Origin of the sequence: Actinoplanes oryzae (assembly GCF_030757795.1) — a bacterium.
Classification (GTDB): Bacteria; Actinomycetota; Actinomycetes; order Mycobacteriales; family Micromonosporaceae; genus Actinoplanes.
Genome location: NZ_JAUQWH010000003.1, coordinates 1 through 114,171, shown reverse-complemented (window position 1 = coordinate 114,171; position 114,171 = coordinate 1). Strand labels below are relative to the sequence as shown.

Genomic DNA, 114,171 nt, shown 5'->3' with positions numbered 1-114,171 from the left:
CCGCTCGCCCAGGTAGTGCTGCCACAGCAGCCGGGCCGCCACCGCCCGCCAGGGCCGCCACGCCTCGGCGCGCTCCTGAGCCTCCGCCGCGGCCGGCACGCGCGGCAGCTGCCACAGCTCCGCGATCCCGGCGGCCACGGCCAAGTCTCCGACCGGCCACGCGTCGGGCCGCCCCAGCGCGGACAGCCGGTAGATCGACGACGTCCACGGGCCGATGCCGGGCAGCTGCCGCAGCGCCCGATCGACATCGTCGTCATCGAGCCCGCCGAGCTCCTCCAGGACCAGCTCCCCGCTCGCCACCGCGTCGGCCAGCGCCCGCGCGTACCGGGCCTTCTGCCGGCTGAAGCCCACCGCCTTGAGCTGCGCGTCGTCGAGCTTCCGCAGGCTCCCGGCCGTCACCGGCCCGAGCCGCTCCAACCGCTCGAACGCCGCCCGCGCCGACGCCAGCGACACCTGCTGCTCCAGCAGAATGTGCACCAGCGTTCCGAACCCCGGCTCCCGCCCCCACACCAGCGGAAACCCGTGCCGCTCGACCACCTGGGCGAACCGCGGCTCGCGTCCCACCAGCTCGGCCACCCCGGCCCGCAGCACCGCGTCGCTCATCATGCCCCGCCTGATGCCCCCGGCGGCCCGGGCTAAGCACCCGTCCCGACCGGCGGCCGAGATCGCACGCCTTTCCCGGCGGGCTGGACCACCGTCGGTGCTCGCCTGGCACGGCCTGACCGCGGACTACTGCCACAGCCACGGCCACACAGTGATCATCCGCGGCGTCCGTAACGCCACCGACTACGAGCAGGAGTCCCGCCTGGCCGCGGCGAGCGAGTCGCTGGGCGTGCCGACGCTGCTCCTGCCCGCCCGGCCGGAGTTGGCCGCGACGTCGTCCACCGCGCTCCGCGCCGCACGCCGCTGACCGGCACGCGCCGTCCGGCGGCGCGCCGGTCAGCGGGTTGTTTCCGAGTCGACCTCGGTTTCGTAGATGAGGCGGGGCGGGTTGCCGTTGGTGAGGCCGATGAAGACGGGGTCGGCGGCCGGGGTCCAGCCGAGGCGCCGGACCTCGGCACGGGCGGCCTCGCGGGAGTCGTGGTGGATTTTGTCGGCCTGGTGCAGGCGCCGGACGCGGCGGGCGGTCGTGGGGTCGGAGGCGAGCTGAACGCGGACCGTCGGCATGGCTTAAGTTAACGCCGTTAAGGTGGGGCGGTGGAATCGATTTTCCTGCGTGATCCGGGGCGCCGGCGGCGGGCGTCGCCGCTGAGCCGGGAGTTGATCGTGGGCGCCGCGATCGCGCTGCTCGATCGGGACGGGAGCGCCGGCCTGACGATGCGGCGGCTCGCCGAGGGGCTCGGGGTGACCGCCACCGCGCTCTACTGGCATGTGCGGACCCGGGAGAATGTTCTCGACCTGGCCTTCGACCACATCTTCGGGGAGCTGCCGCTGCCCGGGGCCGCCCCGGACTGGCGGGACGACGTCCGGCATGTGCTCACGGGCTGGCGGGCGGTCATGCTGCGCCATCCGTGGGCGCCCGCTCTGGTCGGCCGGCCGGTGCTCGGGCCGCATGTTCTGGCCCGCACCGAGTTTCTTCAGGCGGCGCTGATCCGGGGCGGCCGGACCGGCCTGGAGCTGGCCGTCTTCACCCGGCTGCTGGCCAACTTCGTGATCGGCTCCGCCCTGACGGAGGCGACGGCGGCCGGGGGAGATGCCCGCCGGCACATCACGGCGGACCCGGGCGCCTACCCGGTGCTCCACGCCGAGGGGCACCTCGACGCGGGCCGCTGGAACGACGACGAGCTGTTCGAGCGTGGCCTCGAGGCGCTGCTCGATCAGCCGCGGCGAGGGTAGGGGACCACGGCGGGGACACGCGAGTGCAGCGGCTGAGGGCCGGGGAGCCGGCGCTCACTGACGGGGTGCGTCGGTGGCCTGACGGGGTGAGTCCATCGCCTGCGGGGGTGCGTCTGCCGCCTGCGGGGGTGAGTCGATGGCGGCCTCCTGCTGGATGCGGTCGAACTGGGCGGCCATGGCGGCGGCCAGGGTCTGGGCGGCGGAGAGGGGGCGGACCATGACCGTGAACTCGTCGATCAGGCCGTCGTCGTCGAGGTGCAGGAAGTCGCAGCCCTCGACCGCCACGTCGCCGATCCGGGCCGTGAAGACCAGCGCGTGGTCCCGGCCGTCGCCGCCGCTCAGCTCGCGGACGTAGCGGAAGTCCTCGAAGACCCGCAGCACGCCGCGCAGGATCGCGGCGGTGAGGGCCTTGCCCCGGTACGGCTTGAATGCCACCGGGCTCCGGAAGACGACGGTCTCGGCCAGGGTCGCGGCGATGGCGGACGGGTCGCGGGCTTCCACCGCGGTGCGGAAGTCGGTCATGCGGCCAGACTACGGCTGTCCCATCGCGCGCAGCTCCCGCAGCGACCGCCGCGACCGGTGGAGCAGAAGCCCCAGCGCCCCGGCCCCGACGACGCCCATCGCGGCCAGCGAGCCGAGATCGGTGGGCACAGTCCGGCCGGCGACGTATGCCAGTCCGGCCGCGACGGATGCGCCCAGCACGGGCACCGCCAGCCGGGCCAGGAACGCGCGCGGGGCGATGCCGGCGCGCCGGAGCTCGTACAGGTAAAGGGGAAGCACGACCGCGAGGCCGACCGCGAGCTGGGCCGCCGCGGCGCCGGGGGAGCCGCCGGAGCGGGCGCCGAGCCAGATCGCCGGGATCAGGGCGGCCAGCCAGAGGATCTGGACGGTGAGGACGACGCGGGTGTCGGCGAGCACGACGAAGTAGTCGTAGATCAGCTCGAAGACGATGCGCAGCGCGCCGAGCAGGGCCAGCCACGGCAGCACGTCCGCCGCCGGGCCCCACGTGGTGCCGTAGACCAGGCGGATCAGCGGGTCGGCGGCCACGGCGAGCAGGAGGCACACCGGCATGGTGAGGGAGGTCAGCAGCCCGGCGGTGGACAGGAAGGTGGCTCGCATGGCGGCGGGATCGTGCTGCAGGCGGGCCAGCGCCGCCGGGGCGACCGCGCGGACCGGCTGGGAGAACATGGTGACCGGCCAGTTGGAGAGGTTGACGGCCAGGACGTAGAAGCCGAGCGGCACCGGGCCGAGGACCGCGCCGACGAGCAGCCGGTCGATGTTGGCCACGGCGAAGACGATGATGCTCGAGCCGGCCAGGGGCAGGCCGAAGCGCAGCAGTTCGCGGGCCGTGGCGCGGTCGAAGCCGGGGCGCAGGCCGGCCGGGGCGAAGGCGGCGAGCAGGACGCCGCCGAGGACCGCGCCGGTGAGCTGCCCGTACGCGAGGCTCATGGCGCCGAGGCCGCCCAGCGCGCAGCCGATCGACACGAAGGAGCCCAGCCAGGTGGTGACCTGGTCGGCGATCATCTTGCGGCCCTGGCGGAAGTGCCGTTGCAGCAGCGCGGCCGGCGCGGCGACGATGCCGTTCACCAGGACACAGAGCGCCAGCACGCGTACGACGGGAGCCGCACCGGCATCGCCCATGAGCCGGGCGAACGCCGGGGCGCCCAGCCAGCACGCCGCGTAGACGGCGGCACTGGCGGCGATCGAGATGGTGGCCACCGTCGGGACCACCCGGGCGGGGTCGCCGGGCCACCGGACGATCGCCAGCGAGACGCCGAGCTCGTTGAAGCTCAGCACGGCCAGCAGCGCCACCATGGCGACGGCGAACGTGCCGAACTCCCGCGGCCCGAGGATCCGGGCCAGGGCGATCCCGATCGCGAGGGTGCCCAGGCGGGCGAGCGCGGTGCTGGCGAAGCTCCAGCCCAGCGCCCGGCCCGCCCGGGAGGCGAGCGTCTGTGTCATGAAGGTCCTATTCCACGAAGTACACGTCGACCCAGAAGTTGTGGTTGGATCCCTGGCCCGGGAAGCCGTTGGTGCCGTAGCCGAACATCCCGCCGCTCTGCGGGACCCGCAGCGGCACGCTGACGACGCCGGCTTGCGCGAAACCGTTGATGGTGGCCGAGTACAGCCCGACCGCCGTGTGATAGCTGACCACATAGGTCGTTCCCGCGGTGACCTCCACGGGTGTCGGGAAGCGGACCGACTGCCAGCCGGAGGCGGTCTCCGCGCCGAAGGTCGCCGAGGCGAGCGGGTCGCCGTCCGCGGTCCACAGCGTGCCGACGTGCTTGCCGATGTTGCCCGGGCCCTTGTAGAACCGCATGCCGGTGATCGTGCCGTCCACGTCCGGGATGATCCGCACGCCGACGTTGATGGGGTCGTGGTCGGCGTACTCGACGTCCGCCGGCAGGTCGCCGGCCCCGAAGACGGTCACCCCGGCCGGCGCGGGCGTGGGACCGGCATCGGCGTCGGGCAGGAAGAGCGGGTCGACCCAGTAGTTCGCCGAGCCGTAGGACTGGGCCGGGAAGCCGCTGGATCCGTACCGGAAGACGCCGTTGGCCCCGCCGGGTGCGCGCAGCAGCCCGCTGGTCCAGGGGGATCCGAAGAAGCCCGACGTGTACGCGTACCCGCCATTGGGCGCGAAGTAGGAGATCACGTACGACCCGCCGGCCTCGACCTGCACCGGGCTGTCGAACACCGCCGTCTGCCAGCCGTTGCCCGACTCCGGGCCGAACGTCACCTGCCGCAGGACCTGCTGGTCCGCCGACCACAGCGTGCCCGTGTGGGTGCCCGTGTTGCCGGGGCCCTGCCAGTAGCGCAGCCCGACGATCTTCCCGCTGGTCAGGGGCACGAACCGGGTGCCCACCTCGATCGGCGCGGACTCGTCGCTGCTGCCCACCGAGGGCACGGCGTCGTTCGCGAACAACTTCTTGACCGAGGGATCCAGGTCGGTGGTGAACGTCCACGTGACGGGTTCCTCGGTGGCGATGCCGTTGGTGTCGGTCGCCGTGACCCGCGCGGTGTAGGCGGTGGCGGCCTGCAGCGGATCCGCCGGCGTGAAGGTCGCCGTCTTCGTCGCCGCGCTGTACGCGACGCTCCCGTCCACCGCGGCGCCCGTGCCGTCCTTGACCGTGAAGTCGATCGTCGAGGCCGCGAGCGGCTTGGTGAACACCACGGACGGGTGCACCGCCGGGTCGACGCCGCTGGCGTTGTCGAGCGGCGTCGTCGCCACCGGCGCCGGCGGCGCGCTCGCGCTGGAGATGAACTGCACGTCGACGTAGTAGTTGGTGTCGTCGTAGCTGCGCTCCGGGAAGCCCGTCCCGTAGCCGAAGACCCCGTTGCCGCCGGTCGTGGCCGAGCGCGGCGCGGTGAGCGGGCCGGCCTCCCAGGCGTTGAGCGCGAACGCCTTGGCGTCGGCCGCGTAGTGCCCGTTCGGGGCGAAGTAGGAGACGACGTACGTGCTCCCGGGCTGCACCTCGACCGGCTTGGCCAGCTTCAGCGTCTGCCAGCCGTTCGCGGTCTCGTTGGTGTAGACGCCCGTCGCCAGCCGCTCGCCGCCGGCCGTCCAGAGGCTGCCGGTGTGCGTCCCCGTGTTGCCCGGCCCCTTGTAGAACCGCAGCCCCGTCACGAACCCCTCGACGCCGGGCTCGAACTTCACGCCCAGCTCCAGCGCCGTGGCGTCGCCCGCCGCGGTGGTGGCCGGCACCCGGTCACCGAACAGCGTGTTCTTGCCGGTGAGCAGGAACTGCCGGGTCGCCGGGGTGCCGATGTTCACGCTGTCGTCGACGGCCCGCACCTGGACCACCTGCGCGCCGAGGCCGGTGGCGTGGAAGGCGTACGTCCAGGAGGTCGTCCCGGTTGCGGGGTGCCAGCTGGCGCCCGAGTCGGTGGACACCTCGACGCCCGCGACCCGTCCCCCCACGTCGCTCGCCGTGCCGGACAGCGTCACCTGGGATCCGTCGGCGACCGTGGTGGTCGCGGCCGGGGAGGTGACGGACACCGTCGGCGCGGTCGTATCCGACGACGCCGTGGCCGGGTCGAGGGTGCCCATCAGCGTGGCCGGCTGCACGTTCATGTCGGCGAAGAGGTTGACCGTCGCCTGCTGCATCCGCTCGTCGACCGGTTGCACGTCGCCGTCGTGGTAGTCGTCGAGGCCCCACGCCCACTGGATCGTGCCCGCGGAGAACACCAGCGCGCCGCCGGCCGCGCGGTACATCGTCATGTGGTGCGTCGTGGTGCCCGCCGCGACGTTCTTGCCCCAGTCCAGCAGGTACTCGGGGGTCGGGCCGGTCGTGGTGGACAGCCGGATCAGCCCGGCGGGCCGGAAGCCGTTGTCCAGGTCCTCGTTCGACTCGTAGCCGACGGTGTGCGGGGCGAGCGTCGCCAGCCCCGAGGTCAGGTCGGCGACCGTGGTGTTGCGCCACAGCCGGTACTTGCCCTGCGCGGCGGGCACGGTCATCGGCAGGTCGGTCGAGTTCGCCATGTACGCCGTGCCGATGAGCGCGTTCTCCGGGTTCCCGCCGCCCGTGGCCGGGGGACTGAACCGCGGGTCCCGCCACGTGCCCGTCCACTGACTCGTGGGATCCAGCGTGTCCGTCTCCGCCCACGTCTCCTTGTAACAGGTGAGCGTGCGGTACGGGGTGGGATCCCCGGCCGTGCTCGGCTCGTACCGCGTCCGCCAGTAGACGTCGTTGCCGCTGAAGAAGGCGAGATGCGTGCCCGCGTCCCGGGCCTGCTCGACGTGCGTGCGCTGCGCCGCCGACCAGTACTCGTCGTGGCCGTTGGTGACGAACACCTTGTGGTGGGAGATGAGCTGTCCGCGCCGGTCGCTGTCGATGTTCGTGGTGTAGCTCAGGTCGTAGCCGTTGCGCTCCAGGAACCGCACCATCGGATACTCGGCGCTGAAGAAGAAGTCCCGGCCCTCCATGGCGCCGCGGGTGGCGAACGGGCGGTTGTAGCTCGTCTTGTACGCCCGCCCGTTCTCCCCGCCCTCGTAGAAGTCGGCGCCGCCGTAGAGGTTGTACGCCTGCCACGTCGCGTCCGAGGTCTGGAAGAACAGGTCCGATGTGCTCGTGTCGTCGCGCACCACGAAGATGATGTGGCTCGAGCCGCCGGTGTCGGGCCGGTGCAGCTTGGCGATGTAGACCCCGGAGACCTGCGTCGCCGGCACGTCCCACGACGCCGTGACGCCCCACTCGCCGCAGTCGAAGATGCTGGTGGTCGCGTTGGTGGCGCAGTCGGGCTGGTCGTTGGCGACCGCCGCGTCCGCGGTCAGCGGGGTGATGTGCCGGGCGCCCTTGCCGTCGTACCAGCCGAGCCGGTAGACGTCGATGTCGAAGGCGGGCGCGTCGGTCTTTATCTTGAAGTCGATCCGCTGGCCGGCATCGACGCTGATGTCCGTGCCGAAGCCCTGGATCGAGTCGTCGCCCGCCCCGAGGATGTCCCACTCCTCCTTGGGCGAGCCCGGCTTGCTGTTCTCGCACACGATGGGATTCACCACGGGCGCGCACGGATCCGCCGCGGCCGCCGTGGCGACGGCGACCGCGCCCCCGGCGACGCCCAGCACGACAGCGACGGCGAAAGACAGGATTCCCCGGAATTGATGCACGATGTTTCTCCCCCACGCCGGCCCCGAAAGGCCCCCGTCGTGAAGTTATCGCCGCCGCGTCCGGCCGGGCTCCGCCATTCGGTCCACAATCGCCGGTCGTCAGGAGAGCAATTTCCGCGGAAGCGTCGTGCGGATCATCCGGGCCGGGTGCGTCAGCCGCCACACGGCACCGGTCAGGCCGACCGTCAGGGCCAGCACCATGGTGTACGTGCTGAAGCTGAGCGAGTCGAAGAAGGCGGCCACCACCAGCGCGATCACCTGCGTCGCGATGAGTGCCGTGCACAGGTGACGGTCCTCGGCCGTCGTCGCCCGGCGCGCCGCGATCCAGGCCAGCGCGATCGCGCAGAGGTGCAGCAGGGCCAGCATCGCCACGCCGATCACGCCGGTGCTCAGCGCCTGGGCGAGCCATTGATTGTCGAGGAATTGATATTGCGGGGAGATCCAGGTGCCGGTGCCGCGCCCGAACCACGGCCTTTGTGAGAAGTAATAGCCGACCATTTCGTACCGCTTGGTGCGGGTGGTGATGCTGGTGTCCGTGCCGGCGTTGGCGAAGAGATCGACGAGCGTGTTCATGAGCGACGGGCGCACGAGCATCAGCCCGGTCACGAGGACGAGCCCGATCGCGGCCATGTTGTAGCGCATCCGCCAGCCCCACACCGGCAGCATCACGAGCAGCGCGATCCCGATGGCCACGAAGCCGGTGCGGGAGACCGTGGCCGGGACCGCGGCCGCGATGATGACCGCGGCGACGGCGAAGAGCTGCCGGGTCCGCCGCCGCGGCGCGAACCGGGCGAAGTGGATGGCGAAGGGCAGCGTCATGGCCATGACCGTGCTGAACTCGATGTAGTGCGTCATCGTGCTCGCCACCCGGATCGCCCCGCCGCGCAGCTCGAAGCCGGGCTCCACGCCGTTGGAGGACAGGCCCGGGATCGACACGTACTGGGTGAAGTCGAGCCAGAAGGCGAACTGCACGAGACCCAGGAAGGCGACGACCGTGGCGCACCACACGAGCACGCGCAGCACCCCGCGCAGCCGGTCCCAGTTCGGGATCCCGTCGGCCGCGGTCAGGATGACACCGGTGAAGGCCAGCGCCGCCAGCAGCGCCCGGTCGGCACCGTTGGCCTCCATCGCCGTCAGGCCACGCCAGTAGCCGGCGGCGTACGAGATGAGCAGCGCGACCATGTAGGCCAGGACGGACCACCGCAGGGGCTGCGGGCCGCCGACCATGAGCCGCGGGTTGAAGCGGACCAGCACCCACCAGCACCAGAGCCCGATGCCGAGCAGCACGGCCGGGCGCCCCACCTCGCTGAGCGCCGGGATGATGAGCCGCGCCGGGATCAGCATCACCAGGCACACCATGAGGCTGAGCAGGCCCGCCGCGTCGAGCTTGGTGAAGCGCCGCCGGCTCGCGTAGGTGCCCCGGGCCAGCAGCGACGGCTCGAGGTCGGTCGGGTGCGGCAGGACGCTCAAGGACGCTTGCTCCCGTTGGCGCCGCCCGGCGACGGCAGCACGACGGTCTCCTCACCGGGTCGCCGGGGGATGACCTGCGTTTCGTCGCCGGCGGCCGCGACCGGGGCGGCGGGCCCGGCCGGCGCCGCCACGCGCTGCTCGGGCAGCACGGAGGCGATGGCCGGCACGCCGGATGCCGCGGCCGCCCCCGGAGATGCGGATGCCGCCCCCGAAGATGCGGCGGGCGCCCCTGGGGATGCGGATGCCGCCCCGGTGGGCGCGACGGTCTCGGGGGTCGCGGCGGGCTGTGCGGCGGCTGCGGCGGCCCGCCTGCGGGAGCGGCGGCGCAGCAGCGCGTCGGCGGCCACCGTCAGTGCCGCGGCGAGCAGGGCGCCGACCCCGGCGACCGCGATGAGCGCCCGCTTGACCTTCGAGGTCGACTCCTCGATGTTGTCGCCCAGGTCGAGGCGCCGCGCGGTGATCATCTGATCCTTCGGGGCGCCGTAGTCCTTCTGCAGCGTCCCCACCGTGTCGGAGAAGTGCTTGATGAGCCGCTCCGACGTGAGGGTGGCCTGCGCCTCGTCGTCGCCGATCACCTCGAACGTGACGATGGGCAGCTGCGGGTCCTGCGTCGCCGTGAAGTCGTCGCTGAAGCCGGCGTCGTGCAGCTGCTTGACCACCTTCTGGTCCTGCACGGAGATCATGCCGGCCTTGGTCAGCGACGCGAGCCCCAGGTCCAGCCACGGGTTGCGGGCGGTGGCCTTGGTGTCGTCGACCGCCTTGGGCGTGATCGCGGGCGGCACGAGCTGGACGTAGCTGGTCGCCACGTAGTCCGGCTCCACCCGGGAGGCGACGAAGAGGGTGGCGCCGATCGCCACGAGGAACAGGGGCACGGAGACATACCAACGCCGGAACATCAGCTTGGTAAGGTCCCAAAAATCCACTTCTACCCCTCAAGAGTGGTGGTTCAGTTCAGTGTCGCCGGTCAGGCTTCGATGCGATAGACGTGGTACGAGAACTCCTGCGCGAACGTGTCGGTGATCGCGCCGCCGGCGATCGGCACCTCGCGGTCCTCGAACAGGACCTCCGCGGAGGAGCCGGTGACTCCCAAGGGGAGGGTCAGCTTCTGCTCGCCCGTCCCGCCGTCGCGCCCCGGCATCGCGAAGACGTAGAACGCGCCGTCGTGCGCCTTGAGCATGGTGTCCATGCGCGGGTTCAGCTCGAAGGAGTACGACTGGGTGTTGAGCACCGGCGCCAGCTCGCGGATCCGCCGGTTGAGCTCGGTGACCACCGGCCGCACCCGGGCGCCGCAGGCGTCGCGCAGCACGTGCTGGGACACGCAGTCGCCGCCGAAGTTGTGGTTGAAGTAGAGGACCCCGCGCGCCTCGTGGATGAGCGAGTTCATGACCGCCCCGGCGACCTGGTCGCCCGTGATGGTCGGCGCGCCGGCGTCCTCGAAGGGATGGCCGACCTCGACGAAGGCGTACACCGGCTGGCGCTTGCCGTCCATGGCGTCGACCTCGCGCATCCGGTCCATCGTCCGGCCGTAGTTCGCGGCCCGGCGGCAGGTCTCCCGCGTGACGCCGATGCGCGGCCCCTCGGAGGGGGATCCGCAGACGTTCGGATCGGTGTACCAGTAGACGTCGTTGGACACCACCGTGGTCCACGCGTTGACGAACTTGCTCGCGTCGGCGTCGGACTGCCAGAACATGATGCCCTTGCCGAAGTTCGCGTAACGCATCCGCCCGTCGCCGGCCGGCAGGTCCCGGGCCAGTCTCGTCATCACGTCGAAGCCGCAGTCCTGCTTGCCCGAGCGGCAGGGCGTGCCCTCGCCGGGGTACTTGCCGGTCCACGCGCCGGTGCCGGCGCCCGCCCACATGTCCACCTCGTCGTTGAGGATCCACGCGGTGGTCTCGTCCCCGCTGCCGGGGCGCTTGTCCGCGGTCATGGCGTGCATGCCGTTGCTCCTGATGAGCTTCAGATCGGAGTCGGCGGTCAGCATCACGTACGTGTTGAGGCCCGCCGAGCGGTCCAGGTCGATGTCGGCCTGGGAGTGGACGCCCTCGTACCAGACGCCGATCGGGAAGAACTCCGGGTCGGTCCACTTCTTCGCGTACTTCGCGTAGTAGCCGGGACCGCCCTCCCACGGCACGCGCGGCAGGTCGAGGTCGGTCGCCGCGCTCGCCGCCTGCGGGGGGACCGTGCCCGGCGCCGCCATCCCGGGCGCGAACACCACGTCCACCCAGTAGTTGCTGGCCGAGAAGCTCTGGGTCGGGAAGTCGCCCTCCCCGTAGGCGTACAGCCCCGCCCCGGACGTCACCAGCGGCCCCGCCTCGGCCGCCCGGTCGGCGAACCAGCCGGAGGACACCTTGTAGCGCGACGTGTGGTACGAGACGACGTACTCGCGGCCGGGCTCGAGGCCCACCGGCGCGGGCAGCGGCACCTCCTGCCAGCCCGACGGCGACTCGTGCGCCACGTCGGCGCTCGCGAGCTTCTCGCCCTTGCCCGACCACAGCGTGACGCGGTGCGGGCCGAGGTCGCCGTCGGCCTTGAGGAAGCGTACGGCGGTCAGGGCGCCCGCCGTCCGGGTGGCGAACCGCAGGCCCAGCTCCACCGGGCGCTCGGCGGGATCCATGGTGGCGCCGGAGGTGTCCGCGGCGGTGAAGAACGAGACCGTGGCGGCCCGCGAAGGGGCCGGCGTGGCGGCCGGTGGCTCGTCGCCGCGGCGCAGCACGGCCACGGTGAGGGCCGCGACGAGCAGGACGAGAGCGGATCCGGCGGTGACGAGGATGCGGGTGCGGGTCGCCGTCACGGTCGCTTCGCCAGCGAGTCGTCCGAGCGGCGCTGCCGCGGGATCGCCGGACGCCCCCAGCCCGACCGCACGTCCCACGACGGCGACCGCCGCTTCCGCTCGGCCAGCAGCACCACGGCGACATAGACGACCGCCGCCGGGGCGAGCCACGGCCGGCGCAGCACGACGTCGCGCAGCCACGAGGTGTTGTCCGGGGCCGCCGCCGCCCGGAACGGGCTGGTCGCCAGGTAGCGCCGGAACTCGTCGTTGCCGTCGCGGGCCCGGGCGACCCGGCGGATCAGGTCGCCGGCCGTCCGCGGGGCCACCACGCGTACCGGCACGTCGATCTCGGTCTTCTCCCCGGGCGCGACCACCGCGTCGAGGAACATGTCGTCCGCGGTCAGCGGCGGGAAGTCGGTGAACCGGGCGCGGGCCGCCGCGGAGAGCGCGATGACGCCCCGCCCGAAGAGCCGTCCGCGGAAGACCGGCAGGCGCGAGTTGACGGCGTAGTAGGCGCGCACCGGCCAGGTGCTGCCCGTGGCGTCGACGACCGGCCGGGGGACCGCCGCCTCGATGCCCGGCCGCGCCACGGCCTCGGCCAGCCGCCGGATCAGCTCCGGGCTCGCGGGCACGTCGGCGTCCAGGTAGACGCGCACGTCGCCGGTGGCCACCCGGTCCGCCGCGGTGAGGGCGGCGGACTTCGACGGCGTGGCGATCTCGACCACGCGCGCGCCCAGCTCCCGGGCGGTCTCCGCGGTGCGGTCGGTGCAGCCGTTGGCGGCGACGACGATCTCCCGCACCTGGCTGCCGGCCAGGCGTCGCAGGGCAATTCCGATCCCGGTCTCCTCGTTGAAGGCAGGGATCAGCACGCTGACGGTCATGCTGTGATGCTGGCGCCCGTATTCGCCGGCGGGAATGGGGTGAATGGACGAGGGCTTATCGCATAGTCGACACACGGATCGGCCGAACGTCGCCTTGCCGCGATCGTCTCCGTCGATAGGTTGCTGATGTGAAGGTGACTCAGGAAGCCTCCGATTCCCTTGTCCCGCAACGAGTTCCGGTCTTGTTGTCAAGTGTCCAATTTGACCCCCTGCGTCAGGCGGAGGTGGTCACGCGGGTGCTCGACGAGCTGGCCGCCGGGCGCGGCGGGAATATCGTCACGCCCAATGTGGACATTCTTCGCCGAGTCGTGCGAGACGCCGAATCCCGGCACCTTCTGGAATCGTCCGAAATCGTGGTGGCCGACGGCAAACCCCTCGTCTGGGCCAGCCGGATAGCCGGAAGTCCCCTGCCCGAACGGGTGGCCGGCGCGGATCTCATCTGGAGCATTTCCGCCGGGATGGCCGAGGCGGGCCGCAGCGTCTATCTGCTCGGCGGCGAGCCCGGCACCGCGAGCCGCGCCGCGGACGTGCTGCGGGAACGGTTCCCGGCCCTGAAGGTCGCGGGACAGCTGAGCCCGTCGCTGGGCTTCGACACCCGCCCGCAGGAGTACGCGGAGGTCTGCGCCGAGGTCGCCGGGACCGCCCCGGACTTCGTGTTCGCGGGCTTCGGCTTCCCCAAGCAGGAGCGCGTCATCGCCCGGCTGCGCCCGGAGCTGCCCCAGACCTGGTTCATGGGCTGCGGTGCCGCGATCGGCTTCGTGGCGGGCGTGCATTCGCGGGCCCCGGGCTGGATGCAGGAGCGCGGCCTGGAATGGGTGCACCGGCTGGTCAGCGAGCCACGCCGGCTCATGCGCCGCTATCTCGTCGACGACGTGCCGTTCGCCGTGCGGCTGCTGGCCGGCAGCGCCCGGGCCCGCGTCCGGGGCGCCGCGGGGGTGTCCCGGTGAGCCGGCCCGACGTCTCCGTCGTCGTCGTCTCCTACAACACCAGCGAGCTGACCCGCCGCTGCCTGCGCGAGCTGATCGCCAGCCGCACCCCCGACGTGACGTTCGACATCACGGTGGTGGACAACGCCTCCTCCGACGACTCCGCCGGCGCGATCGCCCGGGACTTCCCCGGCGTGCGGCTGATCCGGTTGACGGACAACGTCGGCTGGGGGCGGGGCATCAACCGCGGAGCAGCCGCCAGTACGGGACGGCACCTGCTCTTCCTCAACCCGGACACCGTGCCGGTGGGGCACCCGGTGACCGAGCTCGCCCGCTTCGCGCGGCAGCACCCCGGCAACCGGGTCTACACCGGGCGCACGCTGCACGCCGACGGCACCGACGACATGTTCTGCGCGTGGGGCCTGCCGAGCCTGCGCGGCTACGCGGGCTTCGCCACCGGGCTGTCCACGGTCTTCGCGGGCAGCCGGTGGCTCAACCCCGAGGGTCTGCCCGGCTACGACCGGCGCAGCGCCCGCGAGGTCCCGGCCGTGTCGGGCTGCTGCATGTTCGTCGACCGCGAGCTCTTCGACGAGCTGGGCGGCTTCGACCCCCAGTACTTCCTCTACAGCGACGACATCGACCTGTGCACGCGAGCAGCGGCGCTGGGCGCGCGCCCGGTGGTGGTGCCCGATGCAGCCGTCGTGCACGTGGGGGGCGCCTCGTCGAGCTCCGAGGGGCAGCGCATCAAGATTCTGCGCGGCAAGGCTACGTACGTACGCAATCATTGGTCGTCTCCCCGCGCCCGGCTCGCGCTGTCGCTGATGAAGGCGGGGGTGGGGTTGCGGGCGGCCGGAAAGGCCGTGCTGGGCCGCGATCGCGCGCGGGGGGTCGACTGGGCCGCGGTGTGGCGCGAGCGGGCCGTGTGGTCCGCGGGGTGGCCGCCCGTCGACGAGCCCCGCCCGCCGCGCAGCGCGCTGGTTTCCAGCACGCACTGACCTTCCCCTGTCGCACCGCACAAAGAAGGGCCGGCTCCGCTGGGGAGCCGGCCCTTCCGCTGTCGCTCAGTAGGCGCCGGAGCTGCGCAGGACGGCGCTCAGCGTGCGGCCGAGGATGGCCAGGTCCATGGCGAGGGACCAGTTCTCGACGTACGTGAGGTCGAGCCGGATCGACTCCTCCCACGACAGATCCGAACGGCCCGACACCTGCCACAGGCCGGTCAGGCCGGGCTTGACCACGAGCCGCCGGCGCATGTCCGCCGGATAGCCGGCCACCTCGCGGGCCAGCGGCGGCCGCGGGCCGACCAGCGACATGTCGCCCTTGAGCACGTTGACCAGCTGGGGCAGCTCGTCGAGCGAGAAGCGGCGCAGCCACCGGCCGACGGGCGTGATGCGCGGGTCCTCGCGCATCTTGAACAGCTCGCCGTCGCTCTCGTTGCGGTCGCGCAGCTCGGCCAGGATCGCCTCGGCGTTCACCACCATCGTGCGGAACTTGAAGAGCGTGAACGGCTGCCCGTCCTTGCCGACCCGCTCCTGCCGGAACACCACCGGGCCGCGCCCGCCCGGTCCGGTGGCGACCAGCAGCGCCACGACGGCGAGCACCGGCGCGGCGAGGAGCAGCAGCGCCAGGGCGCCGACCCGGTCGAAGGCGGCCTTGATGACCCGGGTGCTGCCCTTGAGCCGCGGATGCTCGACGTGCAGCATCGGCAGGCCGTCCACCGGGCGGATCGTCGTGCGGTCGCCGGCCACGTCGACCAGGGTGCTCGCGAGGATGAGGTCGATGTCGTCGCGCTCGAGCTGCCAGGCGAGCCGGCGCAGCGCGACACCGTCGATCTCGGGGCAGGACAACACGACCACGGTGTCCGCACCGGACAGTGCGACGGCCGCGGCGACCCCCTCGAAGGTGCCGTAGACCGGTGGCAGCCCCGGCGGGGCCTCGACGGGAGCGCCGGGCGGCAGGCAGGCGCCGACGATGCCGAGCCCGTGGTGGCTCTCGTGGCGCAGCCGCCGGGTCATGTCGGCGACGGCCCGGGCGTGCCCCACCAGGACGACGCGGTGCAGCCGCTCGCCGCGGGACCAGCTGCGGTGCAGCAGCCGGCGCAGCGCGAAGCGGGCGACGACCCCGGCGAGCGTGGCCAGCGGGACCGCGATGATCACGTATCCGCGCGCCAGCCGCAGGTCGAACGCGAACGAGACAATGGCCAGCGTCGCGGTCAGCCCGAGGCCGGACCGGACCACCCGCGCGTATTCGTCGGTGCCCACGAACAAATGTCGTGCCTCGTACGCTCGGTTCAGCGCGAGCACGCTTGTCCAGGCCAGCGGGAAAAGCAGCGTGAGCAGTAAGTACTCGTGGAGGAACGGATGCGCCGGCGCGGGACCGAAACGCAGGAACAATGCCGCCGACGCGGCGGTGATGCCGACCGCCACGTCCACCATCAGGGCGGCGAGCACGTAGCGGGTGCGCCAGCCGGTGGTGGTCGCCGGCCCTCGGTAGCGGGTGTCGAGATCGGGGTTGAACTGGGGTTTCACCTCGATGGTGTCGACGGCCGAGAACGGATCGATCGTCTGCACGCCTGTCCTCCGTGATCGGCTGCGGTGAGGGGCAGCCAGAGCTCGGGTCCCCGCGGGGCGCGTGGCGGCGCCGGGGGGACGGGTCCCCGGCGGTGCCCCGGGACCTACTTAAAAGACTGCTAAGAAACCTCGGGCGGCGCCTCACCCTATCGTTCGAGACGAATGGCGAATCGGATGATGCGAGGAACGCTCGGGGGCAAGGTGCCCGGATCGGACGAACCCGATCCGGGCCGTACAAGCCGTGCCTGAATGGCGCCCTCGCTTATCTCGGCGATAGCTGGACGTCAATAGAACCTACGGAGATTTGGTTTGTATTAAATCCGACGCTTTGTTTCGATGAACGCCGAACAATCCGCGAGGGTCGGCAGCAGCCCCGCGGCGGCCGCGGCCGCGAGCGACGGCGCCGCGGCATCCTTTGTGGACAGCAGCGGGGTGTCGGCGGGCCAGGGGATGCCCAGTTCCGGGTCGAGCGGGTCGATGCCGTGCTCGTGCCCGGGCCGGTAGGTGCTCGAGCAGAGGTACGCCACCGTCGCCCCCTCGGTCAGCGCGCAGAAGCCGTGCCCCAGGCCCTCGGCCAGATAGACGGCGCGCCGGTCCCTGTCGTCCAGCGTCACGCTCTCCCAGGCGCCGAAGGTGGGGGAACCGACCCGCAGATCCACCACCACGTCCAGGATCGCGCCGGTCACGCAGGTCACGTACTTCGCCTGCCCCGGCGGCACGTCGGCGAAGTGGATGCCGCGGACCGAGCCCCGGGCCGACGTGGAGAGGTTCGCCTGCGCGAGGTCGAGCGGGTGGCCCACGGCGGCGGCGAGCGCGTCGAAGCGGTACCACTCCAGGAACGTGCCGCGCGCGTCGCCGTGCTGCACCGGGGTCACCTCGAACGCCCCCTCGACGGCCAGCGGACGCACCTTCACAGCACACCTCCGTACGGCCCGGAGGCCAGCAACCGCAGCAGATAGTCGCCGTAGCCGCTCTTCAGCAACGGCTGCGCCAGCTCCCGCAGCCGGTCGTCGTCGATGAACCCGAGGCGCCACGCGGCCTCCTCGACGCAGCCGACCTTCAAGCCCTGCCGCTCCTCGATGACCCGGACGTACTCGGAGGCCTGCACCATGGACTGGAACGTGCCCGTGTCCAGCCACACGGTGCCGCGGTCGAGGACGGTCACGTCGAGCTTGCCGCGCCGCAGGTACTCCTCGTTGACGGCGGTGATCTCCAGCTCGCCGCGCTCGCTGGGCGTCAGGCCGGCCGCGATGTCCGCGACGTCGCCGTCGTAGAAGTAGAGGCCCGGCACGACGTACGTGCTCTTCGGCTTCTCGGGCTTCTCCTCGATGGACACCACCTTGCCGGTGTCGTCGAACTCCACCACGCCGTAGCGGTGCGGGTCGGCCACCGGGTACGCGAACACGCGCCCCCCGTCCGGCCGGGCGAACCGGGCCAGCTGCCGCCCGAGCCCCGGGCCGTGGAAGATGTTGTCGCCGAGCACGAGCGCGACCGGCTCGCCGGCGAGGAAATCGGCACCGATCCGGAAGGCCTGGGCGATGCCGTCGGGCTCGGGTTGCCGCGCATAGGAAATGGCGAGCCCGAGCCGGCTGCCGTCGCCCAGCAGGCGCTCGAAATGGGGCTGGTCCTCCGGCGTCGTGATCACGAGAATCTCCCGGATCCCGGCCGACACCAGCGTGGTCAGCGGATAGTAGATCATCGGTTTGTCGAAGATCGGCATGAGCTGTTTGGACATGGCCCTCGTGATCGGCCAGAGCCGCGAGCCGGTGCCACCGGCGAGCAGGATTCCACGCACGGCTTCACGCTATGCGGCGGCCGCCCGGCCGGTACACTCGCCAGTCGTGCGGATTTTCGTGACCGGCGGCGCCGGATTCATCGGATCGGCCTATGTACGCGCCCTCCTGCGGGATGAATTCCCCGGTGCGGCGGGCGCGTCCGTGACTGTTCTGGACCTGTTGTCCTATTCGGGCAATCGTGCGAACCTCCCCTCCTCCCCACGCCTCGATTTCGTGCGGGGCGACATCGGCGACGCCGATCTCGTGCGGCAGCTGCTCCCGGGTCACGACGCGGTGGTGCATTTCGCCGCCGAGTCGCATGTGGACCGCTCGATCGCCGGCGCGCTCCCGTTCGTCACCACCAACGTGCTCGGCACCCAGGTGCTGCTCGATGCGGCGCGCGCCGCCGGGGTCGGGCGTTTCCTGCACGTGTCCACCGACGAGGTGTACGGATCCATCGACCAGGGCTCGTGGACCGAGACGTGGCCCCTCGCCCCCAACTCGCCGTACGCGGCGTCGAAGGCCGGCTCGGACCTGCTGGCCCTCGCCGCGCACCGCACCCACGGCATGGACGTCGTGGTGACCCGCTGCTCCAACAACTACGGGCCCTACCAGTTCCCCGAGAAGGTCATCCCGCTCTTCGTCACCAACCTGCTCGACGGCGAACCGGTCCCGCTCTACGGCGACGGCGGCAACATCCGCGACTGGCTGCACGTCTCCGACCACTGCCGCGGGATCCAGCTCGCCCTGGAGAAGGGCCGCGCCGGCGAGGTCTACCACATCGGCGGCGGCACCGAGCTGTCGAACAAGGAGCTGACCGGCAAGCTGCTCGAGGCGTGCGGCGCCGGCTGGGACAGCGTGCGCCCGGTGACCGACCGCAAGGGCCACGACCGGCGCTACTCGCTGGACATCACGAAGATCAGCGCGGAGCTCGGGTACGCCCCGCAGATCACGCTCGAGGCCGGGCTCGCCTCCACCGTCGCCTGGTACCGCGACCATCGCGACTGGTGGGAGCCGCTGAAGAACCGGGCCGCCCGCTGATGCGCTGGCTCGTCACCGGCGCCGGCGGCATGCTCGGCCGGGATGTGTGCGACGTGCTGGCCGGTGCCGACGTCATCGCCGCGACCCGGTCGGACCTCGACATCACCGACGCGGCGGCGGTCCGTGCGGCGGTCGCCGGTGTGGATGTGGTGGTGAACACGGCCGCATGGACCGATGTCGACGGGGCCGAGACCGACCGATCTGCCGCGGTGGCGGTCAACGGGGACGCTGTCGCCGGGCTCGCCGCCGTAGCGGGGAAGCGCCTGATCCACATCTCCACGGACTACGTGTTCCCGGGCACGGCGGCTTCTCCGTACGCGGAGGACGCGCCCGTGGATCCCGTCAACGCCTACGGACATGCCAAGGCCGCGGGGGAGCGGGCCGTGCTGGCCCACGGCGGATACGTGGTGCGGACGGCGTGGCTCTACGGCGAGCATGGGCCGAACTTCGTGCGCACGATGTTGCGGCTGGCCGGGTCCCACGACACCGTCGACGTGGTCACCGATCAGCAGGGGCCGCCGACGTGGTCGCTCGCCCTCGCCCGGCAGCTGGTCGCCCTGGCGACGTCGGCCGCGCCGCCCGGCGTCTATCACGGCACCGCGGCCGGCTCCACGACGTGGCACGGGCTGGCGCGGGCGGTGTTCGAGGAGGCCGGGCTGGATCCTTCCCGGGTCCGGCCGACGACGAGCGACCGGTTCCGGCGTCCCGCCCGCCGGCCGGCCTACAGCGTGCTCGGCCACGACCGGTGGGCCGGGACGGGCGTCGCGCCGCTGCCGCACTGGCGGGCCATGCTCGCGGCGGCGATGCCCGTGCTCAGGCCTTGACCGTCGCGCTGGTCGTGGCGGCCAGGGTGGTCGTCGCGGGGACGAGCACGCGGTAGCGGGCGCCGGCGACGAGGTTGCGCACCGTGCGGCTGGTCGCGGCCGCGTAGGATCCGGCCGTCCGCCAGCTGGATCCGGTCCAGCGCTGGAGCTGCACGCGCTGCCCGCCGACGCCGGCCATCGTGATCCGGACGGTGTGCACGCCGGTGCGGGTGACGGCGACGCGCGGACGTACCGAGTAGGTCGTCACCGCCGAGGTCACGGCGACCGAGGTGGCGGTGGCGGGCACGGTGAGCCGGACCGCGCGGGCGGCCGTCGCGGTGGCGGACACCGTCACGGTGCCGCCGGATGTCGTCACGCCGGTCGTGCATGCGAAGGCCTTGCCGGCGGTCGACGTGCAGATCCGCACCGGGTGGCCGCCCATCGCCCTGCCCCCGCCGGTGACGGTCCAGCGGGTGGTGATCCGGTCGCCGTAGTTCACGACCCGGGTGCCGGCGACGACTGTGACGACCGGGGTCAGCTGGGGCGCGGGCGTCGCCGGGGCCGAGGTCGCGGTGGCCGTCGGGAGCGGGGTGTGCGTCGCGGTGGGGGAGGGCGTGACGGTGGTCGGGCTCGGCGCCGGGGTGGCGCTCGCCGGGGTGGTCGCTGGGATGGTGGTCGCCGGGGTGGTTGCGGGGGCGGTGGTCGCCGGGGCGGCCGCCGTCAGGGCCGCGAGGGCGTCGATGCGGCCGTACCCGGAGCTGGTGTCCCTGCCGTCGGCCCCGAGATCCACGGCGGTGTCCTCGAGGATCCGCTCGATGTCGTCCGGGGTCCAGGCCGGCCGGTACGCCCGCAGCAGCGCGGCCACCGCGGCGACGTGCGGCGACGCCATGGACGTGCCGCTCTCGGTCGCGTAGCCGCCCAGGCTCGTGGGGTAGGTGCTGAGGATGCCGTTGCCCGGCGCGGCCACGTCGACGTAGCTGCCCCGGGTCGAGTAGGCGGCGACCTGGTCCGACGAGTCGGTGGCGGCGGCCGCGATCACGCCCGCGTCGGCGCCCGGGTAGCTGACCGGGCTGCCCTTCTGCCCGTCGTTGCCCGCGGCGGCGACCACGGTGACGCCCCTGCCCCGCGCGTACGCGACCGCCTGCGTCACCGCCGTCAGCTGCGTCGTGGATCCCAGCGACAGGTTGATGACATCCGCGCCGTGGTCGGCCGCGTACACGATGCCGGTCGCGACGTCCGACATGTCGCCGCTGCCGTCCGCGTCGAGCACCCGGACCGGCAGGATCCGGGCCTCGGGTGCGACCGAGGAGACGCCCACCCCGTTGCCGGTCAGCGCGGCGATCGTGCCCGCCACGTGCGTGCCGTGGCCGTGGGGATCGGTGCTGGTCCCGGACGTGCCGGCCACCAGGTCGATCCCCGGCAGCACCTGTCCCGCCAGATCCGGATGCCCGGCGTCCACCCCGGTGTCGATCACCGCGACGACCACCCCGGCGCCGGTCGACCGCTGCCACGCCCCGGCCGCGCCGATCGTGGCCAGATCCCACTGGCTCGCCCGGTAGGGATCCGGCCCGGCCGGCGCCTCCAGGGTGCGCGCGACGGCATCGATCTCGCCCCCGTCGCGTACCAGCTCCCGCGCGGCCGCCCGGTCGGTCACCGTCCGCACCTCGATCACCGGCCGCCCGGCGCCGTCGAGCACCGTGCTGACCACCCGCGCGGGCCGCCGCTGCGACACCACGGCCGGGATCAGCGCCTCGGCCCGGGCCGCCGTCCGCGTCCCCGCCGCCGATGCCACCGGTGCCGCTACCGCTGCCGCCACCGGTGCCGCCGCGGTTTCCGCCGGCGGCGCGCCGGCCGCGGTCGTCAGCGCCCCGGCCACCGTCGTGACCGCGAGCGCACCTGCCAGGGATCGAGCTGCCACCGTCTTCCGCACAAGCCAACAGTCGGCCGCAACCGTGCGCCCCCGGTGCCGCCCGAGGGGCAACCAGGTTGCGGCGCCTCAGCGGTAGAGGTCCGCGACCCCGGCGAGCACGATCCGGTCGTCCGCCTGCGCGGCGGCAATCAGCTCATCGCTGAAGCCGGCCCCGGAGAAGCAGGCCAGCCGGGCCCGCTCGGCACCGAGCCGCCCCTGCGCCACCAGCAGCGCACGGATGCGACGCAACCGCTCGAGATGGCCGAGCCCCATTGTCTCGCCCCACTTCGCCTCGCCCACCGCCAGCAACGGCCGGCGGCTGTCGTCATCCAGGCCGAAGACCGCAAGATCCACCTCGTACGTGGTGCGCCGGCCAGGATCGTTGACGGTGCCGCTGCCGACCTCGTTCGGGAAGTCGCCGAACAGCTCCTCGGGCGCCATGTGCCGGGACCATTCCCGGCAGATGTGCTCGAAGTGCGGTCCGAGGATGCCACCCGAGAAGCGCCGGGCGGACCGCTGCCACAGCCGGGTCGCGTCCCGGGTGTGCTCGAGGTCGGCCCAGATCGGCCGCATGACGCCGTGATAGAAGGTCACCAGCGGCTCGGCGATGCGGAACCGGGTGCGATTGGCCTTGAAGACATCCGGCTCGCGGGTGATGAGCCCGCAGTCCTCCAGCACGGTGAGCGGATGCGCCAGGTCGCCGGACTTCCGCCCGAGAAAGGACGCGATGCCGCCCCGCTGCGTATTCCCGGCAGCGATGGCGGCGAGCACGGAATGGTAGAGCCCCGCGTCGTGCAGCTCGGGCTCGTCCGCGAGCAGGTAACGCGCTTCCCGGAAAAGCGGGCTGGCGGGGGAGAGCACTGTCCGCACCACCCAGGCGTCGAAGTCGTCCGGACCGGCCGGGGTGTCGTCGCGGGCGAACTCCCGGCGATAGGCGGGTGTGCCCCCGACGATCGCGTTCGCCTTGAGCGCGGTGACAGGGTCCTCGATGCCCCAGAACTCCGCCGCCAGCTGGTGGTCGAGCGTCGGCACGATCAGCTCGAGACCGGCCCGGCCGCGCAGCGGAGCGTTGCCGCTGAGCAGCCGGCCCATGAAGGACATGGCCGATCCGCACAGCAGCACCCTCGCCCGGCTGGTGTCGCGCTCCGGACGCAGGGGCGCGAGTGCGTTCTGGATGATCGACGGCAACTGAGGGTTGGCCCGCACCAGGTACGGGAACTCGTCGATCACGACCGGGATCTGCTGCTCTCGCCCGAGCGCCAGCAGCGCGTCGACGGCCGCGTGCCAGGTTGCGAAGGAGAAGGCCGCCGGAGCGCGCAAGTGCTCGGCCAGCATCGCACCGAGCCGGTCGAGGGACTCGCGGTCCGTCGCCTCGTCGGCCGCGAAGTAGAAGCCGCCGGTGGCCCGGCACAGCGCGCGCAGCAGGAAGGTCTTGCCCTGCCGCCGGCGGCCGGACACCACGCCGAGAGTCGCTCCCGGCACGGGATCAGTGGCGAAGGCGGTCAGGGCGCGCCACTCCGGCTCCCGATCGAACATCTCGGCCGGCCGAGGAACCTGGACCATGGACACCATCTTTCATAGGTCCAGTTATCATAACTGAACTTATGAAAGCTCGACGTCACGTGTTGAGGGGGCGGCGGGCGACGAAGAGGACGTGGGTGACCGGCCAGTCGACCGGGTCGCCCGCCGGGGTGGTCAGGGCGGCGACCGGGGCCAGGCGGTTGTCGACGATCCAGTCGTTGCGGGTGGTCGCCGAGGCCGGGTCGAGCTCGAAGCCCACGTCGGCCAGCAAGCTCTTCCAGTCGGCGAACTCGAAGCCGCAGAACTGCTCCCTGGTCTCCGACAGCCAGTTGTCCGAGTAGTCCTTGCGCGTCAGGAAGTCCATGGCGTCGCCCAGCGTCAGCTCGACCGTGGTGTCCGAGACGGGACGGTAGGAGAACGGGAAGGCGTAGTCGGCGGCGAACTGGTCGAGGCGGGCCCGGGTGGAGAGGCCGGCCACGTGCGAGGCCACCTCCGCGGAGTCCAGTTCCGCCAGGTCGTGGCGTACGGGAAGGGACAGGCCGTCGTCGGCACGCAGGGTGAGGTGGACCGGGCGGTCCCGCCCGTCGGGCCCACAGACGTCGCTGTTGATCCAGACGCCGCCGGGCGCGGTGTGGTCGTAGATGGCCTGGGCGAAGGCGCGCAGCGACGCCTCCCGCGACCCGTACGACCAGATCTCGTGCGTGAGCGCGAACGTCAGCGTCGTGTCCACCGACCGGGGCGGCAGGACGGCGCCGCCGAGCACGTTGCGGCGGTAGAAGTAGACGTTGGCGTTGCGGAAGACGCCCTGGGCCTTCTTGTGGACGCACTCCTCGTAGAGGTGGCGGGCGATCTCGACGCCGATCAGGTCGCTCTCGCGCAGCGCGGGCTCGCGGTCGGCCTCCTCGAGCACGGCACCGGCGCCGCAGCCGATGTCGACGATCCGCCCGGGCCGCACGTGCGCGCGCACCGTCTGCCACTTGCGGTGGGCGGCATCCGCGAAGGCCTCCGCGTACGTCCGGTAGTCCCGCGTCGGGGTCAGCCCGCCCTCGTCGCCGACGACCGGGTCGTTGACCACCGAGCGTACGGAATCGGTCAGCTGGTAGCGGTCGAACACGTCGACGGTCGCCTGGTGGGCCAGCTCGCGCCACGTCTCGTCGCCGGCGGCCAGGCGCAGCAGCACGTCCCACGGGCGCTCGGGCTCCGGGGAGATGCCGTCCTCGACGGGGGCGATCGTGAAGCCGAGGGCGGCGTACAGGGCGGCGACGGCGGGGGTCGAGCACGCCACGACCGTGTTCGCCGAGGTGAGCGTCAGCCCCGTGGCGACCGTCACGTTCTTGAGGGTCACCTCGGCGAAGCGGTCGGTGGGCGCGGTGTCGAAGACCGGCACGACCAGGGAACGCAGGCCGGTGAGCACGCTGAACCGCTCGATCGCGGCCTCGCGGCGATGGAACGGAACTGGGTTCCGCTTCGTATTCGCATGATTGGCGGACGTTACCGCCCATATGATCGTCGCATCGGGGAAACCGGCCAGACACCTCGCCTGGAACCTGGTTAGGACATGGTGGCGACCGGGGAAAAGGACGAACTGAGACTCCACGTCTCGTTGATACCGTACGACTTGGCGCACCAGAGGACCGGAGGCCCGGAAAATGGCTGAACGCACTGCTCACCGCCACCGTGTGGTGATCGTCGGCGCCGGATTCGGCGGGCTCTTCGCCTGCAAGCAGCTCAAGCACGCCGACGTGGACATCACGCTCATCAACGGCACCGCCTACCACCTGTTCCAGCCGCTGCTCTACCAGGTGGCCACCGGCATCCTGTCCGAGGGCGAGATCGCCCCGCCGATCCGCGAGATCCTGCGCAAGCAGGACAACGTCGACGTGCGGCTGGGCTGGGTCACGGACGTCGACGTGGCGAACAAGGTCGTCTCCGTCGAGGCGCCCGACATCAAATACACGGTCGAGTACGACACGCTGATCGTGGGCGCCGGCGCCTCGCAGTCCTACTTCGGCAACGACCACTTCGCCGATCACGCGCCCGGCATGAAGAGCATCGACGACGCGCTCGAGCTGCGCGCCCGGATCTTCGGCGGGTTCGAGCTGGCCGACCTGCAGACCGACCCGGCCGAGCAGGAGCGCTGGATGACCTTCGTGGTCGTCGGCGCCGGCCCCACCGGCGTCGAGATGGCCGGGCAGATCGCCGAGCTGGCCCACCGCAACCTGGTCGGGCAGTTCAAGCACATCGACACCCGCAAGGCCCGGATCATCCTGATCGACGCGGTCGACGCGGTGCTCAAGACCTTCGGCGACGCGCTGTCCACCCGCGCGCTCAAGCAGCTGCACGAGCTGGGCGTCGAGGTCGAGCTGGAGACCAAGGTCGTCAACGTCGACTCCACCGGCATCGAGGTCGAGACCAAGCGCGGCCACGAGCGCATCGAGTCGCGCACGAAGATGTGGGCCGCCGGCGTCGCCGCCCCGCCGCTGGCCAAGAAGCTCGCCGCCGCCGCGGGCGCGCAGACCGACCGGGCCGGCCGGATCATGGTCGAGCCCGACTGCACGCTGCCCGGGCACCCGGAGATCTTCGCGGTCGGCGACATGATGGCCCTCGACCGGCTCCCGGGCGTCGCGCAGGTCGCCATCCAGAGCGGCACGCACGCGGCCAAGCAGATCCAGCGCCGGCTGGCGGGCAAGGAGAGCGGCCAGAAGTTCGAGTACTTCGACAAGGGCAGCATGGCGACCGTCTCCCGGTTCCACGCCGTGGCCAGCGTCGGCAAGATCCACCTGTCCGGCTTCCTCGCCTGGCTGATGTGGCTTGCGGTGCACGTGTTCTACCTGGTCGGCTTCAAGAACAGGTTCACGACCGTCGTGCACTGGTTCGTCAGCTTCCTGGGCCGCGGGCGCTCCGAGCGGGTGGCGACCTTCCAGCAGTCGTACGCCCGGATGGCCATCCGCGCGTACGGCGACCCGTTCGAGCGGCGGCGCGAGCTCGAGGCGCGGGAGGCTGCGGCGCGCGCCGCGGCGGCCGGGGCCTCGGACGCGGCTGCCTCCAAGGCGACGGAGCCGGTGCCGGCGTCGACCACGGAGTCGACCGCCGAGAAGGGCGCTCCCGTGGCGGACGGCAAGAGCACGTCGAAGCCGCAGCCGGCCAAGGCGGGTCAGAGCAGGCGGTAGGCCAGGCCCGCGGCGGGCTCGATCAGCGGGCCCAGCTTGCGGCGCAGGGCCGCCACGCAGAGGGCGACGATGTCGGTGCGCCCGCCGGGCAGGCGGGCGGCCAGCTCGGCGGCGGCCACGGGTTCCCCGGCGGCGGCCGCCAGGGTGCGCAGCACGTCGAACTCGGCGGCGGTCAGCGGGATCGTCTCGCCCCCGCGGCGGACGGTCCGGTCGGCCGGGCGCAGCTCCAGGTCGCCGGCGCGCAGCACGGCGGCGGGCGCCGGGCCCTGCCCCGGGACGGCCGGGGTCAGCAGCTCACGCACGTGCGCGACGAGGTCGTCGATGCCGAAGGGCTTCGTCAGGTAGGCGTCGGCGCCCGCCCGCAGCCCGGCCGCGCGATCCTCCTCGGCGTCGCGCGCGGTCACGAACATCGCCGGCAGCCCGGGCCGCTCGGCGCGCAGCCGGCCCAGCAGCTCCCTGCCGTCGAGGTCGGGCAGCATCATGTCGAGCAGCACCGCATCGGGCGGGAACAGCGCGGCGAGCTCCAGGGCGGCAGCCCCGTCCGCGGCGCTGCGCACCTCCCAGCCCTCGTAGCTCAGGGCCAGGGTGAGCAGCTCGGTGAGGGCCGGCTCGTCGTCGACCACCAGGATCCGTGCGGGCCGGCCGGGGTCGCTGTGGCGGCTGCCCGGGGCGGTCGATGTCACCGTTGTCATGACATGAATCGTCGGCCCGGGGCTTGTGCCCGCCCTGAGCCGACCTTGTGGGGATCCTGTGTGCCTGTCGCGGCGGGCGGGTGCGGCTCAGGCTGCGAGGAGGGCGTAGCGGCCGCCCTCGGCGACCAGGTCCTCGTGGCTGCCCGACTCGAGGATGCGGCCGTGGTCGACCACGGCGATCCGGTCGGCGTCGCGGACCGTGGAGAGGCGGTGCGCGATGGTGACCGTCGTGCGGCCCTTGCTGAGCTCGTCGAAGGCGCGCTGCACGGCCCGCTCGGTCTCGGTGTCGAGCGCGCTCGTGGCCTCGTCCAGCACCAGGATGCGCGGGTCGCGCAGGAGGGTCCGGGCGATGGCGATGCGCTGCTTCTCGCCGCCGGAGAAGCGGTGGCCGCGGGAGCCGACGACCGTGTCGTAGCCGTCGGGCAGGGCCGCGATCAGGTCGTGGATCTGCGCGGCCCGGGCGGCCTGCTCGATCTGCTCGTCGGTGGCGTCCGGGCGGGCGTAGCGCAGGTTCTCGCGGATGGTGGTGTGCAGCAGATAGGTCTCCTGGCTGACCACGCCCACGATCGACGCGAGGTCGGCCAGCCGCAGGTCGCGCACGTCGATGCCGTCGACCGTCACGCGGCCGGCGTCCGGGTCGTAGAGGCGGGCGATCAGCGCGGCGAGCGTGCTCTTGCCGGAGCCGGTCTCGCCGACCAGGGCCAGTGACGACCCCGCCGGGACGTCGAGGGTGACGCCCGCGACCGCGGCCGACGAGGCGCCGGGATAGGTGAAGGTGACGTCCTCGAAACGCAGGTGGCCGGCGACCCGGGCGGGGTCGATCGCGACGGGGTGCGCGGGCTCGTCGACCTCGACGGGCAGGTCCAGGTACTCGAAGATGCGGGCGAAGAGGGCGAGCGAGCTGGTCAGCGACACCTGCACGCCGAGCAGGCCCATGATCGGCCGGAAGATGCCCGCCTGCAGGGAGGTGAAGGCGACCAGGGTGCCGATGCTGAGCCTGCCGCCGGTGAAGGGCAGGCCGGCGCTGAGGTAGAGGACCGCCGGGATGGCGGCGAAGACGATGTTCATGGACGCCATGCGCCAGCGCCCGGCCAGCTCGGAGCGCAGCTCCAGGTCGATCAGCCGCGCCGACGACCGGGTGAAGCGGTCGACGAGGGCGGCGCCGGTGCCCAGGGTCTTGCTGAGCTGGATGCCGCTGACCGACAGGCCCTCCTCGACGGTGACGTTGAGGTCGGCGAGCTCGCGCTGGCGCTGGGCGGTGATCTCCCGGCGCAGCTTGGCGACGCGGCGGCTCAGCAGGATCGCCGGGGGCAGCACGATCAGGGTGACCAGCGACAGCTGCCAGGACAGCGCGGCCATGGCGACGGCCGTGGCGACCACGGTGGTGAGGTTGGAGGCGATCGACGTCGCCGTCGAGGTGACGACGGACTGCATGCCGCCGATGTCGTTGGTGATGCGGGACTGCACCTCGCCGGTGCGGGTGCGGGTGAAGAAGGCGATCGACTGCCGGTGCAGGTGCCGGAACACGTCGGTGCGCAGCCGGTGCATGACCTGCTGGCCGACCTTGGTGGAGATCCAGGTCTGGACCACGCCGAAGGCGCTCGTGACGGCCGCGACCGCGACCATGCCGGCGACCAGCCAGGCGAGCAGGGGAAGGTCCTGCCCGGGGAGCGCGACGTCGATGACCTCGCGCAGGAGGAACGGGGAGGCCAGGGAGACCACCGAGGAGGCCACGATGATCGCCACGACCACGGCGAGCTGCCCACGGTGCGGGCCGAAGAGCCGGCCGATGCGGCGCAGGGAGACCTCGCGGGCCTGGGCCTTCTCGGCGGCGGTGACAGTGCGTTGTTTGCGGGGGCTGTCCAAGTGGAACCTGCTTTCGTCGGTGATGCTGAGGTTACCTCAACATGAGGGAACAACACCACCTCCTGGTACGGTATTCCCGTGGCGGAGAGCGTGGAGGACAGCACCCTCACCGAGCTCTTCTTCGCCGTCGCGCGCCGGCTGCGTCACCTCAGCCGCGAGACTCTCGAGCCGCTCGACATCTCTCCGTCGCAGGCCCGCGCGCTCATGGTGCTGATGCGGCACAGCCCCCGCCGGCCGGGCGCGCTCGCCGAGCATCTGCGCATCGCCGCCCGCTCCGCCACCGAGGTCGTCGACGATCTGCAGGAGCGCGGGCTCGTGGAGCGGGGTCCCGACCCGGCCGACCGCCGGGCCACCCTGGTCTCGCTGACCGGGGCGGGTCGGGCGGCGGGGGAGCGGATCCAGGCGGCCCGGCAGGCGGAGGCGGAGCGCTTCTTCGAGGCGCTCGACCCGGGCGACCGCGTCGAGCTGACCCGCCTGCTCCGCAAACTCCGCGACTGAGAGTCACCCTGTGGCGACGCTGAGCAGTTGACTGTCCGATTCGTACCCGGCGCTCTCAGCTGGGGTTCCGCGGGACGCCGATATCCCGCAGAACCCTGATATCTCAACGGATCCGCAGGTCAGGGCGGTGCTGGCGTACGCTGTGCGGCCATCGAGGGTCGTCAGCCGCGGCCGTCCGGGCCTTCATTGCGAGATTGTTACCGAATCCGGTGATCTCGAAACTTGCGAATCATCTTCGGAGCGGAATAGGTTGCCGCTGGCAACAAAACGAACACTCAGACCCCTCCGGAGGCATCCATGACGTTCGAGAGGTGGTGCGTGCGATGACAACAGACGCCCCCATCCTCCTGGAGATGCGATCCATCACCAAGGAGTTTCCCGGAGTCAAGGCGCTCTCGGACGTCAACCTGGTGGTCAGGTCCGGCGAGATCCACGCCATCTGCGGGGAGAACGGCGCCGGCAAGTCCACGCTGATGAAGGTGCTCAGCGGCGTCTACCCGTACGGGACCTACTCGGGTGACATCGTTTACCAGGGACAGGAAGCGCGGTTCTCCGACATCCGGCAGAGCGAGCGCGCCGGCATCGTGATCATCCACCAGGAGCTCGCGCTCATCCCCGACATGTCGATCACCGAGAACATGTTCCTCGGCAACGAGCCGCGCAAGCGCGGCGCGATCGACTGGAAGGCCGCGCAGAAGCGGGCCCTGGAGCTGATGCGCCAGGTCGGCCTCGACGAGGACCCCGACACGCTCATCAAGGACATCGGCGTCGGCAAGCAGCAGCTCGTCGAGATCGCCAAGGCGTTCGCCAAGGACGTCAAGCTGCTCATCCTCGACGAGCCGACCGCCGCGCTCAACGAGGCGGACTCGCAGCACCTGCTCGACCTGCTGCGCGAGTTCCGCGAGCAGGGCATCACCTCGATCATGATCTCGCACAAGCTCAACGAGATCGAGGCGATCAGCGACTCCATCACGATCCTGCGCGACGGCCGCACCGTCGAGACGCTGGACGTCAAGGGCGACGGCGTCGACGAGGACCGGATCGTGCGGGGCATGGTCGGCCGCGAGCTGAGCAGCCGCTTCCCGGACCACACGCCCAAGATCGGCGAGGTCTTCTTCGAGGTCAGCGGCTGGACCGTCAAGCACCCGATCACCGACCGGCTGGTCTGCAAGAACGAGGCGTTCACCGTGCGCCGCGGCGAGATCGTCGGCTTCGCGGGCCTCATGGGCGCCGGCCGCACCGAGCTGGCCATGAGCATCTTCGGCCGGTCCTACGGGGTGTTCCAGTCGGGGCGGATCGTCAAGGACGGCAAGGAGATCCAGCTCAAGACCGTCGCGGACGCGATCCACCACGGCCTGGCGTACGTCAGCGAGGACCGCAAGGCGATCGGCCTCAACCTGCTCGACGACATCAAGACGTCGACGGTGGCCGCGAAGCTCTCCAAGATCTCGCACCGGGGCGTGCTCAACGAGGTCGAGGAGTACGAGGCCGCCGAGGCCTACCGCAAGGAGCTGCGCACCAAGGCGCCCACGGTGGACGAGGGCGTCTCCAAGCTCTCCGGCGGCAACCAGCAGAAGGTCGTCCTGGCGAAGTGGATGTTCACGGACCCCGACCTGCTGATCCTGGACGAGCCCACGCGCGGCATCGACGTGGGTGCGAAGTACGAGATCTACGGCATCATCCAGCGGCTCGCCGACCAGGGGAAGGGCGTGATCGTCATCTCCTCGGAGCTGCCTGAGCTGATCGGGCTCTGCGACCGCATCTACACGGTGTTCGAAGGCCAGATCACGGGCGAGCTGTCCCGCGAGCAGGCGAACCCCGAATCCCTCATGAAGCAGATGACCTCGACGAAGAAGATGCAGACCCGATGAGCCGATTCAAGGAACTCCAGAAGAACCTCTTCGGAGGCACGACCTCCAACGCCCGCCAGTTCGGCATGATCTTCACCCTGGTGGCGATCGTCCTGCTGTTCCAGCTGCTCACCGCGAACAACATCGGGGTGGGCTTCGGCGACGGCCTGACGCTGCGGTCGGACAACCTGATCGCGCTGCTCCAGCAGAACAGCTACATCCTCATCCTGGCCATCGGCATGCTGATGGTGATCGTGGCCGGCCACATCGACCTGTCGGTCGGCTCGGTCGCCGCGTTCACCGGCATCCTGGTCGCCAAGTCGATGGCCGAGTGGGACTTCCCGTGGCCCGTCGCGATCCTGTTCGGCCTCGCCATCGGCGCGGTCATCGGGGCCTGGCAGGGCTTCTGGGTCGCGTACGTGGGCGTGCCCGCCTTCATCGTGACGCTGGCCGGCATGCTGCTGTTCCGCGGCGCCAACCAGTTCGTCGGCAACGCGAACACGATCCCGGTGCCCGAGGGCTTCCAGGACATCGGCGCCGGCTTCCTGCCCGAGTGGGGCCCGCCCACCAACTACAACAACTCGACCCTGCTGCTCGGCCTCATCGCCTGCGTCGCGGTCGTGTGGCGCGAGTGGTCGGCCCGGCGCACCCGGATCGCGATGAACGCCGACCCCGCGCCGCTGTGGGTCTCCGGCATCCGGGTCGCCATCATGCTGGCCGTCCTGATCTTCGTCACCCTGCGCTTCGCGGGCGGCCGGGTCGGCACCAGCTTCCCGGTCTCCGGCCTCATCCTCGTGGTGCTGGTCCTGCTGTACAGCTTCTACACCCGCAACACCGCGGGCGGCCGCTACATCTACGCGGTCGGCGGCAACTCGCGTGCCGCCGAGCTGTCCGGTGTGAAGCTCAAGCGGGTCAACTTCTTCGTCATGATGAACATGTCGGTCCTGGCCTCGCTGGCCGGCATGATCTTCGTGGCCCGCTCCGCGGCCTCCGGCCCGCAGGACGGCCTCAACTGGGAGCTCGACGCGATCGCGGCCGTCTTCATCGGTGGCGCCGCGGTCTCCGGCGGCATCGGCACGATCTCCGGCTCCATCGTCGGTGGTCTGGTCATGGCCGTGCTGAACAACGGCCTCCAGCTGCTCGGCGTCGGCACCGACCGGGTGTCGATCATCAAGGGCCTGGTGCTGCTGCTCGCCGTCGCGCTGGACGTCTACAACAAGAGCCAGGGGCGCTTCTCGATCATCGGGAGCCTGACGCGGCCGTTCCGCAAGGACACGCCGCCGGCCCCGGGGACGACCGGATCGAGCCCCGAGCCCGCCAAGACCACCGTGGGCGGCTGACCCCGCCCACGCTCCGGGTGGCCGGCAACGGCCACCCACCCCCCTCTCACCCCGTTACATCTCACCAGAAGGGTTCAACCCCGAAATGCGGAACTTCTTCGGCAAGTCGGTGGCCGTCGGCGCCATCGCGATGCTGGCCCTGACCGCCTGTGGCTCCGGCCGCGAGGGCGACGACAGTGGCAGCGGCGACAGTGGCAGCGCCAAGGGCTTCGAGGCCAACTCCGTGATCGGCGTGGCGCTGCCCGCCAAGACCTCGGAGAACTGGGTCCTCGCCGGTGACCTGTTCACCAACGGCCTCAAGGAAGCCGGCTTCCAGGCCGACGTCCAGTACGCCGGTGCGTCGACCACGGTCGCCGACCAGCAGCAGCAGATCACCGCGATGACGACCAAGGGCGCCAAGGTCATCATCATCGGCGCGACCGACGCCGCGCAGCTGTCGACCCAGGTCGCCGCCGCGCACGCCGCCGGTGCCAAGGTCATCGCGTACGACCGCCTGATCCTCAACACGCCGGACCTCGACTACTACGTCGCGTTCGACAACCGCAAGGTCGGCCAGCTCCAGGGCCAGGCCCTGCTGGACGGCATGAAGGCCAAGAAGCCGACCGGCCCCTACACCATCGAGCTGTTCTCGGGCTCGCCCGACGACAACAACGCCGGTGTCTTCTTCCAGGGCGCCATGGACGTGCTCCAGCCGGAGATCGACAAGGGCAACGTCGTGGTCGGCTCGGGCCAGAAGGAGGTCAAGCAGACCGCCATCCAGGGCTGGAAGGCCGAGGGTGCGCAGGCCCGCATGGACCAGCTGCTGACCTCCACCTACGGCAGCAAGGAGCTGGACGGCGTCCTCTCCCCGAACGACACGCTGGCCCGCGCGATCATCCAGTCGATCAAGAGCCGCGGCAAGACCGTCCCGGTGGTCACCGGCCAGGACTCCGAGGTGGAGTCGGTCAAGTCCATCATGAACGGCGAGCAGTACATGACCATCAACAAGGACACGCGCAACCTGGTCAAGGAAAGCATCAACATGGTCAAGGCGCTCCAGGGTGGTCAGGAGCCGCAGATCAACGACACCAAGTCGTACAACAACGGCACCAAGGTCGTCCCGACCTACCTGCTTCCCCCGGTCGCCGTGACCAAGGCCAACGCGGCCGAGGCCTACGCCAACGACCCGAAGCTGGCCCCGCTCACCAAGTGACACCCGCCGCAGCACATTGACGGCCCTTGGGTCCCCGGAGTCCGTCTCCGGGGACCCATCGCCGTTTTCCGCACAGTTTCTTAACCGGTTCACCGCGCTGGTGCCGCCGTGTCCGTTTCGTGTCATGATCATCGTTGCCGTCACGTCCGGAAGGGAGCCCGCCCGTGGTGCTGCCGCTGCGCCGCGGAGTTCCGGCCGCCGACCAGCAGGGGTCCGCGCGCTACGCCGCGGGCCAGGACGAGGTGCGCCGCAACAACCTGGGCGCCGTGCTCCGCCACGTCCACGTCCACGGCCCGACCACGCGCGCCGAGCTGACCAGCCGGCTCGGGCTCAACCGCAGCACCATCGGCGCCCTCGCCGCCGAGCTGACCGCGGCGGGCCTGGTCACCGAGGAGCGCCCCGCCCCGGGCGACGCCACGCGCCGGGCCGGCCGGCCGTCGCTGCTGGTCAGCCCCCGATCCGCCGCCGTCTACGCGAACGCCCTGAGCATCGAGCCCGACCGCCTGCGCGCCGCCCAGGTCGGCCTCGGCGGGCACATCCTCGCCCTGCGCGAGGCCCCGCGCCCCCGGGACGCGGCGCTGCTCGACACCGTGCCGCTGCTCGCCGGTCTCGTCCGGTCGTTCGAGCCGGCCCCGGACACCCGGTGTGCCGGCGGCGCCGTCGCGGTCGCCGACACGACCCGCGCCGGCAGCGCCGACGTCGCCGGCATCGACGCCACCCTGACCGCCGCGCTCGACGCGGAGCTCGGGCTGTCCGGCTTCGTGGCGGGTGACCTCGCGGACATCGCCGCCCTCGCCGAGCACACCCGGGGGGTCGCGGCCGGCGTGGACGACCTGCTCTACCTGCACGGCGACATCGGTGTCAGCGCGGGCATCGTCACCGGCGGCCGGCTGGTGCTGGGCCACAGCGGGCACAGCGGCCGGGTCGGGCACATGGTCGTCAACCCCGAGGGCCGCCGCTGCGGGTGCGGCTCGCGCGGCTGCTGGGAGACCGAGATCGGGCCCGAGGCGCTGCTCCGGCTGGCCGGCCTGGTGCCGGCCCCCGAGGTGGGGACCCTGACCGTCGTACGGGCGGCAGCCCTCGGCGACCAGCGCGCCGCCCACGCCCTCGAGCGCGTCGGCGACTGGCTCGGCTTCGGCGTCGCCAACCTGGTCAACGTCTTCAACCCCGACCTGGTCGTCTTCGGCGGCACGCTCAGCGCGGTCTACGAGGCCGCCGCGCACGCCGTCCGCCGCCGCCTCAACTCGATGGCCCTGCCCGCCTCCCGCAAGCACCTCCAGCTGCGCGCGGCCACCCTCGGCCCGGACGCCGCCCTGATCGGCGCCGCCGAGCTCGCCCTCGACCCGCTGCTGTCCGACCCGCTCGGCTGACAGTCCCTGCGCGAGCAGACCGGTGCGATCATCGACCTGTCCGGCGGCCGGAGCCTCTGAAACTGCCCACCCTCACCCGGCGAGCAGGCGGTCGAGGACGGCGCGGAGCGGGATGCGCTCGCCGTCGCGGCCGCCCTCGCCGAGCACCAGGCGGGGCGTGGCCGGCTCGATCCGGGCGCCGGTGAGCCGGGCCGCGAGCGACGCGGGCACGGTCAGCAGGTAGAACAGGCCGTCCTCGGCGACGGCCATCGACTGGTCGCGGCGCAGGTACCAGCCGCGCAGCGTCGTCCGGTAGCGCGCGCCGCCGTAGGAGCGCGCGGTCAGGGGCGCCGGCGCCAGGTCGCGAGCCCGGGCCGCGGCGACGAACTCGCGCAGCATCGCGGCGGCCTGCTCCGCCTCGGCCGCCGCCCGCCGGGCCAGATCCGCCGCGTGGGCCGCGACAGCGCGGTCCCGCTGCGCCTGCCACTCCGGATCCATTCCCCGAGCCTACGGCGGGTCAGCGGGAGGCGCGGAAGCCGGGCAGGAGCGTGACCGCGGCGAGGTTGGCGCCGGCGATGCCGAGGATGTAGGAGATGACCAGCCCGGGGAGGCTCAGGCTGGTCGACAGGGCGGCCACGAGGACGAGGAACGACAGCAGCACCGATCCGGTGGACAGGGCCGCGGCGGCGACCTTCGGGCCGGCGGTCCAGCGTGGAGACGCGAGCGCGATGACCGTACCGGCCAGGGGTCCCGCACCCGGGAGGAAGACGGACCCGGCGGTGAGCAGGCCCAGCGCGACGGCGTCCGCGGCAGGGGCGGGCGGCGCGGCAGGCGGCTGTGCGACCGCTGGGCGCGCGGGGGTACGCAGATGGACCGGGATGCGGCCGCGGCGGACCGAGTCGGCCAGGGCGCCGGGCGGGCCGAGGCGCTGCAGTGCCACCGAGGGGTCCTCGCCGGCGCGGCGCAGGGCGATGTAGTCGGCGACGGTCGTCATGAGTTCGTCCCGCAGGCCCGGCTCGATGTCCTCGGTCGCGGCCCACAGCGCCGCCAGATAGTCGAGGACGAGGGTGTCGGCGTGGGCGAGCGCCGCGGTGGCGAGGTGGTCCGTGGTCATGCCGCCCAGCTTGGCCGCCCGCGCCGGGCACGCGCATCGGGCCGGGGGAGGGGCCGGTGCCCGCGGGAGTGCGACTTTCGGCCGATGGGCCGTTTCGCGGATGGTATTCACGTCCGTCGTGGTGCAGCGTGGGCTGGTGACTTCGCAGGATCTTGCGGGTGGCGGCCCGCGGGTGCCGTGGCGGTTCGTGGCGGCCGTCGGCGCGCTGACCCTGGCGAGCTGGGTCTGGTACGCCGTCTGGGCGCTCACCGGCGCCGGCCCGGTCGCCGTCGCGTACGTGACCGTGCCGGCCGGCGGCGTCCTCGCGATCGCCGCCGTGTGGCGGCTGCGGGCCGTGGTCCGCGCCGACGTGCTGGCCCGGCGCTTCTGGGACCTGGTGCTGGCCGGGGCGGTGCTGATGACCGCCGGGTACGCCCTGTCCGCCGGCAACGCCTTCCGCCACGGCGACGACGCCCTGGCCGCCGACATGCCCGTCCCGGCGGCGCTCTGCGTCATCATGGGCTTCGGCGCCGTGATGGCCGCGGTCGCGCTGGTGCCCGTCAAGGTGGCCGGCCCGAGGGAGCGCCGGCGCATGTTCCTCGACCGGGCCATCGCGTTCGTGGGCTGCGGCACGCTGCTGTGGCACTTCGGACTTGCCCCGATGATCACCGTGCCCGACCCGTGGAGCCCCCAGACGCTGTCCGTGGTCGGTGTCGCCTTCCTCTTCTCGCTCGGCAGCATCACCAAGGTGTCCTGTCTGGGCGACGACGGGCCGGTCGACCGGACGGCGATGCGCCTGGTCGCCGCGGTCGGGCTCACCGGCACCGGCGTCGCCGTGCTCGGCTCGACCTTCGGCGATCCCGGTGCCGCCCCGGCGCAGGCCGTGGTGCTGCCGCTGGCGCCGGTGCTGGTCGCGGTGGCCGTACACCAGCAGTGGAAAGCCTCGCTCGGCCGGCGGCGGCCCGCGCGCCGGACCCTCTCCCCGCTCCCGTACGTCGCCATCGCCGCGGTCAGCATCTCCCTGCTGGCCGTGGCGATCGGGCGTCCCGAGTGGCCGGACCGGGTGACGCTGGCGGCCGCGGTGGTGGCGAGCGTGCTGGTGGCCGTGCGGCAGTTCCTGTCGGCCCGCGAGAACCAGCGGCTGCTCGCCGGCCTGCGCCGCCAGGAGGAACGGCTGCAGTACGAGGCCGGCCACGACGCGCTGACCGGGCTGGCGAACCGCGCGACCTTCCGGGCGGCCCTCGCCTCGGCGGGCTCCGGGGCCACGGTGCTGCTCGTGGACCTGGACGACTTCAAGACGGTCAACGACTCGCTCGGGCACGACGTCGGGGACGAGTTGCTGACGGCCTTCGCGGCGGTGCTGCGCCGCAGCGGCGGCATGCCCGTACGCATCGGGGGTGATGAGTTCGCCGTGCTCCTGCCCGGCGGCGAGCCGGGAGAGCCGGTGGCCCGCGGCATCCTCGACGCCCTCAACGAGCCGCTCGGGGCGCACCGGTTGCTGGTGCAGGCCAGCATCGGCATCGCGACCGCGGGGCCGGGCGCGGTCGAGAACGTCCTGCGGGAGGCCGACATCGCCATGTACGCGGCCAAGCAGCGCGGCAAGGCCTCCTGCGTCCGCTACCAGCCGGGCATGGCCGAGCCCGTGGTCGCCCACATGCGCCTGGGCGGGGAGCTGCGCCGCGCCCTGGACCAGGGCGAGTTCGGCGTCGTCTACCAGCCGGTGGTCGAGCTGGCCACCGGGCGCGTCATCGGCGTCGAGGCCCTCGTGCGGTGGCACCACCCGGTGCGCGGGCCGGTGCCGCCGGGCGAGTTCGTGCCGGCGGCCGAGCGTACGGGCCTGATCGTCCCCCTGGGCCGCTTCGTGCTGCGCGAGACGTGCGTGCAGGCCGCCAAGTGGTTCGCCGAGTTCGGCCCGGACGCCCTGCAGAAGCCGGGCGTCAACGTGTCCGCCCGCCAGCTGCACGACCCCGACTTCGTCACCGACGTGCTTGCCGCCCTCGCCGAGTCGGGCCTGCCCGCCGACCGGCTGGTGCTGGAGCTCACCGAGTCCGCGGCGCTGCGCGGCACCCAGGTCTCGCGGACCCTGCACGAGCTGGACAGCCTCGGCATCAAGCTGGCCCTCGACGACTTCGGCACGGGGGAGTCGTCGCTGAGCCTGCTGCGCGCCTTCCCCGCGGCGATCGTCAAGCTGGACAAGTCGTTCGTGGACGGCATCGAGATCGAGGACGCCGACCCGGTGGCCCGCGACGCCCGGCAGGCGGTGGCCCGGGCGGTCATCCAGCTGGCCTCGGCGCTGCGGCTGGACACCGTGGCCGAGGGCATCGAGAACCAGGCGCAGGCGGACCGGCTGCAGGCGCTCGGCTACACGCTCGGGCAGGGCTATCACCTCGCCGCGCCGATGGACGCGGCGGCGATGACTAGGATGCTGGCTTCCTCGGCCGTACGTACGGCGTGACGTCGTAGCTCCAGCCGTCGGGCACCTTGTCGAGCTCCGGGGCCTTGCCCGGGCGCAGGCAGACGGCCGCCAGGTGCTCGAAGTACTGGTAGTAGGCCGGGTCGTTGCGGCGGGCCCGCTCCACCCGGATGTAGGGCGCCGTGCGGTCCCAGGCCCGCAGGATCGAGTGGTTCATGAAGCCGCGGACGACGTCCGGGTCCACCACGCGCTGCGCCACGAGCAGGCCCAGGTTGTTGAAGTAGCTCACCGCCGGGACGACCAGGGCCCGGACGTCGTCGGGCAGGGAGAGGATCCCCTCCTCGCCGGGCGGGTGCTCCCGGTGCAGGTCCTCGGTGAGATAGCGCATGCAGGTGCGGAACTGCGGCGTGCGGAACTCGGCGAACATGTCGAGCGCCACCGGCAGCATCGTGCCGTGGCGCATGTAGTTCAGCTGGCGCCACGCTACTCCGGCCGAGACGAGCAGGGCCAGCGCGGCGACCACAAGGGACGCAAAGCTCAGCATGCCTCCCAGGATCGCAGCCCGTGTCGATGCCCGTCCTGTCCGTGTTGACGTGGACTTATGCACCGGCCGCGCTGAACTTTTGCATATTCCGAAGATTCTTTTTGCCACGAGAGCGAAACCTGTGATTAACATCAGGCCGGAGCTTCGAGCAGCATCAATCCCGCACCATCGACCGGGAGGCAGTGCAAAGACGATGCAGAACCCACCCAATATCAGCCGCAGAGGCATCCTGGGCGCCGCCGCGGCCGGCGCCGCCGCGGCCACCGTGCTTCCCTCCGCCGCCATGGCCGGCGGCAGCAAGGGCCACCTCACGCGCGTGCCGCGCGACCAGATCAGCGTCCAGCTCTACACGCTGCGCAACCAGCTCGCCATCGACCTCGACGCCAGCCTCGCCGAGCTCGCCGCCATCGGCTACCGCCGGGTCGAGCACGCCGGCTTCGTCGGGCGCACGGCCACCGAGTTCCGGGCCGCCCTGCGCCGCGCCGGCCTGCGCGCCACCTCGGGGCACGTCGGCATCCCACAGCCCTTCAACGCCGCCACCTGGGAGGCGGCGCTCGAGGACGCGAACATCGTCGGCAACAAGTACATCGTCCACCCGTACTTCGGGACCGACTCCGCGGGCAACCCGATCCGCGACAGCGCGGTGTGGAAGGCCTTCGCCAAGGACCTCAACAAGGCCGGCAAGCTGGCCCGCAAGCACGGGCTGTCGTTCGGCTACCACAACCACCACAACGAGTTCGCGCGGCAGGACGGCGGCAAGCTCACCGGCTTCGACGTGCTGACCCGCGAGACCGACCCGGGTCTCGTACACCTGGAAGTGGATCTTTTCTGGGCCTTCCGCGGCGCGGCCGATCCGGTCGACCTCATCGGGCGCAACCGGGGCCGGATCCGCCAGGTGCACGTCAAGGACCTCGCCCCCTCGGGGAGCTTCGCCGACCCGGGCGACGGGTTCATCGACTTCGGCCGCATCTTCGACCACTCCCGCGAGGCGGGACTCATCGAGTACATCGTGGAACGCGACGACGCCGGCAGCCCGCCACGCACGCCCGCCGACGCGCTGATCACCGCGCGCCGCGGCTTCCAGTTCCTCGACACGCTGCGCTTCTAGAGAAGGGGAGGCTCCATGAAGCGACTGTTCACGGCCGTACCCGGGGCTCTGCTGGTGGCGACCGCCCTCTGGGTGCCGTCCGCCGGGGTCTCCGCCGCGCCCGCCGCGGCGCCGCCGCCCGACTCCAGCTTCCAGAAGGTCACCCTCAACGACTTCCCCGGCGAGCCGATCGCCCTCGCGGTCCTGCCGGACAAGCGCGTGCTGCACACGGCACGCAAGGGTGAGGTACGCATCAACGACCCGAAGACCGGCGAGAACTTCCTCGCCGCGCGGATCCCGGTCTACCTGCACGACGAGGAGGGCGTGCAGGGCATCGCGATCGACAACAACTTCAAGACCAACAAGTGGGTCTACATCTACTACTCGCCGGTGCTGAACACGCCGTCGGACGACCCGGCGACGCCCACGGTCAACGAGGGCGACGCGCCGTTCACCGGAACGGCCGACGACTTCGCGCCGTTCAAGGGCCACATGCAGCTGTCGCGCTTCAAGCTGAACGGCAACACGCTGGCGCTGAGCACCGAGCAGAAGATCCTCCAGGTGCCCACCGACCGCGGCATCTGCTGCCACGTCGGCGGCAAGATCGACTTCGACGCCGCGGGCAACCTCTACCTGTCCACCGGCGACGACAGCAACCCGTTCGAGTCCGACGGCTACGCGCCGCTGGACGAGCGCGCGGACCGCAACCCGGCCTTCGACGCGCAGCGGACCGCCGGCAACACCAACGACCTGCGCGGCAAGGTGCTGCGGATCAAGGTCGGGGCCAACGGGTCGTACACGATCCCGAAGGGCAACCTCTTCAAGGCCGGCACCGCCAAGACCCGGCCCGAGATCTACGCCATGGGCCTGCGCAACCCGTTCCGCTTCACCGTGTCGCCCGAGGGCGTCGTCTACGTCGGCGACTACTCGCCGGACGCGAACACGGCCAACCCGCAGCGGGGCCCGGACGGCCGCGGCCGCTGGATGGCCATCGACAAGCCCGCCAACTACGGGTGGCCGTACTGCGTCGCGCCCGACCTGCCGTACGTGGACTTCGACTTCGCCACCCGCACCTCCGGCGCGCCGTTCAACTGCGCCGCGCCGGTCAACGACTCGCCCCACAACACCGGCAAGCGCAGCCTCCCGCCGGTCGAGAAGGCCGAGATCATCTACGGGTACGGCCTCAGCCCCGAGTTCCCCGAGCTGGGCACCGGGGGCATCGGGCCGATGGGTGGCCCCGAGTACCACTACAGTGCCTCGAACAAGTCGCAGACCAAGTGGCCTCGCTTCTACGACGGCAAGCCGCTGCTGGCCGAGTGGACCCGCGACTGGGTCAAGGCGCTGACGCTCGACGAGGACAACCAGGTCACCAAGATCGAGGATGTGCTCCCGTCGTTCGTCTTCGACAACCCGATGGACCTCGAGTTCGGCCCCGACGGCGCGCTCTACGTCCTCGAGTACGGCGACGGCTACTTCAGCGAGAACCCCGAGGCACAGCTTGCCCGCATCGACTACGTACGCGGCAACCGCTCGCCCTCGGTCTCCATCGCCGCCAACCCCACCAGCGGCGAGGCCCCGCTGACCGTGACGTTCACGAGCACCGCCACCGACCCCGACGGCGACTCGCTGCGCTACGCCTGGGACTTCAACAACGACGGGATCATCGACTCCCGCCAGGCCAACGCGGTCTACACCTTCACCGAGAACGGCAACTACCGCCCGACCCTCAAGGTGACCGACCCGACCGGCCGCTGGGCCGCCGCCGAGGTCATCCTCCCGGTCGGCACGGCCGCACCCGTGGTCACCTTCGTCACACCGCAGGAGGGCCAGCCGTTCCAGTTCGGTGACACGGTCACCTACGAGGTCACCGTCACCGACGACCAGCCCGTGGACTGCTCGCGGGTCACCGTCACCTACATCCTGGGCCACGACCAGCACGGGCACCCGCTCTCCACGGCGTCCGGCTGCACCGGCTCGATCACCACGTTCCTCGACGCCGGTCACGCCGGCGCGTCGAACCTGACCGCGGTGTTCGTCGCCGAGTACACGGACACCGGCACCCCGCCGCAGTCCGGCAGCGACCAGGTCGTCCTGACCCCGGCGTCCTAGGTTTTCCCGCCGGCCGGGCCCCTGTTGACGCAGGGGCCCGGCTTGGGCCTGTTTGTCCGCTAATCTGGGGATGTGGACGCCACCTGGTGGGCCGAGTTCCTGGCCGCCTCCGACCGGTTCGACCGCGCCTACCTCCTCGAGGGCCTCGCCGACCTGGTCCTGCCCAAGATCCAGGCGCCCCTGCTGCGCCGCGAGGTCAAGCTCGGCACCGACACCGTCATCCGGCACCTCGAACGCCCCTCGATCCCGGAGCGGGCCGCCCACGCCCAGGAGGCCGTCGAGCGCCTCGAACGCACCCTCGCCCGCATCGAGGAACGCGCCACCGGCTCGGCCATCGCCACCGAGGAGGCCGCGATCCTGCTGACCGCCATGCGCGGCGACTTCGCCTCCGCCGCGGCGTCGGCGTCCGCCGTCGTCAGCAAGCCGCGCCTCCGGAGCCTCTTCGTCACGGCCCTGCGCCTCGAACGCTTCGACATCCCGCTCACCCTGCGCCTGCTCGACGGCGGCCAGCGCCCCGCCGACGCCATCCGCTCCGGCCACCTCATCGGCCGCTACAGCTGGTGGCCCTCCTGGCTGCTGCGCGTCGTCACCGAGCGCGCCCTGGCCGGCACCCTCGACGAGGACACCATCGCGGCGCTCGACCAGTGCGCGTACGCCGAACTCAGCCCCACCCAGGCAACCATCGCCCGCAAACTGCTCAGCGGCGACGCCCGCCTCATCGACACGACGGCCGAGCGCCTGGTCAGCCTGGGCGAGCCGGACGCCGCCCACCGCCTCCGCGAGGGCGACCTCAACGCCGTCGCCCTCGCCGCCCGCCTCGTCCCGCTCTGACCCTGTCGGCAATCCGGCATCGGCTACTTCGACGGTGTTCCATCGCGGGGGAGCGCTTTCACTGAAGCCATGACCACACCGCGCCGCCTCCGCCCCGCCCCCACGTCCGCATCCCCGGCTCGCGGCCGGCGAACCGCTTCGGCGGGCGCTGCCGATCTGCGGCTCGCGCTGGCGCTGACCGACTCCCTGCAGACGGTGATCCGCGCGGGCGACGGCAAGGTCGCCTCCCTGGCGGCACTGGTCTGCGGCGCCGTGGCCCTCGTCTCCGACCGCGCCCCCGAGGCACCCGCCATCGGCCTCGCCCTCGTCGCCGCGACCGTCCTGTGCGCCGGCGGCGCCGCCCGGCACCTGCTGGCCGCCGTCACACCCCGGCTGACCGGGGGCGCGACGGACGCCGCGGCGGGCTTCCTCCCGTACGACATCGTCTCCCGAGCCCTGACCGACGCCCACGGTGACCGAAGCCGGGAGCAGGCCTGGTCGCACGCGGCGGTCCTGGTGGCGATCGCGGTCCGCAAGCACACCGCGATCCGGCGCAGCCTGCCCTGGGTGGCGGCCGAGATGATCGCCGCGACCGGCGCCCTGGCCGCCACCCTGCTCTCCTGAGCGTGGCTCAGTCCTTGCCGGTGGGATAGACCTGGTGCTCCGGGTCCCACCACAGGACGTAGAACACTCCGCCCTTCACGAATCCCCAGAGGCGTTTCCGGCCGCCGACGCGGAACCGGAAGATGCGATCGCCGAACATCTGCCGATGGTTGAGCATGGCGATACGCTGTCGCGCCTCCGGGCACAGGGAGTCGACGCGCTGGTCGTGGTGCTTGCGATGGCTGCCGCTCCGCGAACTGAAGAGTTGTGCCCTGACCTCGTGCCAGGTCGAGGCGCCGACGTGACAGAAGAAGTTGAGCACCTCCTCCGCGGCGGTGGCTTGCGGCCAGGCCCATTTCCCCTGGTAGCCGTGGTCGGCGTAGCGGAAGGAGAAGAGCAGCCCGTGCTCGCCGGCCTCGGGCAGCACATGCGTGGTGTCCTGTGCGATGACGCTTCGAGTCTTCGTTCTCTTGTCAGGCATGTCGGTCGCTCAGGCAGTCGCCGCCGGCATGTCCCAGTCGTCCCAGGAGAGCTCCGCGATCGGCAGCGCGTCGCCGGTTGTGGCGAGCGAGCCGTAGTACTTGCGCAGTGCGGCCGGGGTGATGGGGTTGTGCGAGAGTTCGATGGGGTGGAGTCCCGCGCGCGCATCCCGCCACGGGTCCTCCGCCTCCACCAGCGCTTCCAGCTTGGCGTCGCCGAGGGTGCCGTAGGCGTCGAGCACGCCGTCGACCGACTCACGCTCGTCGGCCGTCAGGCGGTCGGCGTCGCCGAGGGTCCATGCGTCGAGCCGCCAGATGTCGCGGTGGTGTTCGTACAGGTCCGGGATGACCGGCCCGGGAGGCCAGGCCTCGATGCGGTCGGGGAAGAGCGGCTCCTCCTGGTTGACGAGGTGCCAGGCCTGCGCGTAGTAGAGGAGCTTGTGCAGCTCCATGCCGCCGGTCGGCCCGGCTTTCCGCAGGATGTAGGCGGTCAGGTCGTGAATCGATGCCATGGTTACCTCGCTTGTCGCTCGGCATCTAGTCGCAGGCCAAACGATGGCATCGGGCTCACGTGGGGGTCAAGGTCGTTCCGGATGCATGAGTGTTTCGGCGTCGTTGGCCCGCCGACGGTGCCGGCGGGCGAATCCGGCGGCGCTCGTCGCGGTCTCGCATGACGGATCGGCGAGGTGCGGAGGGGCTGCCGGGCCGGCCGCCTGTCAGGTCAGCGATGTGAAGAAGGCGGTGAGGTCGGCGGCGAGCAGCTCGGGCTCCTCGTACGCGGCGAAGTGGCCCCCGCGCGGCATCAGGGTGTAGCGGGTCAGGTGGTAGTTGCGCTCGATCCAGCTGCGGGGCTTGCGGGCGCCGAGGTCGGCGGGGAAGAGGGCGGCCGCGGTCGGCACCTCGACGCGGCCGACGGCCGGGACGAGCCGGTGGTGGCGCTCGTAGTAGGGCCGGAACGACGTCGAGATCGAGTTGGTGAACCAGTACAGCGACGCCTGGGTGAGCACGAAGTCGTCGCTGAAGCGGGTGGCGCTCCACACCCGGTACTTCTCCAGGATCCAGGCGAGCAGGCCGGAGGGCGAGTCGGACAGTCCCTGGGCGAGGGTCAGCGGCCGGGTCTGCTGCTCGTGCGAGTAGCCGCGCTCGTCGACCGCCCAGGCCTCCTCCGCGTCGAGATAGGCGCGCTCCTCGTCGGTCAGGCTCTCCTTTGTGTACGCCGGGGGAGCCGCCGTGTCCAGCAGATGCAACCCCGCCACCGACGACGGGTACGCCTGCCCGAGCCGGCTCACGTCCCCGGCGCCGATGTCGGATCCGTGTGCGCCGTAGCGGGCGAAACCGAGCTCGCCGGTCATGAGCCGGTGCCACAGCTCGTGCGTGTGCGGGCCGGACGCGGGCCGCTGCGGCGCCACCCCGTAGCCGGGCAGGGCCGGGACAATGACGGTGAACGCGTCGTCCGGGTCGCCGCCCCACCGTGACGGCGCCGACAGCCGCTCGGCGAGGCCGGTCAGCTCGAGGAACGAGCTGGGCCAGCCGTTGGCGAGCAGCAGCGGCAGCCGCCCGGGCCGCTCGGCGTCGTAGCGCAGGTAGTGCACGCGGGTGCCGTCGAGCTCGGCGAAGTGGGACGGCAGGGCGTTGATGGCGGATTCGTGTGCGCGCCAGTCGTATCCGGTCGCCCAGTAGTCGACCAGCCGGCGCAGCTCGTCGCCGTCGATGCCCGCGGCCCCGGGCTCGATCGGCCAGGGCTCCGCCCATCGGGTCGCGCGCAGCCGGGCCCGCAGGTCCTCGAGCTCCGCCTCGGGTACGTCGATCAGGTGCTCTCGGGAAGTAGACACCACTGAACGCTAATACCGGTGTCGCGGCCGAGTCAACACCGGTGTAGCGATACAGTGGTGTCGTGGCAGATCTGCGGCTCATCGAGGAGTTCCTCAACACGCTCGACGGGCGGACCTTCAGCCGGCACGGCGAGCAGCACGTGGCCGGCGACCGGCTGACCTCGCCGCGGGTGCTGGCGGACTGGCTGGCGGCGCACGACCTGGCGCCGGGCGGCACCGGGTTGCGCCCGGCCGACCTGGCCGCCGCCATCGCCCTGCGCGAGGCCCTGCGGGCGGCGATCGACGGCCGGGCCGCGCCGGCGCTGGCCGAGCATCCCCTGCGCCTCGCCGTGGATGCCGCCGGCGAGCTGCGCATCCAGTCCCGCTCCGGCCGGCCCTGGCTGGACGTCATCGTCGAGACCGCCGCCCGCAGCACGGCCCGCGGCGACTGGCCGAGACTCAAGCTCTGCGCCGCCCCGGACTGCCGGTGGGCCTTCCACGACACCTCCCGCAACGGCCGCGGCCGCTGGTGCGACATGGCCGTCTGCGGCAACCGCCACAAGACCCGCACCTACCGCGAGCGCCGCGCCGGCTGACGCCGTCATCGCCGCGCCGGCTGACGCTGTCGTCTCGGCGATCGCGGCGGCACACCAGCAGCGGCGGGAATCGACGGCTGGGCGAGCCGGCGGCGGTGCTTGAATGGGGTGATGACCGACTTGGGTGGACAGTACGGGGTGTGGCGGCGCGGCCGGGACACGGATGCCGCCTTCGCGCGGGCCGTCGAGGGGCTCGGCTACGGATCGCTCTGGCTCGGTGGTGTCACGACCGATGATCTCGATCGCACCGACGAGATGCTGGCGGCGACCACGGGCCTCGTCGTCGCCACGGGCATCGTGAACATCTTCACCATCGAGGCAAAGACTGCCGCCGACTGGTTCCGGCGGGTGGAGGGCCGATTCCCGGGGCGCGTCGTGCTCGGCGTGGGCACCGGCCACCGGGAGGCCGTCGGCCCGCGGGCCGCGACGCCCTATCAGGCGCTGGTCGCGTACCTCGACGAATTGCAGCAGGCCGGCATCCCCGCCGAGCGGATCGTGATCGCCGCGCTCGGCCCGCGGGTGCTGCGGCTCTCCCGCGACCGCACCGGCGGCGCGCACCCCTATCTGACGACGCCGGAGCACACGCGTACGGCTCGGGAGGCGCTCGGCCCGGACAAGCTGCTCGTCCCCGAGCAGCACGTGGCCCTCGGCTACAAGACGGCCGTGGCGCGCGAGGCGGTCCGGCCCTACCTGCAGCTGACCAACTATCGCACCAACTGGCTGCGCAGCGGCTTCACCGAGCAGGACCTGGCGGACGGCGGCTCGGACGCGTTCCTCGACGCCGTGGTGGCGCTGGGATCCGTGGACAACGTCGCCGCTCGGCTGCGCGAGCACCTCGACGCGGGTGCCGACCAGGTGCTCGCGCAGGCGCTGGGCGACACCCCGCTCGAGGATCTCACCGCGCTGGCGAGGCGACTGTTCTGAGTGCGGTCGTGAGGATGGCGAGGCCTTCGCGGGCCTCGTCGTCGGTCAGGGTCAGGGGCGGTCCCATGCGGAGGACGTTGCCGTAGAGGCCGCCCTTGCCGATCAGGAGGCCGCCGCGGCGGCATTCGTCGGCGATGCGGACGGTGGCGGCCGGGTCGGGATCGGTGGTGCCCGGGTGGCAGATCTCCAGGGCGATCATCAGGCCGCGGCCGCGGACCTCGGCGACGATCGGGGACTCGAGGGCGCGCAGGCCGGTCAGCAGGATCTCGCCCGTGCGGCGGGCGTTGGCCTGCAGGTCGTGGTCGAGGACGTAGTCGAGGACGGCGTTGCCGGCGGCCGTGGCGACCGGGTTGCCGCCGAAGGTGGAGAAGCTGGTGGCCGGGACGGCGTTGACCAGCTCGGCGCGGCCGACCACGCCGGCCAGGGCGAAGCCGTTGCCGATGCCCTTGGCGAAGGTGATGAGGTCCGGCTGGACGTCGTGGGCCTGATAACCCCAGAAGTGCGCGCCGGTACGCCCCCAGCCCGTCTGGACCTCGTCGGCGATGAACAGGATCCCGTGGTTGTCGAGCTCCTTCTTGACCGCGCCGAGGAGCCCGTCCGGGCCGTGCACGAAGCCGCCCACGCCCTGGATCGGCTCGGCGATCAGCGCCGCGACGTCGCCGGCCGTGGTCGTGGCCAGCACCTCGCGGAGATCGTCGACCGTCCGCTCCACCACCTCGGAAGACGAGAGACCCGCCATGCGGCCGCGCAGGCGGTCCGCGGAGGGGAGCCAGCTCACCTGCAGCGGGCTCAGGCCCGAGGCGGACCAGCTGCGGTGCCCGGTGACGGCCATCGCGGCGAACGACCGGCCGTGGTAGCTGTTGCGCACGGCGAGGATCTGGTTGGTGCGGCGGTGGTTCGTGGCGAAGAGGAGCGCGGCCTCGTTGGCCTCGGTGCCCGAGTTGGCGAAGAAGACGCGGGCGTCGGGGATGCCGGAGACGCGGGCGATCTTCTCGGCCAGCTCGACCTGCTGCCGGATGAGGTAGAGCGTGGAGCTGTGCACGATGCCGGTGGCCAGCTGCCGCTCGACCGCCTCGCGCACCTCGGGGATGTCGTGGCCGAGCATGGTGGTCAGCACGCCGCCGAAGAAGTCGAGGTAGGTGCGGCCGGCGCTGTCGGTGACGCGCCGGCCCGAGCCGGAGACCAGTTCGATCGCGTCGTCGCCGTAGTAGGCGGTCACCCAGGACGGCATCACGGCCCGGTGCCGGCTGAGCAGGTCGTCGGTCATGCGAACCTCCAGGTCAGCGCCATCCGCGCGGGTGCGGGCGGCGGGGGGAGCCGCCGCCGCGGGCACCGGCCCGGGCGGCGGAGGCGAACAGGCCGGCGAGGGCGGGGATGTCGTCGCGGATCAGGCCGGCGGTGATCCGGATGTGCTGGGTGGCGGACGGGATGACGTCGAAGGGGGCGCCCGGGGCGACGGCGATGCCGTGACCGGCGAGTTCCACCATGGCCGCCTGCTGGTCGGCGACGGTGAGCCACAGGTTGATGCCGTCGTCCGCGGTGGCGGTGGCGCCCTGGCCGGCGAGGGCCTTGACCAGGGCTGCGCGCCTCCGGGCGTACTCGTCGCGGGCGGCCGCCACCTGGGCGGCGACGTCGGTGGAGGTCAGCAGGTCGAGCAGGACGGCCTGCAGCAGGCGGCTGGACCAGCCCGGGCCGAGCAGCCGCCGGTCCGTGACGGCGGCGATTACCCGGGCCGGGCCGCCGATCGCGGCGAGCCGCAGGTCGGGCCCGTGGCTCTTGGAGAAGCCCGCGATGTGCACGGTGCGGTCCGGCAGCCGGGTGCCGAGGCTGACCGGGGCCGCCGTCGCGATGTCACCCGCGTGGTCGTCCTCCACGATCATGATTCCCGGGTACGCCGCCAGCACGTCACCCAGCTCGTCCACGCGCCGCCCCGACATGCTGACCCCGGTGGGATTGTGGGCCCGTGGCTGCAAAAAGACCGCGACGGGGCCGTGGAGCCGCACCGCCTCGGCGAGCGCGTCCGGTTGCATCCCGTCCGCGTCGAGCGGGACCCCGATCACGGTCGCGCCGAGCGCGTCGAGCAGGTCGAGCACCGGCGGGAAGGCGGGATTCTCGACGAGCACCCGGTCGCCGAGCCGGATCAGCGCGGCGCTGACCCGGTCGAGGGCGTCCATCGCGCCGTCGACCACGGTGAGTTGCTCCGGCGCGTACGGCCAGCGGCGTCGCAGGACCGTCTCCAGGGGCGGCAGGACGGCGGCTTCGAGGTAACTGTGCGTCAGCCGGGCGTCGCCGACCCGGGCGAGCGACGAGGTGAGCGACGGCAGCAGGTCGTAGTCCGGCACGCCCGTGGAGAAGTCCCTCGCCAAGGACGACGCCCCAGCCAGCTGGCTGTAGCGCAGGGACGAGCGCGGCGCGGCGACGAAGGATCCGGAGCGGCCGCGGGTCTCGATGGCGCCGGCGCGGGCGAGGCTCTGCCACGCCTCACTCACGGTTGTCGGGCTCACGCTCAAGGCGCGTGCGACATCGCGCACGGTGGGCAGCCGCGTCCCGACCGGCAGGTCACCGGCGGTGACGAGCCGGCTGACGGCAGCGGCGATGCCCCGGGCGCTGCGCTCCGCGACCGAGGAGGTAATGAGCCCGAGCACCCGTCCGACCGCCCCTCCACCGCCCTGGACCGGACTGAAGGCAATTTCCCCGTCCGAAACATTTGGTAACAGCCAGGCAATTGTCCGCCTCGGTCTGTGTCGTTAGTGTCGCCTCACATCAGCCCTTGATGTCAAGCAGCGCAGGAGCGATGACACAAGGTGGAGCCGCGATCACAATCGAGGGGTGACCCAGGCCACCTTTCGAGAGAGGGGCACAGGATGACCGTCGTCCGCGCCGCCCTGGTCCAGACCACCTGGACCGGCGACAAGGAAACCATGATCAAGGCCCACGAGGACTACGCCCGGGAAGCCGCGGCGCAGGGCGCCAAGGTGATCTGCTTCCAGGAGCTGTTCTACGGGCCCTACTTCTGCCAGGTGCAGGACACCGCCTACTACGAGTACGCCGAGTCGGTCCCCGGCCCCACGACCGAGCGCTTCCAGGCCCTCGCCGCCGAGCTGGGCCTCGTCATGGTCCTCCCGATGTACGAGCAGGAGCAGCCCGGCGTCCTCTACAACACCGCCGCGGTCGTCGACGCCGACGGGAGCTACCTCGGCAAGTACCGCAAGAACCACATCCCGCAGGTCAAGGGCTTCTGGGAGAAGTTCTACTTCCGCCCCGGCAACCTGGGCTACCCGGTCTTCGACACCGCGGTCGGCAAGGTGGGCGTCTACATCTGCTACGACCGGCACTTCCCCGAGGGCTGGCGGGCGCTGGGACTCAACGGCGCGCAGATCGTGTTCAACCCGTCGGCCACCAGCCGCGGGCTGAGCTCGTACCTGTGGCAGCTGGAACAGCCCGCGAGCGCGGTCGCCAACGAGTACTACATCGGCGCGATCAACCGGGTGGGCACCGAGCCCCTCGGCGACAACGACTTCTACGGCCAGTCCTACTTCGTGGACCCCGAGGGCAAGTTCGTCGGCGAGGTCGGCGACACGCACAACCCCGAGCTGATCGTCCGGGACCTCGACCTGTCGCTGCTGCACACCGTCCGCGACCGCTGGCAGTTCTACCGCGACCGGCGCCCGGACTCCTACGAGGGCCTGGTGACTCCGTGATCATCGCCAATGGGACCGTGGTCGGCCCCGCCGGCCCGGTCGAGATGGACGTCCTCGTCGACGGCGAGAAGATCGTCGCGTTGTACGCCCCCGGCACCGCGCCGGCTCAGGAAGAGACCATCGACGCCACCGGGAAGTACGTCATCCCGGGCGCGATCGACGCGCACACGCACATGCAGATGCCGTTCGGCGGCACCGAGGCCAGCGACACCTTCGACACGGGTACGCGGGCCGCGGCGTTCGGCGGGACGACGACGATCATCGACTTCGCCATCCAGCGCTACGGCGAGGTGGTCCAGGACGGGCTGGCCGCCTGGCACGAGAAGACGGCCGGCAACTGCCACGTCGACTACGGCTTCCACATGATCATCGGCGGCGTGGACGACGAGTCGCTCAAGGCGATGGACCAGCTCGTCGCCACCGAGGGCATCTCCAGCTTCAAGCTCTTCATGGCGTACCCCGGCGTCTTCTACAGCGACGACGGGCAGATCCTGCGCGCGATGCAGAAGGCCCGCGACAACGGCGCCATGATCATGATGCACGCGGAGAACGGGCCCGCGATCGACGTCCTCGTCAAGCAGGCCCTCGAACGCGGCGAGACGGATCCCTTCCACCACGGCGTCACGCGCCCGCAGGAGCTGGAGGCGGAGGCGACCAGCCGGGCGATCTGGCTGGCGAGCGTGGCCGCCGACTGCCCGCTCTACATCGTGCACCTGTCCGCGTCCAAGGCCCTCGAACAGGTGGCCGCGGCGCGCGACCTCGGACGCAACGTGTTCGCCGAGACATGCCCGCAGTACCTCTACCTGACGCTGGAGGACCAGCTCGGCGCCCCGGGCTTCGAGGGGGCGAAGTGGGTGTGCTCGACGCCGTTGCGCTCCAAGCACGAGTCGCACCGGGCCGACTTGTGGCGCGGGTTGCGTACCAATGATCTCGCCGTGGTCTCGACCGATCACTGCCCCTTCTGCATGAAGGACCAGAAGGAGATGGGAATCGGCGACTTCTCGAAGATCCCGAACGGCATCGGCAGCGTCGAGCACCGCGTCGACCTGCTCTACCAGGGCGTGGTGGACGGCAAGATCTCGCTCGGCCGCTGGGTGGAGACGATCGCGGCCACGCCGGCGCGGATGTTCGGCATGTACCCGCGCAAGGGGGTCATCGCCCCCGGCTCCGACGCCGACATCGTGCTCTACGACCCCGCGGGCCGCACCCGGATCTCCGTCGACACGCACCACATGAACATGGACTACTCCGCCTGGGAGGGCTGGGAGATCGCCGGTCGCGTGGACACCGTCCTGTCCCGCGGCACGGTCATCGTCCAGGGCGGCGAGTACAAGGGACACGCCGGGCACGGCAAGTACGTGCCGCGCGGCCTCTCCGACTACCTGCTCTGAAAGGGGCTGGGATGCGCGAGATCAACCACTGGATCCGCGGTACGGCCACACCGGGTACCAGCGACACGACACTGGATGTGTACGACCCCGCCACGGGCGAGCCGCAGGCGTACGTCCGCGCCGCGACCGCCGCCGAGACCGAGGCGGCCGTGGCGGCGGCGAAGGAGGCGTTCCCCGGGTGGCGGGCCGCCTCCCTGTCCCGGCGCGCCGAGGTGATGTTCCGCTTCCGCGAGCTGGTCGACGCCAATCGCAAGGAGATCGCGTCCCTGATCAGCGCCGAGCACGGCAAGACCGGCGCCGACGCGGAGGGCGAGCTGGCCCGCGGGCTGGAGAACATCGAGTTCGCCGCCGGGGCACCCCACCTGCTCAAGGGCGGCTACAGCGAACAGGCCGCGACCGGCGTCGACGTCTACTCGATCCGCCAGCCGCTCGGCGTGGTCGCGGGCATCACGCCGTTCAACTTCCCGGCCATGGTCCCGCTGTGGATGCTGTGCAACGCGCTGGTCTGCGGCAACACGTTCGTGCTCAAGCCCAGCGAGAAGGACCCGTCGGTGTCGCTGGTGCTCGCGGACCTGCTGCGCCAGGCCGGGCTGCCGGACGGCGCGTTCAACGTCGTGCAGGGCGACCGGGTGGCCGTCGAGACGCTGCTCGACCATCCGGACGTCGAGGCGATCTCGTTCGTGGGCTCCACGGCGGTCGCGAGGAGCATCTACGAGCGCGGCACCCGCAACGGCAAACGCGTGCAGGCGCTGGGCGGCGCCAAGAACCACATGGTCGTCCTCCCCGACGCCGACATCGGATCCGCCGCGGACGCCGCCGTGTCCGCCGGGTACGGCTCGGCCGGCGAGCGCTGCATGGCCGTCTCCGTGGTCGTGGCCGTGGGCACCAGCGCCGACCCGCTCGTGGACGCCATCCAGGAGCGCATCGGCCGGATCCAGGTCGGCCCGGCCACGGATCCCAGCGCCGAGATGGGCCCGCTGATCAGCCGCGAGCACCGGGACCGGGTGGCCGGCTACCTCGCCGATACCGGGCCGGCCGAGGTCGTGGTCGACGGGCGCGACGCGCCGTGCAGCAGCGGGCCCGGGTTCTTCCTCGGCGCCTCGCTGGTGGACAAGGTGCCGGCCGACTCGCCGCTCTACACCGACGAGATCTTCGGGCCGGTGCTGTCGGTGGTGCGGGTGGACACGTACGACGAGGCCGTCGAGCTGGTCAACACCAACCCGTACGGCAACGGCACCGCCATCTTCACCCGCGACGGCGGGGCGGCCCGCCGCTTCCAGTACGACGCGGTGTGCGGGATGGTCGGCGTCAACGTGCCGGTGCCCGTCCCCGTCGCGTACTACAGCTTCGGCGGCTGGAAGTCGTCCCTCTTCGGCGACCTGCACATGTACGGGCCCGAGGGCCTGCAGTTCTACACCCGGACGAAGGTCGTCACCTCGCGCTGGCCCGACCCGGCCACCTCGCAGGTCGACCTCGGCTTCCCGAAGGTGCGGTGAGCGCCGATGGACATCGGTGTCGTCCTGCAGTGCGACCCGCCGTCGAGCGCGGTCGTCGAGCTGGCCCGCCGGGCCGAGGACCTGGGCTACAGCCACGTGTGGACGTTCGACTCGCACGTGCTCTGGCAGGAGCCGTTCGTCCTCTACAGCAAGATCCTGGCCGAGACGTCGCGGGTCGTCGTCGGGCCCATGGTCACCAACCCGGGCACCCGGGACTGGACGGTCATCGCCTCGCAGTTCGCCACCCTCAACGAGATGTACGGCAACCGGACCGTCTGCGGCATCGGCCGCGGCGACTCGGCCCTGCGCTACATCGGCCGCAAGCCCACCACGCTGGCCGAGCTGCGCGCGTGCATCGAGGAGGTGCGGGCCCTGGCGAACGGCGGCACGATCCGGGACCTGCGCCTCGCCTGGGCACCGGACAGCCGGCTCGACATCTGGGTCGCCGCCTACGGACCCAAGGCGCTCGCCCTGACCGGTGAGGTCGCCGACGGATACATCCTCCAGCTCGCGGATCCCGACATCGCCGCGTGGATGATCGCCGCCGTCCGGTCGGCGGCCGAGCAGGCGGGCCGCGACCCCATGGCGATCAAGTTCTGCGTCGCCGCGCCCGCCTACGTCGGCGACGACCTGGCCCATCAGCGGGAGCAGACCCGGTGGTTCGGCGGGATGGTCGGCAACCACGTGGCGGACATCGTCGCGCGCTACGGCCCGGGCGGCGCGGTGCCCCAGGCGCTGACCGACTACATCCGGGCCCGGCAGGGATACGACTACGCCGAGCACGGACGCGCCGGGAACTCGCACACGGCGTTCGTCCCCGACGAGGTGGTCGACCGGTTCTGCGTGCTGGGCCCGGTCGAGGCGCATCTCGAGCGGCTGGCGGCCCTGCGCGCGCTCGGCGTCGACCAGTTCGCGCTGTACCTGCAGCACGACGACAAGGAGGCCACCCTGGAGGCGTACGGGAAGCACATCATTCCGGCGGTCTCATGAGGCGCACCCTCAGCCTGCTCGCCGGGGTGCTGATCGCGGTCGCCCTGTGGGAGGGCTACAAGGCGGTCGGCGATCCGGACGGGACGGTGCTGTTCGGCACGCGGATCCTGCCGCGCGCCGACGACCTGTCCATGCCGCACGTGTGGGACATGCTGCGCCGGCTCGGGCAGCCCGAGCTCACCGGCGGCGACCCCGTGTGGCAGGTGGTGCTGGGCGCGTGCCTGTTCACGCTCGGCATCACCGCCGCGGGCTTCGCGGCCGGGGCGGTGGTCGGGCTGCTGCTGGCGGTCGTGATGCAGCGCTTCCGGATCGTCGAGCGCGGGCTCCTGCCGTACGTCATCCTCTCCCAGACCGTGCCCCTCGTCGCGCTGGCGCCGCTGGTCGCGGGCTGGAGCGGCAACCTGTCCTTCGGCCCCTATCCCTGGCAGGACTGGATGACCGTGGCCGTCATCGCCGCCTACCTGTCGTTCTTCCCGGTCGCCGTCGGCATGCTGCGCGGGCTGCAGTCGCCGCCGGCGGCCGGGGTGGAGCTGATGCGCAGCTACGCCGCCGGCTGGTGGCGCACGCTGCTCAAGCTCCGCCTGCCGGCGTCGCTGCCCTACCTGTTTCCCGCGCTGCGGCTGGCCGGCGCGGCCGCCGTCGTGGGCGCGGTGGTGGGGGAGATCTCCACGGGTACGCGCGGCGGGGTCGGCCGGCTCGTCATCGAGTACTCGCGCGAGGCGACCAGCGACCCCGCGAAGGTGTACACCGCCATGTTCGGCGCGGCCCTGCTCGGGCTGCTCGTGGCGGCCCTCGTCAGCCTGCTGGAGCTGCCGTTGCTGCGGCACCGGCGACGCGTATCGGTGGTGACGGTGTGACCGCAGTGGCCGTTTCCGGAGTCACGAAGACGTTCAACGAGGGCCGCAGCGACGCGGTCACCGCCCTGTCCGACATCGACCTGACCGTCGCCGAGGGCGAATTCGTATCCCTGATCGGCCCGTCGGGATGCGGCAAGAGCACCTTGCTGCGCCTGATCGGCGACCTTGTATCCCCTACGGCCGGAACCGTTCTCGTCTCTTCCGTACCGGCGCGGGAAGCCCGGCTGAAGCAGGCCTACGGCATCGCCTTTCAGCAGGCGGGCCTCTTCGAGTGGCGGACGGTGCGGCGAAACGTCGCGCTGCCATTGGAATTGCGCGGGCTCTCCCGCTCGGCCCAGCGGGCGCGTGTCGACGAGATGCTCGAGCTCGTGGGGCTGAGCGATTTCGCGGAGCACTATCCGGCGCAGCTGTCCGGGGGCATGCAGCAGCGGGTCGCCATCGCCCGGGCGCTCGCCGTGCATCCACCACTGCTGCTGATGGACGAACCCTTCGGCGCCCTGGACGAGATGACACGCGAACGGCTCCAGAACGAGCTGTTGCGCATCTGCGGGGCGACCGGCACGAGCACGGTCTTCGTCACCCACTCGATCTCCGAGGCGGTGTTCCTGTCGAACCGGGTCGTGGTCATGTCACCGCGGCCGGGGCGGATCACCGCGACCGTCGACATCGACCTGCCCACGCGGGACGAGTCCGTACGGCAGTCCCCTGACTTCTTCGGGTTCGTCACCCTCGTGCGCAAGTCGCTGCGGGAGGCGGCGTGAAGCGGCTCCTGCCCCCGCTGGTCGTGGGCGTCGTCGCGCTGGTGGCGTGGGAGCTGACGGTCTCGCTGGGCCGGATCGCGCCCTTCATCCTCCCGGCGCCGTCGGCGATCTGGCACGAGCTGGTCGTGCAGCGCTCGAACATCTGGTCGGCCGCGCTCGCGAGCGGCCTCAACGCCCTCATCGGGCTGGCCTGGGGCAGCGTGGCCGGGGTGCTGCTCGCCATGGCGGCGAGCCGCTTCCGGCTGCTGTCCGACGTGTCCCTGCCGGTGGCCGCGGTCCTCAACGCGCTGCCGATCATCGCGCTCGCCCCGATCCTCAACAACATGTTCGAGTCCACCTCGAGCGTGCCCCGCCGGCTGGTCGCCGGGATCATCGTCTTCTTCCCGGTCTTCCTCAACACGCTCCGCGGCCTGCGCGAGGTGGATCCCGTCCATCGCGACCTGATGACCAGTTACGCGGCATCGGGATGGACCTTCACCCGGCTCGTACGCCTCCCCGGGGCGCTGCCCTTCGTCTTCACCGGGCTCCGCCAGGCATCCTCCCTGGCCGTCATCGCCGCCGTCGTCGCCGAGTACTTCGGCGGCCTGCAGAACGGCCTCGGGTCCCGCATCACGTCGGCGGCCGCCTTCACCGCGTACCCGCGGGCGTGGGCCTTCGTCGTGGGCGCCTGCGTCCTCGGGCTCGTCTTCTATCTCGGCACGCTCCTGCTGGAACGCCTTGTTCTGCCTTCTTTCTAGGGAGTCCGTGTGCGCCTCTTTCCCCTCGCTGCTTCCCTGCTCCTGCTGACCGCCGCCTGCGGCACCGCCGACCAGTCGCCCACCCCCGCCGCGTCCGGCGGCGTCACCTCGATCAAGCTGCAGCTGCAGTGGTTCTACCAGGCCCAGTTCGCGGGCTACATCGCCGCCGTGGACAAGGGCTTCTACCGAGAACAGGGACTCGACGTGGAGCTCCTCGAGGGCGGCGTCGACATCGTGCCGCAGACCGTCCTCGCGCAGGGCAAGGCCGACTACGCCGTCGCCTGGGTGCCCAAGGCGCTGGCCTCCCGCGAGCAGGGCGCCGAGATCACGGATGTGGGACAGATCTTCGCGCGCTCGGGGACGTACCAGGTGGCCTGGAAGTCCTCCGGCATCACGGGACCGGCCGACTTCAAGGGCAAGAAGGTGGGCAACTGGGGGTTCGGCAACGAGTTCGAGCTCTTCGCGGGCATGACCAGGGCCGGCGTGGATCCGGGCAAGGACGTCACCCTGGTGCAGCAGCAGTTCGACATGCAGGCGCTGCTCAAGAAGGAGATCGACGTCGCCCAGGCGATGAGCTACAACGAGTACGCCCAGCTGCTCGAGGCCACGGACCCGGCGACCGGCAAGCTCTACACCCCGGACGACTTCCAGATCATCGACTGGAAGAACTTCGACTCGGCGATGCTGCAGGACGCGGTGTGGGCGTCGACCTCCCGGCTGAACGATCCGGCGTACCAGCAGCAGACGGTCAAGTTCCTGACGGGCACGATCAAGGGCTGGGCGTACTGCCGCGACCACGCCGCCGAGTGCCGGGACATGGTGGTGGCGCGCGGATCCAAGCTGGGCAAGAGCCACCAGCTCTGGCAGATGAACGAGGTCAACAAGCTGATCTGGCCGTCGGCCGGGGGCATCGGCCTCATCGACGAGGCCGCCTGGAAGCAGACGGTCGACATCTCCCTGACCGCCAAGAACCAGACCGGCGACACGGTGCTGACCAAGGAGCCGTCGGGCCAGGCCTACACCAACGACTACATCAAGCAGGCCCTCGCCCAGGCCGGCGTCGACACCACCGGCGCCGCCTTCAAGCCCGAGACCGTGACCCTCACCGCCGGCGGCGCGTGACGGCCGGTCTCAGTCCGCGCCCACGGTGACGACCACCTTGCCGGTCGCGTGGCCCTGCTCCTGGTAGCGGACCGCCGCCGGGATCTCGTCGAACGCGAACTGCCGGTCGAGCACGGGCGTCACCGCACCGGCCCGCATCAGGGCGGTCAGCTGGGCGAGCAGCGCCTTCTTGTCCGGGCAGTGCACGGCGTCGGCCAGCCGGATCCGCTGCCGGACGAACGGCGCCGTGGCCAGTGTGCCGAAGGCGTGCCCCGCCGGTTGCAGCCAGCGACCGGCGGGCCCGCCGACCACGACCAGCGTGCCGGTCCGGGTCAGCGCCCGGCGCAGCGCCCGGCCGGGGTGGCCGCCCGCGATGTCGAGCAGCAGGTCGTACCGGCGGCCGGCCCGGGTGAAATCGACCGCGCCGTAGTCGATCACCTCGTCGGCGCCGATCTTCCGGAGCAGGCCGAGGTTCCGCGTGCCGCAGACCGCGGTCACGTGGGCGCCGGCGGCCTTGGCCAGCTGGACGGCGAACGTGCCGACCCCGCCGGATGCGCCGTTGACGAGAACGGATCCGCCCGCGCACGATCCGAGTGCCAGCAGGGCGGTCACGCCGGCCATCGGCACGGCGGCGGCATCGGTCGCCGAGATGCCGGGGCGCGGCGCGAGCAGATCCTCCGCGACGACCGTGTACTCGCCGAAGCCACCCTCGTCGGCCAGGGCGTACACGGGATCGCCCGGCCGGAAGGCCGTCACGCCGGGCCCGAGCGCGGCGACCCGGCCGGCGACGTCGCAGCCCGGGACGCTGATCAGCGGCCTCGTCGTGCCCAGGCCGGGGAGCAGCCGGGCCACTCGGGGCTCGCCGCGCATGTGGTGCCAGTCGTACGGGTTGACCGAGGTGGCGGTGACCCGGACCAGCACCTCGCGGGGGCCGGGGACGGGGTCGGCGAGGTGTCTGAGGTGGAGTCCGGAGCCGTACTTGTCGATCACGTAAGCCTTCATGGTGTCCTCCCTTACGTTGTAAGGTAGCCTTACGTTGTAAGGGTGGGAAGGGGCGCGCGAGAAGCGGCAAACCGGGGCGTGCCGGAGCCGGATCAGCGCAGCCGGTCGAGGCCGTCCAGCAGCAGGTCCAGGCCGAACTCGAACTCGGCCTGGTCGTCGCACCAGCCCAGGGTCGACGCCGGCTCGTCGTGCGCGACGCCGGCGAGCATGGCGGCGAGGTTCGGCAGCGCATCGGCCACCTCGGGCGGCAGCGCCAGATCGGCGGCCGGCCCGCCACCCGGATCGAAGAGCTCCTGCGTGAAGCCGAGCGCCCGGCTGCCCAGTGCGTGCAACGCGTGGTGGATCTGGTCGTACGTGAACCCGCCGTCGCGCAGGAGCCCGGCCACGCCGTCGTGGTAGATCAGCACCGCAGGCAGGGGCGTCGTCCGCGACTCCAGCACGGCCGGGGCCCACGGGTGGCGCAGGAACACCTGACGGGCGGTCAGGGCGCGGGCTCGCACGGCCGCCTTCCAGGCCGCGCCGCGCGAGGGGAGCCGGAGGGCGCCGACCGCCTCGTTCACCTCGCCGAGCACCACTTCGATGACGCCGTCGAGGATCTGCTGCTTGTTGGCCACATGGTGGTAGAGCGACATCGCCTCGGCGCCGACCTCCTCGGCCAGCCGGCGCATGGTGAGCGCCTCGATGCCGTCCCGGTCCGCCACGGCGACGGCGGCCCGCAGGACCCGGTCGCGACTCAACGGCTGCCGGAGTTTCGCCTGACCCACCCGTCGATCCTACGTGCCGGGCCGCGCAACGGACTTGACGCACCGCCAGTCTCGGGTGCATGGTTGGCGTGCGACTAGCACTCGCAAGACAAGCTGATGCATGACTAGAAGGGCATACTGTGGCGTCGATCCATGACCTCTCCGCATACATCTTGCAGCGCACCGGCTCCATCCCGGACCTGCAGCTGCACAACCTGCTCTACTACGCACAAGCCTGGCACCTCGTCGACGAGGAGGAGCCGCTCTTTCCGGACCGCATCGAGGCGTGGCCGCCGCAGCCGATCCTGCCGGAGCTGTTCGCGCTGACCGAGCACGTGTGGCGGCTCGACGCGTGGCCCCGGGGCGATGCCGGCGCCCTGACGGACGTCGAGCGGGAGTCGGTCGACGGCGTGCTCGACAGCTACGGCCGCCTCAGCGACGAGCAGCTCATCGCCCTGGTGCGGCGCGAACCTCCGTATCGGCAGGCCCGTGCGGGGCTGGGCCCCGTGGAGCTGTCCAGCAACCCCATCACGCCGGCCGCTCTGTACAAGTACTACAGCTCGCTCGCCACCAACGCCGCCGCTGTCCCCATCGCGGAGTTGCGCTGGGGCGGCGAGGGCACACTGACGGTGCGGGCGTGAGTGGTCGCCATGCCTGACAAGACGAAGAAGCAGCGTCAGAACGCTCCGGTCGCCGAGCAGGAATTCGACGTCGGCGAAGACGGCCTGACCTTCTCCTTGCGCTACGCGGATCACGGCTATCGCGGAGCCTGGGCCTGGCCGCGGGGCGCCGCGACGGAGGAAGTGTTCAGCTTCCTCTGCCACGTCGGTGCTCTGACCTGGGACGAGATCGCGGGTCAGCTGTTCAGCACCAAGCGCGGCAGCCACCGCAAGCATCACTCGCAGCATGTCGACACGTTGTGCCCGGAGGCCCGGCGACGGATCGAGGCGCTGAAGTGCAAGCAGAGGTTCGGCGAGAAGATCTTCCGGTTCCGGGTCGGCGGCAGGAAGCGTCTCTGGGGCTTCAAGCGCGACGGAGTGTTCTACATCCTGTGGTGGGACGCCGAACACAGGGTCTATCCGGCCGAGGCCCGCTGAGCCGGGCGCCCGGTGCGGCGGCGAGGGTGGTCGCCGCGCCGGGGGTGGGTCATCGTGGTCATGGGTGACGGCCGGGGGCAATGAGGACTATCCATGTCTGCCGGTGGCTAAACGCGGGGGCCGGTGACCGTCTGGCGACATGTTCGCTACGTGGGGCTCAACGCGAGCGGAATTCATGGAAGCGCTGGTCGGGTGTCTTTTGGCTGCTTGCCCGGCGGGGGAGTATCTGCATGTGACAGAGACTTCTGTGATTCTCGCCCTCGTGGTGGTCACAGCCCTCGGGTTCGACTTCACGAACGGGTTCCACGACACCGCCAACGCGATGGCCACGTCCATCGCGACCAAGGCGCTCAGGCCGAAGGTCGCCGTCGCCCTTTCCGGCATCCTCAATCTCGTCGGCGCCTTCCTCTCCGTGGAGGTGGCGCTCACCGTCTCGAACGCCGTGGTCAAGATCCAGGACAAGAGCGGCGCGCCCAAGGCGGAGCTGCTCGCCGACGGTGGGACGGCGCTGCTGCTCATCGTGCTGGCCGGGCTGGTCGGGGGGATCATCTGGAACCTGCTGACCTGGCTGCTCGGGCTGCCCTCCAGCTCGTCGCACGCGCTCTTCGGCGGGCTCATCGGCGCCACCATCGCCGGGCTCGGCTGGGCCGGGGTCAACTGGAACGGCGACGGCAGCAAGCTCGACGGGGTCATCGGCAAGGTGATCCTGCCCGCGATCATGTCGCCGGTCATCGCCGGGGTGGTCGCGGCCGTGGGCACGTGGCTGATCTACCGGATCACGGTCGGGGTCGCGGCCCGGTTCACCGACAACGGGTTCCGGTGGGGGCAGATCGGCAGCGCCTCGCTGGTCTCGCTGGCGCACGGCACCAACGACGCGCAGAAGACGATGGGCGTCATCACCCTCGCGCTGATCGCGGCCGGCGACTGGGACGACACGGGGAGCATCCCGTTCTGGGTCAAGGCGGCGTGTGCGCTCGCCATCGCGCTGGGGACCTACCTGGGCGGGTGGCGCATCATCCGTACGCTGGGCAAGGGTCTGGTGGAGATCGCCCCGCCGCAGGGTCTGGCGGCCGAGTCGGCCTCCGCCGCGGTGATCCTCGCCTCGAGCCACCTCGGCTTCGCGCTGTCCACGACGCACGTCGCCACCGGCTCGATCCTCGGCTCCGGCGTCGGCAAGCCGGGCGCGCAGGTCCGCTGGCGGGTCGCCGGCCGCATGGTCGCCGCCTGGCTGATCACGCTGCCCGCCGCCGCGGTCGTCGGCGCGCTCATGTGGTGGATCGGGCACGGGCTGGGCGACGGCCTGGCCGGCTCGCTCGCCGTGTTCGTGATCCTGCTGGCGGCGGCCACGTTCATGTACCTGCGCTCGCGCCGCACCCCGGTCGACCACACCAACGTCAACGACGAGTGGGAAGGCGCCCGGCCCGGGGCCGAGCGCGTGCCCGCCGAGTCGGCGCACTGAGAGGCGGACCGTCATGCACAACCTGGGATTCGCACTGGAAGGCGCCTGGAAGGTGCTCGCCGCGGGCCTCGTGCTCGGCGCCGGCCTGCCGGCCCTGTTCGCCCTCGGCATCCGTACGCTCGCCTGGGGCGACGGTGGCGCCGCCCAGGCGGACACGACCGCGGCCCCGCACGCGGCCGGCAAGGTGCTCGGCTGGGTGCTGTTCGCGGTGGTGTTGCTCGGCGTGCTGCTGGGCATCACGTTCATCGTGGCCAGCGGCCTGGGCAAGGCGCTGAGCTTCGAGCACGTGTTCCCGACGATCGTGGACAAGTGAGGCGACGGCCATGTCCGAGCTGCGCTCCAGCTTCCTGACCCGCGCGATGGAATGGCTGCGGGCCGGTTATCCGGCCGGCGTGCCGAAGCGGGACTACGTCGCCCTGCTCGGCGTCCTGCGGCGCAAGCTGACCGAGGACGAGGTACGCAAGATCGCCATCTCCCTCGCCGAGCAGCAGCACGCGGCCGAGGGCGACGACCCCATCACGCCCGCCGACATCGAGGCGATGATCAGCTCGTCGGTGCTGCAGGACGCGAGCCCGGAGGACATCGTCCGCGTATCCGCCCACCTCGCCGCCGGCGGCTGGCCCCTCGCCGACCCGCCGACCGAGTAGCCGTCGCCCGGGGCGCGCGGTGAGCCCGGAACTCCGTTTCGCCCGGCGCGGAATCCGCGCCGGGCGAAACCGCGTCCTGCCGGGCAGCGGGCGCGGCCGCGGCTGCCTAGCGTGCGGGGCATGCTGATCGCGCACCTGAGTGACCCCCACCTTCTCGCCGGCCCGCTGGGCGCAGCCCCGGCCGCCGCGCTGCACCGTGCGTTCGCCCGGCTTCTCGCGCTGGAGCCGCGGCCCGACTGCGTCGTCATCACCGGCGACCTGGTCGAGTCCGCCGAGCCCGGCGAGTACGCCCTCCTGCGCGACGTCCTGCGGCACTGCCCGATCCCGGTCCACGCGGTGGCGGGCAACCACGATGGCGAGCGCTTCGCCGAGGAGCTCGGCGAGTCGCGCTATGTCGTCGACTATCCCGGCGCGACGATCGTCGTCGCCGACTCGGTGATCGCGGGACGGGCCGAGGGGCGGCTGGGCGCGGAGCAGCTCGACTGGATCGACGAGGTGCTGGGTCGGCGGCCGGATGTGCCCGCCTTCGTGTGCCTGCACCATCCGCCGGTCGAGGTGGGCATCCCGTTTCTGGACGGCATGAACCTGGCCGACGCCGACGCGCTCGCGCGGATCGTCGCCCGCCGGGGCAACGTGGCGCGGGTGCTGGCCGGGCACGTGCACCGGACGGTGGTGGTTCCCTTCGCGGGGACGGTCGTGGCGATCGCGCCGGCGGCGTACCGGCAGACGGCGCTGCGGATGCATGATGCCGGGCCGCCGGGATATGTGCTCGAGCCGTCGAGTTTTCTGCTGCACGCGCGCACCCGGGGCGGATGGGCCACCCATTCCGTTGCGGTGAGTGACGCGGGGGCCGTGCTCGCCTATTGATCACGTAAAGGTCAGACATCGACATTGTGATGAATAGACGGGGGTGGAGGCAGGGGGATTTCACGGGGAATTCCATGATGACCCCCTGGCGGGAATTCATGGGAGTGGATGCACAACGGGTGTTGATCCGACAGCGTGGCGTGCGCGGGAGGCGCCCGTTCGGGCATGCTTGGGGGATCCTCGCGGACCGTGCGCTTCGGTCGTTACTCGGGCCAATGTGGACAGGATGACCGCTGGGGGAGATCGTCCGGCCCCGGCGTTGTATTAACGGCGCATTATGTGCGATTCCCTGGAATTGCTTGTCAGGTTCTTTCGATCATGTGTGACGGCGGGCGGCTATCACCGGCGACAGGGCCAGTCAAGTGGTCCATGGGTCAGTCTGCGGACGGTTGTTCGGAGCTGAAGGCGATCATTGAATTCTGCCTAGAATCGCCGTCGGCCACGCTCCGGATGACCACCTCGAAATGGTGCCGTTCCGGGGTTCCATCGAAATCTCACCGTGGAGGTGCTCGATGGCCACCGTCCGTGTCGTCCCACGCCGAAGACTTCGTACGATCGTCGCCGCGCTCTGTGCCGGCGTGCTCGTCGCTGCGGCACCCGCCTCGGCCGGTGCCGCGCAAGATAAAAGTGCCGCGCAAGACAGAAGTGCCGCGCAGGCTAGAGGTGCCGCGCAGGACAGAGGTGCCGCGCAGGACAGAGGCGCGGCGCAGGACAACGCTCCGATCCGGGGCCAGGCCGCGCCCGCGCGGGTGAAGCCGGCGGCCCCCCTGCCCGTACGCACCGGGAGGGTCGCCGTCAAGGCGCAGGCCAAGGCCCTCGCCGGCCCCACCGACCGGGTCGCGCTGCGGTCGCTGGTCATCGCCACCGACACCGCCGACTGGGGCGTGCCGACGCTGACCACCACGCTCAACCGGGTCGGCGCCGCCTACGACGTGCTCTACTCCGCGGACACCGCGCTGACCGCGAGCACGCTGGTGCGCGCCGACGGCGTCGGCAGGTACAACGCGATCCTGCTGACCAGCAGCATGCTCGTCTACTCGTCCGGCGGCAGCTTCATCAGCGGCCTCGACGGCGTCGAGTGGAACACGCTGTGGACCTACGAGCGCGACTACGGGGTGCGCCAGGCCGCGCTCTACACCAGCTACGGCACCTACCCCGAGGACTACTGCCTGCGGACCGTCAGCGAGACCGCGGTCGGCGACACGCCGCTCAACGTCGCGCTGACCGGCACCGGCGCGGGCGTCTTCGACTATCTCAAGGCGACCGCGACGATCCCGGTGGTGCAGTCGTACGTCTATCGCACCTCGATCGCGCCCGGCTGCAGCGCCACCTCGACGATGACCGCGGGCTCCGACGTGCTCGGAGTGCGCACCACGAGCACCGACGGCCGGGAGCGGCTCGCGCTGACCTTCAGCAACAACGTCAATCTGCTGCAGTCGGACCTCGTCGTCTACGGGCTGGTCCGGTGGGCGACCAAGGGCATGTTCCTCGGCGAGCAGCGGCACTGGTTGCACGTCGACGTGGACGACTGGTTCAACAGCGCGGACCACTACTTCGAGGACGGGCACATCGAGTCCGACCCCGGCTTCCAGGTGTCCGCGCACGATGCGGTGGCGCTGAAGAACAGGCAGGCGGCCCTGCGTACGGCCCAGCCGCTCGCCGCCGCGTTCAAGCTGAACCTGGCCTACAACGGCGGCGACATCCAGCCGAACTCGACCACCACGTGCAGCCCCAACGGCGGCGTCGCCCAGCTGACGTCGACGAGCCGGTGCCTGCGCAACGACTTCCGGTGGATCAACCACACGCTGACCCATCCGGAGCTGACCACCACCGACTACACCACCACCTTCAACGAGATCAGCAGCAACTTCACGGCCGCGTCGGCGATCGGGCTGACCGTGCCCGCGAACGTGCTCAAGACGCCCGAGTACTCGGGGCTCGGCGTCTGGAACGACAACCCGGACGACGACACGTCGCCGCCGGTCGACCACGGCCTCGGCGCGTCGAACGTCAACCTGCTGACCGCCGCGCAGAACCTCGGCATCAAGTACCTGCACGGCAACTTCTCGTTCCCGAGCCACGTGCCGGCCAACTTCAACACCAACATCGTGCACCCGCTCAACGCCGCGGTGTCCGTGGTGCCCGACTGGCCGACCAACATCGCCTACCACACGACCACGCCGGGCGAGGAGACCGCCTGGTACAACTCGGTCTACGGTCCCGGCGGCAGCATCCCGACCTTCCCGGCCAACCGCACGTACGCGCAGGTCGTCGACTTCGAGGCGGCCATCGCCCTGCAGCACGTCGCGTCGGGCAGCATCGCCGCGCACACGTTCCACATCGCCAACGTGCGTGACTACGCGAGCGGCAAGTCGCTTGTCATGGACTGGGTGGAGGCGGTCGTCGGCAAGTACGCGTCGTACTACTCGACGCCTCTGCTGAACGTGGACTGGCCGGCGCTGGGGGCGTACACGACGCTGCGCAACGCGCACTTCGCGCAGCGGGCCGCCGGCGTGGACCCGGTCTACGACCGCTCGGCGGGCACGGTCACGGTCACCTCGCCGCTGGCCGGCACGGTCCAGCTGAGCGGCGTGAACACCGCGGCGAGCACCACGTACGGCACCGACCGCACCGCCCCGGTGACGCTGACGGCGAACACGGCCGTCACGGTGACCGCCGCACCACGCCTCTGAGAAAGACCCGGAAAAAAGCCGCGACCGAGCAAGGACGCGACTGAGCAGGACCTAACCGCAGGAAAGGCAGCACGCCGGGGAGGCGGGGAACAGGTGCGGATCGCGCTGGTGTCGGAGGGGACCTACCCGTACGCGATGGGTGGGGTGAGCGTCTGGTGCGAGCAGCTCATCCGGGGCATCCCGGAGTACCGCTGGGAGGTCGTCGCCCTGACCGTCGACGGCAGCGAGCAACCTGTCTTCGTCCCCCCGGCGAACCTCGACCGGGTGCGCTCGATCCCGTTGTGGGGCGGCCGGCCACCGGGCCACCGCCCCGCGCGGACCGGCTACCGGCCGGGGGCCGCCTTCACCGAGTCGTACGAGGTGTTCCTGCGCGCCCTGGTCACGCCGATCGACAGCACCGACCCGGTGCAGGGCAACGTCAGCCGCAGCCTGTTCCTGCTCGCCCTGCGCGGCCTGTACGAGTACGCCGCCGACGGTGGCGACCTCAGCGCAGCGCTGGTCTCCAACGACGCGCTCACCATGACCCTGGACGCGTGGCGGCAGCTGCGCGTCGACGAGAACGGCCCGGCGCCGACCGTGGCCGACGCGATCCAGGCGGCGTGGCTCATCGAGCACATGCTGCGCCCGCTCAGCGCCCCGCCCGTCCGCGCCGACGTCGTGCACGCCTCGATGAACGGCCTGTCCACACTGGTCGGGATGGCCGCGAAGTGGGCGCACGACACCCCGCTGGTGCTGAGCGAGCACGGCATCTACCTGCGCGAGCGCTACATCGCCTATCTGGCCGAGGACGCCTCGCACGCCGTGCGGGTGCTGGCGCTGAGCTTCTTCCGGTCGCTGGCCGGCGCCGCCTATCTGATCAGCGACGTGCTGGCGCCGCACTCGGCGTACAACCGCCGCTGGCAGCTGCAGAACGGCGCCGACGCGGACCGGATGTGGACCATGTACAACGGCGTCGAGCCGGCCGAGTTCCCGGCCGCGACCTCGGAGCCCGCGGTGCCGACGATCTCGTTCATGGGCCGGATCGACCCGCTCAAGGACCTGCACACCCTCATCCGGGCCTTCGCGATCGTCCGCGAGCGGATGCCCGCGGCCCGGCTGCGGATCTTCGGGGGTACGCCGGCGGTGAACCGGATTTACCACGAGTCCTGCGAGCGGCTCGTCGCCGAGCTCGGGCTGACCGGCGCGGCGGTGCTCGAGGGCCGGGTCGCCAACGCGGTCGACGCCTACCACGCCGGCAGCGTCGTGGCGCTCACGAGCATCTCGGAGGGGTTCCCGTACACCGTGGTGGAGGCCATGGCCTGCGGGCGCCCGACGGTCTGCACCAACGTCGGCGGCGTGGCCGAGGCGGTCGGGGACACCGGCATCGTCGTGGCCCCGCGCGATCACGTCGCGGTCGCCGAGGCGTGCCTCAAGCTGCTGCGCGACGACGAGCTGCGGCTGCGGCTGGGCTTCGCCGCGCGCGCCCGGGTGCTCGAGCACTTCACGCTGAGCCAGTCGCTGCAGATGTACCGCAACGTCTACGAGGGGCTGGCGACCCCGCTGCCGCCGGCACCCGGGCCCGCGCCGATCACGAGCGTCGCCCCGGTGCTGCGGCCCGCCTTTCCGGTCCTGCGGCACTCCACCGTGTACGGGAGCCGGCGATGAGCGTCGACGAGCAGGAACCGGACGCGACCCAGATCATCCGTGCACGGGAGCCGGCGATCAGCGTCGACGGCCAGGAACCCGACGCGACGCGGATCATCTTTCCCGGCGATCGGACCCAGATCATCGTCCCGGGCGAGCAGACCCAGATCATCGTCCCGGGTGAGCAGACCCAGGTCATCGATGCCGGCGGCCGGACCACGCGGATCCGGATCGACACCGGCGTCCCGGCGTCGACCGCGGTGCCCCGGCAGCGCCGGGGGCGCCGGAGCAGCCCGCCGGGGCCCGCGCGCCCGCCCGGCGCCCCCGAGAGCCCGGAGCTCCTGCGGCCGGGCGTCTCCGCGGACCCGCTCGACGAGTTGGTCGACCGGATGCGGCCCCGGCTGGCCAAGGCGGTCGACGAGCTGCAGGTGGCCGCGGCCCTCGAGGCGGAGGGGCTGACCGATCGCATCGCCCGGGTGGCGTACGGCTTCAGCGACGTCTTCGCCCTGGCCCTGCAGGTCTACCGGCGGCTCGGCCCGCCCGCCCAGGACGGCCCGGCGCCGGTGCTGCCCCGCCGGGACCGGCGGGAGAGCGTCCGGGTGCTGGCCCACGGCCCCCTGTACGCCCTGCCGGCCGCCGTCTTCCCGGCCGTCCTCGTGGTGCTGGACCCGCGGGCCGTCGTGCTCGCGGTCACCGTCGCGGGCGCCCTGGGCTGGGTGTACGCCGGGACGGCCGCGTTCGCCGCGTACAAGCTGCTCGGCTCGTGGCGGCCGCGGGCGGCGTCCCGGCTGCTGCTGTTCGCGGCCCTGGTCGCCCCGGCGCTCGGTGCCGTCGCCGGCGTGCTGATCATGCTGGGGACGGGCGGCGGCTGGGGACTCGTCCTGCTCGCCGCGGGTCAGCTCACCTATCAGCTCGCCGGGACGATCTTCATGTTCCACCGCCGGGAGGGGCTGCAGGCGGCGCTCATGGTGCCCGCGGTGGTGGGCGGGATCGCGTACCTGGTCGTCGGCGCGCAGGCCGGGCCGGTCGCGATCGGGACCGCCGTCGCCGGGGTGACCGCCGCCTTCGGCGTGTCGCTGTGGCTCACGCGCGGGCGTGGCGACGACGGCGAGCCCCCGGCGCTCCCGTTGCTGCGGCACCGGGCGGCGGGGCTGGGCGGCATCACCGCCTACGGCGCATGCTCGGCGGCGCTGCTGCTGCACGCGGAGGCGCCCTATCTGCCGACCCGGCTCGATCTGGCGGTCGCCGTGGCGCCGCTGATCCTCGCCATGGGCTTCGTCGAGTGGCGCGCCGAGGGCTTCCGGGCGCAGGCCGTCCTGCTGACCCACCGCTATCACGCGCCGTCGCTGTTCCAGCAGGCGCTGTGGCGCGCGATCCGCCGGGAGACCGTCGCCTGCCTGCTCGTCCCGGCCGGCCTCGGTCTGGGGCTCGCCGCCGTGCTCGGGATGCTCGGCCGGCTCACCCCCGAGGGGCTGTTCCTCATCGCCGCGCACGTCGCCCTGGCCGGGGCGTACTACGTGGCCTTCCTGCTCGCCGGCTTCGAGCGCTTCGGGCTGCTCTGCGGCGCGATGCTGGCCGCCCTCGCCCTGCACGTCGGCGTGGGCGCCGTCCTCGGTGCCGCACCGCTGCTCGGGATGACCGGGCGGCCGGTGACGGACACGACGCTCTACCTCGTCAGCGTGCTCGCGCTGCACGTTCTGTTCCTGATCGGCCTGTCCCGCCACGTGGGCCAGGTACGCCACTACCGGTAGTTCACTGGAGGGGGAGCCATGCACGCGGTGATACTCGCCGGCGGCAAGGGGGTGCGGCTGCGGCCGTACACCACGACGCTGCCCAAGCCGCTCATGCCCATCGGCGACAAGCACGCGATCCTCGAGATCGTCCTCGAGCAGCTCGCCACCAGCGGGTTCACCTCGGTGACCCTGGCCATCAACCATCTCGGCCCGCTCATCCGCGCGTTCGTCGGCGACGGCGCCCGCTGGGGGCTCGACGTCGGCTACGTCGAGGAGGACCGGCCACTGTCGACGGTGGGGCCGCTGTTCGGGCTCAAGGACCGGCTGCCCGAGCACTTCCTCGTCATGAACGGCGACATCCTGACCGACCTGGACTACGGCGACCTGCTGCACCAGCACGTCCTGGCGGGCAGCGGGCTCACCGTCGCCATCGCCGAGCGGGTGCACCGGGTCGACTTCGGGGTGCTCGACGTCGAGGCGTCGCGGATCGTCGGCTTCCGCGAGAAGCCGGACCTGCACTACCGCGTCAGCATGGGCGTGTACGGGATGTCGCGGCGCACCCTGGCGCCGTACCCGCCGGGGTTGTGCTTCGGGTTCGACCAGCTCGTGCTGGATCTGCTGGACCGCGGCTCGTACCCGGCGACGTATCCGTTCGCCGGGTTCTGGCTCGACATCGGGCGCCCGGAGGACTACGACGAGGCCAACCGCAGCTTCGACGAGATCCGGCCGCGGCTGCTGCGGGAGCGAGCGGGTGAGCCGGTGTGAAGACGGTGTTGTTCGGCGCGTCCGGGTTCATCGGGCGGCACGTGCGGGAGGCGCTCGCGCACGAGGGCGACGTGGTCTGCCCGGGCCGCTCGAGGCACGACCTGATCGCCGGGGACCACGACGCGCTGGTGGCGCTCTTCCGCTCGGAACGGCCCGATGCCGTGGTCAGCTGCGTGGGCGCGCTGGGCGGGTCGGACGAGGCGCTGCTGCGGGCCAACGCCCTGGTCGCGGCCAAGCTGGTGGCCGCGGCCGCGGAGGCGGTCCCGGCGGCGCGGCTGGTCCGGCTGGGCTCCGCCGGGGAGTACGGCATCGTGCCGCACGGTCACGCGGTGCGCGAGGACGAGCGGCTCGACCCCGTCGGGGCGTACGGGGTGAGCCACGTCGCCGGGACGAGGCTGTTCACGCTCGCGGGGGAGGCGGGGCGGGCGGACACGGTGTCGGTGCGCGTGTTCAACCCGATCGGCGCGGGGCAGCCGGCCGAGAACGTGCTCGGGCGCGCGGCCTACCGGATCCGCGAGGCCCTGGGAACGGGTGCCACCGACATCACCCTGGGTCCGCTCGGGGCGTACCGGGACTTCGTCGACGTGCGGGACGTGGCGTCGCTGATCCGCGCGGCCGTCACGGCATCCACGGTGACGCATCGGGTGTACAACGCGGGCAGCGGGCGGGCGGTGACCGTACGCGAGGCGGTGGGGTTGCTCGCCCGGGCCGCCGGCTGGTCCGGGACCGTGCACGAGGCCGGGACCGGGCCGCAACGCTCCGCCGCGGTCGACTGGATCCAGGCCGACATCTCCCGGGCGGGCGCCGACTTCGGCTGGAAGCCCGCGCACGACCTCGCCGCGTCCGTGTCCGCGATCTGGGCCGCGGGGTGATCCGCCGGGCCCTGCTCGCCGCCGTCGTGCTGCTGACGGCGTGCTCGTCCGCGCCCCCGGCACCGCCCGGCCCGCTGCGCTCGTGGGCCTACCAGCTGCAGGGCTACGCCGGCGGGCGGCTCGATGAGCTCGCGGCCGGCGACTGGCAGCTCGTCGTCGTCGACCTGGCCCGCGACGCGCACGACGACTGGTTCACCCGCGACGAGATCGAGGAGGTCCGCGCCACGGGCAAGCGGGTGCTCGCCTACTTCGAGATCGGCAGCATCGAGGACTTCCGCCCCGAGTATCCCGCCGTGCGCTCGGCGGCATCCGATCTGCTCGCCAACGAATGGCGGGACTGGCCGGGGGAGTACTTCGTCCGCTACTACGACGAGCGCTGGTGGGACCTGGTCGTGCGGCCGCGCGCCGACCGGGCCCTGGCCGCCGGGTTCGACGGCGTCTACCTGGACACCCCGCTGGCGTACGAGGAGATCGACCTGGCCTTCACGCCGGGGCGCGACCGGGACGCCCTGGCCGCGGACATGGCCGGGCTCGTCGCGCGGATCAGCGCGTACGCCAAGGAGCGCCGGCCGGGCTTCCTCATCGTGCCGCAGAACTCGCCCGAGCTGCGCCGCCAGAAGGGATACACCGCGGCGATCGACGGGATCGGCATGGAGGAGCTGTTCTACCGGGCCACCGACGACCGCTGCACCGAGGACTGGTGCGCGGAGAACCTCGCCGAGACCCGCGCGCTGCGTGACGCCGGGAAGTTCGTGCTCAGCGTCGACTACGCGACCCGGCCGGCGGACGTCCGCGCCGCCTGCTCGCACTACCGCACCGAACGGTTCGCCGGCACGGTCACCGTGCGCGCCCTGGACCGTCCCTCATCCAAGGAGCAGAGATGCCACTGACCATCGGAGTCGTCGGCCTCGGCTACGTCGGGCTGACCCTGACCGCGGCCCTCGCCGATCGCGGTTTCACCGTGCACGGGGCGGACGTGTCGCCCCGGGTGATCGAGACCCTGGGACAGGGCCGGTCGCACATCTTCGAGCCCGGCGTCGAGGAGATCTTCGCGGCGCACGTCGGCTCGCGGATCCACGTGGCCGCCGAGCTGCCGCGCGACACCGTCGACGTCGCCGTGATCAGCGTGTCCACGCCGGTGGACGAGGCGACGCGGCGGCCCAACCTCGCCAACCTCGCGGCGGCGGCCCGCAGCGTCGCGGCGACGTGCCGGCCGGGCACGCTCGTCGTCGTGCGCAGCACGGTGCCGATCGGGACCAGCCGTGCCGTCGTGCTGCCCGAGCTGCGCGCCGCGTGGGGCGACGACGTCAAGCTGGTCATGGCGCCCGAGCGGACGATCCAGGGGCAGGCGCTGCGCGAGCTGGTCGAGCTGCCGCAGGTGATCGGCGGACTCGACGACGCGAGCCTGCGGGCGGCCGTGGCGTTCTTCGGCGGGCTGGCGCAGACCGTGGTCGAGGTGTCCAGCCTCGAGGCGGCCGAGATGGTCAAGCTCGCGAACAACTGCCACACCGACCTGATCTACTCGTACGGGAACGAGATCGCCCTGATCGCCGAACAGCACCGGCTGGATCCGCTCGAGGTGCTGCGGGCGGCCAACGCCGGCTATCCGCGGCCCGATCTCGCCAAGCCGGGATACGTCGGCGGCGGGTGCCTGTCGAAGGATCCGTACATCATGCTCGACAGCGCCGCGGGGTACGAGCCGTTCCTCGTCGGGCGGGCGCGGGCGCTCAACGAGTTCCTGCCGGTGCACGTGGCCGAGACGGTCGTGGGACTGCTGGCTTCCTCGGGCCGGACGCGCGGGTTGCGGCTCGCGGTGCTCGGGTGGGCGTACAAGGGCTGGCCGCCCACCGACGACATGCGGGGCACGCCGATCGCGGACATGATGCCGGTCTTCTCGGCCGCGGGCATCGCGGTCACCGGGCACGACCCGATGGTCAGCGACGCCGTCATCCGCCAGTACGGCGGCGAACCCGTCAGCCTCGACAAGGCGTTCGCGGACAGCGACGCCGTGCTGGTCATCAACGACCATCCGGACTACCGGGCGCTGTCGGTGACCGCGCTGCTGGGCACGCACCGGCCGGCGCTGATCTTCGACTCGTGGCGGATCCTCGACGAGTCCGCGATCACGGCGCTCGGGATCCGCTACGCGGGCCTGGGATACCTTCCGGCGGTGGCCGCATGAGATCGCTGCTGCTCGGCGGCGCCGGCTTCATCGGGCTGCACCTCGCGCGCCGCCTCCTGGCCGACGGTCACGAGGTCACGATCGTCGACGACTTCTCGCGGGGACGCCACGACTTCCGGCTGGACGTGGAGCTGATCTCCGCGGACCTGACGGACCCCGCCTCGTACGCCGCCCTGCCCCACGGCTGGGACCAGGTGTATCTGCTCGCCGCGGTCGTGGGTGTGCGCAACGTCGAACGGGATCCCGCCCGGGTGGTCCGGGTCAACACGCTGTCCGCCCTGCACCTGCTCGACTGGGTCGCCCCGGGGGAACGGGTCTTCTTCGCGTCCACGAGCGAGGTCTACGCGGGCGGCGTCGACGCGGGCGTGGTCGCGGTGCCGACCGGCGAGGACGCCGCCACGATGATCTCGGACGTGACGGCGCCGCGGTTCGCGTACGCGGTCAGCAAGCTCCTCGGCGAAGCCGCCTTCCTGCACACCGCGCGGGCGCGGGGCTTCGAGGCCGTGGTGGGCCGCTTCCACAACGTGTACGGGCCGCGGATGGGCGCCGACCACGTGATCCCCGAGATGTCCCTGCGCGCCCTGGCCGGGGAGAATCCGTTCCGCGTGCCGGGTGCGGACCAGTACCGCGCCTTCTGCCACGTCGACGACGCGGTCGAGGCGATCGTGCGGCTGATGGGCGTCCCCGAGGCGGCCGGGCAGATCGTCCACATCGGCAACGACCGGGAGGAGACGCTGATCGCCGACCTGGCCGCTCTCGTGTTGCGCGCGGCCTCCGCGAAGGCGGACCTGGATCCGCAGCCCGCGCCGCCGGGATCCGTGCACCGCCGCTGCCCCGATCTGACCAGACTGCGCGCCCTCACCGGCTACGAGCCCAAGGTCCCGCTGGAGGACGGGGTGCGCGCCACCTTCGACTGGTACGCCGAGCACGGGAGGCCGGCATGAACCTCGACGAACGACCGCCGATCTGCTTCTACTACGGCAACGGGCACCTGGTCGACCTGGCCGAGTATCCGCGCGTGGTGCTGCAGCCCGACTTCTACTCCGCCGCCGAGCTGGCCTATCTCAAGGGCCGCGGCGTGCAGACCCTCGCCTACCTGACCCTCTCGGAGGACCAGGGCCCGCCCGCGGTCTGGCAGCGGCCCGAGCGTAACCCCGACTGGGGCGGCGCCTTCGTCCGGGTCGGCCACCCCGACTGGGTCGCCCACGTGGTCCGCCAGGCCAAGGACGCCCTGGCCAACGGCTTCGACGGCCTCTTCCTCGACACCCTCAACGTCGAGCTCACCTACCCCGAGGACGTCCCGCACCTGCTCACCCTGGTCGCCGCCCTGCGCACCGAGGCCGAACCGGAGTACATGCTGGCCAACCGCGGCTTCGGCATGCTCCCGCGGCTGGCCGAGCTGGTCGACGGCGTGGTCTTCGAGTCCTTCTCGGCCCGCTGGACCGACGACGGCTACGCCCCGTGGCCGCCGGAGGTGCTGGAGTTCCACGCCCAGATCGCCGAGCAACTGCTGGGGTTGCAACTGGATCTGTTCGCGTTGGACTATGCGGACGATCCCGGGCTGACCGACTTCGCGATCCGGCGCGCCCGGCAGTTCGGCATGCAGTGCGTGGTGAGCGACCGGGCCCTGTCCCGCGTCTGAGAGGGGGCGCCTCCATGACAGGAGTCGAGACGGCGACGCTCGTCAAGCTTCTTGCCGTGGGGGCCCGGCCGGCTGCCGAGCGGTTGAAGCGGCGGGAGTCGGTCGTCGCGGTGCTGCGGCGGCTGCATCTCGCGCCGGAGAGTCCGCCGGCCGACTTCGAGGGCGTCTACACGTACGCCATCGTGGAGTTCTGTTACGGGAAGCCGGAGCCGGTCGTGCGGCTGTTCCGGTACGAGTATGTGCGCGCCGCGTTCCGGAAGGCGTTCGAGAGCGGCGACGAGGCGTATCTGCGGCGCGAGATCGACGAGATTCTGCAGTGGAACGAGGAGACCGGCGAACTGGGCCGCATCGACTACAACCTTGCGCTCGAGCTGGCCGGTTTCCGGGTGGTGTTCGACGAGCTGGTCGATCGGACGCGCAGTGCCGCGCAGACGCGCCTGGAACGCCGGGTCGGGGACATCCAGCAGGCGATGACGGACATGGCGCAGCTGCTCGGGCGGATGACGACCCCGGAGGAAATCGTCCGGTACGCGACCCGCGACGCCCCGCCCGCCGTCCAGCTCGCGGGTCAGCTGCGCGAATGGTTCGCCGCCGTCGAGTACCGCATTACGGCGGAGGTCTCCGCCGGGCCGGACGAATTCGTCTGGCTGGTGCGGGTGCCGGCGCGCCGCGGTTACGACACGGTGGTCGTGCGCGGCGTCGGTGGCGAGTTGAGCGCACCGGACATCGCGCGCATGCACGAACTGCGCGTGGCGCACAGTGCCACCGAGGCGTGGGCCGTGGCGCCGCAGCGGATCAGCCCGGCCGCGCGGGCGGCGGCGACGGACGCGGTCTTCTGCTACACGTTCGACGAGCTGATCGACGAGCGGGCGGACTTCTCGCCGTACCTGGAATGGCTGGAGGCCGAGGTGCGCGCGCGGCGCCTGGAGGAGCGCTACGTGCCGCTCAGCTGCGCGAAGGAGGAGGTCGACGACCGGACCCGGCAGGTGGCCGCGACCAGCATCTACCCGTGGACCGAGGGCGGGCTCGACGGCTGTGCCGGGCGGTGGCTGGACGACGACAGCAAGGAGCACCTGTCGGTGCTCGGCGAGTTCGGGACCGGGAAGAGCTGGTTCTGCCTGCACTTCGCGTGGACGCTGGCGCAGCAGTGGCGGGCCGCGCGGGACGCCGGCCGTAAGCGCCCCCGGCTGCCGCTGGTCGTACCGCTGCGCGACTACGCCAAGGCGGTGTCGGTGGAGTCGCTGTTCTCCGAGTTCTTCTTCCGCAAGCACGAGATCCTGCCGGACGGCTACCGCGTCTTCGAGACGCTCAACCGGCTCGGCCGGCTGCTGCTGATCTTCGACGGCTTCGACGAGATGGCCGCCCGGGTCGACCGGCAGGCGATGATCAACAACTTCTGGGAGCTCGCGCGGGCGGTCGTACCCGGATCGAAGGTGCTGCTCACCTGTCGCACCGAGCACTTCCCCGAGGCGCGGGAGGGCCGCTCTGTGCTCGGCGCGCGGCTGGCGGCGTCGACGGCCGCGCTGACGGGGGAGCCGCCGCAGTTCGAGGTGGTGGAGCTGCGTCCCTTCGACGACGAGCAGATCGGGCGCCTGCTCTCCCGGCTGACGGATGCGCGGACCCGGGACGTGGTGGTCGCGCATCCCGGGCTCATGGACCTGATGCGCCGGCCGGTCATGTCCGAGCTGACCCTGGCGGCGCTGCCCACGATCGCGCGGGGCGCCCGGGTGGATCTCGCGCGGGTCTATCTGTATGCGGTCCGGCAGAAGCTGGATGCCGACATCCGGGCGGAGCGCACCTTCACGTCGCGGGCGGACAAGGTCTTCTTCCTGTGCGAGCTGTCCTGGCACATGCTCGCCGAGTCGGTCATGACGATCAACTACCGGGAGATCCCCGACCGGATCCGGGCCTCGTTCGGGCCGGTCGTGCGGGAACAGCGCGACCTGGACCACTGGCACTACGACATGATGGGCCAGACGCTGCTGGTGCGTGACGCGGACGGCAACTACTCCCCGGCGCACCGGTCGCTGCTGGAGTTCTTCGCCGCGTACAAATTGGTCGCGTCGCTCGGCGTCCTGGATCCCGACTTCCTGCCGCTGATGGACGGGGACGTCGCCCGGCTCGCGCAGCCGGAGGCGCCGGCGATGTTCCGCTTCTCCCGGGCGCTCGCGGATCTGGCCGCGCCGATGGTGGCCGGGGGCACGCTGCCCCGGCTGATCAGCCTGCTGGCCGCGAACCGGGACGACGTGGCCGGCGCGAACCTGGTCGAGCTGATCGGTGCGGTCGACCCGGCGGCGCTCGCGGGGGCGTGCCTGGACGGGGCCGCCCTCGTCGCCGCCGACGTCGGCGCGCGGGGCATGAGCCTGGCCGGCAGCTCGCTGCGCCACGCGTCGCTCGCCGGTGCCCGCCTCGACGACGTGGCGCTGACCGGCGCCGATCTTACCGGCGCGGACCTGACCGGAGCGGAGGGGGTGGGCCACGCCGGGGACGCGGTGGCGTACTTCTGCGAGGAGACCGGGGCCGAGCGTTACCTCCTGACCCGGCGCGACGAGATCTTCCGCCGGGGGCCGGACGGGCCCGTGCGGGTCTACTCCACCACGGACCGGGTCCTGCGCGTCCGGGCGTTCCGGGACGGACGGTTGCTGATCATGCCCGACGGAGACCTCCGCGGCTGCGTCGTGCTGGACCCGCGGACGGGCGAGTGCACGGAGGAGCACACCGGTGTCCGCTGGGCCGAGGCGGTGGACATCGGCGGCCGGGACTTCCTGGTGCTGGAGCGCGCGGGCCGCGAGGAGGTCACCCTGGACTTCCTGGACCATCCCGGCGGACGCCCGGCCGGCACCTGCACCCTGCCGTATCCGGAGATCTCGCACGGGCCCGACGGCCGGGGCCGGATGATCGCCTACGCCTACCGGCCGGCCAGGGCCGAAGCGCCGTGGCGGGGCGCTCTGTTCGAGTTCCGGCTGTCGGCCACCGGCACGCCCGAACCGGTCCAGCGGCACGACGTGCTGCTCGACGAGACGACGGAGCTGTACGGTCCGCACCGGCCCGGGACGCTGACCCTGATGCGGATCGGCATGGACGGTGCCACCGCGCTGGACCTCGCCGACCTCGACGACGGCTCTGTCCGGACCGTGCACATCCCCCTCGACTTCTGGACCTCGCGGTGGCGGTGGGGCCGGCGGCTGCGGCCGTTCGTGGTGAACGAGCGTGGCTCGCACGCCGCCGTGCTGGACGGTGCGGGCACGCGGATCAGCGTGGTGGCCCTCGGCGATCCCGGGCGACCGGTCTGGACGGTCGGCGGCGTGCCGGACTTCACCGACTACACGATTCCGCCGGGGACGGACCAGTTGGTGGTCGCGGACGCGTACGGGCGGATCCTGACCTACCACCTGATCACGGGAGACCTCCTGGACGAGGTGCCGTGGGCGTCGGTCGTGCGCGGCGCCCGCTTCGGCGGCGTGGCCGGCGTCGAGGCCGGCGTGCTGGCGGTGCTGGGGCGCTGCGGAGCCTCGGCTTAAAAGCGCAGCGGTCGTTTCCTTAAGTGTCGCTTAAGCCCGATCCGGGGCTGATCCGCTGTGGAAGCGCTCCCGTATTGATCGCCGAGGTCCTACGACAGGAAGGCTCTGGCGAACATGCGTTTCTCCCGTAGTTCCCGCCGCTGGCAGATCGCCGGTGTCGGGGCCGTTGCCGTGGCACTGGTGGGCGTCGGCCTGGGCGTCGCCTCGGCCGACGAGACCGCGCCCACCGTGAACTGTCCCGCCGTGGCCGACAAGCTGGGCACCATCCCCGCCCAGTCGCAGGCGGAGATCGAGCGTAACCTGGCGCTGCTCAACACGCAGATCGACGAGGCGAACAAGCGGCTCGCCGCGAGCAACGGCAAGGCCGGGTTCAGCGCGCAGAACTCGGTCATCGGGCCGCTGAAGGACAAGCGCAGCTCGACCATCGACCGGATGCTGATCTCGATCGGGCGGCACGCGACGGCGCCCAAGCTGGACACTCAGGCGCTCGCGACCTGCACCCTCAACGAGGACGGCGCCGCGCCCACCCCCGAGCAGACCGTGGTCGCGCCGGCCGACCCCGCCGAGCCCGCCGAGGAGAACGAGGCCGGCGGTTCCGCCCAGGCGATCAGCTGCCCGGCCGTCGCCGGTGAGCTGGGCGCCGTGCCCGCCTCCGCGCAGGCCGAGATCGAGCGCAACCTGGCCCTGCTCAACACGCAGATCGACGAGGCGAACAAGCGGCTCGCCACGAGCGCGGGCGAGGGCGGCGCGAACTTCGTGCAGAACGCCATCCTCGGGCCGCTGAAGGACAAGCGGGTCGCGACCATCAACCGGATGCTGACGGCGATCGGGCGTACGGCGACCAAGCCCGTCCTGGACGTCGACACGCTGGCCACCTGCTCGCTGGGCGAGGGCGGCGGCGCGGCTGCCGAGCCCGAGCCCACCGCCGTGGAGACCGCCGACCCCGCCGACGGCGACGCCGCGGGCGGCGACGTGGCCACGGTCAACTGCCCGGCCGTGAGCGGCCTGCCGTCGATCCCGGCCGAGGCCGCGGACGAGGTCAGCCGCAACCTGGCGCTGCTGGACACCCAGATCGCCGAGGCCAACGCGCGCATCGTCAGCACCCAGGGCCAGGGCGGCCCGAACTTCATCCAGAACGCCATCCTCGGCCCGCTGGAGGACAAGCGCGTCGCGACGCTCAACCGGATCGAGACCGCGATCGGCCGGCACGCCGCCAAGCCGGAGGGCCTGGAGAAGTTCGCCCCCTGCAGCCTGAACGAGTAAGCATCGCCTGTGCCGGGCCCGCTGGAGCGGGGTGGGGATCATGCCACCTCGCACCGGCGGGCCGGCGTCGTTTCCGCTGTCCTCAGGGGACTGCGAGCCCGGCGCCGCCCGCTCGCTCCGCGAGGACGACGAACTCGCGTCCGGGGCGGTCCGGGGCCTCGCGCACGTCGAGGACGCGATAACCGGCGGTGGTCAGGGTCGCGGTCACCTCGTCGCGGTCCCGGAAGCGCAGGGTCGAATCCGATGTGATCTCGGTGCCGTCGGCGAGGAAGCGGAAGGTGTGCCGGAAGGAGACCAGCGGGAGGCGTACGTCGACGACCTCCAGCCGGCGCTCCACCGGTCCGCTGCCCGGCACGTCGCGCACGACCGGGCCGGAGTCGGCGGCCCACTCCTCCCACGCCCGGTAGCCGGGGCGCCGGGTCTCGAAGACCAGCATGCCGTGCGGGCGCAGCGCACCGCGGATGCCCCGGAGCGTCGCGGCCCAGTCCTCGTCGGCGAGGAACACCTGGGCGACATTGCCCGTCATCACCGCCAGGTCCGCGTCGAGCGCCGGCAGGGCCGTGGCGTCGCCGTGGATCCAGCGGACCTTCGCGGCCCCCTCCTTCCGCCGCGCCACCTCCAGTGACGCCTCGGCCGGGTCCACCCCGACGACCGCGTGGCCGTGCGCGGCGAGCAGCACCGCCAACGACCCCGTGCCGCACCCCACGTCGAGCACGAGCCGGGCGCCCCGCTCGTCGGCGATCGCGTGATAGGCGGCGAGGTCGTCACGCTCGCCGTCGAACGCGTCGTAGAGCGGCGCGAGCCGGCGATCGGCGAACATGGCATCCGGCACGACGCGACGGTAGCCGACGGCGGCGACGCTGTCGTGTCAGGTCAGCGAGCCGGTCATCGCCCGGGCGATCAGCGCGGTGTGCTGGTATTCGCGCCAGCAGGCGATCTTGCCGTCGCGCACGGTGAGGACGGCGATGAAGGGGGCGCTCGCGGTGGCGCCGGAGTCGTTCATGGCGGCGGTCAGTTCGTACTCGACGATGATCGTGTCCGGGTCGGCGGTCTCGTGCAGGGCGCGCGTGCGGTGGCCGACGAAGTGGAACGGCACCGAGGCGTGGCCCGCGGTGACGTAGGCGAGGACGGCGTCGCGGCCGGCGATCGGCTCGGCCCGGCCGAAGGGGGACTCGAGGACGACGTCGTCGGCGAGCAGGCCGGGGTCGAAGGTGGGCTCGCCGGCGAGCCAGTGGTCGTGCATGCGCTGGTAGATCTCGCGTGGGGTCACGGCGGCCTCCCGATAAGCTGAGTCACGACTCACTTTAGCGGAGGGTAATCCATGCGGGCCGATGCCGAACGCAACCGCGCCAAGATTCTCGACGCCGCCGAGGAGGTGTTCGCCGCCGACGGGGCCGCCGCCCGGACCGAGGACGTCGCACGGCGGGCGGGCGTGGCCGTGGGAACGGTGTTCCGGCACTTCGCCACGAAGGAGGACCTGATCCGGGCCATCATGAAGCGGCTGCTGGACGGGCTGCTGGACCGGGCCGGGGTGCTGACCGGGGCGGACGGGCTGGAGATCTTCTTCGCCGAGCTGGTGGCGGCCGCGGCGGCCCGGCGTACGGTCGTCGCGCTCGCCGGGGTTGATCTCGCCGCCGCGATGGCGGGGCTCGCGGAGGCCGTCGCCCGGCTGCTCCGCCAGGCCCAGCAGGCCGGGGCGGTGCGCGCCGACGTCGGGCCCGCCGAGGTGATGGCGCTGCTCACGAGCCTGTGCCAGGGCGCGCTGCACGGCGGCTGGGACGACACCCTGCAGCGGCGCACCCTCACGATCGTCCGGGTGGGGCTGAGCCAGGACCCTCGGGGGGAAGTCGCTCGTTGAGCGTGTCGAGTCCGTACCGAATGTCCCAGAAAGAGGTGGCGACGATGGAACCGCTGACGATCGAGGTGCGCGTCCACGGCGCCGGGATCGACGCCGAGCAGCTGACCGCGCGCACCCGCAACCTGCAGCAGCTGATCCTCGCCATGGACGTCGATGATGCCGGGGACCCCGCCCCCGCGCGCGCCCTGCGCCCCGAGGACGGTGACGCCCTCGCGGTCACCGTGCCGTCGTCCGTGCTGAACCCGCTGGTCAGCGTGGTGGCCTCCTGGCTGAGCCGGCAACCCGAGGCCGTGGACGTGGAGCTGGACGGGCGCCGCCTGGCCGGCAGCGTGACCCGGGCCCAGCGCGACGAGATGGTCGCCGCGCTGGGCAGCCAGGACCGGGCCGCGTAGCAGCGGGAGGGTCAGGCCGTCTGGAGCGGGACGATGTCGGGGGCGCCCAGGCGGGCGGCGTCCGCGGTTTCGTCGTCGGGCTGCTCCTGGGAGGCGCGTTCGGCCTCGACGCGGAGGCGGTAGTGCTCCGCCTCGCGGTCGCGTTGCTCCTTCGTCCAGCCGAGGACGTCGCCCATCAGGTCGGCGGCCGGGGCGGCCGCGGCGGCGCCGCGGTCGAAGGTCTCGATGGAGATGCGGGTGCGGCGGGTGAGGACGTCCTCCAGGTGGCGGGCGCCCTCGGCGGCGGCCGCGTACGCGATTTCCGCCCGCAGGTAGTCGGTGGCCCCCGCCAGTGGCTCGCCCAGCGCCGGGTCCGCGCGGACGAGCTCGAGCACCTCGCTGACCAGGGAACCGTAGCGGCCGAGCAGGTGTTCGATGCGTGCCACGTGCAGGCCGGAGTCGGCGGCCAGCACCCGGCGGCGGTTCCACAGGGCGGTGTAGCCCTCCGCGCCGAGCAGCGGGACCCGTTCCGTGCAGGAGCGGGGGACCGAGCGGCCGAGCCCGTGGACCGCGGCGTCGACGGCGTCGCGGGCCATGACCCGGTACGTCGTGTACTTGCCGCCGGCGACGACCACCAGGCCGGGGACCGGGCTGGCGACGGTGTGCTCGCGGGACAGCTGGGAGGTGGACTCCGACTCGCCCGAGAGCAGGGGGCGCAGCCCGGCGTAGACGCCCTGCACGTCGGAGCGGGACAGCGGCGTGGCCAGATGCTCGTTGACCTGGCCGAGCAGATAGTCGATGTCCGTGCTCGACGCCGCGGGGTGCGCCTTGTCGAGCTCCCAGTCGGTGTCGGTGGTGCCGACGATCCAGTGCCGGCCCCAGGGGATGACGAAGAGCACGCTGGTGGGCGTACGCATGATCAGGCCCGTGCTGGACTGGATGCGGTCGCGCGGCACGACCAGGTGGATCCCCTTGCTCGCGCGCACGTGGAACTGGCCGCGCTCGCCGACCAGCGCCTGCGTGTCGTCGGTCCAGACGCCGGTGGCGTTGACGACCTGCTGGGCGCGGATCTCGTACGTCCGGTCGTGCTCGAGGTCGTGCACCCGCGCGCCGGTGACGCGTTCCCCCTCGCGCAGGAAGCCGACGACGCGGGCGCGGGAGGCGACGTGGGCACCGTACGCGGCCGCCGTGCGCGCCAGGAACATCGTGTGGCGCGCGTCGTCGACCTGCGCGTCGTAGTACTGCAACGCCCCGACCAGCGCGTCCTTCTTGAGCGCCGGGGCGACCCGCAACGCGCCGCGGCGAGTGAGGTTGCGGTGCCGGGGGAGGCCGCTCTGCGTGCTGGCCATGAGGTCGTAGAGCTGTACACCGGTGCCGGCGTACAGGCGCTCCCAGACGCGGTGCTTGAGCGGATAGAGGAAGGGCACCGGGCGGACGAGATGCGGGGCGAGCCGCTGCAGCAGCAGCCCGCGTTCCCGCAGGGCCTCGTGCACCAGGCCGAAGTCCAGCATCTCCAGGTAGCGCAGGCCGCCGTGGATGAGCTTGCTGGACCGGCTGGAGGTGCCCGACGCGAAGTCGCGCGCCTCCACCAGGCCGACGGACAGGCCGCGGGTGACGGCGTCGAGGGCGCATCCCGCGCCCACCACGCCACCACCCACGACGAGCACGTCGACCTCTTTGTCGGCGAGGGCCGTCAAGGCGGCCTCGCGCGCCGAGGGCGAGAGCGAGTTGTCAGTCAACGTCGACCCAATCGAGAGTGCGCTGGACTGCCTTCTTCCAGCGTCCGTAGCCGTCTTCCCGCTGTTCCGCCGACCATGCGGGCTGCCAGCGCTGGGATTCGTTCCAGTTCTCGCGCAGTTCGTCGGTGGACTTCCAGAAGCCGACGGCGAGCCCGGCCGCGTACGCGGCGCCGAGCGCGGTCGTCTCGGCCACCACCGGGCGGCTCACCGGCACGCCGAGGACGTCCGCCTGGATCTGCATGCACAGGTTGTTGACGGTGATGCCGCCGTCGACCTTGAGCACGTCGAGCGTCACGCCCGAGTCCTGCGCCATGGCGTCGACCACGTCGCGCGTCTGGTAGCAGATCGACTCGAGGGTGGCCCGGGCGATGTGCGCGTCGGTGTTGTAGCGGGACAGGCCCACGATGGCGCCGCGGGCGTCCGAGCGCCAGTACGGCGCGAAGAGCCCGGAGAACGCCGGGACGAAGTAGACGCCGCCGTTGTCCTGGACCTGCCGCGCGAGGGTCTCGCTCTCGTCGGCGGACTTGATGATGTGCAGCTGGTCGCGCAGCCACTGGACGGCCGAGCCGGTCACGGCGATCGAGCCTTCCAGGGCGTAGACCGGCGCGGCGTCCCCGAACTTGTAGCAGACCGTCGTGAGCAGGCCGTTCTCCGAGCGTACGAGCTCGGTGCCGGTGTTGAGCAGCATGAAGTTGCCGGTGCCGTACGTGTTCTTGGCCTCGCCGACGTTGAAGCAGACCTGGCCCACCGTGGCCGCCTGCTGGTCCCCGAGATCACCCGTCAGGGGCACCTCGCCGCCCAGCGGGCCCGGCCAGCGCGCGACGCCGTACGTGTTGGGGTCGGACGAGGGCCGGATCTCCGGGAGCATCTGCCGTGGGATGCCGAAGAAGCCGAGCAGCTCGTCGTCCCAGTCGAGCGTCTCCAGGTTCATCAGCATCGTGCGGCTGGCGTTGGTGACGTCGGTGATGTGGTTGCCGCCGTCGACGCCGCCGGTCATGTGCCACAGCAGCCAGCTGTCGGTGTTGCCGAAGATCGCGTCGCCGCGCTCGGCCGCTTCGCGGACCCCGTCGACGTTCTCGAGGATCCACTGGATCTTGCCGCCGGAGAAGTACGTCGCCGGGGGCAGGCCGGCCTTGCGGCGGATCACGTCCCCGCGCCCGTCACGGTCGAGGGCGGAGGCGATCCGGTCGGTACGGGTGTCCTGCCACACGATCGCGTTGTAGTAGGGGCGGCCGGTGCGCCGGTCCCACACCACGGTCGTCTCGCGCTGGTTCGTGATGCCGAGGGCGGCCAGGTCGGTCGCCTGCAAGTTGGCCTTCTGCATGGCCGTGCGGATGACCGAGGTGGTCCGCTCGGCGATCTCGATCGGGTTGTGCTCGACCCACCCGGCCTGCGGCAGGATCTGCTCGTGCTCCAGCTGGTGACGCGCGACCTCGTTGCCGCCGTGATCGAAGATCATGAAGCGGGTGCTGGTCGTGCCCTGATCGACTGCGCCGACGAAGTCAGCCACGGCGTGCCTCCACGGTCTCGGGTGTGTCCTGGGTGGGGATGCGGCCCGGCTCCGGCGGCTCCGCGGACGGCAGGAACCGTCCGATCAGCGCCTGGTAGAGCCCGGCGCCGAGGAGGCCGCCGACGATCGGGCCGACGATCGGTATCCAGAAGTACAGGTACCCCGTCTGGTCGCGGAAGGCGCCCCCGTAGCCGGTGAAGAAGCTGGCCAGGCGGGGCCCGAGGTCGCGGGCGGGGTTGATGGCGTAGCCGGCGTTCGTGCCCCACGCCATGCCGATGCCGACGATCAGCAGGCCGATGACGAAGGGGGCGAGGTTGGCGGCCGGGGGAGTGCCCGCGGCGTCGGTGATGGCCAGGATGAGGAAGAGCAGGATGGCCGTGCCGATCACCTGGTCGCGCAGGGCACCCCACTCGCTGACCGGCAGCGTGCCGTTGCCGGGCAGGGTGGAGAAGACGCCCTGGGTCTTGACGGTCAGGCCGGGGTCGGCCGCGTGCAGCACCTCGGTGTAGTTCCACCGCACGATCAGCGCGGCGACGAACGCGCCGAGGAACTGGGCCAGGGAGTAGGGGAGCACCTTGCGCCACGAGAAGCCCTTGAAGGCCGCGAGCGCGATGGTGACCGCGGGGTTGAGGTGGGCGCCGCTGATGCGCCCGGCGACGTAGACGCCCAGCATCACGCCGAGGCCCCAGGCCCAGGCGATGCTGTCGTGGTCGCCGATGCCGCCGCCGGCGACCTGGGCGACGACGCCGACGCCGAACAGGATGAGGATCATGGTTCCGGCGAACTCCGCGGCCAGCTCACCCGCGAGTCCCGGGACTTTCCGTATTGCTGCCATGACGTGAAGCTATTTTCGCTCGCGGGGGTCGGCAATGAACGGCGTTCGACATTGCCGAACATCCACACCTGTCGTCCGGAAACTTTCTCGCATAGGGTTCGTAACGTGCCCGGAACGGTGCAGTCGATCGAGCGAGCCGCCGCGATCCTGCGGATGCTGGCCGGCGGACCCGGTCATCTGGCCCTCGCCGACATCGCCCGCTCGCTCGACCTCGCGAAGGGCACCGTGCACGGCATCCTGCGCACGCTGCAGCACGTCGGGTTCGTCGAGCAGGACCGCTCGTCGGGCCACTACCAGCTCGGGGCGGCCCTGCTGCACCTGGGCACGAGCTATCTGGACATCAACGAGCTGCGGTCCCGCTCGATCAACTGGGCGGACCCCCTGGCCGCGCGCTCCGGCGAGGCCGTCCGCATCGGCACGGTCCTCGAAGGGAGGGTCCTCGTCGTGCACCACGTCTTCCGCCCCGACGACACGTTCCAGACCCTCGACATCGGAACGCTGCTGCCGCTGCACGCCACGGCGCTGGGGAAAGTGCTGCTCGCCTATCGGGCGGCGCCGCTCCCGTCCGCGGTGGAGGGCTTCACCCGGCGGACGGTCGCGCTGCGGGAGCTGCCCGCGCACCTCGATCGCGTACGGGAGAACGGCTGGGCCGCCGACATCGAGGAGCTGACGCTCGGGGAGGCCGCCATCGCCGCGCCGATCCGCGGCTACGGCGGGCTCGTGGTGGGCGCGATCGGCATCTCCGGGCGGGTCGAGCGGCTGTGCGACAGCCACTACGAGCCGCGGGCCCGGCTCGTCGGCTATGTCCGCAACGCCGCCCGGGCGATCTCCCGTGACCTCGGCTGGGGGGTGTCGTGACGGAACGCTACGTGGTCGCCATCGACCAGGGCACGACCTCGACCCGCTGCATCGTCTTCGACCGGCGCGGCCAGCTCGTCTCGCTCGCCCAGCAGGAGCACAAGCAGTACTTCCCCAGGCCCGGCTGGGTCGAGCACGACGCCGCCGAGATCTGGCGCAACGTGGAACGGCTCGCGCCCCTGGCCCTGCGCCGGGCCGGCATCACCGTGGACCAGGTCGCCGCCGTCGGCATCGCCAACCAGCGCGAGACGACCGTGCTGTGGGACCGGCGCACCGGCGTCCCCGTCGGGCGCGCGCTGGTGTGGCAGGACACGCGGACGGACGCCCTGGTCTCGGAGCTTCGCGACAAACCGGGCGCCGCGGCCGTCCAGGAGGCCGCCGCTCTGCCCCTGGCGACCTACTTCTCCGGGCCGCGCATCCGGTGGATCCTCGACCACACGCCGGGGCTGCGCGACCGGGCCGCGCGGGGCGACATCCTGTTCGGGACGATGGAGACCTGGCTCATCTGGAACCTGACCGGGGGCCTGCACGTCACGGACGTCACCAACGCCTCGCGCACCAACCTGCTCGACATCCACACCCTCGACTGGTCCCCGTCGGCGCTGGCGTTCTTCGACATCCCGCGCGCGATGCTGCCGGCGGTCCGGCCCTCGATCGCGGAGTTCGGCACCGCCACGGCGGCCTTCCCGGGGGTACGCATCTCCGCCGCCCTGGGCGACCAGCAGGCGGCCCTGTTCGGGCAGACGTGCTTCACGCCCGGCGAGGCCAAGTGCACGTACGGGACCGGGTCGTTCCTGCTGCTCAACACCGGCACCGACCTCGTACGCTCGGAGCACGGCCTGCTCACCACGGTCGCCTACCAGATCGGCGGCGCCCCGGCCGTCTACGCCCTCGAAGGCTCGATCGCCATCACCGGGTCGCTGGTCCAGTGGTTCCGCGACCAGCTGGAGCTCATCGCCAGCGCCCCGGAGATCGAGACCCTCGCCCGCACGGTCCAGGACAACGGCGGCTGCTACATCGTCCCCGCCTTCTCCGGGCTCTACGCCCCGCACTGGCGCTCCGAGGCCCGCGGCGTGATCGTGGGCCTGACCTCCTACATCACCAAGGGCCACCTGGCCCGCGCGGTGCTGGAGGCGACCGCCTGGCAGACCCGCGAGGTGGTCGACGCGATGAACGCCGACTCCGGCCTGACCCTCAAGACGCTGAAGGTCGACGGCGGCATGACCGCCGACAACCTGCTGATGCAGGGCATCGCGGACGTGCTGGACGTGCCGGTGGTCCGCCCGCTCGCCGCCGAGACGGTGTCGCTGGGCGCGGCCTACGCGGCGGGGCTGGCCGTCGGCTACTGGCCGGACCTCGAGGACCTGCGCCACAACTGGCACCGCGCCGGCCAGTGGCTCCCGGCCATGGACCCCGCGGTACGCGCCAAGGAGTACACCAACTGGAAACGCGCCGTCGAACGCACCCTCGACTGGATCCAGCCCGCGTGATCGACCTTCGGGAAGGTCTTGGGTAGGCTTCGGCGTCGATGAGTATGCCGTTGTCCTCTGGCGATCCCACCCGGCTCGGCGACTACGAGCTGATCGGCCGGCTCGGCCAGGGCGGGATGGGCTCGGTCTATCTCGGGCGCGGGCCGGACGGCACCCGGGTGGCCGTCAAGGTGGTGCGGCCCGAGTTCGCCGGCGACCCCGAGTTTCGCGGGCGGTTCCGCAGCGAGGTGCGGCGCGCGCAGCAGGTGCCGCCGTTCTCCACCGCGGCGGTGCTCGGCGCGGACCCCGAGCACGACCCGCCCTACCTGGTCGTCGAGTTCGTGGACGGGCCGTCGCTGTCCACGCTGGTGCGCGAGCGCGGGCCGTTGTCCGGGCCGGCACTGCACAGCGTGGCCGTCGGCATCGCCACCGCGCTCACGGCCATCCACGGCGCCGGGGTCATCCACCGCGATCTGAAGCCGGGCAACGTGCTGATCGCCCCGGGCGGCATCAAGGTGATCGACTTCGGCATCGCGCGGGCGTTCGAGGCGACGAGCCGGCACACGCGGACGGATCAGATGGTCGGCACGGTGGCGTACATGGCCCCTGAGCGGTTCGAGCCCGAGTACGGGACCGAGGTGACCGCGGCGGCGGACGTGTTCGCGTGGGGTGCCGTGGTGGCGTACGCGGCGACCGGCCGCACCCCGTTCGGCGCCGACTCGCCCGCGGCCACGGCCGTGCGCATCCTCACGCAGCCGCCGGAGCTGTCGGGCGTACCGTCGCCGCTGCGGGAGCTGATCGCCGCGGCGCTCGCCAAGCATCCCGGGGAGCGGCCCACCGCCCGGCAGCTCCTCGACGCCCTCCTCGACGGCACGACCCGCCCGGTGCCCGCGGTCCTTCCTCCGCCCGACGACACGCTTCCGGTGGCCGCGCCGTCCCGTCCCTCCCGCCGGCGCCGCGTGGGCGCGCTCGTCGCCGGTGCCGTGCTGCTCGGAGCCGGGGGACTGGTCGCCGGGCACGAGCTCGGCATGACGGGCTCGGACGCCTCGATCGCCCCGGCCGTCTCCGCTCCCGCGACCGGCAGCATCCTGAGCGGACAGCGGCGGTTCTCGATCCGGCTCGCGGAGTCGGGCCGCTACTTCCTGCTGGACGACGCGAAGGAGGAGCTGACGGTCGGCGACGGTACGGGCTCCGAGTCGCAGTTCGTCCTGGAACCGGTCGGCGTCGACTACCTGATCCGCTCGCTGGCCGGCGAGTCCTTCGCCGGGCCGGAGCGCTGCCTCGGCGTCCGGCGCGAGCCGGGCGAGGACATCTGGCCCGTGGTGAGCACCGCCTGCACGCCCACGCCGGGCCGGCTGTTCTCGCTGCGCGACACCGGCGAGCGGGACGACAACGGGCGCCCGCTGTACAGCATCGCGACCGAGGGCGGCTGGCTGCTCTGGGACGCCGGGGCCAAGCGGTCGAGCGTGACCGAGGTGGGCGAGGGCCGGTGGGCCGACAAGTACAGCCTGGTCGACCGCGGCGAGCTCGCCGATGCGGCCGCCGCCCCGGCCCCGTCGACGGCCTCGCCGGCTCCGTCGAAGACCTCGGCGACCCCGTCCAAGCTGGTCGACGCCGACGTGTCCCAGCTGACAAGGTTCGACGTCGACCTGGGTGTGCCGATCGTGCTCACCAGCCCGCCGGACGCGGGCCCGGTGAGGTACCTCGACGCGCAGCCGGACGGCTCCCTGGCGTACACGGGATCGTCGGTCACCGAGACCAACCGCCTGCGGCTCGATCCCGCCAAGGTCGCCAAGCGCACCGAGGCGAACAGGAACAGCGTCGTCATCGTCGCCGCCTCGGGCGCGGAGACCTGCGTCACCGATGTGGCGGAGGCCGAGCTGCGGATGACGCCGTGCGTGCCGGGCCGGGCCGACCAGGCGTGGCGGCTGACGCCCGAGGGCGACTCCGGCGTGTTCTCGCTGCACGGCGCGCACACCGACGTCCAGGTCGACGACAACTACGAGATCGTCACGGAGGGCGGCTGGTCGGCGGTGCAGACCATCGCGGTCAAGGAGTGACGCCCGTGTGGCGGGCGTAGCGGTGGGTAATCAGAGGGGGCACACCCTTTCTGAGGAGACGACATGCCGTTCCTGATCAACCTGATCCGCCGGTACGCCATCGCGGCCATCGTGGTCCCGCTCGCGGCCGCGGGCGCGCGCAAGCTCAGCGACACGATCGAGTCCCGCCGAGGCGCCTCCCGCGGCACCCGCTGGCTGCGCCAGGGCGCCGACACCGTGCAGAACGTCTTCGGCCGCAAGCAGAAGAAGCGCCGCTTCTCGTTCCGCTGACCCCGCTGGACGAGCATAGTCGAGTTATGTAGAGTTTCGGCCATGCCGAGACTCCCGCACACCTCGCCGCAGACCTTACGGTTGTTCGAGGCCCTGCTCGCCGATCCGCCGCGGTGGCGCTACGGCTATGACCTGAGCAAGGAGACCGCACTCGCCTCGGGCACGCTCTACCCGATCCTCATGCGGCTCAGCGAGCAGCGGCTGCTCGAGACCGGGTGGGAGCCGTCGGAGGAGCCGGGGCGCCCGCCGCGGCACACCTACCGGCTGACCGCCGACGGCATCGCCCTGGCCGAGCAGCGGATGAGCGCCGCTGCGGCGAAGCGGCGCCCCGCAGCGGCTCCCCGGCCGCGGACCGCGGGCGGTGCGGCATGACGTGGGTGCGCAGGGCTGCTCGAGGGGTGCTTGTCGCGGCGGTGCGCGGGCGGCGGGAGCGGGGCGGCGAGTGGGGCGAGGCCGTGCTGGCCGAGTTCGGCGAGACGCGCGGCGATCGGGAGGCGGTGCGCTGGGCCGCCGGTGGCTTGCGCACGGTGTGGCGCGAGCGCCGGCGGCGGGTGCGGAGCCTGCCCCGGCCCGACCTGATCGCCCGCCGCCTCGTCATCGGCACCGCTTTCGCCGTCGTCGCCGGTCTGCTCGTCAACCAGTTCGCCCTGTCGGTGCGGATGATGCCGAGCGGCAGCATGGAGCCGACGCTGCGGGTGTCCGACCGGTTCCTCGTGGACAAGGTGGGCTTCCGGCTGACCGGCCTGCACCGCGGCGACATCGTCGTGTACACCGGCCCGGACGGTTCGCAGCGCGTCAAGCGGGTGATCGGCCTGCCCGGCGACCGGATCGAGTGCCGCGACGGGCGGGTGTGGCGCGACGGCGCCCCGGTCGACGAGCCCTATCTGCCCGCCGACCCGGCACAAGGGCGGACCGACTGCGGCGCGCTCACCGTGCCGGCGGGCCGGCTGTTCCTGCTCGGCGACCACCGGGTCGTGTCGGTGGACTCTCGGGGGGACGGGCCCACCCGTCGGGGGGACGTGCGGGCCCGGGTGCTCACCCCGCTCCGGCTGGGCTGAGGCCCGCCGGCCGGGCAGCCGATCGACGGCGGTGCTGTCCCTTCTCCCGCGACGGTCCGGCTGCCATTGTCGGGGCATGGGAACTCATGGCTGGGCATATCCCTTCGAGCAGTACTCGTGGGAGACCATCGACGTCTTTCTCGGTGGCATGGCCGATCGCTACGCCGAGTTTCAGCACATGTCGGACATCGTCACGAGCGTTGTCGCGTCGGGGCGGACCGGGGCGCTGGCTGCCTGCACATCCATGCACGACCTGATCGTGGTGGCCACGCCGATCCCTGAGCCGCCCTACGGAGTGGTCGCCGTCCGGGCGCCCGGCTCACTCCGCGAGCCGGCCGACGGCATGGTGCGCATCGAGCACCATGCCGTCACGGGTCACGATGAGGTGATCGAGAGGCCCGTCGCCGACGCGGTTCCGCTCTTCTGGCGGTTCATGATCGAGAAGTTCGGGGTGGGGCCCGGTCCGCGCTGACGAACAATCACGTTGCTCGCCGCACGGTCTCGTCAACCGCCGCCCGCCCGGCCGGATCGGGGCAGTGCCTCGGCAGCCACGGCCGACGAGGAACTACTCCGCCATGCGCCCGGAGGGCGGAGCCTGGTCCTGCGGAGGCCGGCTCGATGCGATCGGCGCCGGTCAGGCGCGGCGGAGGCGGGCGGTGACCTTCGTGCGACCGTAAGTGACGTCGGCGCGGTAGCCGTCCGGGGCGGTCACGTGGGCGAAGCGGCCGGTGACGCGGCGGGCGGTGACGACCGTGGCGGGGCCGCCGGGCGTCAGGGCGAGCGTGCCGCCCAGCGCGGCGTGGCCGTCGACGGCGAGGCGGCCGGTCAGCGTGCCGCCGCGCTGCTCGTAGTCGCCGCGCACGTGCAGCTCGCCGGTGGTCTGCAGGGTGCCGCCGGTCACGGTGACGTCGCCGGTGCCCAGGGAGGCGGCGACCAGGGTGCCCTCGCGGAGCACCGTCCCGCCGCGGTAGGTGGTGGCGCCGGTCAGCGTCAGCGTGCCGGTGCCGCGCTTGACGAGACCGCCCCGGCCGGTGATGTCGTTGCGCCAGGTGCCGGCGACGTCCATGGTGACCGTCACGTCGCTGTCGAAGGCGCCGTAGCCGTCGGCGGCGGTGAACAGGTCGAGGCGGCCCCACAGCTCCGGCCCGTCGAGCAGCGGGTAGCCCGACGGCACGGCGGTCGTGCGCAGGACCTCCCGGCGCTGGGCTGCGGTGAGATACGGGAACAGCGTCTCCAGCAGAACCTCGGCGCCCTGCGGGACGACCATCGGGACGTTCGGGCGGCCGGTGCGCGGCAGCCCGTAGGTCAGCCGGGGCTCGACGATGCGCCGGTTCGCGCGCCGGTCGGCGTACGCGTCGGGGCCTGCCGGGGTCGACGTCAGCAGCACGTCGAGGGCCTGGCGGCGGGCGGCTGCCTTGAGGGCGGCATTGGCCGGGTCGGCGAGGGTCGCGGCGGCCAGTGCCGTGGCGAGGATCCGGCCCCCGATGACGTCGGCGGGCGAGTGCATGCCGGCCACGATGCGCGTGTCGCTGAGATCGAAGGCGGCCGTGACGAGCTGCTGGAAGCGCTCCGGGACGGCGTATGCGAAAGCCAGCGCTGCCAGGTGGAAAGCGTTCGTGTGGCCGCTGGGGAAACCGCCGTCGTCGGCCGGGGTCGTGCTGCGCTGGCGCAGCAAGGTGGGCACGACGCTGACCGGCGAGTCGTAGACCGGATAGCCGAGCGCGTCCACGGCGCCCGTGTCGACGACCTTGCTGTCGGCGTTCATGCGCCACGGGCGCGGGTACTGGTAGGCGGCCTTGCTCGGGTTGCCCGACGCGTAGGGGCCGCGGACGGTGTTGACCAGCGTCACGACCTGGCCGAGCGGCGAGTCGACGGCCCCGGCCCCGAGCGCCGAGCCCGCGGGCGCCCCGGCCGGCACCGCATCGTCGATCTTGGTTGCGGGCGTGCTCGCCGGCGCGGTGGTGATGCTGGTGACGGCCTTGGCGATCGCCTTGTACGGCGCCGCGAGCGCCCCGAGCCCGGCGATCGCCGCGTAGCTCTGGTGCTGCCGGTCCTGCACGAAAGCCCGGTCGGCCTGCGCCTGCGTCCGGGCCCGCGTGACCTTGGTGGCGTACCGCATGCTGGCGTGCAGCGTGGCGGCGTCGAGCACCGTGCCGTTGTCCCAGCTCGTGCCGGTGCGCCACACCCGCTGCATGCCGGAGAGGATCCGCACGGCGGCGTTGGTGTCCACCGTGAGGTTCGCTGTGACGTTCGACTTGTAGTCGGCGACGAACGGCAGGCTCGCGGCGGCGACCGCGGGCAGCCCGCGCAGGATCGCGGGTCCGGCGACGACGCCGGCGGAGGCGGCAACGGCGGCACGCAGCAGGGTACGACGATTCACACCAAGCAAGATCAACTATGCCGGCGACCGGCGGGTGAACGGCAGGTCAACGGCGCTCAGCCGATCCGCGGCACTTCGTCGTCGCCGGGCACCCGCCGCCGGACCACCTTCGTCCACGGCTTCGCGCCGCTGACCCTGTGCGTGCTCGCGGTGGCCGCCTTCGGCCCGCGCCGCGCCGCCTGACCCGGAAGCGGTGAAGGTCACCCGCCGGCATGACGGGCCCCTGACCGCGGACCGGCTCACTAGACTTCGGGCTCATGCTCACCATGCAGGACGCGCTCGCCCGTCTCACGGCGTACTGGACCGGCCAGGGTTGCCTGGTCGTGCAGCCGATGAACACGGAGGTCGGCGCCGGCACGCTCAACCCCGCCACCTTCCTGCGCGTGCTGGGCCCGGAGCCGTGGCGCGTGGTCTACACCGAGCCCTCGGTGCGCCCGGACGACTCGCGCTACGGCGAGAACCCGAACCGCCTGCAGACCCACACCCAGCTCCAGGTGATCCTCAAGCCCGACCCGGGCAACTCGCAGGAGCTCTACCTGGGCAGCCTCGAGGCGCTGGGCATCGACGTGGCGGCGCACGACGTGCGGTTCGTCGAGGACAACTGGGCCGCCCCGGCCATGGGCGCGTGGGGGCTGGGCTGGGAGGTGTGGCTCGACGGGCTGGAGATCACCCAGTTCACCTACTTCCAGCAGGCCGGCGGGGTCGAGCTCGACCCGGTCAGCGTCGAGATCACCTACGGCATCGAGCGCATCATCATGGCGCTGCAGGGCAAGACCCACTTCAAGGACATCGAGTACGCCGCCGGCGTCAGCTACGGCGAGGTGTTCGGCCAGTCCGAGTACGAGATGTCGCGCTACTACCTCGACGACGCCGACGTGGCGGCCAACCGGCAGCTCCTCGAGCTCTACGCGGCCGAGGCGCAGCGGCTCATCGACGAGGGCCTGCCCGTGCCCGCCCACACGTACGTCCTCAAGTGCTCGCACGCCTTCAACGTCCTCGACTCGCGGGGCGCCGTGTCGACCGCCGACCGGGCCGCCGAGTTCGCCCGGATGCGCCGCCTCGCCGGGGACGTGGCCCGCCTCTGGGTGGCCCGCCGCGACGAGCTGGGCCATCCGCTCGGCGAGTCGGAGCCGCTGCCCGAGGCGATCGCCCCGGCGGCGGCCGCGGTCAAGGGCGACCAGCCGCGGACGCTCGTCCTCGAGATCGGCACCGAGGAGCTGCCGCCGGCGGAGGCGCGCTCCGCGCGTACCTGGCTGCAGCGCGAGCTCACCGAGCAGCTGGGCAAGACCCGCCTCGCGCACGGCACCGTCATGGTCCACGCCACGCCGCGGCGCCTCGTCGCGGTGGTGCCCGCGGTGGCCGCCCGGGAGGAGGACTACACGCAGACGGTGAAGGGGCCGAAGACCACGGCTCCCGAGAAGGCCCGGGAGGGCTTCGCGCGGTCGCAGGGCGTACCCCTGGAGGATCTTGAGGTCGAAGCGGGCGCCTTCGTCGTGCGCAGGCACGTGACCGGGGGTGCGGCGCTCGACGTGCTCGCGCCGGTGCTCGCCCGGGCCGTCGGCGGGCTGCGCGCCGCCAAGAACATGCGCTGGAACGACCCGAAGCTCGCCTTCTCCCGCCCGATCCGCTGGCTCGTCGCGCTCTGGGGCGACGACGTCGTGCCCGTCGCGGTCGGCGCGCTCGAGGCCGGCCGCGAGACCCGGGTCCTGCGGACGGCCGCCGAGCCGGTGCTGCGCGTCGCGTCCGCCGAGACGTTCGTGGAGACGATCTCCGTCAATGGCATCGTCGCCGACCCGGAGGACCGCCGCGAGCTGATCGTCTCCGGCGCCCAGGAGCTCGTCTACGGCGAGGGCCGCATCGACGTCGCCGCCGAGAGCGCGCTGATCGACCAGATCACGTACCTGGTGGAGCAGCCGGCGCCGCTGCTCGGCCGCTTCGACGAGCGCTACCTCGAGCTGCCCGACGCCGTGCTCACCACGGTGATGCGCAAGCACCAGCGCTACCTGCCGGTGCTCGGCGAGGACGGCAAGCTGCTGCCCATGTTCGTCACCGTGGCCAACGGCCCGATCGACACCGACCTGGTCCGGGAGGGCAACGAGGCGGTGCTGCGGGCCCGTTACGAGGACGCGGCCTTCTTCTACCGTGCCGACCGCGGCACCCCGATCCCCGAGCTGCGCGACCGGCTGCAGCGCCTCACGTTCACCGACAAGCTCGGCTCGATGGCCGACCGCGCCGGGCGCATCGACTCGCTCACCGGCCTGCTCGCCTCGGCCGCCGGGGTCAGCCGCGCCGACGACACCGTGGCGGACCGGGCCGGCGAGCTGGTCAAGTTCGACCTCGGCTCCCAGCTCGTCACCGAGATGACCAGCCTCGCCGGCGTCATGGCCCGCGACTACGCCCTGCACGCCGGCGAGCACCCGGCCGTCGCCCAGGCCGTCTACGAGGCCGAGCTGCCGCGCAGTGCCGGCGACGCGCTGCCCGCGTCCGTACCCGGGGCGCTGCTGTCCCTGGCCGACCGCCTCGACCTGCTCGCCGGCCTGGCCGCGACGGTGGGCCTGCCGACCGGCAGCAGCGACCCCTTCGCCGTCCGCCGCGCCGCCCTCGGCCTGCTCGCCGTGCACCGCGCGCACCCCGACCTCGCGAAGCTCAGCCTCTTCGACGGCCTCAAGTGGGCCGCGTCGCTGCAGCCGGTGGCGGTCGACGAGACGGTCCTCGCCGACACGCGCGAGTTCCTGACCCGCCGCCTCGAACAGGTCCTCACCGAGGAGGGTCACCCCGTCGACCGGGTCCGCGCGGTGCTGCCCCAGGCCGGTCGCCCCGCCGTCGCCGACCGGCTGCTCGCCCAGCTCGGCCGGCTCGTCGCGGAGCAGGACTTCCGCGACCTCGCCGAGGCGATCCAGCGCGCGCGGCGCATCGTCCCGGAGGGCACCCCCGCCACGTACGACGTCTCCGCCCTGAAGGAGCCCGCCGAGCTGGCGCTGCACGAGGCGGTCTCCACGGTCGCCGCGACGATGGACCTCGCCCCGGACCTGGGCCGCTTCACCGTGCAGGCCGCGCCGATCGTGGCGCCGGTGCACCGCTTCTTCACCGACGTCTTCGTGATGGACGAGGACCCGGCGGTGCGGGCCGCGCGGCTCGGCCTGCTGGCGTCCGTACGGGATCTCGGGGCCGGCATGATCGACTGGCCGCAGCTCAAGCTCTGAGCTGCACTCCGGCCACCCCTGCCAGGGACTCGCCCTTGAGGAACGCCGTCGTGACGCGCTGGATCGTCGCGACGTGGGCGGGGTTCTCGTCGGTGGTCTCCCGGGCCTCGTAACCCGGGATGCCGCCGAGCGAGTGCTCCGCCCCCGCCAGGGTGAGCAGCGCCTTCGGGCCGGGGCTCAGGTGGTACGGGTCGGCCGTCCAGTCCGGCCCGCGCGTGGTGAGCGGCGAGTCGTCCCGGTCGCCCACGACCACCAGCGCCGGCGTGGACATGTGGCTGAAGTCCGGGCTGAGCCAGTCCCTGAACGGCGTGTCGGCGAGGTCGTCGCCGCCCCGGCCCGCCGTGGCGAGCAGCACCCCGGCCGTGACCCGCTCGTCCCGGTGGTCCTCGCCGTGCACGCGCAGCCCGAGCAGGTTGCCGGCGGTCTGACCCCCGAACGAGTGGCCGGCCACGGCGACGGTCGTGTGCCCGGGCACGAGGATCTCGAGGCGGTCCAGAATCGCTTTGAGATCGTCGACCCGGCGGCGCCAGCTGTCCGCGGTCACGGGCACGTTGAGCCGGCGCGAGTCGAGGTGCGTGGGCTGGATCACCGCGAAGCCCGCCGTGGCCCAGTGGTCGACGAGGGGCCCGTACGCGTCGTAGGACGAGCCGAACCCGTGCGAGAAGAGGATGACAGGTGTTTCGTCGCGTTCCCGCGGTGCGGTGACGCGGACCCGCAGCGGCGGAACCTTGATCGGCTTGGTCGAGACGATGATGGTCATGGCGGGGGACGCTACTATCCTCGGGACACTAGGTACCTAGAGGAAAGTAGTGGCGGATGCGCACCTGCCCCATCGGCGACGTGGCGGACGTCCTGTTCAGCCGCTGGACCGCCCCCATCCTGTGGACCCTGCACGAGCACGGCCGCCAGCGCTTCGGCGAGCTCGCCGCCCGCATCCCGGCCGTCACCCCCAAGGTGCTCACCCAGCGCCTGCGCCAGCTCGAACGCGACGGCCTGCTGATCCGCACCTACCACGCCGAGGTCCCGCCCCGCGTCGAGTACGAGATCAGCGAGCTCGGCGCTGGCCTCGAGCCGATCTTCGCCCAGCTCTCCACCTGGGGCGCCGCCCACCTCCCCGAGGTCGAGGCCCACCGCCGCCGCCACGACGCCGCCGGCCCCCGCCGATGATCCAGCCCCTGATCGACACCTTCTTCGCGGCCTTCACCACGGGCCCGGACTGCGCCGCCCGACTCGACGCCCTGCCGGACCTGTTCCTGCCGGAGGCGGTCATCGTCGGTCCGGGCGCCGTCGCCGACTCCGTCGCGTCCTTCCTCGCCCCGCGCCGCGCCCTGCTGACCGGCGGCGGCCTGACCTCCTTCCGCGAGTGGGAGGTCGCCGGGACGACCACGGTGGCGGGCGACATCGCGCACCACCGCTGCACCTACGCGAAAGAGGGCGTCCGGGACGGCGCGCCCTTCACCGGCAGCGGCACCAAGATGCTCCAACTCGTCCGCACGCCGCAAGGCTGGCGCATAGCCGCCCTCGCCTGGCACGACGACTGACGCAGCGGCGTGGCGGATCCGGGTGCGATCCGCCACGCCGGCTGTCAGATGGCGTCGCGCTGGATCCAGATCTTGGCGAGCGTGAGATTGCAGTCGGTCAGGACCACCGGGGTGATCGCGCCGGCATTCGTCGGGTGGACGCACAGATTCCAGTGATTGTTGCGGAGCCACCATTGGCTGCCCCAGGTGTTCCACTGCCAGCGGTGGCTCGGCGTGAAGTCATTGCACACGCTGAGGATCAGCGGGGAGCCCACGGACCCGCCGTTCGTGTTCAGGCAACGGCCGTTCTCGTTGTTGATGATGAGCCACTGATTCCCGGTGGCGCCACCCGGCCGGCGCCACTGCCACCATTGATTGCGCTGCGGGTTGCACGGGTACTGATAGATGTTGCCGGTGCGCGCGTAGTTGTCCATGCACAAGCCGGACTCGGAATTGACGATGTATGACCAAGTCGCGGCCTGGGCCGGCTGCGCGCCGGTCACCAAGGTCGCGGCGATCGTGGTCAGCATGACGATCAGCACCGCCGAGACACGTCGAATGGTTCCCATGGTCCCCCCCATGTGGCGAATCGATGTGCCTCGACCGTCTCACCGGGACGGGGAGCCGGAGCCACGTACGTCAGGAGCCCGACATGCCGTTCCGCGCCGCGATCAGTCTTTTCTTCATCAATGCGAATCGTGCCGCCACGTGGCATCCGAATTGTCACCGCTCCGAAGCTGCGCGAAGCCCGGCCACCGTTGCGGCGACCGGGCTCCTGCGCAGTTCTCAGACGCGGGCGAAGGCGATGGTGCGGGCCAGGACGCCGATGTCGGCCTGGTCGGTGAAGAGGCCGTCGAGGCCCGTCCGCAGGAAGGTGACCTGCTCGTCGAGCGCCCGCCCGTAGGCCGTCGGGTCGGTGCCCACCCGGTAGTCCGCGGGCAGGAACTGGTTCTCGGCGCGGAAGGTGTACGGCATGACCTTGATGCCGGCGGCGTGCGCGTCGCGGACCAGGGTCGTGGGCTCGCCGAGCGTGTCGGTGGCCGTGCGGGGGATGATCTGGTTCTTCTCCGGGCCGATGCCGTCGGCGTAGCGGGACAGCGCCTTCAGGCCGGCCGGCGTGAGGTACTGGGCGTACGGCTTGGGGTCGTTGAAGGGCGTGCCGGCGGCGCTGGTGAGGAAGACGAGCGGGGCGCGCAGCTTGTACTCGTCGTGCAGGGCCTCCAGGTTGACCGCCTCGAAGGACTGGACGAAGACCTTGGCGTCGCGGCGGTCCAGGCCGGCCCGGCGCAGGGCCTTGACCAGCGGCGTCTCCAGGTCCAGCCCGAGCCTGCGGAAGAAGGTCGGGTGCTTGGTCTCCGGGTAGACGCCGATCTCGCGGTCCAGCTCGTCGGACAGCTTCTCGCGCAGGTCGAGGACCTCCTGGAAGGTCGGCACCTGGAACAGGCCGTTGTAGAGGGTGTTGTGCTGGCGTACGGCCGGGATGCGCTCCACGGCCCGCAGCGTCTTCAGCTCGGCGAGCGTGAAGTCCTGGGTCCACCAGCCGGTGACCGCCACGCCGTCCAGCGTCACGGTGCGCTTGCGGGAGGCGAACTCGGGCCGCGAGCCGACGTCGGTCGTCCCGCCGATCTCCGGCTCGTGCCGGCAGACGAGCACGTGATCCTTGGTGGACACCAGGTCCGGCTCGATGAAGTCGGCGCCCATGCGGGCCGCCAGCTCGTACGACGCCAGGGTGTGCTCCGGCCGGTAGCCGGACGCGCCCCGGTGGCCGATCACCAGGCTTCCCTTGCGCTCGTGCGACCCGCCCGCGAGCGCGGGGGCCCCGGTGGCGCCCAGTACCGCCGGCGCCCCGGCGGCCAGCGCCCCGATGCGCAGGACCTGTCGGCGGTCAGCCACGTCTCCTCCACGGGACCTCCCCGGGCGACGGTCGCCGGGGTCCCCGCGGAAGAGTCCAGGTCATCCGCGCGACACGCGAGCAACGGCGCCGTGACGCGCGGGCCAACTCCGCCGAAAGGATCTCCCGGGTGACCCCCTGCGGGTGGCACCGTCTTGAGCGGGTGGCGCGCCGGGCCTACGGTGGTGCGGGCACAGCCCTCTCCCGGAGATGTCGACCATGGCCCACCTGAGCACGGCCGCCCCCGCACCCGCCCGCCGCGTCGGCCGCCCGGACCTGGCCCTGCTGCTGGGCCGCCCGGCCCGCGACCCCGGCATCCGCCGCCTCTGCGCGGAGTACGGGCTGACGCCCCGCCCGGGCCGCGCGACCGCCCGCGACACCGGCGTCGAGGTCCACACCAGCCCGGCGGGCCTGATCACCACGGTGGTCCTGCACTTCACGCCCGGCCCGTTCACCCCGTACCACGGCGAACTCCCCGCCGGCGCGGGCACGGTCCCGCGCCGCGCCGCGATGTGGACGGCCCTCGGCCGTCCCGAGGCCGTCGGCCCGGAGGACCACTGGCAGCTGCGCTCGGTGTCCTTGCGCGCCCGCTACGCCCCTGACGCCGACCACCTCGACCAGCTGACCCTGACCCCGCCCGACCACCTCCCGCGCGCGGCCTGACCCCGAGGGGAGTCGCGCCGCCTGGCGGGAGCCGCATGTCCTGGCCGGAGGTCACGGTGGTCGACGCGTGCGTGCGGCGCGACGGCCGGGGCGGCAGCCGCACCGCCGTCACCGATGACGACCAGGCGGCGACGGATGCGGACCGGCGTGCGGTCGCGGCCGGTGGCCGGCCGGTCCGGTTCTCTACCGCGGCTGTTGTGCTTCAGTACGTCGCGCCCGCCGCGCCGGCTGCGGGGGTGAAGGGCGCCGCGGTGTAGGCCGAGTGCGCCGTGAACAGCCATCGGTGCAGCTCGGGCAGGCTGGTCAGCGACTGGCGCAGGCTGAAGACGTTGGTCAGGGCGAGGCGTTCGCGCTCGACGCGGGCGCGGAGGGCGACGCCGTCGAGGCCCGCGTCGGGAACGGATTCGTACAGCAGGCTGTAGTGGGTGCCCGGGAGGCCGAAGACCCAGTCGAAGACCGCCCGGGTGCGGGCGATGTGGAACTCCGAGGTGATCACCAGCGGGCGGTGGATGCCCATGGGGCCGGTGTGGACGACGCGGGCGAAGTAGGCGTTGCCGATCGTGTCGTAGGAGGAGGTCTCGCTGTAGAGGGCCTCGGCCGGGATGCCCTGCTCCTGCAGGTAGCGGCTGCTGGCGACCGACTCGAAGACCGGGAAGCCGCGGGCGTCGGCCGGCGGGGGCTTGTGGGTGGTGCCGGCGCTCAGGGCGATGATCGGCTGGCCGGACCAGCGGCGGATCGCCTGGTCGAGGCGCGCCCGGACCCAGGGGGCCGGGCGGCCGTCGGGGGTCAGCCCGCCGCCCGGGACGAGGATCGCGTCGTAGTCGGTCACGGTGATCATGATTGACGGCCCGTCACGACTCCGTCAATGGAAGTCGGCGGGCCAGCTCGGTACGGGACCGGACGCCCAGCCTCGCGAACACGTTGCGTAGATGGTGGTCGACCGTGCGCGGGCTGAGGACGAGCTGCTGGGCGATCTCGCGGGTGGTGGCGCCGTCCGCGGCCAGCCGGGCGATCCGCTCCTGCTGGGCGGTCAGCTTCCCGGGTACGGCCGGCACGCTCGCCCCGGCGGCCCGCAGCTCCGCCGCCGCCTGTCCCGCCCACGGCCCCGCCCCGAGCAGCGTGAACGTGTCCGTGGCGCGCCGCAGGTGCTCGCGGGCGTCGGCGGGGCGGCGGTGGGCGCGCAGATGCCGGCCGTACAGGAACTCGGTCCGCGCCCGCGCATAGTCGGTGTCGCCGCGGTCGTGCTCCGCCAGCGCCTCCCGGAACAGGTCCTCGGCGTCGTCCGGATCGGTGGCCAGCAGGGCCCGGCAGCGGGCGCGCAGGGCCAGCCACGGTGCCCGGCCGGTCGCCGTGGTCCAGCGTTCGAACGGCCCGAGCACCCCGGCGGGCACCCCGCCGGGGGCCGCCTCGACCAGATGCGGGGTGGCCGCCACCTGGAGGACCGCGTTGCCGTGGCCGGAGCCGGTCACCACGAGCCCGGCGAGCCGCCCGGCCGCGGCCGCCGTCCGGCCGTCGATCAGGTCGAGCACCGACAGCGCCCATTGGCACAGGGCGCGCGCCGAGCCCGGGCCGGTGGTGCTGTCCTGCGCGGCTGCCTGGCGTACGCGAAGCAGGGTGGTCTCCCGATCTCCCGCCAGGGCGGCGAGCACCGCGAGGATGCCCAGGTGCACCTCGGCGAGGACGGGCTGGCCGGTGCGGGCCGCCAGCTCCGCCCCCTCGGTCGCGGCCGTGGTGGCGGCGTCGTGCTGTCCGGTCGCGAGCGCGGCGAAAGCGGCCGCCTCCAGGGCGCGGGGGAGCAGGGCGGTCTCGCCGCGCTGCCGGATCAGGCGGACGGCGCGCCCGGCCAGCGGCAGCCCGTCGGCGCCGGTCAGCACCGCGGCGGTCGCGCCCTGCACGAGGTCCTGCCCGGACGCGGCGGCCCGGGCCTGCGCCGCCCGCAGCCGCGCGAAGCCGGTGGCCTGGTCGTCGCGGCACAGGGCGGCGAGCCCGGCGACCAGCTCGGCGGCCGGCGTCGGCTCGGGGTGGCGGGCGAGGACCAGGCGGGCCACCTCCGCGAACCGCCGGTCGTCCCCGGCGCGGTGCAGGGCGTCCGCCGCGTGCAGGAGGGCTTCGACGCCCTGGGCCGGCGGCAGGTGCACGGCCGCCGCGATCAGCTCGTCGGCGCCGCCGGGACCGGTGTGCAGCGCGATCTCCGCGGCGACGAGCCGGGTGCGGGCGCGGGGCCCGGCGGCGCGCAGCAGGGCCGTGGCGGGGCCGGGCGCCCCCGCCAGCCACGTCTGCCGGGCGGCGGCCACAAGGGCGTTTTCCCTGGTACGCGGGTTCGCCGTGACCCGCGCGGCATGCCGCAGCGCGGTGGCGGCCGTCGCCGGGGGAGTGCGGTCGGCGAGCGCCTGGAGGGTGCCGGCGAGAGCCTCGTCCGTACCCGTGGTGGCCCGGGCCCGGCGCAGCAGGCGGGCCGGGTCCGCGGGGTCCTGTTTCTGCACCACCCGTGCAATCACCATGTCGACAAGTGTCGATGCTCAGCGGCCCGAACGGAAGGCCGGTGATTTCACCGATGTGTCATTTTCGTTACGGGCCGAGGCTGCGAGGACGCGATCCCCTCAGGAGGTTCCCTTGCGCCGGATGCTCGCAGTCCTCACCGCCCTGCTCGCCGGGCTGGCCGCCCTCGTCGCCGTCCCCGCCGGCCCCGCCGCGGCCGCCCCCGGCACGCCGGTCGTCTTCGTCCACGGCTACACGGGCAGCGCCTCGAACTGGACCACCGCCATCAGCCTCTTCCGGGCGGGCGGCTACAGCAGCAGCGACCTGTACGCCTACGAGTACAACTCCTACGGCAACAACATCACCAACGCCCAGGGCCTCGCCGCCTACGTCAGCCAGGTCCGCAGCCGCACCGGCGCCGCCCAGGTCGACATCGTCAACCACTCCATGGGCGGCCTCGTCACCCAGTGGTACATCAAGCAGCTCGGCGGCGCCCAGTACGTCGCCCACGTCGCCTCGCTCGCCGGCGCCAACCACGGCACCACCGCCGCGGGCGCGTGCCTGACCTTCGTCACGTGCCAGCAGATGTACCCGGGCTCCTCCTTCATCCGGACCATCTCCACCGGCGACGAGACGCCGGCGCCCACCCGCTACGCCACCTGGTACTCCCCGTGCGACGGCGTCATCCTCCCCTACACCAGCACCACCCTGACCGGCGCGACCAACAACTACGTCGCCTGCGAGAACCACCTCACCTACCTGACCGACACCACGATCCTCACCGAGGTCCGCCGCTTCCTGGCGAGCTGACCTTCCCTTGCGCCGGGGCCGGTCCTAGGATGTTGTCCGTGACTGCCGGGTCGGCCTCTGGCCATTACCGAACGGATCGCCCGGCCGCCGCTTGACGCGGGGGCCGCCGGGTCGCACTCCACACAGACCCTTGTTCCTGCTCTCGTGGAGACGACCTCATGGCGAACGACTTCAATCAATCCATCATCGACGAGTTCCGCGCCCACGGCGGGCGCGTGGGCGGCCCCTTCGAGGGCGGCCGCCTCCTGCTGCTCACCACCACCGGGCGGCGCACCGGCACCCGCTACACCACGCCGGTGGCCCCGGTCACGGGCCCGGACGGCCGCACGTATCTGATCGGCTCGGCCGGCGGCTCGCCGCGCCACCCCGACTGGTACCTCAACATCCTCGCCGACCCCGAGGTGACCGTCGAGGACGGCGACCGCACCTACCAGGCGCACGCCACGGTTCTCACCGGCGCCGAGCGCGACCGGATCTTCGACGCGGCCGCGGCGGAGAACCCCGGCTGGGCGAAGTATCAAGCCGGCGTCGCCCGGATCCTCCCCGTGGTGGCGCTGTCGGCATAAGGACTGCTGCGGCCCCGGCGACCTGTCATGGTCATCGTCATGACAGCGATCGTCGGGGTCGAGCAGGGCGGCAGGGTCTACGTCGGCGGGGACAGCGCGGGAGTGTCGGGCCTGCTGCTGACCGTCCGGGCCGACGAGAAGGTGTTCCGCAAGGACAAGTACGTGTTCGGCTTCACGACGTCGTTCCGCATGGGCCAGCTCCTGCGCTACTCGCTGACCCTGCCCGAGCCGGCCGGCGACCTGGAGGCGTTCATGTCGACGGTCTTCGTGGACGCGCTGCGCGAGTGTCTCAAGGCCGGCGGCTGGGCCCGCAAGGACAACGACCGCGAGGAGGGCGGCACCTTCCTCGTCGGCGTCCAGGGCCGGCTCTTCACGATCCACGACGACTACCAGGTGGCCAAGGCGGCCGACGGCTTCGCCGCGGTCGGCTGCGGCGAGGAGCCGGCCCTCGGCGCCCTGTACGCGACGGCGGGCACCGGCCTCGGCCCCCGCAAGCGCGTCCTCCGCGCCCTCGCCGCCGCCGAGCGCTTCAACGGCGGCGTCCGCGGCCCCTTCCTCTGCCTCAAGGGCTGAGCCGATCCTCCCCGTCGCCGCCGGGCTCCTGCCGGAGGTGAGTGGTGACGTCGCCGGGGGGCGTTTCGGGGTGGGCGGTCCGGGCACTTGAGGAGGCATGTTCCCTGCTGAGAACCTGCGCGACTGGCGCGGGGAGAAGGTCATCGACCCCGACGGCGACAAGATCGGCGACCTCGAGGCGGTGTACGTCGACACGGCCACCGACCAGCCGGCGTTCGTCACGGTGCGGGTCGGCATCATCGGGCGGCACCGGCTGGCGTTCGTGCCGGTGGACGGCGCGACGGTGCTGCCGGGCGCCGTGCGCGTGCGGTACGGCAAGAAGCTGGTCGGCGACGCGCCGAGCATCGACCTCGACGGCGAGCTGACCGCCGCCGACGAGCCCGGGGTGTTCGCGCACTACAACCTGCCGTACGTGACCGGCGCCTCGGGTGAGCGCCGGCTGGCCCGGCGGTAGGGCCTGTTTCATCACTGGAGGCCGGGCTGCGGCGGGCCCAGATCCCGCCTGCGCACGTCCCGCAGAAGCCGGGATACAACCCCGGTATCCAGGCTTCCACGGGCCGCACGCAGCCGAAATCTGGACTCCGCCTCGCTCCGGCCCCAGTGATGAAACAGACCCTAGACCAGCGGGTACGCGATGTCGTGGGCGTGGTCGGCGACGGCCGCGCCCGCCACGTGGGCGCGTACCGGAAGGATCTCCAGGCAGCGGCGGACGGCCTGGGCCATCATCGGGTTGGGCACGCGCAGCGACACCGTGCAGTGGGGGATCCAGCGCCCGGGCCGATAGTGCTCCCACACCTCCACGCCGCCCGCCGCCAGCCGCTCGTGCACGGCCCGGTGATGGTCGAGCAGCTCCGCCGTCGGCGTGACGCCCAGCCACAGCACCCGGCCGACGAACTGTCCCGTGAAGTCCAGGTCGAGCGTCAGCTCCCGGGCCACGGGCAGGCCGTCGAGCGCCTTCGCCACCGCGGACGGGTCGAGTGTGCGCGCCGCCGCCAGCGACAGGTGCGGGCGGTGCTTGTCGTGCAGGGAGCCCATCGTGGGGATGCCCTCGGCCTCCAGCGCGCGCCACAGGGTCCGCAGGCGGCGGGTGGCGTCGACGTCGAGATAAAGCTCCAGGGCCGCAACCATTCGATCACCGTATCCCCTCCCTCAACCTTCGCTCAGGAACGCTCAGCTGCCGCAGGGCCCCGCCGACAGGCACGGTCGACCCCGTTCCGACGCGAAGGGCCCCACCTGTGCGCTTTCCCCGACCTGTGGCCGCCGGCCTGGCGGCTACCGTGCTGTGCGCCGGCCTCAGCGGCTGCACCAGCCTCAGCGAGCTCACCAGCAGCAGCAAGCCGCTCGGCGGCAAGGCCGCCCCGACGGCGTCGCCCGCCGCCACGCCGTCCGCGTCCGCGACCCCCAAGGCGCCGGTACGCCCCAGCGGCCCGCTCGACACCGGCACGGTCACGCACCGCATCGACCAGGGGAACTTCTCGGTCGCGCTGACGTACTGGACCTCGGACAACGCGAAGCTCTACTCCGCCGGCTCGCTCAAGACGATCAACGTCGCCGCGCACATCGAGGACGCGGACAGCAAGCACCGGGTGTCCGTGAGCACCTTCCAGGTGACCCAGGACGACGGGGTCAAGCGGGCGATCGTGGCCACGGACAACGGCAAGTTCGACGTCACGCCGCCGTACCCCTACAACACCGTGGTCGTCGTGCCGGCCGCGACGGCGGGAGCAACGAAGCTCACGCTCAGCTTCCGGATGGATCTCCTGGTGGAGACCGCCCCGAAGTCGAACAGCTACTACCGCTCCACCGCGCTCGACACCCTGACCCTGCCGCTGCTCACGAATGGTGCCAGCTGATGTCCGAGACCAGTCCCGGCCTGCGCCGGGCCACCGACCGCCAGATCCTGGTGCCGCGCAGCGCCAAGGCCGGACCGCTGGCCCTGCCGCCGGCCGTCCCGCAGCTGCTGGAGCTCGAGGCCGTCGAGACCGCCTCCGGCGAGATCGCCGCGGTTGCCGCCGCCACCCCGCGCAACGCCACGATCAGCTGCATCATCCCCTGCTACAACGAGCAGGAGACGATCGCCGACGTCCTCAGGAGCATCCTGGCGCAGACCCGGCTGCCCGACGTCATCCACGTCATCATCAACAACACCGACGACGACACACCCGAGATCGCGCGGAGCTTCGAGGGCAAGCACACCCGTACGGTCAAGGGCGAGGACTTCGTCACGACGGTCCACGTGCACGACATGGGCGTCAACCCCGACAAGAAGGTCGGCGCGCTCAACTACGGCTACTTCCTGTCCCGGGGCTTCGACTACATCCTCGGCGTCGACGGCGACACGACGCTGGCCCGCGACACCGTCGAGCGCCTCGAGCTGGAGATGACCGACGACCCGCGCATCGGCGGGCTCAGCGCCATCTACAGCATCGACAAGAACCGCAAGGGGCTGATGGCGCGCTTCCTCGTGGCCGGCCAGCGCGCGCAGTTCGCCGCGTTCAACATGGACAACCTGCTGCGCGGGCGCAACATGGCCGTCCTCGGCGGGCAGTGCAGCCTCTTCAGCATCCGCGCGCTGGAGACGGTCATGATCCGCCACCACCAGCAGGCCCCCTGGGTGCGCGACAGCGAGGTCGAGGACAGCAAGCTCTCGCTGCAGATCAAGGACGCCGGCTTCAGTACGAAGATCAGCGCCACCGCCCGCGCCTACGTCGGCCCGATGACCAACCTGCGCGCGTTGCACGGCCAGCAGGTCAAGTGGAACTTCGGCGCCATCGACCTCTTCTGGCCCGGCCAGCGCGGCGACAACAAGGGCCAGCCGCTGCACCCCAACCTGCGCCTGCGCTGGTACGAGAACGTCGCCATGGTCTTCAACATCGCCTCGCGCCTGGGCTTCATCCTGCTGCTCGTGGCGGCCCTGTCGATCCACGCCTTCGTCTTCAACCCCGTCTGGCTCATCCCGCCGGCCGTCGCGGCCCTGCTCAACCTGCGCCTGGCCCTGGCCATGAAGGACAAGAGCGCCAGCGACCTGCTGTACGCGGCCCTGATCGTCCCCGCCGAGCTCTACATGTGGATCCGCATGGGCCACTTCGTCTCCGCCTGGACCCAGTTCCTGGCCCAGACCGACAAGGACAACTGGGCCGCCCAGGCCAACGCCGAGAAGGGCAAGGGCTCCGCCTACGTCATGCCCCTCGTCGTCCTGATCGCCGTCCTCGGCGGCGCCATCTACGCCTGGACCCAGCAGAGCGTCGCCGTCCAGTCGGCGATCCTGTCGCTGGGCTGGCCGATCCTCTATCTGGCCACGATCGCCCAGACGGTCTTCATGCTCCGCAAGCTGGTCCGCCGCCACCGGGGCTTCGCCGTCTGATCTCTCCCCCGAGAGGCCGCAGCGCCGCCCGACGACCTCAGCGTCACCGGGCGGCGCCCGCACGCGCCGCCGCCGGCGGTAAATGGCTGGCCGGCCGGGAGTGCGTCCGCTAAAAGGGCCTCATGGACTGGCGACAGCGGTTGGCGGCGATCCTGGCTGATGATGCGGCGGCCGGGCGGTTCGGCGGGACGGTGCTCGTGACGCGGCGGGACGAGGTCCTGTTCGAGGGCGCCTACGGGCTGGCCGATCGGGAGCGGCGGGTGCCGGTGACGATGGACACGCGGTTCTCGGTGGGGTCGATCACCAAGCTCTTCACGGCGACGCAGATCGTGCGGCTCGTGCAGGAGGGGCGGGTGGCCGTGGACGATCCGGTGGGGCGGCATCTGCCGGACTATCCGAACGCGGAGGTGGCCGACAAGGTCACCGTGCACCATCTGCTGACGCACACCGGCGGCACCGGGGACATGTTCAGCGACGCCTGGTGGGAGCGGCGGGCGGAGGTGCGTACGCCGGAGCAGTTCATCGGCATGCTCGGCACGCGGGCGCCGGCCTTCGAGCCCGGCAGCGCGTACGACTACAGCAACTACGGCTACGTCCTGCTCGGGGCGATCGTCGAGCGGATCGCGGGGCGCGACGATCTGGCTGCCACCGTGTTCGGGCCGGCCGGGATGACCCGGTCCGGCAACGATCCGGAGGAGCCGCCGGCGCCGGATCTGGCCGTCGGCTGCACCGGCGAGGCGGGCGAGCCGAACACCGACTTCCGCGTGCTGCTGGGCAATCCGGCCGGCGGCGCCTATGCCACGGCGGGGGACCTGCGGCGGTTCGCGCTGGCGGTATTGCATCACGAGCTGCTGGACGCGGCGCACACCGAGCTGCTGACGCGGGGCAAGGTCAACGCGGGGTTCGGCGGGCGGCAGGCGTACGGGTTCCTCGAGCGCACCGTGCACAGCATCCGGTCGATCGGCGGCGCCGGGGGCTTCCCCGGGGCGAACGCCGTGCTCACCATCCATCCGGAGTCGGAGCACGTGACGGTCGTCCTGGCCAACCTGGACCCGCCGGTCGCCTCGCAGGCCGCGGAGTTCATCGACTTCGCCCTCCCCGCCGCCGACCTGCTGTGAACGCCTGATAGGCCTCGCGGGGCCGAGCATAGATCGTTGATTTTCCCGTGACCGGGTAGGCGGCGGTCCTGTGCCCCCTACCCCCGGTGGTGAGATCACATGGAAAGTCCCGCTGGCACCGCTTCGGTGGTGGCGCCCGGCCCGGTGCAACCGTACGACGGTCCTCTGCACCGGCCGGTGCGCGGCAGCGCCCTGGCGCGGCTGCTCCGCACGACCGACGCGAAGCAGATCGGCCTCCTGTACTTCGTGACGTCCTTCGCGTTCTTCCTGATCGGCGGCTTCATGGCGCTGCTGATCCGCGCCGAGCTGGGCCGGCCGGGGCTGCAGATCGTGTCGCCAGAGCAGTACAACCAGCTGTTCACGATGCACGGCACGATCATGTTGCTGCTGTTCGCGACGCCCATCGTGTTCGCGTTCGCCAACTACATGATCCCGTTGCAGATCGGGGCGCCCGACGTCGCGTTCCCCCGGCTCAACGCGTTCGCCTACTGGCTCTACCTGCTCGGCGGGCTGATCGTCCTCGGTGGTTTCCTCACCCCCGGCGGGGCACCGGACTACGGCTGGACGGCCTATCCGCCGTTGAGCACCGAACAGCACAGTCCCGGCGTCGGGGCGAACATGTGGATCGTGGGGCTGGTGCTGACGGGTCTGGGCACGATCCTCGGCTCGGTCAACCTGATCACGACGATCCTGGTCCTGCGGGCGCCGGGCATGACCATGTTCCGGATGCCGATCTTCACGTGGAACATCCTGATCACGGCGCTCATGGCGGTGATCGTCTTCCCGCTGCTCGCGGCGACGCTGCTGGCCCTGCTCGCCGACCGCGTGCTGGGCGCGCACGTCTTCGATCCCGACCACGGCGGGCCGCTGCTCTACCAGCATCTGTTCTGGTTCTTCGGCCACCCCGAGGTCTACATCGTCGCCCTGCCCTTCTTCGGCATCATCACCGAGGTCATCCCGGTGTTCAGCCGCAAGCCGATCTTCGGCTACCGGGGCATGGTCTTCGCGACCGTCTTCATCTTCGGCTATTCGATGGTCGTCTGGGCGCACCACATGTTCGCCACCGGGCTGGTGCTGCTGCCGTTCTTCTCGGCGACCACCTTCCTGATCGCGGTCCCGACGGGGGTGAAGTTCTTCAACTGGATCGGCACGATGTGGAAGGGGCAGGTCAGCCTCGAGACGCCGATGCTGTTCTCCATCGGCTTCCTCGTCACCTTCCTGCTCGGCGGCCTCACCGGCATCCTGCTGGCCAGCCCGCCGATCGACTTCCACGTGCACGACACCTACTTCGTCGTCGCCCACTTCCACTACGTCCTGTTCGGCACGATCGTCTTCGCGGTCTTCGCCGGGGTCTACTTCTGGTTCCCGAAGATGACCGGGCGGATGCTCGGCGAACGGCTCGGCAAGGCGCACTTCTGGACCATGTTCGTCGGCTTCCACACCACCTTCCTGGTCCAGCACTGGCTCGGCGCGGAGGGCATGCCGCGCCGCTACGCCGACTACCTGCCCACCGACGAGTTCACGATCCTCAACATGATCTCGACCGTCGGCTCGTTCGTGCTCGGCGTGTCGACGCTGTTCTTCCTCTACAACGTGTGGAAGTCGTACCGGGTCGGCAAGCGGGTCACGGTGAACGACCCGTGGGGCTACGGCAACTCGCTGGAATGGGCGACGAGCTGCCCGCCTCCGCTGCGCAACTTCGACACGATGCCGCGGATCCGCTCCGAGCGGCCCGCCTTCGACGCCAAGTACGGCAAGGACGTCTCCGATCTGGGCCGCGAAGTCCGCGCCGGCGATGCGAAGGCGCCACAGACGCTGCGCGAGTCGCTGCATGGCCCGGCGGGCCCGGACGCCTCGGACGCGCCGGTCGCGGGCGGGGCCACCGGCACGGCGACGGCGGAGCGCCACCGTCCGGGCGACCGGTCCGGCGCCCGCGGCGTCCGCATCCCGGACCCCGCCGACATCGAGCGCGAGGGCCACGAGGGCGTCTCCCCGGGCGGGGCCACCTGGGACGCCGACACCGGCGACCGCCACAGCGATCCCCGGTACCGCACCGGTGAGCCGGACGACTCCGGGGAGCGCTGACACAGACGTTCCCCGGGGGACGCCCGGCCCGGTGACGGCGCCCGTCAGCGGGTGAAGCGGGCCAGGAAGCCCTTCTTGACCTCGCTCGCCCGCTGCTGCTCGCCCGCCAGCGCGCTGACGACGATCAGGGCGCCGGTCAGCGCCGGGACGACCCACTGCAGGGCGGAGAGCTGCTTCTGGGCCTTGGCGACGTCGCCGGGCGTGCTCGCGGCGGGCTCGGTGCCGGCCAGGGCGGGCACCGACTCGTCCTGGGCGACCTTGCGCCCGAGCAGCCGGCTGTAGCCGGTCACGGCCAGCGCCGCCGCGGTCAGCCCGGCCTTCGCGAGGGCGGTGGAGCCGGCGCCACGCTGGACGGCCAGCCGGCCGCTGTTGCCGACCAGCTCGCCGACGCTGCCCGCCACGTGCGCGCCGATCGCGGCGGCGTTCACCGGCGTCCACTTGTTCCATCCGGTGTTCGCCACGCGGCCGGTGCCGTCCGCCGTGTCGGCCTGCGCGGACGCCGGGTTGAGGGCGACGGCGTTCGCCAGCGTGCCGCCGAACCAGGCCGCCAGGCCGACGTCGTGCAGGGAACGGGACAGGGTGTTCGTTGCCACAGGATCCTCCGAGCTCGTCGATACGGTTGTTCGTCGGCTACCCGGGGCCCGGCCCGCTACACCGGGCGGCGGCGTCGTGAGAGTGACAGTTGTCGCTGGTGGGAGGCCCCGGGGGACCGTTTGGCCCGGCTCGTGGCGGGTAGCCGCGCGTACACTCTCGGGCCATGGAATGGGCGCGGCTGCGGGACCCGGTGCGGCGGGCGGGGCGGGTCACGCTGGTCGCGTG

General features: G+C 72.0%; 106 protein-coding genes (2 of these 106 cut by a window edge). 66 read left to right on the top strand and 40 right to left on the bottom strand.

What is annotated here, in order from left to right; genetic code table 11:
• Window positions 1-16 carry the 3' end of a class I SAM-dependent methyltransferase gene (locus tag RBH18_RS02335; RefSeq protein WP_306204150.1) on the top strand. It extends 776 nt beyond the left edge of the window, so the window shows 16 of its 792 coding nt (coding positions 777-792); its start codon lies off the left edge, out of view; its stop codon occupies window positions 14-16.
• Here RBH18_RS02335 and RBH18_RS02330 read toward each other — a convergent pair.
• Window positions 1-606 carry the 5' portion of a DNA-3-methyladenine glycosylase family protein gene (locus RBH18_RS02330; protein ID WP_306204149.1) on the bottom strand. 66 nt of this gene lie to the left of the window's left edge, so 606 of the gene's 672 nt are visible here — the first part of the coding sequence; the start codon lies at window positions 604-606; its stop codon lies off the left edge, out of view. The genes RBH18_RS02335 and RBH18_RS02330 overlap by 82 nt on opposite strands.
• Window positions 607-700: 94 nt before the next feature.
• Between RBH18_RS02330 and RBH18_RS02325 the strand changes: the two genes are divergently transcribed.
• Entirely contained in the window at window positions 701-910 is a 210-nt protein-coding gene (locus RBH18_RS02325) for a nucleotidyl transferase family protein (RefSeq protein ID WP_306204148.1), read from the top strand.
• Between the two features lie 29 nt (window positions 911-939).
• Here the strand turns inward: RBH18_RS02325 and RBH18_RS02320 are convergent, their stop codons facing one another.
• Window positions 940-1,167, bottom strand: coding sequence for a hypothetical protein (locus tag RBH18_RS02320; protein WP_306204147.1), 228 nt, complete (start codon window positions 1,165-1,167; stop codon window positions 940-942).
• Between the two features lie 30 nt (window positions 1,168-1,197).
• On the opposite strand from RBH18_RS02320, the gene RBH18_RS02315 reads away from it, so the two are divergent.
• Complete coding sequence (locus tag RBH18_RS02315; protein WP_306204146.1) at window positions 1,198-1,836, top strand: TetR/AcrR family transcriptional regulator; 639 nt, start codon at window positions 1,198-1,200, stop codon at window positions 1,834-1,836.
• A 54-nt stretch (window positions 1,837-1,890) separates the two neighbouring features.
• On the opposite strand, the gene RBH18_RS02310 is transcribed toward RBH18_RS02315, so the two are convergent.
• From RBH18_RS02310 to RBH18_RS02280, 7 genes are all read right to left on the bottom strand, one after another.
• Entirely contained in the window at window positions 1,891-2,358 is a 468-nt protein-coding gene (locus RBH18_RS02310; protein ID WP_306204145.1) for a nuclear transport factor 2 family protein, read from the bottom strand.
• A 9-nt stretch (window positions 2,359-2,367) separates the two neighbouring features.
• A complete protein-coding gene (locus tag RBH18_RS02305) occupies window positions 2,368-3,798 on the bottom strand; it encodes a lipopolysaccharide biosynthesis protein (RefSeq protein WP_306204144.1) in 1,431 nt (476 codons plus the stop codon).
• 7 nt (window positions 3,799-3,805) lie between these two features.
• Complete coding sequence (locus tag RBH18_RS02300; protein WP_306204143.1) at window positions 3,806-7,441, bottom strand: DUF4082 domain-containing protein; 3,636 nt, start codon at window positions 7,439-7,441, stop codon at window positions 3,806-3,808.
• A 99-nt stretch (window positions 7,442-7,540) separates the two neighbouring features.
• Entirely contained in the window at window positions 7,541-8,911 is a 1,371-nt protein-coding gene (locus RBH18_RS02295) for an O-antigen ligase family protein (protein ID WP_306204142.1), read from the bottom strand.
• Window positions 8,908-9,783: a hypothetical protein gene (locus RBH18_RS02290; protein ID WP_306204141.1), complete on the bottom strand. Its 876-nt coding sequence runs from the start codon at window positions 9,781-9,783 to the stop codon at window positions 8,908-8,910. The genes RBH18_RS02295 and RBH18_RS02290 overlap by 4 nt, the downstream gene beginning before the upstream one ends.
• Window positions 9,784-9,875: 92 nt before the next feature.
• Window positions 9,876-11,702 carry a DUF4082 domain-containing protein gene (locus tag RBH18_RS02285; RefSeq protein WP_306204140.1) on the bottom strand — a complete coding sequence of 609 codons (1,827 nt, stop codon included), beginning with the start codon at window positions 11,700-11,702 and terminating at the stop codon, window positions 9,876-9,878.
• On the bottom strand, window positions 11,699-12,562 hold the full coding sequence (locus RBH18_RS02280; RefSeq protein WP_306204139.1) for a glycosyltransferase family 2 protein: 864 nt from the start codon (window positions 12,560-12,562) through the stop codon (window positions 11,699-11,701). The genes RBH18_RS02285 and RBH18_RS02280 overlap by 4 nt, the downstream gene beginning before the upstream one ends.
• Window positions 12,563-12,798: 236 nt before the next feature.
• On the opposite strand from RBH18_RS02280, the gene RBH18_RS02275 reads away from it, so the two are divergent.
• Window positions 12,799-13,509 carry a WecB/TagA/CpsF family glycosyltransferase gene (locus RBH18_RS02275; RefSeq protein WP_306204138.1) on the top strand — a complete coding sequence of 237 codons (711 nt, stop codon included), beginning with the start codon at window positions 12,799-12,801 and terminating at the stop codon, window positions 13,507-13,509.
• Window positions 13,506-14,483 (top strand): glycosyltransferase family 2 protein, encoded by a 978-nt coding sequence (locus RBH18_RS02270; RefSeq protein WP_306204137.1) that lies wholly within the window; start codon window positions 13,506-13,508, stop codon window positions 14,481-14,483. The genes RBH18_RS02275 and RBH18_RS02270 overlap by 4 nt, the downstream gene beginning before the upstream one ends.
• A gap of 66 nt (window positions 14,484-14,549) precedes the next feature.
• On the opposite strand, the gene RBH18_RS02265 is transcribed toward RBH18_RS02270, so the two are convergent.
• The 3 genes from RBH18_RS02265 to rfbA all read right to left on the bottom strand — a co-directional run bounded on the left by RBH18_RS02265 (window position 14,550) and on the right by rfbA (window position 17,850).
• Entirely contained in the window at window positions 14,550-16,055 is a 1,506-nt protein-coding gene (locus RBH18_RS02265; protein ID WP_306204136.1) for a sugar transferase, read from the bottom strand.
• A gap of 314 nt (window positions 16,056-16,369) precedes the next feature.
• The gene (locus tag RBH18_RS02260) at window positions 16,370-16,969 is read right to left on the bottom strand and encodes a dTDP-4-dehydrorhamnose 3,5-epimerase family protein (RefSeq protein ID WP_306204135.1); all 600 of its coding nucleotides are present in this window, start codon (window positions 16,967-16,969) and stop codon (window positions 16,370-16,372) included.
• Complete coding sequence (gene rfbA, locus RBH18_RS02255) at window positions 16,966-17,850, bottom strand: glucose-1-phosphate thymidylyltransferase RfbA (protein ID WP_306204134.1); 885 nt, start codon at window positions 17,848-17,850, stop codon at window positions 16,966-16,968. Before rfbA ends, RBH18_RS02260 begins: the two co-directional genes overlap by 4 nt.
• A gap of 46 nt (window positions 17,851-17,896) precedes the next feature.
• Between rfbA and rfbB the strand changes: the two genes are divergently transcribed.
• Together rfbB and rfbD are read left to right on the top strand one after the other, a co-directional pair.
• Window positions 17,897-18,871 carry a dTDP-glucose 4,6-dehydratase gene (rfbB, locus tag RBH18_RS02250; RefSeq protein ID WP_306204133.1) on the top strand — a complete coding sequence of 325 codons (975 nt, stop codon included), beginning with the start codon at window positions 17,897-17,899 and terminating at the stop codon, window positions 18,869-18,871.
• Entirely contained in the window at window positions 18,871-19,695 is an 825-nt protein-coding gene (gene rfbD / locus RBH18_RS02245; protein ID WP_306204186.1) for a dTDP-4-dehydrorhamnose reductase, read from the top strand. Before rfbB ends, rfbD begins: the two co-directional genes overlap by 1 nt.
• Here the strand turns inward: rfbD and RBH18_RS02240 are convergent.
• The 3 genes from RBH18_RS02240 to RBH18_RS02230 all read right to left on the bottom strand — a co-directional run bounded on the left by RBH18_RS02240 (window position 19,685) and on the right by RBH18_RS02230 (window position 24,518).
• Window positions 19,685-21,592, bottom strand: a complete 1,908-nt coding sequence (locus tag RBH18_RS02240) for a S8 family serine peptidase (protein WP_306204132.1) — start codon at window positions 21,590-21,592, stop codon at window positions 19,685-19,687. The two genes, rfbD and RBH18_RS02240, sit on opposite strands and share 11 nt — an antisense overlap.
• Before the next feature lie 78 nt (window positions 21,593-21,670).
• Entirely contained in the window at window positions 21,671-23,146 is a 1,476-nt protein-coding gene (locus tag RBH18_RS02235) for an AAA family ATPase (RefSeq protein WP_306204131.1), read from the bottom strand.
• A 55-nt stretch (window positions 23,147-23,201) separates the two neighbouring features.
• Entirely contained in the window at window positions 23,202-24,518 is a 1,317-nt protein-coding gene (locus tag RBH18_RS02230) for a class I SAM-dependent methyltransferase (protein WP_306204130.1), read from the bottom strand.
• Window positions 24,519-24,753: 235 nt separating this feature from the next.
• Between RBH18_RS02230 and RBH18_RS02225 the strand changes: the two genes are divergently transcribed.
• The gene (locus RBH18_RS02225) at window positions 24,754-26,274 is read left to right on the top strand and encodes an NAD(P)/FAD-dependent oxidoreductase (RefSeq protein WP_306204129.1); all 1,521 of its coding nucleotides are present in this window, start codon (window positions 24,754-24,756) and stop codon (window positions 26,272-26,274) included.
• Here RBH18_RS02225 and RBH18_RS02220 read toward each other — a convergent pair.
• Window positions 26,259-26,966, bottom strand: coding sequence for a response regulator transcription factor (locus RBH18_RS02220; protein WP_306204128.1), 708 nt, complete (start codon window positions 26,964-26,966; stop codon window positions 26,259-26,261). The genes RBH18_RS02225 and RBH18_RS02220 overlap by 16 nt on opposite strands.
• An 87-nt stretch (window positions 26,967-27,053) precedes the next feature.
• Window positions 27,054-28,832, bottom strand: coding sequence for an ABC transporter ATP-binding protein (locus RBH18_RS02215; protein WP_306204127.1), 1,779 nt, complete (start codon window positions 28,830-28,832; stop codon window positions 27,054-27,056).
• Between the two features lie 78 nt (window positions 28,833-28,910).
• On the opposite strand from RBH18_RS02215, the gene RBH18_RS02210 reads away from it, so the two are divergent.
• The 5 genes from RBH18_RS02210 (at window position 28,911) to RBH18_RS02190 (ending at window position 35,082) form a co-directional block, all read left to right on the top strand.
• Entirely contained in the window at window positions 28,911-29,330 is a 420-nt protein-coding gene (locus tag RBH18_RS02210; RefSeq protein ID WP_306204126.1) for a MarR family winged helix-turn-helix transcriptional regulator, read from the top strand.
• 323 nt (window positions 29,331-29,653) lie between these two features.
• Entirely contained in the window at window positions 29,654-31,201 is a 1,548-nt protein-coding gene (gene mmsA / locus RBH18_RS02205) for a multiple monosaccharide ABC transporter ATP-binding protein (protein ID WP_306204125.1), read from the top strand.
• Window positions 31,198-32,520, top strand: coding sequence for a multiple monosaccharide ABC transporter permease (gene mmsB / locus RBH18_RS02200; RefSeq protein ID WP_306204124.1), 1,323 nt, complete (start codon window positions 31,198-31,200; stop codon window positions 32,518-32,520). The genes mmsA and mmsB overlap by 4 nt, the downstream gene beginning before the upstream one ends.
• An 85-nt stretch (window positions 32,521-32,605) precedes the next feature.
• Complete coding sequence (locus RBH18_RS02195) at window positions 32,606-33,712, top strand: sugar ABC transporter substrate-binding protein (protein WP_306204123.1); 1,107 nt, start codon at window positions 32,606-32,608, stop codon at window positions 33,710-33,712.
• Between the two features lie 167 nt (window positions 33,713-33,879).
• The gene (locus RBH18_RS02190; RefSeq protein ID WP_372338841.1) at window positions 33,880-35,082 is read left to right on the top strand and encodes an ROK family protein; all 1,203 of its coding nucleotides are present in this window, start codon (window positions 33,880-33,882) and stop codon (window positions 35,080-35,082) included.
• Window positions 35,083-35,154: 72 nt separating this feature from the next.
• Here RBH18_RS02190 and RBH18_RS02185 read toward each other — a convergent pair whose 3' ends face one another.
• Window positions 35,155-35,559 carry a hypothetical protein gene (locus tag RBH18_RS02185; RefSeq protein ID WP_306204122.1) on the bottom strand — a complete coding sequence of 135 codons (405 nt, stop codon included), beginning with the start codon at window positions 35,557-35,559 and terminating at the stop codon, window positions 35,155-35,157.
• A 19-nt stretch (window positions 35,560-35,578) separates the two neighbouring features.
• Window positions 35,579-36,175 (bottom strand): hypothetical protein, encoded by a 597-nt coding sequence (locus RBH18_RS02180; RefSeq protein ID WP_306204121.1) that lies wholly within the window; start codon window positions 36,173-36,175, stop codon window positions 35,579-35,581.
• A gap of 136 nt (window positions 36,176-36,311) precedes the next feature.
• On the opposite strand from RBH18_RS02180, the gene RBH18_RS02175 reads away from it, so the two are divergent.
• Window positions 36,312-38,609 (top strand): putative bifunctional diguanylate cyclase/phosphodiesterase, encoded by a 2,298-nt coding sequence (locus RBH18_RS02175; RefSeq protein ID WP_306204120.1) that lies wholly within the window; start codon window positions 36,312-36,314, stop codon window positions 38,607-38,609.
• Here RBH18_RS02175 and RBH18_RS02170 read toward each other — a convergent pair.
• The gene (locus RBH18_RS02170; RefSeq protein ID WP_306204118.1) at window positions 38,572-39,111 is read right to left on the bottom strand and encodes a DUF4760 domain-containing protein; all 540 of its coding nucleotides are present in this window, start codon (window positions 39,109-39,111) and stop codon (window positions 38,572-38,574) included. The two genes, RBH18_RS02175 and RBH18_RS02170, sit on opposite strands and share 38 nt — an antisense overlap.
• Window positions 39,112-39,304: 193 nt before the next feature.
• On the opposite strand from RBH18_RS02170, the gene RBH18_RS02165 reads away from it, so the two are divergent.
• The 4 genes from RBH18_RS02165 to RBH18_RS02150 all read left to right on the top strand — a co-directional run bounded on the left by RBH18_RS02165 (window position 39,305) and on the right by RBH18_RS02150 (window position 43,741).
• The gene (locus RBH18_RS02165) at window positions 39,305-40,219 is read left to right on the top strand and encodes a sugar phosphate isomerase/epimerase family protein (RefSeq protein ID WP_306204116.1); all 915 of its coding nucleotides are present in this window, start codon (window positions 39,305-39,307) and stop codon (window positions 40,217-40,219) included.
• Window positions 40,220-40,234: 15 nt separating this feature from the next.
• Window positions 40,235-42,307 (top strand): PQQ-dependent sugar dehydrogenase, encoded by a 2,073-nt coding sequence (locus RBH18_RS02160; protein WP_306204115.1) that lies wholly within the window; start codon window positions 40,235-40,237, stop codon window positions 42,305-42,307.
• A gap of 72 nt (window positions 42,308-42,379) precedes the next feature.
• Window positions 42,380-43,138 carry a hypothetical protein gene (locus RBH18_RS02155; RefSeq protein WP_306204114.1) on the top strand — a complete coding sequence of 253 codons (759 nt, stop codon included), beginning with the start codon at window positions 42,380-42,382 and terminating at the stop codon, window positions 43,136-43,138.
• Window positions 43,139-43,207: 69 nt separating this feature from the next.
• The gene (locus RBH18_RS02150) at window positions 43,208-43,741 is read left to right on the top strand and encodes a hypothetical protein (protein ID WP_306204113.1); all 534 of its coding nucleotides are present in this window, start codon (window positions 43,208-43,210) and stop codon (window positions 43,739-43,741) included.
• 7 nt (window positions 43,742-43,748) lie between these two features.
• On the opposite strand, the gene RBH18_RS02145 is transcribed toward RBH18_RS02150, so the two are convergent.
• From RBH18_RS02145 to RBH18_RS02135, 3 genes are all read right to left on the bottom strand, one after another.
• The gene (locus RBH18_RS02145; RefSeq protein ID WP_306204112.1) at window positions 43,749-44,201 is read right to left on the bottom strand and encodes a hypothetical protein; all 453 of its coding nucleotides are present in this window, start codon (window positions 44,199-44,201) and stop codon (window positions 43,749-43,751) included.
• A gap of 9 nt (window positions 44,202-44,210) precedes the next feature.
• Window positions 44,211-44,711, bottom strand: coding sequence for a Panacea domain-containing protein (locus tag RBH18_RS02140; protein ID WP_306204111.1), 501 nt, complete (start codon window positions 44,709-44,711; stop codon window positions 44,211-44,213).
• Window positions 44,712-44,915: 204 nt separating this feature from the next.
• Window positions 44,916-46,031, bottom strand: coding sequence for an epoxide hydrolase family protein (locus tag RBH18_RS02135; RefSeq protein ID WP_306204109.1), 1,116 nt, complete (start codon window positions 46,029-46,031; stop codon window positions 44,916-44,918).
• 62 nt (window positions 46,032-46,093) lie between these two features.
• Between RBH18_RS02135 and RBH18_RS02130 the strand changes: the two genes are divergently transcribed.
• Complete coding sequence (locus RBH18_RS02130) at window positions 46,094-46,606, top strand: CGNR zinc finger domain-containing protein (protein ID WP_306204108.1); 513 nt, start codon at window positions 46,094-46,096, stop codon at window positions 46,604-46,606.
• 111 nt (window positions 46,607-46,717) lie between these two features.
• Window positions 46,718-47,530 (top strand): TIGR03620 family F420-dependent LLM class oxidoreductase, encoded by an 813-nt coding sequence (locus RBH18_RS02125; protein ID WP_306204107.1) that lies wholly within the window; start codon window positions 46,718-46,720, stop codon window positions 47,528-47,530.
• Here the strand turns inward: RBH18_RS02125 and RBH18_RS02120 are convergent.
• Window positions 47,502-48,797 (bottom strand): aspartate aminotransferase family protein, encoded by a 1,296-nt coding sequence (locus RBH18_RS02120; protein WP_306204106.1) that lies wholly within the window; start codon window positions 48,795-48,797, stop codon window positions 47,502-47,504. The two genes, RBH18_RS02125 and RBH18_RS02120, sit on opposite strands and share 29 nt — an antisense overlap.
• A gap of 13 nt (window positions 48,798-48,810) precedes the next feature.
• Entirely contained in the window at window positions 48,811-50,175 is a 1,365-nt protein-coding gene (locus RBH18_RS02115; protein ID WP_306204105.1) for an aminotransferase-like domain-containing protein, read from the bottom strand.
• A gap of 219 nt (window positions 50,176-50,394) precedes the next feature.
• On the opposite strand from RBH18_RS02115, the gene RBH18_RS02110 reads away from it, so the two are divergent.
• The 8 genes from RBH18_RS02110 to RBH18_RS02075 are packed head-to-tail and all read left to right on the top strand — an operon-like array spanning window position 50,395 to window position 58,585.
• Window positions 50,395-51,231, top strand: a complete 837-nt coding sequence (locus RBH18_RS02110; RefSeq protein ID WP_306204104.1) for a nitrilase-related carbon-nitrogen hydrolase — start codon at window positions 50,395-50,397, stop codon at window positions 51,229-51,231.
• On the top strand, window positions 51,228-52,622 hold the full coding sequence (gene hydA / locus RBH18_RS02105; protein WP_306204103.1) for a dihydropyrimidinase: 1,395 nt from the start codon (window positions 51,228-51,230) through the stop codon (window positions 52,620-52,622). The genes RBH18_RS02110 and hydA overlap by 4 nt, the downstream gene beginning before the upstream one ends.
• Before the next feature lie 11 nt (window positions 52,623-52,633).
• Window positions 52,634-54,118, top strand: coding sequence for a CoA-acylating methylmalonate-semialdehyde dehydrogenase (locus RBH18_RS02100; protein WP_306204102.1), 1,485 nt, complete (start codon window positions 52,634-52,636; stop codon window positions 54,116-54,118).
• Between the two features lie 6 nt (window positions 54,119-54,124).
• Window positions 54,125-55,108: a TIGR03842 family LLM class F420-dependent oxidoreductase gene (locus RBH18_RS02095; protein WP_306204101.1), complete on the top strand. Its 984-nt coding sequence runs from the start codon at window positions 54,125-54,127 to the stop codon at window positions 55,106-55,108.
• Window positions 55,105-55,965 (top strand): ABC transporter permease, encoded by an 861-nt coding sequence (locus RBH18_RS02090; RefSeq protein WP_306204100.1) that lies wholly within the window; start codon window positions 55,105-55,107, stop codon window positions 55,963-55,965. The genes RBH18_RS02095 and RBH18_RS02090 overlap by 4 nt, the downstream gene beginning before the upstream one ends.
• Window positions 55,962-56,726, top strand: coding sequence for an ABC transporter ATP-binding protein (locus tag RBH18_RS02085; RefSeq protein WP_306204099.1), 765 nt, complete (start codon window positions 55,962-55,964; stop codon window positions 56,724-56,726). Before RBH18_RS02090 ends, RBH18_RS02085 begins: the two co-directional genes overlap by 4 nt.
• Window positions 56,723-57,463 (top strand): ABC transporter permease, encoded by a 741-nt coding sequence (locus tag RBH18_RS02080; RefSeq protein ID WP_306204098.1) that lies wholly within the window; start codon window positions 56,723-56,725, stop codon window positions 57,461-57,463. The genes RBH18_RS02085 and RBH18_RS02080 overlap by 4 nt, the downstream gene beginning before the upstream one ends.
• A 9-nt stretch (window positions 57,464-57,472) precedes the next feature.
• Window positions 57,473-58,585, top strand: a complete 1,113-nt coding sequence (locus RBH18_RS02075) for an ABC transporter substrate-binding protein (RefSeq protein WP_306204097.1) — start codon at window positions 57,473-57,475, stop codon at window positions 58,583-58,585.
• A 9-nt stretch (window positions 58,586-58,594) separates the two neighbouring features.
• Here RBH18_RS02075 and RBH18_RS02070 read toward each other — a convergent pair whose 3' ends face one another.
• Complete coding sequence (locus RBH18_RS02070) at window positions 58,595-59,566, bottom strand: NAD(P)-dependent alcohol dehydrogenase (protein WP_306204096.1); 972 nt, start codon at window positions 59,564-59,566, stop codon at window positions 58,595-58,597.
• Window positions 59,567-59,658: 92 nt separating this feature from the next.
• Window positions 59,659-60,330: a TetR/AcrR family transcriptional regulator C-terminal domain-containing protein gene (locus RBH18_RS02065; protein ID WP_306204095.1), complete on the bottom strand. Its 672-nt coding sequence runs from the start codon at window positions 60,328-60,330 to the stop codon at window positions 59,659-59,661.
• Between the two features lie 119 nt (window positions 60,331-60,449).
• Between RBH18_RS02065 and RBH18_RS02060 the strand changes: the two genes are divergently transcribed.
• From RBH18_RS02060 to RBH18_RS01980, 17 genes are all read left to right on the top strand, one after another.
• Window positions 60,450-60,950 carry a Panacea domain-containing protein gene (locus RBH18_RS02060; RefSeq protein WP_306204094.1) on the top strand — a complete coding sequence of 167 codons (501 nt, stop codon included), beginning with the start codon at window positions 60,450-60,452 and terminating at the stop codon, window positions 60,948-60,950.
• Window positions 60,951-60,959: 9 nt separating this feature from the next.
• A complete protein-coding gene (locus tag RBH18_RS02055) occupies window positions 60,960-61,406 on the top strand; it encodes a hypothetical protein (protein WP_306204092.1) in 447 nt (148 codons plus the stop codon).
• Window positions 61,407-61,638: 232 nt separating this feature from the next.
• On the top strand, window positions 61,639-62,865 hold the full coding sequence (locus RBH18_RS02050; protein ID WP_306204091.1) for an inorganic phosphate transporter: 1,227 nt from the start codon (window positions 61,639-61,641) through the stop codon (window positions 62,863-62,865).
• Between the two features lie 13 nt (window positions 62,866-62,878).
• Window positions 62,879-63,178, top strand: coding sequence for a hypothetical protein (locus RBH18_RS02045; RefSeq protein ID WP_306204090.1), 300 nt, complete (start codon window positions 62,879-62,881; stop codon window positions 63,176-63,178).
• Between the two features lie 10 nt (window positions 63,179-63,188).
• On the top strand, window positions 63,189-63,512 hold the full coding sequence (locus tag RBH18_RS02040; protein ID WP_306204089.1) for a DUF3349 domain-containing protein: 324 nt from the start codon (window positions 63,189-63,191) through the stop codon (window positions 63,510-63,512).
• A gap of 120 nt (window positions 63,513-63,632) precedes the next feature.
• Window positions 63,633-64,379 carry a metallophosphoesterase gene (locus tag RBH18_RS02035; RefSeq protein WP_306204088.1) on the top strand — a complete coding sequence of 249 codons (747 nt, stop codon included), beginning with the start codon at window positions 63,633-63,635 and terminating at the stop codon, window positions 64,377-64,379.
• Window positions 64,380-65,128: 749 nt separating this feature from the next.
• On the top strand, window positions 65,129-67,072 hold the full coding sequence (locus RBH18_RS02030) for an Agd3-related carbohydrate deacetylase (protein WP_306204087.1): 1,944 nt from the start codon (window positions 65,129-65,131) through the stop codon (window positions 67,070-67,072).
• Between the two features lie 93 nt (window positions 67,073-67,165).
• Entirely contained in the window at window positions 67,166-68,716 is a 1,551-nt protein-coding gene (gene pelF / locus RBH18_RS02025) for a GT4 family glycosyltransferase PelF (RefSeq protein ID WP_306204086.1), read from the top strand.
• Complete coding sequence (locus tag RBH18_RS02020; RefSeq protein ID WP_306204085.1) at window positions 68,713-70,446, top strand: hypothetical protein; 1,734 nt, start codon at window positions 68,713-68,715, stop codon at window positions 70,444-70,446. Before pelF ends, RBH18_RS02020 begins: the two co-directional genes overlap by 4 nt.
• A gap of 18 nt (window positions 70,447-70,464) precedes the next feature.
• Entirely contained in the window at window positions 70,465-71,193 is a 729-nt protein-coding gene (locus RBH18_RS02015) for a sugar phosphate nucleotidyltransferase (protein WP_306204084.1), read from the top strand.
• Window positions 71,190-72,065 carry an NAD-dependent epimerase/dehydratase family protein gene (locus RBH18_RS02010; RefSeq protein ID WP_306204083.1) on the top strand — a complete coding sequence of 292 codons (876 nt, stop codon included), beginning with the start codon at window positions 71,190-71,192 and terminating at the stop codon, window positions 72,063-72,065. The genes RBH18_RS02015 and RBH18_RS02010 overlap by 4 nt, the downstream gene beginning before the upstream one ends.
• Window positions 72,062-72,955, top strand: a complete 894-nt coding sequence (locus RBH18_RS02005) for an endo alpha-1,4 polygalactosaminidase (protein ID WP_306204082.1) — start codon at window positions 72,062-72,064, stop codon at window positions 72,953-72,955. Before RBH18_RS02010 ends, RBH18_RS02005 begins: the two co-directional genes overlap by 4 nt.
• Window positions 72,946-74,247, top strand: coding sequence for a nucleotide sugar dehydrogenase (locus tag RBH18_RS02000; RefSeq protein WP_306204081.1), 1,302 nt, complete (start codon window positions 72,946-72,948; stop codon window positions 74,245-74,247). The genes RBH18_RS02005 and RBH18_RS02000 overlap by 10 nt, the downstream gene beginning before the upstream one ends.
• A complete protein-coding gene (locus tag RBH18_RS01995) occupies window positions 74,244-75,191 on the top strand; it encodes an NAD-dependent epimerase/dehydratase family protein (protein ID WP_306204080.1) in 948 nt (315 codons plus the stop codon). Before RBH18_RS02000 ends, RBH18_RS01995 begins: the two co-directional genes overlap by 4 nt.
• A complete protein-coding gene (locus RBH18_RS01990; RefSeq protein ID WP_306204079.1) occupies window positions 75,188-75,889 on the top strand; it encodes an endo alpha-1,4 polygalactosaminidase in 702 nt (233 codons plus the stop codon). The genes RBH18_RS01995 and RBH18_RS01990 overlap by 4 nt, the downstream gene beginning before the upstream one ends.
• 14 nt (window positions 75,890-75,903) lie before the next feature.
• Window positions 75,904-79,410, top strand: coding sequence for an NACHT domain-containing protein (locus tag RBH18_RS01985; RefSeq protein ID WP_306204077.1), 3,507 nt, complete (start codon window positions 75,904-75,906; stop codon window positions 79,408-79,410).
• A 114-nt stretch (window positions 79,411-79,524) separates the two neighbouring features.
• Window positions 79,525-80,673, top strand: coding sequence for a hypothetical protein (locus RBH18_RS01980; RefSeq protein WP_306204076.1), 1,149 nt, complete (start codon window positions 79,525-79,527; stop codon window positions 80,671-80,673).
• An 82-nt stretch (window positions 80,674-80,755) separates the two neighbouring features.
• Here RBH18_RS01980 and RBH18_RS01975 read toward each other — a convergent pair whose 3' ends face one another.
• Together RBH18_RS01975 and RBH18_RS01970 are read right to left on the bottom strand one after the other, a co-directional pair.
• Complete coding sequence (locus RBH18_RS01975) at window positions 80,756-81,505, bottom strand: class I SAM-dependent methyltransferase (protein ID WP_306204075.1); 750 nt, start codon at window positions 81,503-81,505, stop codon at window positions 80,756-80,758.
• Window positions 81,506-81,541: 36 nt separating this feature from the next.
• On the bottom strand, window positions 81,542-81,943 hold the full coding sequence (locus RBH18_RS01970; RefSeq protein WP_306204074.1) for a nuclear transport factor 2 family protein: 402 nt from the start codon (window positions 81,941-81,943) through the stop codon (window positions 81,542-81,544).
• Window positions 81,944-81,994: 51 nt separating this feature from the next.
• Between RBH18_RS01970 and RBH18_RS01965 the strand changes: the two genes are divergently transcribed.
• The gene (locus RBH18_RS01965) at window positions 81,995-82,531 is read left to right on the top strand and encodes a TetR/AcrR family transcriptional regulator (protein ID WP_306204073.1); all 537 of its coding nucleotides are present in this window, start codon (window positions 81,995-81,997) and stop codon (window positions 82,529-82,531) included.
• 44 nt (window positions 82,532-82,575) lie between these two features.
• Entirely contained in the window at window positions 82,576-82,923 is a 348-nt protein-coding gene (locus RBH18_RS01960) for a hypothetical protein (RefSeq protein WP_306204072.1), read from the top strand.
• 11 nt (window positions 82,924-82,934) lie between these two features.
• On the opposite strand, the gene RBH18_RS01955 is transcribed toward RBH18_RS01960, so the two are convergent.
• The 3 genes from RBH18_RS01955 to RBH18_RS01945 are packed head-to-tail and all read right to left on the bottom strand — an operon-like array spanning window position 82,935 to window position 86,986.
• Window positions 82,935-84,641, bottom strand: coding sequence for a glycerol-3-phosphate dehydrogenase/oxidase (locus RBH18_RS01955; RefSeq protein WP_306204071.1), 1,707 nt, complete (start codon window positions 84,639-84,641; stop codon window positions 82,935-82,937).
• Complete coding sequence (gene glpK, locus RBH18_RS01950) at window positions 84,634-86,151, bottom strand: glycerol kinase GlpK (protein WP_306204070.1); 1,518 nt, start codon at window positions 86,149-86,151, stop codon at window positions 84,634-84,636. The genes RBH18_RS01955 and glpK (RBH18_RS01950) overlap by 8 nt, the downstream gene beginning before the upstream one ends.
• The gene (locus RBH18_RS01945; protein ID WP_306204069.1) at window positions 86,144-86,986 is read right to left on the bottom strand and encodes an MIP/aquaporin family protein; all 843 of its coding nucleotides are present in this window, start codon (window positions 86,984-86,986) and stop codon (window positions 86,144-86,146) included. The genes glpK (RBH18_RS01950) and RBH18_RS01945 overlap by 8 nt, the downstream gene beginning before the upstream one ends.
• Window positions 86,987-87,091: 105 nt before the next feature.
• Between RBH18_RS01945 and RBH18_RS01940 the strand changes: the two genes are divergently transcribed.
• The 7 genes from RBH18_RS01940 (at window position 87,092) to RBH18_RS01910 (ending at window position 93,173) form a co-directional block, all read left to right on the top strand.
• Complete coding sequence (locus RBH18_RS01940) at window positions 87,092-87,844, top strand: IclR family transcriptional regulator (RefSeq protein WP_306204068.1); 753 nt, start codon at window positions 87,092-87,094, stop codon at window positions 87,842-87,844.
• Window positions 87,841-89,334, top strand: a complete 1,494-nt coding sequence (glpK, locus tag RBH18_RS01935; RefSeq protein WP_306204066.1) for a glycerol kinase GlpK — start codon at window positions 87,841-87,843, stop codon at window positions 89,332-89,334. Before RBH18_RS01940 ends, glpK (RBH18_RS01935) begins: the two co-directional genes overlap by 4 nt.
• A 38-nt stretch (window positions 89,335-89,372) precedes the next feature.
• The gene (locus RBH18_RS01930; RefSeq protein WP_306204064.1) at window positions 89,373-91,373 is read left to right on the top strand and encodes a serine/threonine-protein kinase; all 2,001 of its coding nucleotides are present in this window, start codon (window positions 89,373-89,375) and stop codon (window positions 91,371-91,373) included.
• 63 nt (window positions 91,374-91,436) lie between these two features.
• Complete coding sequence (locus RBH18_RS01925) at window positions 91,437-91,643, top strand: hypothetical protein (RefSeq protein ID WP_306204063.1); 207 nt, start codon at window positions 91,437-91,439, stop codon at window positions 91,641-91,643.
• Window positions 91,644-91,685: 42 nt separating this feature from the next.
• Window positions 91,686-92,015, top strand: a complete 330-nt coding sequence (locus RBH18_RS01920) for a PadR family transcriptional regulator (RefSeq protein ID WP_306204061.1) — start codon at window positions 91,686-91,688, stop codon at window positions 92,013-92,015.
• Complete coding sequence (gene lepB / locus RBH18_RS01915; protein WP_306204060.1) at window positions 92,012-92,701, top strand: signal peptidase I; 690 nt, start codon at window positions 92,012-92,014, stop codon at window positions 92,699-92,701. Before RBH18_RS01920 ends, lepB begins: the two co-directional genes overlap by 4 nt.
• A gap of 76 nt (window positions 92,702-92,777) precedes the next feature.
• Window positions 92,778-93,173, top strand: a complete 396-nt coding sequence (locus tag RBH18_RS01910) for a hypothetical protein (RefSeq protein WP_306204059.1) — start codon at window positions 92,778-92,780, stop codon at window positions 93,171-93,173.
• 162 nt (window positions 93,174-93,335) lie between these two features.
• Here the strand turns inward: RBH18_RS01910 and RBH18_RS01905 are convergent, their stop codons facing one another.
• A complete protein-coding gene (locus RBH18_RS01905; RefSeq protein ID WP_306204058.1) occupies window positions 93,336-95,081 on the bottom strand; it encodes a phosphatase PAP2 family protein in 1,746 nt (581 codons plus the stop codon).
• A gap of 257 nt (window positions 95,082-95,338) precedes the next feature.
• Here RBH18_RS01905 and RBH18_RS01900 point away from each other — a divergent pair, with 257 nt between their 5' ends.
• Complete coding sequence (locus tag RBH18_RS01900) at window positions 95,339-98,284, top strand: glycine--tRNA ligase (protein ID WP_306204057.1); 2,946 nt, start codon at window positions 95,339-95,341, stop codon at window positions 98,282-98,284.
• On the opposite strand, the gene RBH18_RS01895 is transcribed toward RBH18_RS01900, so the two are convergent.
• Window positions 98,274-99,044, bottom strand: coding sequence for an alpha/beta hydrolase family protein (locus RBH18_RS01895; protein WP_306204056.1), 771 nt, complete (start codon window positions 99,042-99,044; stop codon window positions 98,274-98,276). The genes RBH18_RS01900 and RBH18_RS01895 overlap by 11 nt on opposite strands.
• A 56-nt stretch (window positions 99,045-99,100) precedes the next feature.
• Here RBH18_RS01895 and RBH18_RS01890 point away from each other — a divergent pair, with 56 nt between their 5' ends.
• Together RBH18_RS01890 and RBH18_RS01885 are read left to right on the top strand one after the other, a co-directional pair.
• On the top strand, window positions 99,101-99,451 hold the full coding sequence (locus RBH18_RS01890; protein WP_306204055.1) for a winged helix-turn-helix transcriptional regulator: 351 nt from the start codon (window positions 99,101-99,103) through the stop codon (window positions 99,449-99,451).
• Window positions 99,448-99,825, top strand: coding sequence for a nuclear transport factor 2 family protein (locus RBH18_RS01885; protein WP_306204054.1), 378 nt, complete (start codon window positions 99,448-99,450; stop codon window positions 99,823-99,825). Before RBH18_RS01890 ends, RBH18_RS01885 begins: the two co-directional genes overlap by 4 nt.
• 44 nt (window positions 99,826-99,869) lie before the next feature.
• Here RBH18_RS01885 and RBH18_RS01880 read toward each other — a convergent pair whose 3' ends face one another.
• Complete coding sequence (locus tag RBH18_RS01880) at window positions 99,870-100,346, bottom strand: RICIN domain-containing protein (RefSeq protein WP_306204053.1); 477 nt, start codon at window positions 100,344-100,346, stop codon at window positions 99,870-99,872.
• Between the two features lie 244 nt (window positions 100,347-100,590).
• Window positions 100,591-101,697, bottom strand: coding sequence for a glycerophosphodiester phosphodiesterase (locus RBH18_RS01875; protein WP_306204052.1), 1,107 nt, complete (start codon window positions 101,695-101,697; stop codon window positions 100,591-100,593).
• 217 nt (window positions 101,698-101,914) lie between these two features.
• On the opposite strand from RBH18_RS01875, the gene RBH18_RS01870 reads away from it, so the two are divergent.
• Window positions 101,915-102,358, top strand: a complete 444-nt coding sequence (locus RBH18_RS01870; protein ID WP_306204051.1) for a hypothetical protein — start codon at window positions 101,915-101,917, stop codon at window positions 102,356-102,358.
• A 202-nt stretch (window positions 102,359-102,560) separates the two neighbouring features.
• Here RBH18_RS01870 and RBH18_RS01865 read toward each other — a convergent pair whose 3' ends face one another.
• Both RBH18_RS01865 and RBH18_RS01860 read right to left on the bottom strand, forming a co-directional pair.
• Window positions 102,561-103,187: a YdcF family protein gene (locus tag RBH18_RS01865; RefSeq protein WP_306204050.1), complete on the bottom strand. Its 627-nt coding sequence runs from the start codon at window positions 103,185-103,187 to the stop codon at window positions 102,561-102,563.
• Window positions 103,188-103,209: 22 nt separating this feature from the next.
• Entirely contained in the window at window positions 103,210-104,859 is a 1,650-nt protein-coding gene (locus RBH18_RS01860) for a helix-turn-helix domain-containing protein (RefSeq protein ID WP_306204049.1), read from the bottom strand.
• A gap of 121 nt (window positions 104,860-104,980) precedes the next feature.
• Here RBH18_RS01860 and RBH18_RS01855 point away from each other — a divergent pair, with 121 nt between their 5' ends.
• The 4 genes from RBH18_RS01855 to RBH18_RS01840 all read left to right on the top strand — a co-directional run bounded on the left by RBH18_RS01855 (window position 104,981) and on the right by RBH18_RS01840 (window position 107,239).
• The gene (locus RBH18_RS01855; RefSeq protein ID WP_306204048.1) at window positions 104,981-105,646 is read left to right on the top strand and encodes an esterase/lipase family protein; all 666 of its coding nucleotides are present in this window, start codon (window positions 104,981-104,983) and stop codon (window positions 105,644-105,646) included.
• A 158-nt stretch (window positions 105,647-105,804) separates the two neighbouring features.
• Window positions 105,805-106,212 carry a nitroreductase/quinone reductase family protein gene (locus tag RBH18_RS01850; protein ID WP_306204047.1) on the top strand — a complete coding sequence of 136 codons (408 nt, stop codon included), beginning with the start codon at window positions 105,805-105,807 and terminating at the stop codon, window positions 106,210-106,212.
• 39 nt (window positions 106,213-106,251) lie between these two features.
• Window positions 106,252-106,785 (top strand): hypothetical protein, encoded by a 534-nt coding sequence (locus RBH18_RS01845; protein ID WP_306204046.1) that lies wholly within the window; start codon window positions 106,252-106,254, stop codon window positions 106,783-106,785.
• 97 nt (window positions 106,786-106,882) lie between these two features.
• Entirely contained in the window at window positions 106,883-107,239 is a 357-nt protein-coding gene (locus RBH18_RS01840) for a PRC-barrel domain-containing protein (RefSeq protein ID WP_306204045.1), read from the top strand.
• Between the two features lie 161 nt (window positions 107,240-107,400).
• On the opposite strand, the gene RBH18_RS01835 is transcribed toward RBH18_RS01840, so the two are convergent.
• Window positions 107,401-107,913, bottom strand: a complete 513-nt coding sequence (locus RBH18_RS01835) for a 2'-5' RNA ligase family protein (protein WP_306204044.1) — start codon at window positions 107,911-107,913, stop codon at window positions 107,401-107,403.
• A 107-nt stretch (window positions 107,914-108,020) separates the two neighbouring features.
• Here RBH18_RS01835 and RBH18_RS01830 point away from each other — a divergent pair, with 107 nt between their 5' ends.
• From RBH18_RS01830 to ctaD, 4 genes are all read left to right on the top strand, one after another.
• Window positions 108,021-108,638 (top strand): hypothetical protein, encoded by a 618-nt coding sequence (locus RBH18_RS01830; RefSeq protein ID WP_306204043.1) that lies wholly within the window; start codon window positions 108,021-108,023, stop codon window positions 108,636-108,638.
• Window positions 108,638-110,149: a glycosyltransferase family 2 protein gene (locus tag RBH18_RS01825; RefSeq protein ID WP_306204042.1), complete on the top strand. Its 1,512-nt coding sequence runs from the start codon at window positions 108,638-108,640 to the stop codon at window positions 110,147-110,149. The genes RBH18_RS01830 and RBH18_RS01825 overlap by 1 nt, the downstream gene beginning before the upstream one ends.
• 122 nt (window positions 110,150-110,271) lie before the next feature.
• Window positions 110,272-111,267 carry a serine hydrolase domain-containing protein gene (locus RBH18_RS01820; RefSeq protein WP_306204041.1) on the top strand — a complete coding sequence of 332 codons (996 nt, stop codon included), beginning with the start codon at window positions 110,272-110,274 and terminating at the stop codon, window positions 111,265-111,267.
• 99 nt (window positions 111,268-111,366) lie between these two features.
• Entirely contained in the window at window positions 111,367-113,352 is a 1,986-nt protein-coding gene (gene ctaD, locus RBH18_RS01815) for an aa3-type cytochrome oxidase subunit I (RefSeq protein WP_306204040.1), read from the top strand.
• A gap of 44 nt (window positions 113,353-113,396) precedes the next feature.
• Here the strand turns inward: ctaD and RBH18_RS01810 are convergent, their stop codons facing one another.
• The gene (locus RBH18_RS01810; RefSeq protein WP_306204039.1) at window positions 113,397-113,945 is read right to left on the bottom strand and encodes a hypothetical protein; all 549 of its coding nucleotides are present in this window, start codon (window positions 113,943-113,945) and stop codon (window positions 113,397-113,399) included.
• Window positions 113,946-114,171 lie beyond the last annotated feature (226 nt).

Excerpts from the sequence above, each read along its gene's own strand:
- RBH18_RS02320 (WP_306204147.1), bottom strand. The coding sequence starts at position 1,167 with ATGCCGACGGTCCGCGTTCAGCTCGCCTCCGACCCCACGACCGCCCGC.
- RBH18_RS02310 (WP_306204145.1), bottom strand. The coding sequence starts at position 2,358 with ATGACCGACTTCCGCACCGCGGTGGAAGCCCGCGACCCGTCCGCCATC.
- RBH18_RS02305 (WP_306204144.1), bottom strand. The coding sequence starts at position 3,798 with ATGACACAGACGCTCGCCTCCCGGGCGGGCCGGGCGCTGGGCTGGAGC.
- RBH18_RS02280 (WP_306204139.1), bottom strand. The coding sequence starts at position 12,562 with ATGACCGTCAGCGTGCTGATCCCTGCCTTCAACGAGGAGACCGGGATC.
- rfbD (WP_306204186.1), top strand. The coding sequence starts at position 18,871 with ATGCGCTGGCTCGTCACCGGCGCCGGCGGCATGCTCGGCCGGGATGTG.
- RBH18_RS02235 (WP_306204131.1), bottom strand. The coding sequence starts at position 23,146 with ATGGTCCAGGTTCCTCGGCCGGCCGAGATGTTCGATCGGGAGCCGGAG.
- RBH18_RS02225 (WP_306204129.1), top strand. The coding sequence starts at position 24,754 with ATGGCTGAACGCACTGCTCACCGCCACCGTGTGGTGATCGTCGGCGCC.
- RBH18_RS02220 (WP_306204128.1), bottom strand. The coding sequence starts at position 26,966 with ATGACAACGGTGACATCGACCGCCCCGGGCAGCCGCCACAGCGACCCC.
- mmsA (WP_306204125.1), top strand. The coding sequence starts at position 29,654 with ATGACAACAGACGCCCCCATCCTCCTGGAGATGCGATCCATCACCAAG.
- mmsB (WP_306204124.1), top strand. The coding sequence starts at position 31,198 with ATGAGCCGATTCAAGGAACTCCAGAAGAACCTCTTCGGAGGCACGACC.
- RBH18_RS02195 (WP_306204123.1), top strand. The coding sequence starts at position 32,606 with ATGCGGAACTTCTTCGGCAAGTCGGTGGCCGTCGGCGCCATCGCGATG.
- RBH18_RS02185 (WP_306204122.1), bottom strand. The coding sequence starts at position 35,559 with ATGGATCCGGAGTGGCAGGCGCAGCGGGACCGCGCTGTCGCGGCCCAC.
- RBH18_RS02180 (WP_306204121.1), bottom strand. The coding sequence starts at position 36,175 with ATGACCACGGACCACCTCGCCACCGCGGCGCTCGCCCACGCCGACACC.
- RBH18_RS02170 (WP_306204118.1), bottom strand. The coding sequence starts at position 39,111 with ATGCTGAGCTTTGCGTCCCTTGTGGTCGCCGCGCTGGCCCTGCTCGTC.
- RBH18_RS02165 (WP_306204116.1), top strand. The coding sequence starts at position 39,305 with ATGCAGAACCCACCCAATATCAGCCGCAGAGGCATCCTGGGCGCCGCC.
- RBH18_RS02160 (WP_306204115.1), top strand. The coding sequence starts at position 40,235 with ATGAAGCGACTGTTCACGGCCGTACCCGGGGCTCTGCTGGTGGCGACC.
- RBH18_RS02150 (WP_306204113.1), top strand. The coding sequence starts at position 43,208 with ATGACCACACCGCGCCGCCTCCGCCCCGCCCCCACGTCCGCATCCCCG.
- RBH18_RS02145 (WP_306204112.1), bottom strand. The coding sequence starts at position 44,201 with ATGCCTGACAAGAGAACGAAGACTCGAAGCGTCATCGCACAGGACACC.
- RBH18_RS02140 (WP_306204111.1), bottom strand. The coding sequence starts at position 44,711 with ATGGCATCGATTCACGACCTGACCGCCTACATCCTGCGGAAAGCCGGG.
- RBH18_RS02125 (WP_306204107.1), top strand. The coding sequence starts at position 46,718 with ATGACCGACTTGGGTGGACAGTACGGGGTGTGGCGGCGCGGCCGGGAC.
- RBH18_RS02120 (WP_306204106.1), bottom strand. The coding sequence starts at position 48,797 with ATGACCGACGACCTGCTCAGCCGGCACCGGGCCGTGATGCCGTCCTGG.
- RBH18_RS02110 (WP_306204104.1), top strand. The coding sequence starts at position 50,395 with ATGACCGTCGTCCGCGCCGCCCTGGTCCAGACCACCTGGACCGGCGAC.
- RBH18_RS02100 (WP_306204102.1), top strand. The coding sequence starts at position 52,634 with ATGCGCGAGATCAACCACTGGATCCGCGGTACGGCCACACCGGGTACC.
- RBH18_RS02095 (WP_306204101.1), top strand. The coding sequence starts at position 54,125 with ATGGACATCGGTGTCGTCCTGCAGTGCGACCCGCCGTCGAGCGCGGTC.
- RBH18_RS02090 (WP_306204100.1), top strand. The coding sequence starts at position 55,105 with ATGAGGCGCACCCTCAGCCTGCTCGCCGGGGTGCTGATCGCGGTCGCC.
- RBH18_RS02070 (WP_306204096.1), bottom strand. The coding sequence starts at position 59,566 with ATGAAGGCTTACGTGATCGACAAGTACGGCTCCGGACTCCACCTCAGA.
- RBH18_RS02055 (WP_306204092.1), top strand. The coding sequence starts at position 60,960 with ATGCCTGACAAGACGAAGAAGCAGCGTCAGAACGCTCCGGTCGCCGAG.
- RBH18_RS02045 (WP_306204090.1), top strand. The coding sequence starts at position 62,879 with ATGCACAACCTGGGATTCGCACTGGAAGGCGCCTGGAAGGTGCTCGCC.
- RBH18_RS02040 (WP_306204089.1), top strand. The coding sequence starts at position 63,189 with ATGTCCGAGCTGCGCTCCAGCTTCCTGACCCGCGCGATGGAATGGCTG.
- RBH18_RS02035 (WP_306204088.1), top strand. The coding sequence starts at position 63,633 with ATGCTGATCGCGCACCTGAGTGACCCCCACCTTCTCGCCGGCCCGCTG.
- RBH18_RS02020 (WP_306204085.1), top strand. The coding sequence starts at position 68,713 with ATGAGCGTCGACGAGCAGGAACCGGACGCGACCCAGATCATCCGTGCA.
- RBH18_RS02015 (WP_306204084.1), top strand. The coding sequence starts at position 70,465 with ATGCACGCGGTGATACTCGCCGGCGGCAAGGGGGTGCGGCTGCGGCCG.
- RBH18_RS02000 (WP_306204081.1), top strand. The coding sequence starts at position 72,946 with ATGCCACTGACCATCGGAGTCGTCGGCCTCGGCTACGTCGGGCTGACC.
- RBH18_RS01995 (WP_306204080.1), top strand. The coding sequence starts at position 74,244 with ATGAGATCGCTGCTGCTCGGCGGCGCCGGCTTCATCGGGCTGCACCTC.
- RBH18_RS01990 (WP_306204079.1), top strand. The coding sequence starts at position 75,188 with ATGAACCTCGACGAACGACCGCCGATCTGCTTCTACTACGGCAACGGG.
- RBH18_RS01985 (WP_306204077.1), top strand. The coding sequence starts at position 75,904 with ATGACAGGAGTCGAGACGGCGACGCTCGTCAAGCTTCTTGCCGTGGGG.
- RBH18_RS01980 (WP_306204076.1), top strand. The coding sequence starts at position 79,525 with ATGCGTTTCTCCCGTAGTTCCCGCCGCTGGCAGATCGCCGGTGTCGGG.
- RBH18_RS01965 (WP_306204073.1), top strand. The coding sequence starts at position 81,995 with ATGCGGGCCGATGCCGAACGCAACCGCGCCAAGATTCTCGACGCCGCC.
- RBH18_RS01960 (WP_306204072.1), top strand. The coding sequence starts at position 82,576 with ATGGAACCGCTGACGATCGAGGTGCGCGTCCACGGCGCCGGGATCGAC.
- RBH18_RS01945 (WP_306204069.1), bottom strand. The coding sequence starts at position 86,986 with ATGGCAGCAATACGGAAAGTCCCGGGACTCGCGGGTGAGCTGGCCGCG.
- RBH18_RS01930 (WP_306204064.1), top strand. The coding sequence starts at position 89,373 with ATGAGTATGCCGTTGTCCTCTGGCGATCCCACCCGGCTCGGCGACTAC.
- RBH18_RS01925 (WP_306204063.1), top strand. The coding sequence starts at position 91,437 with ATGCCGTTCCTGATCAACCTGATCCGCCGGTACGCCATCGCGGCCATC.
- RBH18_RS01920 (WP_306204061.1), top strand. The coding sequence starts at position 91,686 with ATGCCGAGACTCCCGCACACCTCGCCGCAGACCTTACGGTTGTTCGAG.
- lepB (WP_306204060.1), top strand. The coding sequence starts at position 92,012 with ATGACGTGGGTGCGCAGGGCTGCTCGAGGGGTGCTTGTCGCGGCGGTG.
- RBH18_RS01910 (WP_306204059.1), top strand. The coding sequence starts at position 92,778 with ATGGGAACTCATGGCTGGGCATATCCCTTCGAGCAGTACTCGTGGGAG.
- RBH18_RS01900 (WP_306204057.1), top strand. The coding sequence starts at position 95,339 with ATGCTCACCATGCAGGACGCGCTCGCCCGTCTCACGGCGTACTGGACC.
- RBH18_RS01895 (WP_306204056.1), bottom strand. The coding sequence starts at position 99,044 with ATGACCATCATCGTCTCGACCAAGCCGATCAAGGTTCCGCCGCTGCGG.
- RBH18_RS01890 (WP_306204055.1), top strand. The coding sequence starts at position 99,101 with ATGCGCACCTGCCCCATCGGCGACGTGGCGGACGTCCTGTTCAGCCGC.
- RBH18_RS01885 (WP_306204054.1), top strand. The coding sequence starts at position 99,448 with ATGATCCAGCCCCTGATCGACACCTTCTTCGCGGCCTTCACCACGGGC.
- RBH18_RS01870 (WP_306204051.1), top strand. The coding sequence starts at position 101,915 with ATGGCCCACCTGAGCACGGCCGCCCCCGCACCCGCCCGCCGCGTCGGC.
- RBH18_RS01860 (WP_306204049.1), bottom strand. The coding sequence starts at position 104,859 with ATGGTGATTGCACGGGTGGTGCAGAAACAGGACCCCGCGGACCCGGCC.
- RBH18_RS01855 (WP_306204048.1), top strand. The coding sequence starts at position 104,981 with ATGCTCGCAGTCCTCACCGCCCTGCTCGCCGGGCTGGCCGCCCTCGTC.
- RBH18_RS01850 (WP_306204047.1), top strand. The coding sequence starts at position 105,805 with ATGGCGAACGACTTCAATCAATCCATCATCGACGAGTTCCGCGCCCAC.
- RBH18_RS01845 (WP_306204046.1), top strand. The coding sequence starts at position 106,252 with ATGACAGCGATCGTCGGGGTCGAGCAGGGCGGCAGGGTCTACGTCGGC.
- RBH18_RS01840 (WP_306204045.1), top strand. The coding sequence starts at position 106,883 with ATGTTCCCTGCTGAGAACCTGCGCGACTGGCGCGGGGAGAAGGTCATC.
- RBH18_RS01835 (WP_306204044.1), bottom strand. The coding sequence starts at position 107,913 with ATGGTTGCGGCCCTGGAGCTTTATCTCGACGTCGACGCCACCCGCCGC.
- RBH18_RS01825 (WP_306204042.1), top strand. The coding sequence starts at position 108,638 with ATGTCCGAGACCAGTCCCGGCCTGCGCCGGGCCACCGACCGCCAGATC.
- RBH18_RS01820 (WP_306204041.1), top strand. The coding sequence starts at position 110,272 with ATGGACTGGCGACAGCGGTTGGCGGCGATCCTGGCTGATGATGCGGCG.
- ctaD (WP_306204040.1), top strand. The coding sequence starts at position 111,367 with ATGGAAAGTCCCGCTGGCACCGCTTCGGTGGTGGCGCCCGGCCCGGTG.